105 protein-coding genes, 5 tRNA genes, 2 pseudogenes and 1 riboswitch are annotated in these 109397 nt (G+C 73.1%); of the genes and pseudogenes, 57 read left to right on the forward strand and 55 right to left on the reverse strand.

Annotated features, from left to right (window positions below; all coding sequences use genetic code 11):
• Nucleotides 1–91 precede the first annotated feature (91 nt).
• The gene (locus ACIQPQ_RS00005) at nucleotides 92–1456 is read right to left on the reverse strand and encodes a tetratricopeptide repeat protein (protein ID WP_401299522.1); all 1365 of its coding nucleotides are present in this window, start codon (nucleotides 1454–1456) and stop codon (nucleotides 92–94) included.
• A gap of 920 nt (nucleotides 1457–2376) precedes the next feature.
• Between ACIQPQ_RS00005 and ACIQPQ_RS00010 the strand changes: the two genes are divergently transcribed.
• Complete coding sequence (locus tag ACIQPQ_RS00010; RefSeq protein ID WP_401297626.1) at nucleotides 2377–3834, forward strand: FAD-binding oxidoreductase; 1458 nt, start codon at nucleotides 2377–2379, stop codon at nucleotides 3832–3834.
• A gap of 257 nt (nucleotides 3835–4091) precedes the next feature.
• Here the strand turns inward: ACIQPQ_RS00010 and ACIQPQ_RS00015 are convergent.
• Nucleotides 4092–4508 (reverse strand): annotated as a pseudogene (locus ACIQPQ_RS00015) (SsgA family sporulation/cell division regulator); the annotation flags it as partial.
• 225 nt (nucleotides 4509–4733) lie between these two features.
• On the opposite strand from ACIQPQ_RS00015, the gene ACIQPQ_RS00020 reads away from it, so the two are divergent.
• Together ACIQPQ_RS00020 and ACIQPQ_RS00025 are read left to right on the forward strand one after the other, a co-directional pair.
• Entirely contained in the window at nucleotides 4734–6251 is a 1518-nt protein-coding gene (locus ACIQPQ_RS00020; protein ID WP_401297629.1) for an RDD family protein, read from the forward strand.
• A gap of 90 nt (nucleotides 6252–6341) precedes the next feature.
• Nucleotides 6342–7079: an RDD family protein gene (locus tag ACIQPQ_RS00025; RefSeq protein WP_401297631.1), complete on the forward strand. Its 738-nt coding sequence runs from the start codon at nucleotides 6342–6344 to the stop codon at nucleotides 7077–7079.
• Between the two features lie 78 nt (nucleotides 7080–7157).
• Here the strand turns inward: ACIQPQ_RS00025 and ACIQPQ_RS00030 are convergent, their stop codons facing one another.
• Complete coding sequence (locus ACIQPQ_RS00030; RefSeq protein ID WP_401297634.1) at nucleotides 7158–7427, reverse strand: hypothetical protein; 270 nt, start codon at nucleotides 7425–7427, stop codon at nucleotides 7158–7160.
• Nucleotides 7428–7778: 351 nt separating this feature from the next.
• On the opposite strand from ACIQPQ_RS00030, the gene ACIQPQ_RS00035 reads away from it, so the two are divergent.
• Entirely contained in the window at nucleotides 7779–10124 is a 2346-nt protein-coding gene (locus ACIQPQ_RS00035; RefSeq protein WP_401297635.1) for an immune inhibitor A domain-containing protein, read from the forward strand.
• A gap of 121 nt (nucleotides 10125–10245) precedes the next feature.
• Nucleotides 10246–10602, forward strand: a complete 357-nt coding sequence (locus ACIQPQ_RS00040) for a hypothetical protein (protein ID WP_401297638.1) — start codon at nucleotides 10246–10248, stop codon at nucleotides 10600–10602.
• A 39-nt stretch (nucleotides 10603–10641) separates the two neighbouring features.
• Here the strand turns inward: ACIQPQ_RS00040 and ACIQPQ_RS00045 are convergent, their stop codons facing one another.
• Complete coding sequence (locus ACIQPQ_RS00045) at nucleotides 10642–11232, reverse strand: isochorismatase family protein (protein ID WP_383779146.1); 591 nt, start codon at nucleotides 11230–11232, stop codon at nucleotides 10642–10644.
• Nucleotides 11233–11341: 109 nt separating this feature from the next.
• Nucleotides 11342–12715 carry a nicotinate phosphoribosyltransferase gene (locus ACIQPQ_RS00050; RefSeq protein WP_401297641.1) on the reverse strand — a complete coding sequence of 458 codons (1374 nt, stop codon included), beginning with the start codon at nucleotides 12713–12715 and terminating at the stop codon, nucleotides 11342–11344.
• 138 nt (nucleotides 12716–12853) lie between these two features.
• On the opposite strand from ACIQPQ_RS00050, the gene clpS reads away from it, so the two are divergent.
• The 7 genes from clpS to ACIQPQ_RS00085 all read left to right on the forward strand — a co-directional run bounded on the left by clpS (nucleotide 12854) and on the right by ACIQPQ_RS00085 (nucleotide 17994).
• On the forward strand, nucleotides 12854–13171 hold the full coding sequence (gene clpS, locus ACIQPQ_RS00055; RefSeq protein WP_383779142.1) for an ATP-dependent Clp protease adapter ClpS: 318 nt from the start codon (nucleotides 12854–12856) through the stop codon (nucleotides 13169–13171).
• Between the two features lie 11 nt (nucleotides 13172–13182).
• A complete protein-coding gene (locus ACIQPQ_RS00060; protein WP_401297644.1) occupies nucleotides 13183–13785 on the forward strand; it encodes a DUF2017 domain-containing protein in 603 nt (200 codons plus the stop codon).
• 436 nt (nucleotides 13786–14221) lie between these two features.
• Nucleotides 14222–15661, forward strand: coding sequence for an amino acid permease (locus ACIQPQ_RS00065; protein ID WP_401297647.1), 1440 nt, complete (start codon nucleotides 14222–14224; stop codon nucleotides 15659–15661).
• A 285-nt stretch (nucleotides 15662–15946) separates the two neighbouring features.
• Nucleotides 15947–16396, forward strand: a complete 450-nt coding sequence (locus tag ACIQPQ_RS00070; protein WP_401297650.1) for a Mov34/MPN/PAD-1 family protein — start codon at nucleotides 15947–15949, stop codon at nucleotides 16394–16396.
• Between the two features lie 148 nt (nucleotides 16397–16544).
• A complete protein-coding gene (locus ACIQPQ_RS00075; RefSeq protein ID WP_383776926.1) occupies nucleotides 16545–16640 on the forward strand; it encodes a putative leader peptide in 96 nt (31 codons plus the stop codon).
• Nucleotides 16641–16754: 114 nt separating this feature from the next.
• Nucleotides 16755–17033 (forward strand): MoaD/ThiS family protein, encoded by a 279-nt coding sequence (locus tag ACIQPQ_RS00080; RefSeq protein ID WP_401297652.1) that lies wholly within the window; start codon nucleotides 16755–16757, stop codon nucleotides 17031–17033.
• 10 nt (nucleotides 17034–17043) lie between these two features.
• The gene (locus tag ACIQPQ_RS00085) at nucleotides 17044–17994 is read left to right on the forward strand and encodes a PLP-dependent cysteine synthase family protein (RefSeq protein ID WP_383776922.1); all 951 of its coding nucleotides are present in this window, start codon (nucleotides 17044–17046) and stop codon (nucleotides 17992–17994) included.
• 57 nt (nucleotides 17995–18051) lie between these two features.
• Here the strand turns inward: ACIQPQ_RS00085 and ACIQPQ_RS00090 are convergent, their stop codons facing one another.
• Complete coding sequence (locus ACIQPQ_RS00090) at nucleotides 18052–18561, reverse strand: type II toxin-antitoxin system PemK/MazF family toxin (protein ID WP_401297655.1); 510 nt, start codon at nucleotides 18559–18561, stop codon at nucleotides 18052–18054.
• A 297-nt stretch (nucleotides 18562–18858) separates the two neighbouring features.
• Between ACIQPQ_RS00090 and ACIQPQ_RS00095 the strand changes: the two genes are divergently transcribed.
• Nucleotides 18859–19611: an MBL fold metallo-hydrolase gene (locus ACIQPQ_RS00095; RefSeq protein ID WP_401297658.1), complete on the forward strand. Its 753-nt coding sequence runs from the start codon at nucleotides 18859–18861 to the stop codon at nucleotides 19609–19611.
• A gap of 202 nt (nucleotides 19612–19813) precedes the next feature.
• A complete protein-coding gene (locus ACIQPQ_RS00100) occupies nucleotides 19814–20158 on the forward strand; it encodes a hypothetical protein (RefSeq protein ID WP_401297660.1) in 345 nt (114 codons plus the stop codon).
• Between the two features lie 109 nt (nucleotides 20159–20267).
• Here the strand turns inward: ACIQPQ_RS00100 and ACIQPQ_RS00105 are convergent, their stop codons facing one another.
• Together ACIQPQ_RS00105 and ACIQPQ_RS00110 are read right to left on the reverse strand one after the other, a co-directional pair.
• Complete coding sequence (locus tag ACIQPQ_RS00105; RefSeq protein WP_401297662.1) at nucleotides 20268–21521, reverse strand: PTS transporter subunit EIIC; 1254 nt, start codon at nucleotides 21519–21521, stop codon at nucleotides 20268–20270.
• Nucleotides 21522–21674: 153 nt separating this feature from the next.
• A complete protein-coding gene (locus ACIQPQ_RS00110; protein ID WP_401297664.1) occupies nucleotides 21675–22973 on the reverse strand; it encodes a PTS transporter subunit EIIC in 1299 nt (432 codons plus the stop codon).
• 186 nt (nucleotides 22974–23159) lie between these two features.
• Between ACIQPQ_RS00110 and ACIQPQ_RS00115 the strand changes: the two genes are divergently transcribed.
• The 4 genes from ACIQPQ_RS00115 (at nucleotide 23160) to rdgB (ending at nucleotide 25440) form a co-directional block, all read left to right on the forward strand.
• On the forward strand, nucleotides 23160–23393 hold the full coding sequence (locus ACIQPQ_RS00115) for a glucose PTS transporter subunit EIIB (protein ID WP_401297667.1): 234 nt from the start codon (nucleotides 23160–23162) through the stop codon (nucleotides 23391–23393).
• Between the two features lie 107 nt (nucleotides 23394–23500).
• On the forward strand, nucleotides 23501–24238 hold the full coding sequence (gene rph / locus ACIQPQ_RS00120; protein ID WP_383776910.1) for a ribonuclease PH: 738 nt from the start codon (nucleotides 23501–23503) through the stop codon (nucleotides 24236–24238).
• A 138-nt stretch (nucleotides 24239–24376) separates the two neighbouring features.
• The gene (locus ACIQPQ_RS00125) at nucleotides 24377–24778 is read left to right on the forward strand and encodes a hypothetical protein (RefSeq protein WP_401297670.1); all 402 of its coding nucleotides are present in this window, start codon (nucleotides 24377–24379) and stop codon (nucleotides 24776–24778) included.
• A gap of 59 nt (nucleotides 24779–24837) precedes the next feature.
• Nucleotides 24838–25440 (forward strand): RdgB/HAM1 family non-canonical purine NTP pyrophosphatase, encoded by a 603-nt coding sequence (gene rdgB, locus ACIQPQ_RS00130; protein ID WP_401297673.1) that lies wholly within the window; start codon nucleotides 24838–24840, stop codon nucleotides 25438–25440.
• Between the two features lie 60 nt (nucleotides 25441–25500).
• On the opposite strand, the gene ACIQPQ_RS00135 is transcribed toward rdgB, so the two are convergent.
• The 3 genes from ACIQPQ_RS00135 to bcp all read right to left on the reverse strand — a co-directional run bounded on the left by ACIQPQ_RS00135 (nucleotide 25501) and on the right by bcp (nucleotide 27217).
• Nucleotides 25501–25584, reverse strand: a tRNA-Leu gene (locus tag ACIQPQ_RS00135).
• A complete protein-coding gene (locus ACIQPQ_RS00140) occupies nucleotides 25584–26609 on the reverse strand; it encodes an HNH endonuclease (protein ID WP_401297676.1) in 1026 nt (341 codons plus the stop codon). Before ACIQPQ_RS00140 ends, ACIQPQ_RS00135 begins: the two co-directional genes overlap by 1 nt.
• A 140-nt stretch (nucleotides 26610–26749) precedes the next feature.
• The gene (bcp, locus tag ACIQPQ_RS00145; RefSeq protein ID WP_383776897.1) at nucleotides 26750–27217 is read right to left on the reverse strand and encodes a thioredoxin-dependent thiol peroxidase; all 468 of its coding nucleotides are present in this window, start codon (nucleotides 27215–27217) and stop codon (nucleotides 26750–26752) included.
• Nucleotides 27218–27318: 101 nt separating this feature from the next.
• Between bcp and ACIQPQ_RS00150 the strand changes: the two genes are divergently transcribed.
• The 3 genes from ACIQPQ_RS00150 (at nucleotide 27319) to ACIQPQ_RS00160 (ending at nucleotide 28585) form a co-directional block, all read left to right on the forward strand.
• Nucleotides 27319–27648, forward strand: a complete 330-nt coding sequence (locus tag ACIQPQ_RS00150; protein ID WP_401297679.1) for a DUF3618 domain-containing protein — start codon at nucleotides 27319–27321, stop codon at nucleotides 27646–27648.
• Between the two features lie 99 nt (nucleotides 27649–27747).
• Entirely contained in the window at nucleotides 27748–28050 is a 303-nt protein-coding gene (locus tag ACIQPQ_RS00155; protein ID WP_383776943.1) for a GroES family chaperonin, read from the forward strand.
• Nucleotides 28051–28151: 101 nt separating this feature from the next.
• Nucleotides 28152–28227, forward strand: a riboswitch (guanidine-III (ykkC-III) riboswitch).
• A gap of 37 nt (nucleotides 28228–28264) precedes the next feature.
• A complete protein-coding gene (locus tag ACIQPQ_RS00160; RefSeq protein WP_127179796.1) occupies nucleotides 28265–28585 on the forward strand; it encodes a multidrug efflux SMR transporter in 321 nt (106 codons plus the stop codon).
• A 28-nt stretch (nucleotides 28586–28613) separates the two neighbouring features.
• Here ACIQPQ_RS00160 and ACIQPQ_RS00165 read toward each other — a convergent pair whose 3' ends face one another.
• Nucleotides 28614–31022: a transglycosylase domain-containing protein gene (locus ACIQPQ_RS00165; RefSeq protein WP_401297682.1), complete on the reverse strand. Its 2409-nt coding sequence runs from the start codon at nucleotides 31020–31022 to the stop codon at nucleotides 28614–28616.
• Nucleotides 31023–31268: 246 nt separating this feature from the next.
• On the opposite strand from ACIQPQ_RS00165, the gene ACIQPQ_RS00170 reads away from it, so the two are divergent.
• From ACIQPQ_RS00170 to ACIQPQ_RS00185, 4 genes are all read left to right on the forward strand, one after another.
• Entirely contained in the window at nucleotides 31269–32069 is an 801-nt protein-coding gene (locus ACIQPQ_RS00170) for an ABC transporter permease (protein ID WP_401297685.1), read from the forward strand.
• An 82-nt stretch (nucleotides 32070–32151) separates the two neighbouring features.
• Entirely contained in the window at nucleotides 32152–32955 is an 804-nt protein-coding gene (locus tag ACIQPQ_RS00175; RefSeq protein ID WP_401297687.1) for an ABC transporter permease, read from the forward strand.
• Nucleotides 32956–32975: 20 nt separating this feature from the next.
• Nucleotides 32976–34091 (forward strand): ATP-binding cassette domain-containing protein, encoded by a 1116-nt coding sequence (locus ACIQPQ_RS00180; RefSeq protein ID WP_401297690.1) that lies wholly within the window; start codon nucleotides 32976–32978, stop codon nucleotides 34089–34091.
• A 9-nt stretch (nucleotides 34092–34100) separates the two neighbouring features.
• On the forward strand, nucleotides 34101–34817 hold the full coding sequence (locus ACIQPQ_RS00185) for a DUF1707 domain-containing protein (RefSeq protein ID WP_401297692.1): 717 nt from the start codon (nucleotides 34101–34103) through the stop codon (nucleotides 34815–34817).
• 31 nt (nucleotides 34818–34848) lie between these two features.
• On the opposite strand, the gene ACIQPQ_RS00190 is transcribed toward ACIQPQ_RS00185, so the two are convergent.
• Nucleotides 34849–36198: an SGNH/GDSL hydrolase family protein gene (locus ACIQPQ_RS00190; protein ID WP_401297694.1), complete on the reverse strand. Its 1350-nt coding sequence runs from the start codon at nucleotides 36196–36198 to the stop codon at nucleotides 34849–34851.
• Nucleotides 36199–36475: 277 nt separating this feature from the next.
• On the opposite strand from ACIQPQ_RS00190, the gene ACIQPQ_RS00195 reads away from it, so the two are divergent.
• From ACIQPQ_RS00195 to ACIQPQ_RS00205, 3 genes are all read left to right on the forward strand, one after another.
• Entirely contained in the window at nucleotides 36476–37786 is a 1311-nt protein-coding gene (locus ACIQPQ_RS00195) for a DUF445 domain-containing protein (RefSeq protein WP_401297697.1), read from the forward strand.
• A 220-nt stretch (nucleotides 37787–38006) separates the two neighbouring features.
• Nucleotides 38007–39542, forward strand: coding sequence for an MFS transporter (locus ACIQPQ_RS00200; RefSeq protein ID WP_401297700.1), 1536 nt, complete (start codon nucleotides 38007–38009; stop codon nucleotides 39540–39542).
• A gap of 145 nt (nucleotides 39543–39687) precedes the next feature.
• A complete protein-coding gene (locus ACIQPQ_RS00205) occupies nucleotides 39688–40050 on the forward strand; it encodes a VOC family protein (RefSeq protein ID WP_401297703.1) in 363 nt (120 codons plus the stop codon).
• Nucleotides 40051–40237: 187 nt separating this feature from the next.
• On the opposite strand, the gene ACIQPQ_RS00210 is transcribed toward ACIQPQ_RS00205, so the two are convergent.
• A complete protein-coding gene (locus ACIQPQ_RS00210) occupies nucleotides 40238–40687 on the reverse strand; it encodes a hypothetical protein (protein ID WP_401297706.1) in 450 nt (149 codons plus the stop codon).
• Nucleotides 40688–40839: 152 nt separating this feature from the next.
• On the opposite strand from ACIQPQ_RS00210, the pseudogene ACIQPQ_RS00215 reads away from it, so the two are divergent.
• Nucleotides 40840–41814: pseudogene (locus tag ACIQPQ_RS00215) on the forward strand (GlxA family transcriptional regulator); the annotation flags it as partial.
• Here the strand turns inward: ACIQPQ_RS00215 and ACIQPQ_RS00220 are convergent.
• Nucleotides 41769–42095 carry a hypothetical protein gene (locus ACIQPQ_RS00220; protein WP_401297708.1) on the reverse strand — a complete coding sequence of 109 codons (327 nt, stop codon included), beginning with the start codon at nucleotides 42093–42095 and terminating at the stop codon, nucleotides 41769–41771. The pseudogene ACIQPQ_RS00215 and the gene ACIQPQ_RS00220 sit on opposite strands and share 46 nt — an antisense overlap.
• Nucleotides 42096–42349: 254 nt before the next feature.
• Between ACIQPQ_RS00220 and ACIQPQ_RS00225 the strand changes: the two genes are divergently transcribed.
• Nucleotides 42350–43204, forward strand: a complete 855-nt coding sequence (locus ACIQPQ_RS00225; protein ID WP_401297711.1) for an inositol monophosphatase family protein — start codon at nucleotides 42350–42352, stop codon at nucleotides 43202–43204.
• A 72-nt stretch (nucleotides 43205–43276) separates the two neighbouring features.
• Here the strand turns inward: ACIQPQ_RS00225 and ACIQPQ_RS00230 are convergent, their stop codons facing one another.
• From ACIQPQ_RS00230 to ACIQPQ_RS00245, 4 genes are all read right to left on the reverse strand, one after another.
• A complete protein-coding gene (locus ACIQPQ_RS00230) occupies nucleotides 43277–44455 on the reverse strand; it encodes a CU044_5270 family protein (RefSeq protein ID WP_401297713.1) in 1179 nt (392 codons plus the stop codon).
• Nucleotides 44452–45120, reverse strand: a complete 669-nt coding sequence (locus tag ACIQPQ_RS00235) for an RNA polymerase sigma factor (protein ID WP_401299525.1) — start codon at nucleotides 45118–45120, stop codon at nucleotides 44452–44454. The genes ACIQPQ_RS00230 and ACIQPQ_RS00235 overlap by 4 nt, the downstream gene beginning before the upstream one ends.
• Nucleotides 45121–45249: 129 nt before the next feature.
• Nucleotides 45250–45504, reverse strand: coding sequence for a DUF397 domain-containing protein (locus tag ACIQPQ_RS00240; RefSeq protein WP_401297716.1), 255 nt, complete (start codon nucleotides 45502–45504; stop codon nucleotides 45250–45252).
• The gene (locus tag ACIQPQ_RS00245; protein WP_401297718.1) at nucleotides 45501–46349 is read right to left on the reverse strand and encodes a helix-turn-helix domain-containing protein; all 849 of its coding nucleotides are present in this window, start codon (nucleotides 46347–46349) and stop codon (nucleotides 45501–45503) included. Before ACIQPQ_RS00245 ends, ACIQPQ_RS00240 begins: the two co-directional genes overlap by 4 nt.
• A 229-nt stretch (nucleotides 46350–46578) precedes the next feature.
• Here ACIQPQ_RS00245 and ACIQPQ_RS00250 point away from each other — a divergent pair, with 229 nt between their 5' ends.
• Nucleotides 46579–47004: an ATP-binding protein gene (locus ACIQPQ_RS00250; RefSeq protein WP_401297720.1), complete on the forward strand. Its 426-nt coding sequence runs from the start codon at nucleotides 46579–46581 to the stop codon at nucleotides 47002–47004.
• On the opposite strand, the gene ACIQPQ_RS00255 is transcribed toward ACIQPQ_RS00250, so the two are convergent.
• Nucleotides 46978–50124 (reverse strand): DUF3427 domain-containing protein, encoded by a 3147-nt coding sequence (locus ACIQPQ_RS00255; RefSeq protein ID WP_401297723.1) that lies wholly within the window; start codon nucleotides 50122–50124, stop codon nucleotides 46978–46980. The genes ACIQPQ_RS00250 and ACIQPQ_RS00255 overlap by 27 nt on opposite strands.
• Before the next feature lie 149 nt (nucleotides 50125–50273).
• On the opposite strand from ACIQPQ_RS00255, the gene ACIQPQ_RS00260 reads away from it, so the two are divergent.
• Nucleotides 50274–51290 (forward strand): YDG/SRA domain-containing protein, encoded by a 1017-nt coding sequence (locus ACIQPQ_RS00260; RefSeq protein ID WP_401297726.1) that lies wholly within the window; start codon nucleotides 50274–50276, stop codon nucleotides 51288–51290.
• A gap of 79 nt (nucleotides 51291–51369) precedes the next feature.
• Here ACIQPQ_RS00260 and ACIQPQ_RS00265 read toward each other — a convergent pair whose 3' ends face one another.
• Together ACIQPQ_RS00265 and ACIQPQ_RS00270 are read right to left on the reverse strand one after the other, a co-directional pair.
• Entirely contained in the window at nucleotides 51370–52386 is a 1017-nt protein-coding gene (locus ACIQPQ_RS00265) for an SEC-C domain-containing protein (RefSeq protein WP_401297729.1), read from the reverse strand.
• Nucleotides 52387–52498: 112 nt separating this feature from the next.
• Nucleotides 52499–54079 carry an MFS transporter gene (locus ACIQPQ_RS00270; protein ID WP_401297732.1) on the reverse strand — a complete coding sequence of 527 codons (1581 nt, stop codon included), beginning with the start codon at nucleotides 54077–54079 and terminating at the stop codon, nucleotides 52499–52501.
• Between the two features lie 69 nt (nucleotides 54080–54148).
• On the opposite strand from ACIQPQ_RS00270, the gene ACIQPQ_RS00275 reads away from it, so the two are divergent.
• The 3 genes from ACIQPQ_RS00275 to ACIQPQ_RS00285 all read left to right on the forward strand — a co-directional run bounded on the left by ACIQPQ_RS00275 (nucleotide 54149) and on the right by ACIQPQ_RS00285 (nucleotide 56059).
• Complete coding sequence (locus tag ACIQPQ_RS00275; protein ID WP_401297735.1) at nucleotides 54149–54706, forward strand: winged helix-turn-helix transcriptional regulator; 558 nt, start codon at nucleotides 54149–54151, stop codon at nucleotides 54704–54706.
• A gap of 117 nt (nucleotides 54707–54823) precedes the next feature.
• Nucleotides 54824–55165 (forward strand): DUF6412 domain-containing protein, encoded by a 342-nt coding sequence (locus ACIQPQ_RS00280; protein ID WP_401299528.1) that lies wholly within the window; start codon nucleotides 54824–54826, stop codon nucleotides 55163–55165.
• 81 nt (nucleotides 55166–55246) lie between these two features.
• Nucleotides 55247–56059: a YidC/Oxa1 family membrane protein insertase gene (locus tag ACIQPQ_RS00285; protein ID WP_401297738.1), complete on the forward strand. Its 813-nt coding sequence runs from the start codon at nucleotides 55247–55249 to the stop codon at nucleotides 56057–56059.
• Between the two features lie 340 nt (nucleotides 56060–56399).
• Here the strand turns inward: ACIQPQ_RS00285 and ACIQPQ_RS00290 are convergent, their stop codons facing one another.
• Nucleotides 56400–56975, reverse strand: a complete 576-nt coding sequence (locus ACIQPQ_RS00290) for a heme-degrading domain-containing protein (RefSeq protein WP_401297741.1) — start codon at nucleotides 56973–56975, stop codon at nucleotides 56400–56402.
• Nucleotides 56972–58051 carry a Gfo/Idh/MocA family oxidoreductase gene (locus ACIQPQ_RS00295; protein ID WP_401297744.1) on the reverse strand — a complete coding sequence of 360 codons (1080 nt, stop codon included), beginning with the start codon at nucleotides 58049–58051 and terminating at the stop codon, nucleotides 56972–56974. The genes ACIQPQ_RS00290 and ACIQPQ_RS00295 overlap by 4 nt, the downstream gene beginning before the upstream one ends.
• A gap of 227 nt (nucleotides 58052–58278) precedes the next feature.
• On the opposite strand from ACIQPQ_RS00295, the gene ACIQPQ_RS00300 reads away from it, so the two are divergent.
• From ACIQPQ_RS00300 to ACIQPQ_RS00335, 8 genes are all read left to right on the forward strand, one after another.
• On the forward strand, nucleotides 58279–59460 hold the full coding sequence (locus tag ACIQPQ_RS00300; protein ID WP_401299531.1) for an ROK family protein: 1182 nt from the start codon (nucleotides 58279–58281) through the stop codon (nucleotides 59458–59460).
• Nucleotides 59461–59670: 210 nt separating this feature from the next.
• Complete coding sequence (locus ACIQPQ_RS00305; RefSeq protein WP_401297747.1) at nucleotides 59671–60657, forward strand: hypothetical protein; 987 nt, start codon at nucleotides 59671–59673, stop codon at nucleotides 60655–60657.
• Nucleotides 60658–60720: 63 nt separating this feature from the next.
• A complete protein-coding gene (locus ACIQPQ_RS00310; RefSeq protein WP_401297750.1) occupies nucleotides 60721–61476 on the forward strand; it encodes a GntR family transcriptional regulator in 756 nt (251 codons plus the stop codon).
• A gap of 144 nt (nucleotides 61477–61620) precedes the next feature.
• Nucleotides 61621–62754, forward strand: a complete 1134-nt coding sequence (locus ACIQPQ_RS00315; protein ID WP_401297752.1) for a TIGR03364 family FAD-dependent oxidoreductase — start codon at nucleotides 61621–61623, stop codon at nucleotides 62752–62754.
• A gap of 74 nt (nucleotides 62755–62828) precedes the next feature.
• Complete coding sequence (locus ACIQPQ_RS00320) at nucleotides 62829–63572, forward strand: phosphonatase-like hydrolase (protein WP_401297754.1); 744 nt, start codon at nucleotides 62829–62831, stop codon at nucleotides 63570–63572.
• A gap of 85 nt (nucleotides 63573–63657) precedes the next feature.
• On the forward strand, nucleotides 63658–64437 hold the full coding sequence (locus ACIQPQ_RS00325; protein ID WP_401297756.1) for an HAD-IIA family hydrolase: 780 nt from the start codon (nucleotides 63658–63660) through the stop codon (nucleotides 64435–64437).
• Nucleotides 64438–64600: 163 nt separating this feature from the next.
• A complete protein-coding gene (locus ACIQPQ_RS00330) occupies nucleotides 64601–65137 on the forward strand; it encodes a hypothetical protein (RefSeq protein WP_401297758.1) in 537 nt (178 codons plus the stop codon).
• Complete coding sequence (locus tag ACIQPQ_RS00335; protein WP_401299533.1) at nucleotides 65134–65802, forward strand: class F sortase; 669 nt, start codon at nucleotides 65134–65136, stop codon at nucleotides 65800–65802. Before ACIQPQ_RS00330 ends, ACIQPQ_RS00335 begins: the two co-directional genes overlap by 4 nt.
• A gap of 77 nt (nucleotides 65803–65879) precedes the next feature.
• Here ACIQPQ_RS00335 and ACIQPQ_RS00340 read toward each other — a convergent pair.
• Nucleotides 65880–65953 (reverse strand) — tRNA-Lys (locus ACIQPQ_RS00340).
• A gap of 200 nt (nucleotides 65954–66153) precedes the next feature.
• Here ACIQPQ_RS00340 and ACIQPQ_RS00345 point away from each other — a divergent pair.
• From ACIQPQ_RS00345 to ACIQPQ_RS00360, 4 genes are all read left to right on the forward strand, one after another.
• Nucleotides 66154–67620: a peptidoglycan-binding protein gene (locus ACIQPQ_RS00345; RefSeq protein WP_401297761.1), complete on the forward strand. Its 1467-nt coding sequence runs from the start codon at nucleotides 66154–66156 to the stop codon at nucleotides 67618–67620.
• Nucleotides 67621–67740: 120 nt separating this feature from the next.
• Nucleotides 67741–68877: an SPFH domain-containing protein gene (locus ACIQPQ_RS00350; protein ID WP_401297764.1), complete on the forward strand. Its 1137-nt coding sequence runs from the start codon at nucleotides 67741–67743 to the stop codon at nucleotides 68875–68877.
• Nucleotides 68878–69057: 180 nt separating this feature from the next.
• Nucleotides 69058–69663, forward strand: a complete 606-nt coding sequence (locus ACIQPQ_RS00355; RefSeq protein WP_401297766.1) for a lytic polysaccharide monooxygenase — start codon at nucleotides 69058–69060, stop codon at nucleotides 69661–69663.
• Nucleotides 69664–69763: 100 nt separating this feature from the next.
• On the forward strand, nucleotides 69764–70210 hold the full coding sequence (locus ACIQPQ_RS00360) for a hypothetical protein (RefSeq protein WP_401297769.1): 447 nt from the start codon (nucleotides 69764–69766) through the stop codon (nucleotides 70208–70210).
• A 65-nt stretch (nucleotides 70211–70275) separates the two neighbouring features.
• Here the strand turns inward: ACIQPQ_RS00360 and ACIQPQ_RS00365 are convergent.
• The 6 genes from ACIQPQ_RS00365 to ehuB all read right to left on the reverse strand — a co-directional run bounded on the left by ACIQPQ_RS00365 (nucleotide 70276) and on the right by ehuB (nucleotide 74470).
• Nucleotides 70276–70352 (reverse strand) — tRNA-Lys (locus ACIQPQ_RS00365).
• A 112-nt stretch (nucleotides 70353–70464) separates the two neighbouring features.
• Nucleotides 70465–71223, reverse strand: coding sequence for an IclR family transcriptional regulator (locus tag ACIQPQ_RS00370; RefSeq protein ID WP_401297772.1), 759 nt, complete (start codon nucleotides 71221–71223; stop codon nucleotides 70465–70467).
• Nucleotides 71224–71477: 254 nt separating this feature from the next.
• A complete protein-coding gene (ehuA, locus tag ACIQPQ_RS00375) occupies nucleotides 71478–72263 on the reverse strand; it encodes an ectoine/hydroxyectoine ABC transporter ATP-binding protein EhuA (RefSeq protein ID WP_401297775.1) in 786 nt (261 codons plus the stop codon).
• Nucleotides 72253–72903, reverse strand: a complete 651-nt coding sequence (ehuD, locus tag ACIQPQ_RS00380) for an ectoine/hydroxyectoine ABC transporter permease subunit EhuD (RefSeq protein ID WP_383776784.1) — start codon at nucleotides 72901–72903, stop codon at nucleotides 72253–72255. Before ehuD ends, ehuA begins: the two co-directional genes overlap by 11 nt.
• The gene (gene ehuC / locus ACIQPQ_RS00385) at nucleotides 72900–73544 is read right to left on the reverse strand and encodes an ectoine/hydroxyectoine ABC transporter permease subunit EhuC (RefSeq protein ID WP_401297777.1); all 645 of its coding nucleotides are present in this window, start codon (nucleotides 73542–73544) and stop codon (nucleotides 72900–72902) included. Before ehuC ends, ehuD begins: the two co-directional genes overlap by 4 nt.
• The gene (gene ehuB, locus ACIQPQ_RS00390; RefSeq protein WP_401297780.1) at nucleotides 73541–74470 is read right to left on the reverse strand and encodes an ectoine/hydroxyectoine ABC transporter substrate-binding protein EhuB; all 930 of its coding nucleotides are present in this window, start codon (nucleotides 74468–74470) and stop codon (nucleotides 73541–73543) included. Before ehuB ends, ehuC begins: the two co-directional genes overlap by 4 nt.
• A 546-nt stretch (nucleotides 74471–75016) precedes the next feature.
• Here ehuB and ACIQPQ_RS00395 point away from each other — a divergent pair.
• The gene (locus tag ACIQPQ_RS00395; protein ID WP_401297783.1) at nucleotides 75017–75727 is read left to right on the forward strand and encodes a decarboxylase; all 711 of its coding nucleotides are present in this window, start codon (nucleotides 75017–75019) and stop codon (nucleotides 75725–75727) included.
• Nucleotides 75728–75899: 172 nt separating this feature from the next.
• Nucleotides 75900–77039 carry an LLM class flavin-dependent oxidoreductase gene (locus ACIQPQ_RS00400; RefSeq protein ID WP_401297786.1) on the forward strand — a complete coding sequence of 380 codons (1140 nt, stop codon included), beginning with the start codon at nucleotides 75900–75902 and terminating at the stop codon, nucleotides 77037–77039.
• An 87-nt stretch (nucleotides 77040–77126) separates the two neighbouring features.
• Here ACIQPQ_RS00400 and ACIQPQ_RS00405 read toward each other — a convergent pair whose 3' ends face one another.
• Nucleotides 77127–78983, reverse strand: a complete 1857-nt coding sequence (locus tag ACIQPQ_RS00405; protein WP_401297789.1) for a putative bifunctional diguanylate cyclase/phosphodiesterase — start codon at nucleotides 78981–78983, stop codon at nucleotides 77127–77129.
• Between the two features lie 315 nt (nucleotides 78984–79298).
• Here ACIQPQ_RS00405 and ACIQPQ_RS00410 point away from each other — a divergent pair, with 315 nt between their 5' ends.
• A complete protein-coding gene (locus ACIQPQ_RS00410; RefSeq protein WP_401297792.1) occupies nucleotides 79299–80555 on the forward strand; it encodes a M6 family metalloprotease domain-containing protein in 1257 nt (418 codons plus the stop codon).
• Between the two features lie 116 nt (nucleotides 80556–80671).
• Here the strand turns inward: ACIQPQ_RS00410 and ACIQPQ_RS00415 are convergent.
• The 7 genes from ACIQPQ_RS00415 to ACIQPQ_RS00445 all read right to left on the reverse strand — a co-directional run bounded on the left by ACIQPQ_RS00415 (nucleotide 80672) and on the right by ACIQPQ_RS00445 (nucleotide 87233).
• Nucleotides 80672–80745, reverse strand: a tRNA-Lys gene (locus ACIQPQ_RS00415).
• Entirely contained in the window at nucleotides 80736–81347 is a 612-nt protein-coding gene (locus ACIQPQ_RS00420; protein WP_383776767.1) for a bifunctional DNA primase/polymerase, read from the reverse strand. The genes ACIQPQ_RS00415 and ACIQPQ_RS00420 overlap by 10 nt, the downstream gene beginning before the upstream one ends.
• A 149-nt stretch (nucleotides 81348–81496) precedes the next feature.
• Nucleotides 81497–81865 (reverse strand): hypothetical protein, encoded by a 369-nt coding sequence (locus ACIQPQ_RS00425; RefSeq protein ID WP_401297795.1) that lies wholly within the window; start codon nucleotides 81863–81865, stop codon nucleotides 81497–81499.
• A 305-nt stretch (nucleotides 81866–82170) separates the two neighbouring features.
• The gene (locus tag ACIQPQ_RS00430; protein WP_401297798.1) at nucleotides 82171–83511 is read right to left on the reverse strand and encodes an AAA domain-containing protein; all 1341 of its coding nucleotides are present in this window, start codon (nucleotides 83509–83511) and stop codon (nucleotides 82171–82173) included.
• Nucleotides 83508–85097, reverse strand: coding sequence for a hypothetical protein (locus ACIQPQ_RS00435; protein ID WP_401297801.1), 1590 nt, complete (start codon nucleotides 85095–85097; stop codon nucleotides 83508–83510). Before ACIQPQ_RS00435 ends, ACIQPQ_RS00430 begins: the two co-directional genes overlap by 4 nt.
• Nucleotides 85088–86236, reverse strand: coding sequence for a hypothetical protein (locus tag ACIQPQ_RS00440; RefSeq protein WP_401297804.1), 1149 nt, complete (start codon nucleotides 86234–86236; stop codon nucleotides 85088–85090). Before ACIQPQ_RS00440 ends, ACIQPQ_RS00435 begins: the two co-directional genes overlap by 10 nt.
• Nucleotides 86187–87233 carry a phosphatase PAP2 family protein gene (locus tag ACIQPQ_RS00445; protein WP_401297806.1) on the reverse strand — a complete coding sequence of 349 codons (1047 nt, stop codon included), beginning with the start codon at nucleotides 87231–87233 and terminating at the stop codon, nucleotides 86187–86189. The genes ACIQPQ_RS00440 and ACIQPQ_RS00445 overlap by 50 nt, the downstream gene beginning before the upstream one ends.
• A gap of 193 nt (nucleotides 87234–87426) precedes the next feature.
• Here ACIQPQ_RS00445 and ACIQPQ_RS00450 point away from each other — a divergent pair, with 193 nt between their 5' ends.
• Nucleotides 87427–88038, forward strand: a complete 612-nt coding sequence (locus tag ACIQPQ_RS00450) for a histidine phosphatase family protein (protein WP_401297809.1) — start codon at nucleotides 87427–87429, stop codon at nucleotides 88036–88038.
• A 55-nt stretch (nucleotides 88039–88093) separates the two neighbouring features.
• Here ACIQPQ_RS00450 and ACIQPQ_RS00455 read toward each other — a convergent pair whose 3' ends face one another.
• Nucleotides 88094–89668 (reverse strand): hypothetical protein, encoded by a 1575-nt coding sequence (locus tag ACIQPQ_RS00455; RefSeq protein ID WP_401297811.1) that lies wholly within the window; start codon nucleotides 89666–89668, stop codon nucleotides 88094–88096.
• Between the two features lie 262 nt (nucleotides 89669–89930).
• Between ACIQPQ_RS00455 and ACIQPQ_RS00460 the strand changes: the two genes are divergently transcribed.
• Together ACIQPQ_RS00460 and ACIQPQ_RS00465 are read left to right on the forward strand one after the other, a co-directional pair.
• Nucleotides 89931–90323: a hypothetical protein gene (locus ACIQPQ_RS00460; protein ID WP_401297814.1), complete on the forward strand. Its 393-nt coding sequence runs from the start codon at nucleotides 89931–89933 to the stop codon at nucleotides 90321–90323.
• Nucleotides 90324–90412: 89 nt separating this feature from the next.
• Nucleotides 90413–91282, forward strand: a complete 870-nt coding sequence (locus ACIQPQ_RS00465) for a spermidine synthase (protein ID WP_401297817.1) — start codon at nucleotides 90413–90415, stop codon at nucleotides 91280–91282.
• Between the two features lie 26 nt (nucleotides 91283–91308).
• Here ACIQPQ_RS00465 and ACIQPQ_RS00470 read toward each other — a convergent pair whose 3' ends face one another.
• Entirely contained in the window at nucleotides 91309–91890 is a 582-nt protein-coding gene (locus ACIQPQ_RS00470; protein WP_401297820.1) for a hypothetical protein, read from the reverse strand.
• A gap of 100 nt (nucleotides 91891–91990) precedes the next feature.
• On the opposite strand from ACIQPQ_RS00470, the gene ACIQPQ_RS00475 reads away from it, so the two are divergent.
• Nucleotides 91991–92740, forward strand: a complete 750-nt coding sequence (locus tag ACIQPQ_RS00475) for a response regulator transcription factor (protein ID WP_401297823.1) — start codon at nucleotides 91991–91993, stop codon at nucleotides 92738–92740.
• Nucleotides 92737–94176: an ATP-binding protein gene (locus ACIQPQ_RS00480; RefSeq protein WP_401297826.1), complete on the forward strand. Its 1440-nt coding sequence runs from the start codon at nucleotides 92737–92739 to the stop codon at nucleotides 94174–94176. Before ACIQPQ_RS00475 ends, ACIQPQ_RS00480 begins: the two co-directional genes overlap by 4 nt.
• Before the next feature lie 192 nt (nucleotides 94177–94368).
• On the opposite strand, the gene ACIQPQ_RS00485 is transcribed toward ACIQPQ_RS00480, so the two are convergent.
• The 4 genes from ACIQPQ_RS00485 to ACIQPQ_RS00500 all read right to left on the reverse strand — a co-directional run bounded on the left by ACIQPQ_RS00485 (nucleotide 94369) and on the right by ACIQPQ_RS00500 (nucleotide 99422).
• Complete coding sequence (locus ACIQPQ_RS00485) at nucleotides 94369–95805, reverse strand: GH1 family beta-glucosidase (protein WP_383768087.1); 1437 nt, start codon at nucleotides 95803–95805, stop codon at nucleotides 94369–94371.
• A gap of 350 nt (nucleotides 95806–96155) precedes the next feature.
• Nucleotides 96156–97070 carry a carbohydrate ABC transporter permease gene (locus ACIQPQ_RS00490; protein WP_383768085.1) on the reverse strand — a complete coding sequence of 305 codons (915 nt, stop codon included), beginning with the start codon at nucleotides 97068–97070 and terminating at the stop codon, nucleotides 96156–96158.
• 10 nt (nucleotides 97071–97080) lie between these two features.
• On the reverse strand, nucleotides 97081–98091 hold the full coding sequence (locus ACIQPQ_RS00495) for a carbohydrate ABC transporter permease (protein ID WP_401297829.1): 1011 nt from the start codon (nucleotides 98089–98091) through the stop codon (nucleotides 97081–97083).
• 5 nt (nucleotides 98092–98096) lie between these two features.
• Nucleotides 98097–99422, reverse strand: coding sequence for an ABC transporter substrate-binding protein (locus ACIQPQ_RS00500; RefSeq protein ID WP_401297832.1), 1326 nt, complete (start codon nucleotides 99420–99422; stop codon nucleotides 98097–98099).
• A 713-nt stretch (nucleotides 99423–100135) separates the two neighbouring features.
• Here ACIQPQ_RS00500 and ACIQPQ_RS00505 point away from each other — a divergent pair.
• Nucleotides 100136–101191 (forward strand): LacI family DNA-binding transcriptional regulator, encoded by a 1056-nt coding sequence (locus ACIQPQ_RS00505; protein ID WP_401297834.1) that lies wholly within the window; start codon nucleotides 100136–100138, stop codon nucleotides 101189–101191.
• 128 nt (nucleotides 101192–101319) lie between these two features.
• Here ACIQPQ_RS00505 and ACIQPQ_RS00510 read toward each other — a convergent pair whose 3' ends face one another.
• On the reverse strand, nucleotides 101320–101922 hold the full coding sequence (locus ACIQPQ_RS00510) for a TetR/AcrR family transcriptional regulator (protein WP_401297837.1): 603 nt from the start codon (nucleotides 101920–101922) through the stop codon (nucleotides 101320–101322).
• 97 nt (nucleotides 101923–102019) lie between these two features.
• Here ACIQPQ_RS00510 and ACIQPQ_RS00515 point away from each other — a divergent pair, with 97 nt between their 5' ends.
• On the forward strand, nucleotides 102020–102466 hold the full coding sequence (locus ACIQPQ_RS00515; protein ID WP_401297840.1) for an anthrone oxygenase family protein: 447 nt from the start codon (nucleotides 102020–102022) through the stop codon (nucleotides 102464–102466).
• Between the two features lie 56 nt (nucleotides 102467–102522).
• Here ACIQPQ_RS00515 and ACIQPQ_RS00520 read toward each other — a convergent pair whose 3' ends face one another.
• The 9 genes from ACIQPQ_RS00520 to ACIQPQ_RS00560 form a co-directional block, all read right to left on the reverse strand.
• A complete protein-coding gene (locus ACIQPQ_RS00520) occupies nucleotides 102523–103035 on the reverse strand; it encodes a GNAT family N-acetyltransferase (protein ID WP_401297842.1) in 513 nt (170 codons plus the stop codon).
• Nucleotides 103036–103316: 281 nt separating this feature from the next.
• Nucleotides 103317–103712, reverse strand: coding sequence for a hypothetical protein (locus ACIQPQ_RS00525; RefSeq protein ID WP_401297845.1), 396 nt, complete (start codon nucleotides 103710–103712; stop codon nucleotides 103317–103319).
• Between the two features lie 84 nt (nucleotides 103713–103796).
• Nucleotides 103797–104129: a hypothetical protein gene (locus ACIQPQ_RS00530; RefSeq protein WP_401297848.1), complete on the reverse strand. Its 333-nt coding sequence runs from the start codon at nucleotides 104127–104129 to the stop codon at nucleotides 103797–103799.
• Between the two features lie 160 nt (nucleotides 104130–104289).
• Nucleotides 104290–105138 (reverse strand): helix-turn-helix domain-containing protein, encoded by an 849-nt coding sequence (locus tag ACIQPQ_RS00535; RefSeq protein ID WP_401297850.1) that lies wholly within the window; start codon nucleotides 105136–105138, stop codon nucleotides 104290–104292.
• Nucleotides 105139–105148: 10 nt separating this feature from the next.
• Complete coding sequence (locus tag ACIQPQ_RS00540) at nucleotides 105149–105871, reverse strand: DUF6879 family protein (protein ID WP_401297852.1); 723 nt, start codon at nucleotides 105869–105871, stop codon at nucleotides 105149–105151.
• Nucleotides 105872–105986: 115 nt separating this feature from the next.
• Nucleotides 105987–106059: transfer RNA gene (locus ACIQPQ_RS00545), tRNA-His, on the reverse strand.
• A gap of 82 nt (nucleotides 106060–106141) precedes the next feature.
• On the reverse strand, nucleotides 106142–106744 hold the full coding sequence (orn, locus tag ACIQPQ_RS00550; protein ID WP_383768054.1) for an oligoribonuclease: 603 nt from the start codon (nucleotides 106742–106744) through the stop codon (nucleotides 106142–106144).
• 191 nt (nucleotides 106745–106935) lie between these two features.
• A complete protein-coding gene (locus ACIQPQ_RS00555) occupies nucleotides 106936–108216 on the reverse strand; it encodes a helix-turn-helix domain-containing protein (RefSeq protein ID WP_401297855.1) in 1281 nt (426 codons plus the stop codon).
• A gap of 387 nt (nucleotides 108217–108603) precedes the next feature.
• Entirely contained in the window at nucleotides 108604–108939 is a 336-nt protein-coding gene (locus ACIQPQ_RS00560; protein ID WP_401299536.1) for a hypothetical protein, read from the reverse strand.
• Between the last annotated feature and the right edge of the window lie 458 nt (nucleotides 108940–109397).

Raw genomic sequence — 109397 nt, forward strand, 5'->3', positions numbered from 1 at the left:
CAACAACGGCCCCATCACCGCCCAGGCAGCGTCAGAAATCTCCCCATCCCTCACAACCAGACCAACGATCCGATGATCGGAAAGACACTCCCTAGAACTCCGGCACGCTCGTCACCGTCGGCTCGCCCAGCGCGCTCAGCGCCCGGCGGGCCGACGGCGCGTGCAGCGGCGAGAAGTACGGGTTGATCGCCAGCGCCTCCGTGAGGTGCCGCCGCGCGGGCCCCTCGTCCCGCAGCTGCCGCTCGATCATCCCCAGGTGGTAGAGGTACGGCGCGCTGCGCACCGTGCCGTCCTTGGCGCGGTCGGTCGCGATCCTCGCGTACCTCAGCGCCTCGGTGTGCCGCCCGGACCGGTGCAGCGCCCAGCCGAGCGCGTCCGCGACCTCGACGGACGGCTGCCGCCGCCACTCGCCGGTGAGCAGCCCCACCGCGACCGCCGGGTCGCCGTGGTCGGCCTCGAACCGGCCGAGCAGCAGATCCCCGTCGACGCCGCCCGCCGCGTCCCGCCGCACCCGCTCGCGCAGCACGTCGTACTGGACGCGGGCGGGCGCCGTCATCCCCAGCGCGTCGTACAGCTCGCCCAGCTCCAGCGCGTACTGCGGCAGCGGCTGCTTCGCGAGCGCCGTCCGATACGCGTTCAGCGCCTCCGACGTCCGGCCCAGCGCGGCGAGCGCCCGCCCCTGCCCGGCCTGCGCGGCCCGCTGGTCCGGGTCGAGCCGCACCGCCTCCTCGAAGTGGCGCAGGGCCCCTTCGCGGTCGCCGCGCTCGAACGCGAGCTGCCCGGCCCGCTCCAGCCAGGCCGCCCGCTCGGCGGGCCCCGACGCCCCGGCCGCCGCGTCCGACAGCGCCGCCGCCGCGTCCTCCCGCCAGCCCCGGTCCCGGTACACGGCCGCCGCCCGCCCCAGCGCCGCCGGGCCGGTGCGCAGCTCCAGCAGCCGGTCCAGCGCGGCCTTCGCCTTCTTCGTGTCCCCGAGGCCCGTGTACGCGTCGATCAGCGGCGGATACGTCGTCCACCGCTTCGGCGCCCGCTCCTTCGCCGCCTCCGCCCAGTCCCGCGCCGCCGGGAAGTCCCGCCGCGCGGCGGCCAGGGTCGCCAGGCCGGTGAGGGCGTCGGCGTTGTCCTTCGGCCGGACCTTCAGCGAGGTCCGCAGGGCCTGCTCGGCGCGGGGGTAGAGAGCGGCGGCGTCGGCGGTGCGGCGGCCCTGCTCGACGTAGGCCGCGCCGAGCACCGCCCACGAGCGGGCGTCCGCCGGCCGCTCCCGTACGGCGGCCTCCCGCTGCCCGATCAGCGCGGCGAGGTCCGGCAGCGAGGCGGCGACCCCGCTCCGTACGGCCGTCTGCGCCCGCGCCCCCGGCGCCGGCCCGGCCGCGGCCCGCGGCGCCTCCTCCCCGCCCGCCCACAGCACCAACCCGCCGAGCACCAGCGAACACACCCCCGCCACCGCTCCCCCCACCAGCCACCGCCTACGCCGGCCACCGTCTCCGACGGCGACTTCGGGGGAGGGGCGGGGGGTGAGGTGGGGGAAGCGGATGGGGGTGGGGTCGGGGTCGGGGTTGGGGGTGGGGGTGGCGTCGAGGTCGGGGTCGGGCTCGGGCTTGAGGGTGGGGTCGGCTTCGACTTCGGCTTCGGTGTGCGGCTTGGCCTCGACGCCGACCTCGGCTTCGTCTTCGACCTCGGCTTCGACCTCGGCCTCTGCTTCGTCCTTGGCTTCGGTACGGTCACCGACGCGCCCTGCTCCGTCCCGGCGCCAGGCACCGGGAGCCGTGGGGAACCGGCGGGGCCGGTCGCGGGAGGAGGTCTCGCCGCCGCTTCCGACCGCGTCGGCGTCCGGGGCGTCGGCCTTCGTCGGTACGGCCCCGGCGGCACTGTCACCTCCCACCTCCGCCTCCGGGACCGGCGGGACAGCGGGCCCGCCGGACAACGAAGGCGCCGCCGCCTCGTCCCCGGAGGGGGCCGCGTCCGCAGGGGCCTCCCGCTCCGTGTCCGGTGTGGGGACCGCGTCCGCGTGGGCGTCCTGTTCCGTGTCCGGGGTGGGGGCCGCCACCTCGGGGGCCTCCTGCGTGGTGTCCGCCGCGGCGGCCCCGTCCGGGCCGCTCTCCCCTCGGGCGTCCGGCGCGTCACCCGCGGGGTCCGCGTCACCCGCCGGGCCCGTCCACCAGTCGGCGGAGCGGGTGGGCGCCGGCGTCCCGGTGTCCGAGGGGCGGGTGTCCCCGCCCCGCTCGGAGCCGGGCCCGGGGGGCGGGGGCTGGGGGGACGTGGGGGCGGGGCGGCTGTCCATGGCGATCACTGTGCGGGAGGCGGGTGGTGCGGGGCGGGTATCCGCCGGGTGCCGTGGATGGGGTTCACACCGATGGCGGTGAGTGTCACGCTGTGATCATGAGCCGTATCGAAGCCCCTCGGGACGAGGACTCCGGCGACGTCACCGGCGGTGTTCCCGGCCTCCCCCCGCACCCCCACCACCCCCCGCACGCCGAGCTGATCGAGCGCCTCCGCGACGGCCTGCCCGCCGAGGCGGTCCTCATCGACCCCGACGTCACGGCCGCGTACGCCAACGACATGGCGAGCTTCTGTCCGGCGGGCGCCCCCGCCGCCGTGGTCCTGCCCCGCACGGTGGAGCAGGTGCAGCACGTGATGCGCACCGCGACCGCGCTGCGCGTCCCCGTCGTCCCGCAGGGCGCCCGTACCGGTCTGTCCGGCGGCGCCAACGCCACGGACGGGTGCATCGCGCTCTCCCTCACCAAGATGGACCGCATCCTGGAGATCAGCCCGGTCGACCGCATCGCCGTCGTCGAACCCGGTGTGGTCAACGCCGTCCTCTCCCGCGCCGTCGGCGAGTACGGCCTCGCCTACCCGCCGGACCCCTCCAGCTGGGAGACCTGCACCATCGGCGGCAACATCGGCACCGCCTCGGGCGGCCTGTGCTGCGTCAAGTACGGCGTGACCGCCGAGTACGTCCTCGGCCTGGACGTCGTCCTCGCCGACGGCCGCCTGCTGTCCACCGGCCGCCGTACCGCCAAGGGCGTCGCGGGCTACGACCTGACCCGTCTCTTCGTCGGCTCCGAGGGCTCCCTCGGTGTCGTCGTCGGGGCCACCCTCGCCCTGAAGCCGCGGCCGCCGCGCCAGCTCGTCCTCGCCGCCGAGTTCGCCTCCGCCGCCGCGGCCTGCGACGCCGTCTGCCGGATCATGGCGGGCGGCCACGTCCCCTCCCTCCTCGAACTGATGGACCGTACGACGGTCAAGGCCGTCAACGACCTGACCCGGATGGGCCTGCCCGAGTCCACCGAGGCGCTTCTCCTCGCCGCGTTCGACACCCCGGACGCCGCCACCGACCTCGCCGCCGTCGGCGCGCTCTGCGAGGCCGCCGGCGCCACCCAGGTCGTCCCGGCCGAGGACTCCGCCGAGTCGGAGCTGCTGCTCCAGGCCCGGCGGTCCGCGCTGGTGGCGCTGGAGGCCGTCAAGGGCACCACGATGATCGACGACGTGTGCGTGCCGCGCTCCCGTCTCGGTGGCCTGCTGGAGGGCGTCGAGCGGATCGCGGACAAGCACCGCCTCACCATCGGCGTCTGCGCCCACGCCGGGGACGGCAACACCCACCCCACGGTCTGCTTCGACGCCGCCGACCCCGACGAGTCGGCCCGCGCCCGCGCCTCCTTCGACGAGATCATGGCCCTCGGCCTGGACCTGGGCGGCACGATCACCGGCGAACACGGCGTCGGCGTCCTGAAGAAGGAATGGCTCGCCCGCGAACTCGGCGCCGTGGGCGTGGAGATGCAGCGCCGGATCAAGGAGGTCTTCGACCCGCTGGGCCTCCTCAACCCCGGCAAGCTCTTCTGACCCCGACGGCCCCACCCACCCCCGTGCACTCACTGGCCCCGCCGGCCCCGTATCTCGCCTCACGCGCCGTCCTCCGACTCGTCCGACGGCCACGGGTCCCGCAGCCACAGCTCGTCCGGCGCCTGCCCCGCCCCCGGCTCCCACGCCCCCCGGTCCCGCGAGCCGGTCTCCCGCGACCCGGGCTCCCAGGCGCCCGGCGTGTCCCACGGCCCCGGTGTCTCCCAGGACCCGGACTGCTCGCGCGAGCCGGACAGTCTGGGGGAGGGGGCGAGCAGTTCGGCCAGACCGTCGTCGATGCCGAGCTGCTCGCCCTCACTCCCCGGGGGCACCACCCGCAACGTCCGCTCCAGCCAGGCCGACACCTGGGGCACCGGCGCCTCCAGCAGGGCGTCCCCGTCGGGTGAACTCAGCGCCATCAGCACGACGCTGCGCCCCTCCACCTTCGTCGGCCACACCCGGACGTCCCCGTGTCCGCACGGCCGGAACACGCCCTCCACGAGCAGCTCGCGGGCGAACGTCCAGTGCACCGGGTGCTCGGAGTTGATGTGGAAGGTGACGTGCACGGCGAACGGGTCGTCGCTGCGGTAGGTGAGCCGGGCCGGGACCGGGATACCGCGCTCCGGCGACAGGATGAGCCGCATCTCCAGCTCCCGCTCCACCACGGTGTGATGCATGTCCGTACTCCTCTCGGTTCTGCTCCGTACACGAGTGAGAGGGCGCGGGGAGGCGGGCATTACGCGGGTTCGGAGAACTTTTTTCGCGGGCGGTCCGAACATGTGAGGGACCTGTCCGCGGTTGCCCGGAAAGGAGTGGGTACGACAGGACTGGCGCTGGGCGTTGGTCCCGTCTGATAGATGTGGACCCCCCTCCCACCCCCGAGCAGATACGGGACGACGGACATGAGCGCCCCCACCCCGGCACCAGGCGACGACAGGCCCCGCGAGGGGTACTACCCGGACCCGTCCATCCCTGGATACGTCCGGTACTGGAACGGTGCCTCCTGGGTGCCGGGCACCAGCCGGCCCGCGCCGTCCGACGGGGGTCCGCTCGCGGCGCCGGGCGGGGGCGCGGCCCCGGCCGCCCCGGTCGAGGAGACCGGCCCGCACTTCTTCGACGAGGACCCGGCGCCCGTCCCGGCCGACACCTACGGCAGCCGTCCCGAACCGGCGGCGGCCTGGGGCGCCGACCGCGTCCACCAGTCCGGCTTCGGCGGCGACCAGGACCGCCGGGTCTCCTGGGGCAACAACCCACAGGGCCCGCAAGGGCCACAAGGCCCGCAAGGGCCACAGGGGTCGCACGTCCCGCAGGCGTCCCCGAGCCCCCAGAGCCCCCACGGCCCCGATCCGCGGGTGCGGCAGCCCGAGCCCGGCCCGGACCCCGACCCGCGTCCCGCCCCCGCACCGGCTCCCGCCGCCGACCGCGGCACCCTCACCTTCGGCCCCCCGGCGGGGACCGCCCCGGCCCCGAACCCCCCTTCCCCGGCCGTCCCGTCACCGGCGGGCGAGCCGTTCCCGGCCGCCGCCGGGCAGGCCCCCCTCGGCGTCTTCGGCCCCGCCGCGCCCCCACACGCCGCCCCGGCGCCGGCCCCCGCTCCGGCAGCCGCCGCCGCGTCCGGCGCCGCTCCCGCCCAGCCCAGCTTCGGCGCGGGCCTTGCCGCCGCCGAGCGCGCCACCGTCACCCCCGGCGCTCCCGCCGGTCCGGCCGCCCCCTCCGTCCCGGCCCAGGGGCCGGCCCCCGCACCGGGCCCCGCCCCGGCCTCCGACGGCGCGCCCCTCAGCTCCGGCCCCGGCGGCGGGCAGCCGTCCTGGGCGCAGCAGGTGCACCGGCTGGCCGCACCCGGCGCGGCGGGAGCGGCGGGCGCGGGGGAGCAGCCGGTCGTGCCCTGGAAGCCGCCCGTCGACGACGTGTTCCAGGCCGCCGCCCGGCGGCAGGCGGCGGCCCGGCCCGCCGGGATCGGGCGGCGGCTCTTGGCCCGGCTGGTCGACACCGTCGTACTGGCCGCCGTGACCTCCGCCGCGGCCGTCCCGCTCGGCGTGAAGGCGCTCGACCACGTCGACGCCAAGATCGAGGCGGCCCGGCTGACCGGTCAGACGGTGACGGTGTGGCTCCTGGACGGCACCACCTCCGCGTACCTGGGCGTCGTCCTGGGCGTGCTGCTGGTCTTCGGGATCGTGTACGAGGCGCTGCCCACCGCGCGGTGGGGCCGCACCCTCGGCAAGAAGCTGCTCGGCCTGGAGGTGCGGGACATCGAGGCCCACGAGCCGCCCTCGTTCGGCGCCGCCCTGCGCCGCTGGCTCGTCTACAGCGTGCCCGGCCTCCTCGCGGTGGGCGTGATCGGCGTGCTCTGGGGGCTGTTCGACCGGCCCTGGCGGCAGTGCTGGCACGACAAGGCGGCGCACACCTTCGTCGCGGGCTGACCCGGCCCCCGCGGCGTGCGGGGACGGCCCGGTACCCCGGACGGCCGCGCGCCGGATGCGGGGGCGGGCTGTTCACGGTCGACTCGGGCCATGACGACCGAACCGCCCCCCGGTTCCGGCGGCGAGCCGCCGGAGGACGACCCGTTCCGGAAGCAGCCCCCGCCCGCGCAGGGACCGGGCGACGGCCGGCCCCCGCCGTACGGCGCGGGCGGCGGCCCGCAGAGCGGCGGCGACCCGAACGGCGGCGGCCCCCGCGACCCCTACGGCGGTGGCGCGCCGGGCGGCGGCGACCCCTACGGCGGCGGCCCCCAGGGCCCGTACGGGGGCGGCCCCTACGGCGCTCCGCCCCCCGGCGGCTTCCCGCCCGACCCGCTCGCCGGGATGCCCCCGCTCGCCGACAGCGGTCGCCGCACCCTGGCCCGCGTCATCGACCTGATCCTGGTCGGCATCGTGGTGTGGCTGCTCACCTGGGGCTTCGGCGTCAACGAGTACGACCTGGACAGCGACCGCGTCGAGGTCGGCAAGTCCCTCGCCCAGGCGGTGGTGGCGGCCGTGCTCTACGTCGCCTACGACACCTTCCTCATCGCGCGCACCGGCCAGACCCTCGGCATGAAGTGGCTCGGGATGCGGGTCGCGAACCTGGACAACGGCTCGACGCCGTCCACGCAGACCTCGCTGGTGCGGGCGCTGGTGCTGTGGCTGCCGTTCGCGTTCTGCTGCGCCTGCATCTGGACCGCGATCTGCGGCGGTTGGAGCTACTTCGACAAGCCGTACAAGCAGGGTCTGCACGACAAGGCCGCCAAGACCGTGGTCGTCGCCGTGAACTGACGATCCGTCAGAACAAGCGGTCGTCGGACAGGGTGGAGGGCCCGTGCCGGAGCGGCGCGGGCCCTCGGGCCGTGCGGGTCAGCGGACCGACGGTTCGCGCACCTGCGGGGAGACGGACGCCGGGGCGGCCACGGGGCGTTCGGCCGCGGAGCGGGCCACGGTGACGGAGGTCCGGCGCCGCGGTGCCGGGACCGTCAGGGCGACCAGCGCGCCGAGGGCCAGCGAGGTGACGCAGATGACCGCGATCAGTGAGCCCGAACTCGCCCGGGAGAGCAGCAGCATGGCGAGCGTCGAGAGGATGACGGTGCAGGAACCGTACGTGAGCTGTGCGACAGTCGGACGAGGCATGGCAATCGTGTCCTCGGAAGCGGGGGCGGGCTCGACTCTATTCGGCTGCATGCCCGAGCGGAACTTGCCGTAAGCGTGAGCTGACCCACGGTGCCGGAGCACAGGGGGCGCACGGAGTCATGCGCCCCGCCGTGCGAGCGGAGCCACGCGCCCGTCTCGTTACAGTTCCATGTCCGCAATGCGAACGTGTGCTCCCAATAATGCTTTGACCTGTTCAAGTCAAGGTCTGTCTTTTCTTCTGAACCAGTAGTCAAATGACGTCACTTGACTACACGCGTATAACCTCGCGCGGACACCCCTTGACATGGGTCCCCCTAGCCGCGCGTCAGGACGCGTTGGGGAGGCATTCAAGTGACCAGTAGATCCTGGACGTTCAGATCGTCCGCCACGGTCGTCGCCCTCGCGGCGGCCTCGGTGACGTTCTCGACGTTCGCCGTGGCGCAGGCCGCCGACTCCGCGCCGGCGAAGGCGCCGGCCGTCGACCGGCACGACCCGCAGTCCGCGGAGACCCGCGCGCACGACTTCGACGGGCCGCTCAGCAAGCGCCAGGAAGCGCAGCGCGAGGAAGCCCTCAAGCAGGTCATATCCGGCGCCGCCGCGGTCAAGGACCGCGACGGCTCCAAGGTCGTCCAGCTCAAGAGCCGCAAGGGCGACAGCAAGTACGTCGAGCTGGGCCGCGAGAAGACCGACAAGATCTTCACGATTCTCGTCGAGTTCGGCGACCAGATCGACAGCCGCTACGGCGGCACCCCCGGTCCGCTGCACAACCAGATCGCCAAGCCGGACCGCAAGAAGGACAACTCCACCGCCTGGCAGGCGGACTACAACCAGAAGCACTTCCAGGACCTGTACTTCGGCACCGGCAAGAAGAGCGAGTCGCTGAAGAAGTACTACGAGAAGCAGTCCTCGGGCCGCTACTCGGTCGACGGCGAGGTGACCGACTGGGTCAAGGTCCCCTACAACGAGGCCCGTTACGGCTCCAACGACGCCGCGACCGGCGCCTGGTACGCGGTGCAGGACGGCGTCAACGCCTGGGTCGCGCAGCGGGAGGCCGCCGGTGACACGGCCGCCGAGATCAAGGCGGAGCTGGCCGAGTTCGACCAGTGGGACCGCTACGACTTCGACGGCGACGGCGACTTCAACGAGCCCGACGGCTACATCGACCACTTCCAGATCGTGCACGCCGGCGAGGACGAGTCCGCGGGCGGCGGCGCCCAGGGCGAGGACGCGATCTGGGCCCACCGCTGGTACGCCTTCGGCACCGACGCCGGTTCCACCGGCCCGGACACCAACAAGCTCGGCGGCACCCAGTTCGGCGACACCGGCGTCTGGGTCGGCGACTACACCATCCAGCCGGAGAACGGCGGCCTGGGCGTCTTCGCCCACGAGTACGGCCACGACCTCGGTCTGCCCGACGAGTACGACACCGCGGGCGGCGAGAACTCCACCGGTTTCTGGACCCTGATGTCGTCCGGTTCCTGGCTCGGCACCGGCAAGGACTCCATCGGTGACCTGCCCGGCGACATGAACGCCTGGGACAAGCTCCAGCTCGGCTGGCTCGACTACGAGACCGCCAAGGCGGGCAAGCGCTCGACCCACAAGCTGGGCGTCGCGGAGCACAACACCAAGAACCCGCAGGCCCTCATCGTCGAACTGCCGAAGAAGAAGGTCACCACCGACGTCGTCGTCCCGGCGCAGGGCGCGACCCAGTGGTGGAGCGGCAGCGGCGACGACCTGCGCAACACCCTGACCCGCTCGGTCGACCTGACCGGCAAGTCCTCGGCGGCGCTGACCCTCGACGCCTGGTGGGACATCGAGACCGACTACGACTTCCTCTACACCGAGGTGGCCACGGACGGCTCCAACTGGACCCCGATCGACGGCAAGCTGGCCGACGGCTCCGCCATCCCCCGTGACGGCAGCGGCAAGCCGGTCCTCACCGGCTCGGTCGAGGCCTACCAGCAGCTGACGTTCCCGCTGGACGCCTACGCGGGCAAGAAGATCGACCTGCGCTTCCGCTACGCCACCGACGGCGGCGTGGCCCAGAAGGGCTTCGCGGCCGACCGCATCACCGTGACCGCCGACGGCGCCGCCCTGTTCGCCGACGACGCCGAGTCCGCCGACGCGGCCTGGACCGCCAACGGCTTCTCCCGCATCGGCGCGGCCATCACCGACGACTACGCGCAGTACTACATCGCGGAGAACCGTCAGTACGTCTCGTACGACAAGGTCCTGAAGGTCGGCCCGTACAACTACGGCTTCTCCACGACCCGTCCGGACTGGGTGGAGCACTACCCGTACCAGAACGGCCTGTTGATCTGGAAGTGGGACACCTCCCAGAAGGACGACAACACCAGCCAGCACCCGGGTGAGGGCCTGATCCTCCCGATCGACGCGCACCCGGCCCCGCTGAAGTGGTCGGACGGCACCCTGATGCGCAACCGCATCCAGGCCTTCGACTCGACCTTCAGCACCTACCGGACCGACGCCCTCACGCTGCACAACGCGGACGTCGCCACCAAGATCAAGTCCCGTCCGGGCGTCTCCGTCTTCGACGACGGCCGCTCGACGTACTACGACCCGTCGAACCCGGCGGCCGGTGTCAAGGTCACTGACACCAACACCTCGATCCGGATCGTCGACGAGCCGCGCGACGGCTCCACGATCAAGATCAAGGTGGACCGCTCGGCCGGCTGACCGACGTTTCCCCAGCTCAGACGCGTATCGGCGGTGACCCCCTGGCGGGTCGCCGCCGATCGTGTTTAGGTGCCTCCTGTGCTCTTCTTATTGACAGTCCGAGTCCCGGGGGTGTGACCGCATGGCCGCAGGAGGCTTCTGCAAGCTGCCGAACGGCACGGTGGTGGTGGCGCTGAACCTGCCCAGCCCGGCCGCCGCCGGTCCCGACGACGGCTCCGCCGTCCGCGTCCTCGTGGTCGCCCAGAACCGGGCGCGCGCCCTGACCAGGCTGCGTAACCTCGGACTGCGCGCCGTCTACCTGCGGGGCAACGCGGCCCCGCCCACCCCGGACGAGATCACGGCCGTCCTGCACCACCCCGACGGCCTGATATGGCGCACCGCCCCCGACAACGCTGTCAGCGCGGTGGCGCCGGTGAGCGTCCCGGAGCTGTGGCGGCCGATCCGCTCCCTGCTGGGCCGCCCGATGGCCCGCGTGTAGCCCGCGGGGTCCGGTCGGACCGGCCCGCGCGGACCGTGCCTACGCCTGGACGACCGGCTTGCCGGTCAGTTCCACGCCCGCGGCGCGCAGCTCCTCCAGGGCCCGCTCGGTGGTGGCGGCGGCGACCCCGGCGGTGAGGTCGAGCAGCACCTGCGTGCGGAAGCCCTCGCGCGCCGCGTCCAGCGCGGTGGCCCGCACGCAGTGGTCGGTCGCGATGCCGACCACGTCGACCTCGTCGATCTGCCGGGCGCGCAGCCAGTCGCCGAGCGGCAGGCCGTTCTCGTCGGCGCCCTCGAACCCGCTGTACGCGGCGGAGTAGGCGCCCTTGCTGAACACGGCGTCCACCGCGCCGGAGGCGACCGCGGGCGCGAAGTTCGGGTGGAAGCCGACGCCCTCGGTCCCGGCGACGCAGTGCGCGGGCCAGGAGCGGACGTAGTCGGGGTTGTCGGCGAAGTGGCCGCCGGGCGCGATGTGGTGGTCGCGGGTGGCCACGACGTGCCGGTATCCGGCGGGGGCCTGCCCGATCAGCTCGGTGATCGCGGCGGCCACGTCGGCACCCCCGGCCACCGCGAGGCTGCCTCCCTCGCAGAAGTCGTTCTGCACGTCTACGACGATCAAGGCGCGGCGCATGGTGGGTGTCCTCCGACGGTGGATGAGGTGACGAGCCTAGAGACTTCGGCGCCCGGAGGGGAGGGGTACCGCGTACCCCCGTACCCCTCCCCTCCGGGCGGCGCGCGGCCTAGCCGCGCCCGGTGCCGCTGCCGTTGCCGCTGCCGGTGTCCTCGACGTGGTACTCGGTCGGCAGGACCGGCTCGCCGCGGCTGAGCTGGGTGGCGGACAGGGGCAGCCGGGCGCGGGCGGCGCGGTGGCGGTCGCGGACCGCGTCCAGGGGCTCGCGGGCGAGGACCTCGCCGCCCTTGACCAGCTCGACCAGCAGCTGGTGGTCGGCGAGCGCGGCCGGGACCGGGCCGGTGCCGATGACCTCGGCCTCGGCGACGCCCTCCGCGTCGGGGCGGCGCGCGGCCCACTTGCGGCCGCCGACCGAGGTCTTCCCGCCGGTCGACTTTTTCGCCACCGGCACCAGCGGCGCCGCCGGATCGGCGGACTCGGCGCGCGCCACCAGCTTGTAGACCATCGAGCAGGTCGGGTGCCCGGACCCGGTCACCAGCTGGGTGCCGACGCCGTACGCGTCCACGGGCGCCGCCGCGAGGGAGGCGATGGCGTACTCGTCGAGGTCGGAGGTGACGATGATGCGGGTGCCGGTGGCGCCCAGCTCGTCCAGCTGCTGGCGCACCCGGTGCGCGACGAGCAGCAGGTCGCCGGAGTCGATGCGGACCGCGCCCAGCTCGGGCCCGGCCACCTCCACGGCCGTGCGGACCGCCTCGGTGACGTCGTAGGTGTCGACCAGCAGTGTGGTGCCCCGGCCCAGCGAGTCGACCTGGGCGCGGAAGGCGTCGCGCTCGGTGTCGTGCAGGAGGGTGAAGGCGTGGGCGCTGGTGCCCACGGTGGGGATGCCGTAGCGGAACCCGGCGGCGAGGTCGGAGGTGGTGGCGAAGCCGCCGACGTAGGCCGCGCGGGAGGCGGCGACGGCGGCCAGCTCGTGGGTGCGCCGGGCACCCATCTCGATCAGCGGACGCCCGCCCGCCGCCGAGGACATCCGCGAGGCCGCCGCGGCGATCGCGGAGTCGTGGTTGAGGATCGACAGGATCACCGTCTCCAGCAGCACGCACTCGGCGAAGGACCCCTCCACCCGCAGCACCGGCGAGCCGGGGAAGTAGACCTCGCCCTCCGGGTAGCCCCAGATGTCACCCGAGAAGCGGTAGGAGGCCAGCCACTCCAGCGTCGGCTCGTCGACGATCTCCCGCTCCCGCAGGAAGCGCAGGACGCCCGCGTCGAAGCGGAAGTTCTCCACCGCGTCCAGGACCCGCCCGGTGCCCGCGAGGACGCCGTAGCGGCGCCCCTCCGGCAGTCGCCGGGTGAAGACCTCGAAGACGCTGCGCCGCTCGGCGGTGCCCGCCCGCAGCGCCGCCTGGAGCATCGTCAGCTCGTACTGGTCGGTGAAGAGCGCCGTCGACGGGACGTCCACCGGCAGCCCAAGATCCGCTGTGTTCACGAAAGCTCTCCTCGCCGTCGCTCTCCGGGCACCCCCGGACAGGCCGGGACACGGGGGGCCGTCCCCCCGCTCGGTACCGCATGCCGGCGATCGTACCCCCTTTTCGTCGGTGTGACGATTTCTGTCGCGCGTGGCAGCATGGGCCTTGTGACGTCACCCGCACCCCTGGAGATCGAACGCACCGAGTCGGCGGAGGAGGTCTTCGCCGTACCCGAGCCCGACGTCCCCTGGGTCACGATCGTCCACAACGACCCCGTGAACCTCATGAGCTACGTGACGTACGTCTTCCAGTCGTACTTCGGCTATCCCAAGGACAAGGCCACCAAGCTCATGCTCGACGTCCACCACAAGGGCCGGGCGGTCGTCTCCAGCGGAAGCCGCGAGGAGATGGAACGCGACGTGCAGGCGATGCACGGATACGGACTGTGGGCCACCCTCCAGCAGGACCGGAAGTAGTCACCTCACCGATGCCCGGACACTTCGAACCGATCCCCGGCGGCGGCGCGGCCGTCGCCCTCGACGACGTCGAGATCTCCATCATCCGGTCGCTGGCCGTGCAGCTCCTGGAGCTGATCGGCCCCGGCCCCGCCGAGGACGTCTCCGACGACCCGCTCGCCGAACTCTTCGCCGAGGGTCCGAGCGAGCCGCCCGCCGACCCCGTCCTGCGCCGTCTCTTCCCCGACGCCTACACCGACCCCGAGGCCGTCCCCGGCCCCGAGGAGGCCGAGGAGCGCCGCGCCCGGTCCGCGGAGTTCCGCCGCTTCACCGAGAACGACCTGCGCGCGGGCAAGCGGGAGAGCGCCCTCGCCGTGGTGCGCACCCTGGACGCGCTGGTCGCGGGCGGTGACGGGGCGGCGGTGCTGAAGCTGTCGCCGGAGGAGTCCCGGCAGTGGCTCGGCGCGCTCAACGACCTGCGGCTCGCGATCGGCTCCCGGCTGGAGATCAGCGACGAGGACGAGACCGATCTGCTCTTCCGCCTGCCGGACGAGGACCCGCGCAAGCCGATGGTGATGGCGTACCTGTGGCTGGGCGGCCTCCAGGAGACCCTTGTCTCCACGCTGATGCCCTGAGCACCCCTTCCTCACCGGGCCGGTGCCCCGAAATGTCCCGGGCCCCGTCACCGTTCCTCCGCGCGCCGGTCATCCCATGGGGATATGCCCCGGGATGTGAGGGTTCTCTGTTCGCTCAGAAGACGCTCAAATCCGGATAACGATCACGTCACCGCCCCGGTCGACTGTGCCCTTCACTGTCCGGTTTGGCCTCTTCTTCTTGTGTGGCGTGCCACATTCTCCTTCGATTTCCCCTGTTGCGGGCGTGATAAATCTTCACGACCGCCCGGCGAACACCACCCGCATGTTCGGCCGGGTGCGCCACCGAGCCGACGGACCGCCGGCCAGGCAACGGGCGAGCGCACGCGCTCGCCCCGCTCCATCAGTCCGGGGGGATCGAGAACCGGTCCGAGGCCCACGCAGGCCCGGGTCGGCATGGAGAGAAAGGCGCACCACAATGACCTCCGCTCAGGTCGACACGGCAAAGGGTCCGGAAGGGCCCGAGGAGCCCGGCGAGGGCTACGAACGCGGGCTCGGCAGCCGACAGGTCCAGATGATCGCCATCGGCGGCGCCATCGGCGTCGGCCTGTTCCTGGGAGCCGGGGCGAACATCGCCAAGGCCGGTCCCAGCCTGATCTTCATGTACGCCCTCGCGGGCGTCATCATCTTCTTCATCATGCGGGCGCTGGGCGAGCTGCTGCTCTACCGCCCGGTCTCGGGCTCGTTCGCGGAGTACTCGCGCGAGTTCCTCGGCCCGTTCTTCGGCTACTTCACCGGCTGGACGTACTGGCTGATGTGGGTGGTCACCGGCATGGCCGAACTCACGGCCGCCGCCATCTACGTCAACTACTGGTTCCCGGCCGTCCCTCAGTGGGTGACCGCCCTGGTCTTCCTGGTGATCCTCTTCGGGGTGAACCTGATCTCCGTGAAGCTCTTCGGCGAGCTGGAGTTCTGGTTCTCCATGGTCAAGGTCACCGCCCTGATCGGCATGATCGTCATCGGCCTCGGTGTCCTCACGTTCGGCTTCAGCTCGGCCGGTGACACCGCCGCGGTCTCCAACCTGTGGGCCTTCGACGGCTTCTTCCCCAAGGGCGTCGGCTCGTCCCTGATGACGCTCCAGGGCGTCATGTTCGCCTACCTCGCCGTCGAGCTGGTCGGCGTCACCGCCGGCGAGTCCCAGGACCCGGAGAAGACCCTCCCCAAGGCGATCAACACCCTGCCCTGGCGCATCGCGCTGTTCTACGTCGGCGCCCTCACCGTCATCCTGTGCGTGGTCAAGTGGACCGAGTTCGCGCCCGGCGTGAGCCCGTTCGTCGCCGCCTTCGCCAAGATCGGCATCCCGGCGGGCGCGGGCATCGTCAACTTCGTCGTGCTCACCGCCGCGCTGTCCTCCTGCAACTCCGGCATGTACTCCACCGGCCGCATGCTGCGCAACCTCGCCGACAGCGGAGAGGCCCCGGCCGCCTTCAGGAAGCTCTCCTCCACCCGCACCCCGGCCTTCGGCATCGCGGTCTCGGTCGCCTTCATGGGCATCGGCGTCGTCCTCAACTACGTCGTCCCGGAGAAGGCCTTCGGCTACGTCACCTCCGTCGCCACCGCCGCCGGCATCTGGACCTGGCTCATGATCCTCATCAGCCACGTCCTGTACCGCCGCGCCGTCGAGGCCGGCCGGCTGCCCGCCTCGCCGTTCCCGGCGCCGGGCGGCTCGAAGTGCTCCTACGTCGCCATCGCGTTCCTCCTCTTCGTCACCGGCCTCATCGCCTACGACGCCGACTCCCGCGTCTGCCTCTACGTCATGGCGGGCTGGGCCGCCGCCCTCGGCATCGGCTGGGCCGTCCTGAAGTCCCGCAACCCCGACGTCACCCGCCGCGACGCCACCCCGGCCAAGGTGGGCTGACCGGACCGCCGGGCTCCCCGCGGGGCGTCCGGCGGGCACGGGGCACTCGTGGCGCCCCGCCGCCCGCCCCACCCCTCCGGCGCCTCCGGCCGCGCGCCGTCCGGCATGTGGGCCGCCGCGTACCGAACCCCGGTACGTGGCGGCCCGCCGTCCGTTGCGGGCCACCCCGCCCGCCGGGCGCGGACGCCCCCCGGCGGGCCCCCGCCGTCCCGCCGCGGGCAGCCCCGCGGACCCTCCGCGGGCGCCCCCTCGGCCCCTTCCCGCGCCCCCTTTATCCTGGCGCCCATGCTGACCATCACCCGCGACCTCGTCGACCGGATCGTCGCCCACGCCCGCAAGGACCACCCCGACGAGGCCTGCGGCGTCATCGCCGGACCCGCGGGCTCCGACCGCCCCGAGCGCTTCGTGCCCATGCCCAACGCCGCGATGTCCCCGACCTTCTACGAGTTCGACTCCGGTGACCTGCTCCGCCTCTACCGCGACATGGACGACCGCGACGAGGAGCCCGTCGTCGTCTACCACTCCCACACCGCGACCGAGGCGTACCCCTCCCGCACCGACGTCTCCCTCGCGAGCGAGCCGAACGCGCACTACGTCCTCGTCTCCACCGCCGACACCGACGGCCTGGGCGAGTTCCAGTTCCGCTCCTACCGCATCCAGGACGGCGAGATCACCGAGGAGGAGGTCAGGATCGTGGACGCCCCGGAGATCCCGGCCACCCCCGACGCCCCGTGACCGGACGCCCCCTCACCCCGCGGCCGGGCCGCCCGCACCCTCCCGCCCGGACCCTCGCGGAGCAGCCGATTCCGCGATCCGGTCGCAAACCATCCAGCATGTGGGATCACCCTCTGGGCGGCGGACCGGGAATCGATACGATGAGCCCATGGTTCTGAACGACGTGTGCGACAAGACGCCGGGCGCTCTGCTCGTGGCGCGGCTGCACGTCGACCTGGGCCGGCTCGCCAGCGCCATCTGTTGACGCCGCCCGCCGTACGGCCCGCGCGCCCCGGCGCCCGCACCACCCGCCCCACCGCCGCACCCGCGCCGCCGCGCGCCCACCGCACCCCGACCCTCCCGACAGGAGCCCCGAACCATGGCCATCGAGGTCCGCATCCCGACCATCCTCCGCCAGTACACCGACGGCCAGAAGGCGGTGGAGGGCAGCGGTGACACCCTCGCCGACCTGTTCGCCGACCTGGAGACCCGGCACACGGGCATCCAGGCCCGCATCGTGGACGACGGCCAGCTGCGCCGCTTCGTCAACGTCTACCTGAACGACGAGGACGTCCGCTTCGTCGACGGCATCACCACCAAGCTCACCGACGGCGACACCGTCACGATCCTGCCGGCCGTCGCCGGCGGCATGGCCTGAGCACCCCGCGATGCGCTACGACTCCCCGCTGGCCGCGGTGGGCAACACCCCTCTGGTGCGCCTGCCGCGGCTGTCGCCGTCCGCCGACGTCCGGATCTGGGCCAAACTGGAGGACCGCAACCCCACCGGCTCCATCAAGGACCGCCCCGCCCTGCACATGATCGAGCAGGCGGAGAAGGACGGCCGCCTCACCCCCGGCTGCACGGTCCTGGAGCCCACCAGCGGCAACACCGGCATCTCGCTCGCCATGGCGGCCCGCCTCAAGGGCTACCGCATGGTCTGCGTGATGCCCGAGAACACCTCCGCCGAGCGCCGCGAACTGCTCGCCATGTGGGGTGCGGAGATCATCCCCTCCCCGGCCGCGGGCGGCTCCAACACCGCCGTACGCGTCGCCAAGGAACTCGCCGCCGAGCATCCCGACTGGGTGATGCTCTACCAGTACGGCAACCCCGACAACGCGGGCGCCCACTACGCCGGCACCGGCCCCGAGATCCTCGCCGACCTCCCCTCGATCACCCACTTCGTCGCCGGGCTCGGCACCACCGGCACCCTCATGGGCGTCGGCCGCTACCTCCGCGAGCACAAGCCCGACGTACGGATCGTCGCCGCCGAACCCCGCTACGACGACCTCGTCTACGGACTGCGCAACCTCGACGAGGGCTTCGTCCCCGAGCTGTACGACGCCTCCGTCCTCACCACCCGCTACTCCGTCGGCTCCGCCGACGCCGTCACCCGCACCCGCGAGCTGCTCCAGCAGGAGGGCATCTTCGCGGGCGTCTCCACCGGCGCCGCCCTGCACGCCGCGATCGGCGTCGGGCGCAAGGCGCTCGCCGCGGGGGAGAGCGCCGACATCGTCTTCGTCGTCGCCGACGGCGGCTGGAAGTACCTCTCCACCGGCGTCTACACCGCCGCCACCACGGAAGAGGCCATCGAGACCCTCCAGGGCCAGCTCTGGGCCTGACCCCTGACCCCTGACGCCCGACCGCCGCGGCCCCCGCCCGCGCCGTGCGCCGCGGGGTCAGCGCGCCAGGTGGCGGACCCGGTCCCACAGGGCCGGGTCCACCGCCCCCGCCCGCCGCCGGAAGTCCCCGAGCGGCACCTCGCGCAGCTCGTCCGTCTCCAGGAAGCTCGCCCGGCCCCGCGCGTCCCCGACCGCCCCCGCCGGCAGCGCGATCACCCCCGGCCGCTCCTGGTGATGCCTGCTGGTGATCTTCACGACCGTCGCCCGGCCGCCCCGCACCGCCAGCACCAGACACGGCCGGTCCTTCGCCCCCGGCCCGTCCTCGAACGGCACCATCGCCCACCAGATCTCCGAGGGCCGCGGCCGTTTCCCGCCCCGCCCGCCCGGCCGCTCCGCGGGCCGCCCCGGCGGCCGGGTCCCGCGCCCGCCGGGCCGCCGCCCGTCCGCCCGCCGCCCGCCGGGCCGCCGTCCCTTCGGCTTCCGCCCGCGCCCCAGCCCGTCGACGAGCGCGGCGACGAACGCCAGCAGCACCACGGCCCCGAGGGCCACCCACCACGACGTGTCCATGCGGACGACGCTACCGGCGCGCGATACACCGTGCGCGCCCTCCCGCGCTCCCCATCCGCCCCGCGACCAGCCGAACCGGTGACACCACAGGTGAGTTCGCCCACAACGGCCCCTGGCGGAGGAGCGGCCCGGCGTCAGGAGTCTTAGGCTCGACGGACCGCACGACCCGTGACGTTCCTTTCACGACCGTCCGTTTTCCGTTCCGCCCCGGTACCTCAGCACCCCCCCCGTACCGCCCGCTCCACCCCGTCCCTGAACCCCGGATTCCCGGTTTCCGCCAGCGGAGGTTTCTGCTTTATGAAGCTCACCGTCGTCGGCTGCTCGGGGTCGTTCCCGTCCGCGGAATCGGCCTGTTCGAGCTACCTCGTCGAGGCCGACGGCTTCCGGCTGCTTCTCGACATGGGCAACGGCGCCCTCGGCGAGTTGCAGCGCCACTGCGGTCTCTACGACCTCGACGCGATCTTCCTGAGCCATCTGCACGCCGACCACTGCATCGACATGTGCGCCTACTTCGTCGCGCGCTACTACCGGCACGAAGGCGGCCGCTGCGACCCCCTCCCGGTCTACGGACCCGAGGGCACCGAGCACCGCCTGACCACCGCCTACGCCGACACCCCGTCGGCCTCCTCGATGAGCGAGGTCTTCGACTTCCACACCGTGAAGCCCTCCACCTTCGACATCGGACCGTTCACCGTCCACACCGAGCGCGTCGCGCACCCGGTGGAGGCGTACGGCATCCGCGTCGAGCACGGCGGGCGCGTCCTGACGTACTCCGGCGACACCGGCGTCAGCCCCGCGCTCGACGAACTCGCCCGCGACGCCGACCTGTTCCTGTGCGAGGCGGCGTTCACCCACGGCAAGGAGAACATCCCCGACCTGCACCTCAACGGCCGCGAGGCGGGCCAGACCGCGACGCGGGCCGGTGCCCGCCGCCTGGTCCTCACCCACGTCCCGCCGTGGACCGACCCGCAGGTCAACCTCACCGACGCCCGCGCGGCCTACGACGGCCCCGTGGAACTGGCGGCGCCCCGAGTCTCGTACGAGATCTGACCGCCCCCGCCGCCCCCGTCCCACCCCGCCTCCCGCACGCACGGCGAAGGCCCCCGGAGCAGTTCAGGGCTCCGGGGGCCTTTGTCGGCCAAGATCCAGCCGCGGTCCGCTCATCCCTTGACCCTTCCATAGAAAGGTCTATACCTTCCTCGTGATCGCAGCGAGTTGACCGACCGCTGCAGCAAGTGAATCAGGGGGAAATATGACCGGAATGCGCCGTGCCGTCGGAACGGCAGCCGCCGTCGTGGGGCTGTTCGCGGCCGTCGGACTGGGTGCTCCCGCGGCATCCGCCTCGGCTCCCGAGTCGATGGCCGCGTGGACGAACAAGACCTGTCTGTCGCCCAGCAAGAAGTCGGTGAGCCACACCAAGCAGTGCCCCTCGGGCGCGTGGCGGCACTTCCAGTTCCTGAAGAAGACCCGCGTGGACGCCGGTCCGTCGGCCGGCTACCACTGCACCTTCCACATGACCCACTACATGAGCGCAGGGACCGCGGGGTGGGAGCAGTACGACGCGGGCAACCAGAGCGTCGGCCCCGGCTGCGTCTGACCGCCACGTGAGACCGTGGCCGACGGCGTGAGCCACGACTGACACAGAAGGGTGGGCCCGGAACCGCTGAGGTTCCGGGCCCACCCCTGTGGTGTGAGGGCGCCGACGTCTACGCCTTCGTGAGGTCCTCGACCTCCTCCTCGGGCTCGCGGCCCGGGGTGGGGAGGTTGTACTTGGTGATGGCGAAGCGGAACACGACGTAGTAGATCGCGGCGAAGACAAGACCGATCGGAATGATCAGCCAAGGCTTGGTCGCCAGATTCCAGTTGAGGAAGTAGTCGATCGCGCCCGCGGAGAAGCTGAAGCCGTGGTGCACGCCCAACGCCCAGGTGACGGCCATCGAAAGGGCCGTGAGCAGCGCGTGGATGACGAACAGCACCGGGGCGATGAACATGAACGCGAACTCGATCGGCTCGGTGATGCCGGTGACGAACGAGGTCAGCGCGAGCGAGATCATCATGCCGCCGACGGCCTTGCGGCGCTCCGGGCGGGCCGTGTGCGTGATCGCGAGAGCGGCGGCGGGCAGCGCGAACATCATGATGGGGAAGAAGCCCGACATGAACTGGCCGGCGGACGGGTCACCGTGGAAGAAGCGCGGCAGGTCGCCGTGCCAGACGGCGCCGGCGGAGTCCGTGTAGGTGCCGATCTCCTGCCAGGCGACCGTGTTGACGAACTGGTGCATGCCCACCGGCAGCAGCGCGCGGTTGATGGCTCCGAAGATCGCGGCGCCGACCGCGCCCAGACCCGTCATCCACTCGCCGAAGTTGGTGATGACGTCGCCGACGGGCTCCCAGACCAGACCGAAGAACACGCCGACGCCGGTGCCGATGAAGGCCATCAGGATGGGCACCAGGCGGCGGCCGTTGAAGAAGCCCAGCCAGTCGGGCAGCTTGGTGCGGTGGAACCGCTGCCAGGTCACCGCGGCTATGAGGCCCATGACGATGCCGCCGAGGACCTTGGGGTCGTTGTAGGTGGCCGCGATGTCCGCGCCCTTGGTGATCTGCGCGTCACTGACCGGGAAGGCGGTCAGCACGTTCTTGTAGACGAGGAAGCCCACCAGCGCCGCGAGTGCCGTGGAACCGTCGGCCTTCTTCGCGAAGCCGATCGCGATGCCCACGCAGAACAGCAGCGGCAGGTTCGCGAAGACAGCGTCACCGGCCGTGGTGAACACCGACGCGACCTTGTTCCAGCCGAGTCCGTCGGCGCCGAAGACGTCGGGCTGACCCAGTCGCAGCAGGATGCCCGCCGCGGGCAGCACGGCGATCGGGAGCTGGAGACTGCGGCCGACCTTCTGAAGGCCCTGGAAAAGGCCGGAGCCCCACTTCTTCGTGGGGGCCGCCGTTGGCGAGGTGGCGGTGCTCATACACTTCCTCCATCGGGTGGTGGTCTACACCACTCAGTGGTGTAGACCTGTTGTACACGATGGAGCCGATATAAGGAACCCGTCAAAACTGCAACCGGAGCACTACGCTCAGCGTCCGTCCGTGGCCGGATTCCACCCCCCGGCCGAGCCGCCTCACACCCTCGTCGTGTCCTCCCGCTCCTCCTCCGGCTCACGCCCCGGCGTCCGCAGGTCGAACCGCGTGATCGCGAACCGGAACACCCCGTAGTAGACGACCGCGAACACCAGCCCGATCGGCACGATCGCCCACGGCCGCGTCGCCAGGTTCCAGTTGATGACGTAGTCGATCAGCCCCGCCGAGAAACTGAACCCGTCGTGCACCCCCAGCCCCCACGTCACCGCCATCGACACCCCCGTCAGCACCGCGTGCACCACGTACAGCAACGGCGCCACGAACAGGAACGAGTACTCGATCGGCTCGGTGATCCCCGTCACGAACGACGTCAGCGCCACCGACAGCATCAGCCCCCCGACCTCCTTGCGCCGCTCCGGCCGCGCGCAGTGCGTGATCGCCAGCGCCGCCGCCGGCAACGCGAACATCATGATCGGGAAGAACCCCGACGTGAACTGACCCGCGTCCGGATCACCCGCCAGGAACATGTTGATGTCACCGTGCACCACCGTCCCGTCCGGCTTCGTGAACGAACCGAACTGGAACCAGATGGGCACGTTCAGGAACTGGTGCAACCCGATCACCAGCAACGCCCGGTTCGCCAGCCCGAACACCCCCGCCCCCCACACCCCCGCGTCACTCAGCCAGTCGCTGAAACTCTCCAGCCCGTCACCCACCGGCGGCCACACCCACAGACACACCGCCGCGAACCCCATCGCCACGAACGCCATCACGATCGGCACCAACCGCCGCCCGTTGAAGAACCCCAGCCAGTCCACCAGCCGCGTCCGGTGGTACCGCTGCCAGAAGAACGCCGACAGCAACCCGATCACGATCCCGCCGAACACCCCCGGATTCTGGTACGTGAACGCCCCCACCGTGGCGTCCGTCGCCTGACACCCGATCCCCGGCACCACCGTCGACCCCGGCGCACAGTCCTCCGGGAACTGCCGCAGCACGTTGTAGTAGACGAGGAACCCCACCAGCGCCGCCAGCGCCGTCGACCCGTCCGCCTTCCGCGCCATCCCGATGGCGACCCCCACACAGAACAGCAGCGGCAGCCCCAGACTCCCGTCCAGCAGCGCACCCCCCGCCCCCGCCATCACCTTCGAGACGTCCGTCCACCCCAGCCCGTCGTCCCCGAACACGTCCGGCTGCCCCAGCCGGTTGAGAATCCCCGCCGCGGGCAGCACCGCGATCGGCAGCTGAAGACTCCGCCCCATCCTCTGCAACCCCTGGAACAGCCCGTTCCAGCGGGCCCGCGCGGGACCCACCCCCGCGGCGGCGTTCTCGGCACTCATCGTTTGGCGACCGCCTGTCAGGTGGTGTAGACCAGCTACGGACGATTTCGTTGCTGTGACGTCATCCTTCGATACATCCGGCACGAACGCTCGCAAAGATGGTCCAACTGTGGGTTACTGCCACACAGCGGTCCTGATCACATCGCGTCAGGGATGCGCGGACCCCAGGAATGCAGGGAGAAGGACATGGCCACCAAGGCTGAGAAGATCGTCGCCGGACTCGGCGGACTCAAGAACATCGAAGAGGTCGAGGGCTGCATCACCCGCCTCCGCACCGAGGTCATCGACGCCTCCAAGGTCGACGACGCCGCCCTCAAGGCCGCCGGAGCCCACGGCGTCGTCAAGATGGGCACCGCCATCCAGGTCGTCATCGGCACCGACGCCGACCCGATCGCCGCCGAGATCGAAGACATGATGTGACCCCCACCCACCCGTCACCCACGACGGCGTGACCCCACGTCACCCGACCGGGGCCCTCTCCCACCTCGGATAGGGCCCCCGCCGTTCCTGCCACTAGGCTCACCCGCATGTCTCGCATCGACGGCCGCACCCCCGAACAGCTCCGCCCCGTCACCATCGAACGCGGCTGGAGCAAGCACGCCGAAGGCTCCGTCCTCGTCTCCTTCGGCGACACCAAAGTCTTCTGCACCGCCTCCGTCACCGAAGGCGTCCCCCGCTGGCGCAAAGGCAGCGGCGAAGGCTGGGTCACCGCCGAATACTCCATGCTCCCCCGCGCCACCAACAGCCGCGGCGACCGCGAATCCGTCCGCGGCAAGATCGGCGGACGCACCCACGAGATCTCCCGCCTCATCGGACGCTCCCTGCGCGCCGTCATCGACTACAAAGCCCTCGGCGAGAACACCATCGTCCTCGACTGCGACGTCCTCCAGGCCGACGGCGGCACCCGCACCGCCGCCATCACCGGCGCCTACGTCGCCCTCGCCGACGCCATCACCTGGGCCCAGGGCCGCAAACTCGTCAAAGCCGGGCGCCAGCCCCTCACCGGCACCGTCAGCGCCGTCTCCGTCGGCATCGTCGACGGCGTCCCCCTCCTCGACCTCCGCTACGAGGAAGACGTCCGCGCCGACACCGACATGAACGTCGTCTGCACCGGCGACGGCCGCTTCGTCGAGGTCCAGGGCACCGCCGAGGCCGAACCCTTCGCCCGCGACGAACTCAACGCCCTCCTCGACCTCGCCGTCACCGGCTGCGCCGATCTCACTGTCCTCCAGCGCACCGCGCTTGATACCGTCCTCGAAAAGTAAAGAGCACGCCAAGAAACGGACGGACGACGGGCAACCCCGCCGTCCGCCCCGGCGTCTCGGTCAACAGGACGGCCCACCACGCGGCCGCCCACCACGGGGGCCTCCCACGGGGCCTGCACCTAGGGGAGGACCACGACCATGTCCCAGACCGCGCGCCGCCACCGCGTCACCCTCGTCGCCGCCACCACGGCCGCCGTCGCCCTCACCCTCGGCCTCACCACCGGCTGCGACGCCGTCAGCAAGGCCCTCGACTGCGTCCAGACCGCCGACTCCATCGCCGACAGCGTCACCGACCTCCAGCAGGCCGTCGAGAACACCGCCAACGACCCCGCCCAGACCCAGGAGTCCCTCAACTCCATCGAGAAGAACCTCGACACCATAGGCGACAAGACCGACAACACCGACGTCAACAAGGCCGTCGAAGACCTCCGCGACGCCGTCACCAACGTCCGCACCGCCGTCCGCGACGGCGACAACACCCCCGACCTCAGCCCCGTCACCGACGCGGCCGGCGAACTCACCAAGGTCTGCACCCCCTGACACCGCCGCCCGGCCCACCAGGGGACCGTGCCGGGGAACCCGACCCGGATACTGGGCACATGAGCCGTCTCATCCTCGCCACCCGCAACACCGGCAAGATCACCGAGCTGAGGTCGATCCTCGCCGACGCAGGACTGCCCCACGACCTCGTCGGCGCGGACGCCTACCCCGACATCCCCGACGTCAAGGAAACCGGCGTCACCTTCGCCGAGAACGCCCTCCTCAAGGCCCACGCCCTCGCCCGGACGACCGGCCTCCCCGCCGTCGCCGACGACTCCGGCCTCTGCGTCGACGTCCTCGGCGGCGCCCCCGGCATCTTCTCCGCCCGCTGGTCCGGCACCCACGGCGACGACGCGGCCAACCTCGCCCTGCTGCTCGCCCAGCTCTCCGACATCGCCGACGGCCACCGCGCGGCCCACTTCGCCTGCGCCGCCGCCCTCGCCCTGCCCGACGGCACCGAGCGCGTCGTCGAGGGCCAGCTCCGCGGCACCCTCCGCCACACCCCGTCCGGCACCGGCGGCTTCGGCTACGACCCGATCCTCCAGCCCGACGGCGACACCCGCACCTGCGCGGAACTGACCCCCGCCGAGAAGAACGCGATCAGCCACCGGGGGAAGGCGTTCCGGGGGCTGGTACCGGTCGTGCGGGAACTGCTGGGCTGAACCGACGGAACCGACGACAACGGCCTGCGAACCATTCCTTCGATTCGCAGGCCGTTCATGTGCGGCGGAAGGGATTCGAACCCTCAAGCCCGATCAAGGGCCACAGATCCTAAGTCTGCTGTGTCGCCATTGCACCACCGCCGCTAGGTGTCTGACATCGTACCGGGCCGCGCCGGTCGGTTTCGCGGGACCTTCTTGCGGCACCAGGTGTCCGTCAGCGCATGGCAGTTGGGGCACAGGTACCGCAGGTTCTCCCGGCGGTTGTCCCGCCAGTCCCCGCTGATGTGGTCGATCTGGAGCGTGATCGGCCGCCCCCGCCAGGTGCCGGGGTTGCCGCACTCCGCGCACGCGTACGGCACGCCGGTCTCGGTGAGCGCGCGGTGCAGCCGTTCCCGGTTGGTCCGTCCCGCCTGCGGGGGCAGGACGACCAGGACGCGCGGGGCGATCGGCGCGGGGCCGGGGCGTTCCGGTGCGGCCCGGGAGCGGCGGGTGAAGTGGCTTGTGTCGAGGCCCAGTCGGGAGACCGCGCGCCGGACCCGCCGGTGGTGGGTGTGGTCGACGGCGAGGCCGAGTCCCCGCAGCACGTCGGCGTAGCTGGTGGCGTCCGGCACCAGTGCGCGCAGCCGGTCCTCGTCGATCGCCGCCCGCCGGTGGGTGAAGTGGCCGACGTCGACGCCCGCGCGCGCCAGCATGCGGCCCAGCGCGGCCCGTGACCTGCCGTCGTCGGGTACACCCAGGGTGCGGGCGACGCCCCGCACGCTGGTCGCCGTGGCCGCCGCGGACCGGAGTTCCTCCGTCGTGAACGGCAGCTCCGGCGCGGCGCGGTCGACGCCCCGGAAGTGGCCGATGGCGATGCCCGCCGCCTCGATCCGGCGCCGGAGGTGGGACAGGGTGCCGGTGGCCGGGGTCGCGCCCAGCTTGAGCGCCACCTCGCGCAGGGAGGCCGACTCCGCGGCGGCCTCGGCGATCGCCGCGTCCGGGTACCGGCGCCACGGGCTGCGCCGTACGAAGTGGCCGGTGTCCAGGCCGAGCCGGGCCACGTGCCGCTGGAGCACCCGCCGCTGCCCGCCGCTCACCCGCAGCCCCAGCGCCCGCATCAGCTCGGCCCAGGTGCGCGCCCGCGCCACCTCCGGCGCGAGCCGTTCCCTGTCGTACCGACCGGCGTCCATCCCGACCCCCTCCGTCTCCGCTCACCAGTTCGCCCTCCGTACGGAGCAACGAACCGGGCGTCCCGAGGTCACCCCCCGAAAGCGGAAGCGGCCCCTCCTGGACCGGAGTCCGGGAGGGGCCGCCCGTGAGGGTGGGGGGCTCAGATGCCGAGGTCCTTGATGATCTTGGCTACGTGGCCGGTGGCGCGGACGTTGTAGAAGGCGTGCTCGACCTTGCCCTCCTCGTCGACGACGACGGTGGAGCGGATGACGCCCTGGTAGGTCTTGCCGTAGTTCTTCTTCTCGCCGAAGGCCCCGTACGCGTCGAGGACCGTCTTCTCGGGGTCGGCCAGCAGGGTGACCTTGAGGGACTCCTTGTCGCGGAACTTCGCCAGCTTGGCGGGCGCGTCGGGGGAGATGCCGAGGACGTCGTACCCGGCGCCGGTCAGCAGGTCGAGGTTGTCGGTGAAGTCGCAGGCCTGCTTGGTGCAGCCGGGCGTGAGGGCCGCCGGGTAGAAGTAGACGATGACCTTGCGTCCCTTGTGGTCCGCAAGGGACACCTCGGTGCCGTCGGCGTCGGGGAGGGTGAAGGCGGGGGCCACGTCGCCGGGCTGGAGTCGCTCGCTCATCGGACCAGCGTAACCGGGGGTCCTGACCGTGCGGGCGCGCGGGGAACTGACAGACTGTCCAGAACACACAGGAATCGTCGGCTCATTTCGGAGGCCCCACCGTGGCGGACACGTCGGACACCAGAACCCCGGCGCAGATCGAGGCGGACATCAGGCGCCGCCGGGAAACGCTGGCCGAGACCCTCGACGAGATCGGCGTGCGGGTGCACCCGAAGACGATCGTCGGGGACGCGAGGGCGAAGGCCGTCGCCCAGGTCGACCACACGGTGGGGAGGGCCTACGTCCAGGTCAACCGTGTCGTGAGCGACGTCCGCGGGCGTTTCGTGGACGAGGACGGCTCGCCGCGGCTGGAGCGGGTGGTGCCGGCGGCGCTCGTGGTGGTGGGGGTCGTGGGGCTGATCGCCCTGGGCGTCCGCCGTCGCGGCCGCTGACCCCGGCGGCGTCCGGGCGCGGCGCGGGCAGGTAGGTTCGTGGGTGTGAGCGGGAAGAGAAGCGAGCACGGCGCGGCCGACGACAAGCTGCCGATCAGGATGCTGCACGACCGGGTGCTGGTCCGCCAGGACGCCAGTGAGGGCGAGCGGCGTTCGGGGGGCGGCATCCTGATTCCGGCGACGGCGGCCGTGGGCCGTCGGCTGGCGTGGGCGGAGGTCGTCGCCGTGGGGCAGAACGTGCGGACGGTGGAGCCGGGTGACCGGGTGCTGTACGACCCGGAGGACCGGGCCGAGGTGGAGGTGCGCGGGGTGGCGTACGTGCTGATGCGCGAGCGGGACCTGCACGCCGTGGCCGCGGACCGGTTCGAGGGGTCGGAGGACTCGACGGGCCTGTACCTGTAGCCCGCCGCCCTGGAGCCCCCTGGCTCTCCCCTCTTGGCGTCCGTACGCCTTCGATTCGTTGGCGGGAAGGGGCTGGTGACCATGGTCACCAGCCCCTTCCGGTGTTTCTTTGCTAGCGTGGAGGGACCCCGACGAGACGCGCCGTACCGGGATGGTCGAAGGCAAAGACGACGCACTCCTGTCCTGAGGAAGTCGTGTCCCGGAGGTGCTCGTCATGGCGTGGGTTCTGCTGGTGGTCGCCGGTCTGCTGGAAGTGGGCTGGTCGATCGGGATGAAGTACACCGACGGTTTCACCCGGCTGGTGCCCAGTCTGTTCACGGGTGCGGGGATCGTCGCGAGCATGCTGCTGCTGTCGTACGCGACGCGCACCCTCCCCATCGGTACCGCCTACGGCGTGTGGGTGGGGATCGGTGCCGCGGGGGCGGCGGTGCTGGGGATGGTGGTGCTGGGGGAGCCCGCGACCGCCGCCCGGATCTTCTTCGTGTGTCTGCTGCTGGTGGCGGTGGTGGGGCTCAAGGCGACCTCCGGTCACTGAGCCCCGCCGCGACCGCCGCGCGGTCGGGTCAGTCGACCGGCCTGCGGGCGGTGAGCTGGGGGATGGTGCCGCCGGGGAGCCCCGGGGTGCCGCCGTCGGTGGTCTCGCCGAGGGCGCCGCCGTCGGTGGTCTCGCCCGCGGCGCCGTCGGTGGTGCCGCCCCCGGTGGTGGGGGTGCCGCCGGTGGTGGTGTCCCCGGTGGTGCCGTCCGTGGTCCCGCCCGTCGTGGGGGTGCCGCCGGTCGTGGCGCCGCCGTCGGTGGTGGTGCCGGTGGTGCCGGTCTGGCCCTGGTCCGTGCCCGGCGCGGGGGTGTCGGTGCCGTCGGCGGGGTCCTCGTCCGCGCGTTCGGTGGCGGACGTGTCGGGCTCGGGCTCGGTCGAGGGGGACGCCGACTCCACGGCGCCCTCCTTGACCTTGAGGTCGAAGTCCCGCACCGGGGTGCCCTTGAGGGCCTTCTTCGTGAACTGGGCCCAGATCTGGGTGGGGATGCCGCCGCCGTTGACGCGGGCGAGGCCGGTCGCGCCGTAGAGGGGCTTCTGGTGGGCGGTGACGGGGTGCTGGCCCATGACGGCGACGACGGTGGCGAGGTCGGGGGTGTAGCCCGCGAACCAGGCGGCCTTGTCCTCCTCGGCGGTGCCGGTCTTGCCCGCGACGGGGCGGCCGACGGAGAGGGCGGCGGTGGCGGTGCCGTTCTGGACGACGGTGCGCAGCACGGAGGTGGTGGTGTCGGCGGCCTCGCGGCTGACGACCTGGGAGGTCTTGCGCGCGGGCAGTTCCAGGACGTCCCGGCCGTCCTTGGTGATCTTCTCGATCATGGTGTACGTGCCGTGGCGGCCGTGGTTGGCGAGGGTGGCGTAGGCCTCGGCCATGTCGAGGACGCTGGCGGTGGCGGTGCCGAGGGCGATCGAGGGGTAGGGCTGGAGGTTGGGGGTGTCGGTGGGCAGGCCGAGTTCGACGGCGGTCTGCTTGACCTTCTCGGGGCCGACGTCGACGGCCATCTGCGCGTAGACGGAGTTGACGGACTTCTCGGTGGCGGCGCGGACGGTGAGGTCGCCGTAGTCGACGTCGTCCTCGTTGGCGGGGGAGTAGCCGTCGCCGACCCAGCCGCGGACCGGGCGCTTGTTGGTGCCGTCGTACATCGTGTTGGGGGTGATGGGGCGGCCGTCCTGGGTCTCCGCGTCGTTCTCGACGGCGGAGGTGAAGACGAACGGCTTGAAGGTGGAGCCGACCTGGAAGTCCCGGCGGGTGGCGTTGTTCGTGTACTGCTTGACGTAGTCGACGCCGCCGTACATGGCGACGACCTTGCCGGTCTTCGGGTCGACGGCGGCGCCGCCCGCGCGGACGTAGCCGTCGACCTTGCGCTTCTTCGGGTCGAGCTTGTCCATGAGCTGGTCCTCGACGGCGTCGACGAACGCGTTCTGCTTCTTCTTCTGGAGGGTGGTGGTGATGCGGTAGCCGCCGCTGTCGAGTTCCTTCTCGTCGGCGATCTTGTTCTCGGCGAGGTAGTCCTTGATGGCGCGGACGATGTAGCCGCGCTGGCCGGACATGCCGGTGTCGGCGCCGCTGGTCTCGCGGGGGGTGGGGAACTTCAGTCCGGCGCGCTCGGACTCCTTGAGCCAGCCCTGGGAGACCATGCCGTCGAGGACGTAGTTCCAGCGGGCCTCGGCGGCGCGCCGGTTCTGCGGGTGGGCGATGACGTCGTACTCGCTGGGGGCGTTGAGGAGGGCGGCGAGGTAGGCGCCCTGGGCGGCGGTGAGTTCGGTGGCGTCGACGCCGTAGTAGGCCTGGGCGGCGGCCTCCATGCCGTAGGCGTTGCGGCCGAAGTAGCTGGTGTTGAGGTAGCCCTCCAGGATGTGGGCCTTGGTCTCGGAGCGGTCCAGCTTGATGGAGATGAAGAACTCCTTCACCTTGCGGGTGACGGTCTGCTCCTGGGCGAGGTAGTAGTTCTTCACGTACTGCTGGGTGATGGTGGAGCCGGACTGCTTGCCCTTGCCGGTGGCGGTGTTCCAGCCGGCCCGGAGCATCGCCTTGGGGTCGATGGCGGACTCGGTGTAGAAGTCGCGGTCCTCGGCGGCGAGGACGGCGTGCTGGGCGTCCCGGGAGATCTTGTCGAGGGTGACGTTCTCGCGGTTGACGGAGCCGTCGCGGGCGATCTCGCTGCCGTCGGCGTAGAGGTAGACGTTGCTCTGCTTGGTGGCGAGGGCGTTGGCGGGCGGGATCTTCACCATGGAGTAGGCGACGAGGAAGAGGCCGACGAGGAGCAGTCCGCCGAGGACGAGGCCGCCGAGGACCATGCGCCAGGTGGGCAGCAGGCGGCGCCAGCCGGTGCGCCTGGGCCGCTTGGCCTTCTTGCCCTCGGTGCCGTCTGCGGGTGCGGCGGCCCCGGGACCGCCGGTGTCGCGGCTCGCGGTCGGCTGCTGCTGCGGATCGTCACTCATGTGCTGCTCGGACTCCTGTTTCGCCTCGTACGTTCCCGTACGTCTCGTACGCGTTCTGCGCCCCTTGTTGAAGACTCTCGCACCAAGCGTTCCGTTCCCGGCAATCGGCACGCGTTGCGCCGGGGCGCGGGCGGGGGGAAAACGCGTGGCGGGCGGGGTGGGCGGCCGACTAGGCTCCTGCGCTTCGCCTCCGGACGGGATCGCCGTGCGGGCGGTTTCGGTCAGGTGCGAGGGAGGGCGGGTGCCGTGGGCTCGGTGCGGTTGTACGCGGCCGTCGCGGCGGGTGGTTTCCGACGGTACGCGACGTATCGGGTGGCGACGGCGGCGGGGGTGTTCACCAACACGGTGTTCGGGCTGATCCTGGTGGCCACGTACATGGCGCTGTGGGACGAGCGGCCGGGGCTCGGCGGGTACGACCAGGCGCAGGCGGTGACGTACGTGTGGCTGGGGCAGGCGCTGTTCGCGGCGCTGGCGCTGCAAGGGGGCGGGTTCGAGGCGGAGTTGATGGAACGCATCCGTACGGGCGCGGTGGCGGTCGATCTGTACCGGCCGGTGGATCTCCAGCTGTGGTGGCTGGCGACGGACGTGGGGCGGTCGTTGTTCCAGCTGCTGGGGCGGGGTGTGGTGCCGTTCGTGTTCGGGGCGCTGGTCTTCCCGGCGGCGGTGCCGTCGGACCCGGCGGTGTGGGTGCGGTTCGCGGGGGCGCTGGTGCTGGCGATGGTGGTGAGTTTCGCGATCCGCTATCTGGTCGCGCTGTCGGGGTTCTGGCTGCTGGACGGGGCGGGGGCGCTCCAGATGCTGATGGTGGCGGGCATGTTCTGCACGGGCATGGCGCTGCCGCTGAACGCGTTCCCGGAGCCGCTGGGGGAGATCGTGCGGGCGCTGCCGTGGTCGGCGCTGCTGCAGATGCCGGCGGACGTCCTGATGGGGGAGGCGGGTGCCGGGGGGACGTACCTCTTCCAGGCGGGGTGGGCGGTCGTGCTGTTGACGGCGGGGCGGCTGATGCAGGCGGCGGCGACACGGCGGGTGGTGGTGCAGGGTGGCTGAGGCGCGGACGGCGGCGGCCGTGACGGGGCGTGCGGGGCCGGGGGGTCCGGTGGGGCCGCGGGGCCCGGTCGGGTACGGGCGGGTGCGGGAGGGGCTGCGGGTCTACGGGCTGATCGCGGCGATGTGGGTGCGCTCGACGACGGCGTATCCGCTGTCGTTCGTGATGTCGCTGGTCAGCGGGTTGCTGCTGACGGGGCTGGACTTCGTGGCGATCCTGCTGATGTTCTCGCGGGTCGACGCGCTCGGCGGGTACGCGCTGCCCGAGGTGGCGCTGCTGTACGGGCTGGCGGCGACGGCGTTCGGGGTCGCGGATCTGGTGCTGGGGTCGGCGGGACGGCTGGGGGCGCGGGTGCGGGACGGGTCGCTGGACACGCTGCTGCTGCGTCCGGCGCCGGTGCTGGCGCAGGCGGCGGCGGACCGGTTCGCGCTGCGCCGGCTGTCGCGGATCACGCAGGGGCTGCTGGTGCTGGGGTGGGCGCTGGTGGCGGTGGACGTGGAGTGGACGGCGGCGAAGGTGCTGCTGGTGCCGGTGACGGTGGTGTCGGGGTCGGTGATCTTCGGGGCGCTGCTGGTGGCGGGGGCGGCGTTCCAGTTCGTGACGCAGGACGCGGCGGAGGTGCAGTCGGCGTTCACCTACGGCGGTCAGACGATGCTCCAGTACCCGCCGACGGTGTTCGGGCGGGAGCTGGTGCGCGGGGTGACGTTCGTGCTGCCGCTGGCCTTCGTCAACTGGGTGCCCGCCGCCTATGTGCTGGGGCGGCCGTATCCGCTGGGGCTGCCGGAGTGGACGGCGTTCGCGCCGCCGCTGGTGGCGGCCCTGTGCTGTGTCCCGGCGGGGCTGGCGTGGCGGGCGGGGCTCAGGTCGTACCGGAGTACGGGCAGTTGAGAGAGGAGTTGACGGATTCCGTGGACGGTGAGGACGGTGCGGGCGGCCGGGCGGTGGAGGGTTTCATCGAGGTCGACGGCGTCGAGAAGGTCTTCGACGTACGGCGGCGGGCCGGGCTGCTGAAGTGGGAGCGGCGGCAGGTGCGCGCGGTGGACGGGCTGTCGTTCCGGGTGGCGCGCGGCGAGATGGTCGGCTACATCGGGCCGAACGGCGCCGGGAAGTCGACGACGATCAAGATGCTGACCGGCATCCTCACGCCGAGCGGCGGCCGGTTGCGGGTGGCGGGCATCGACCCGGCGCGGGAGCGGACGCGGCTGGCGCACCGGATCGGGGTGGTGTTCGGGCAGCGCACGACGCTCTGGTGGGACCTGCCGCTGATCGACTCCTACCGGCTGGCGTACCGCATGTACCGCGTCCCCGAAGCCCGTTACCGGGAGAACCTCGACCGGCTGGTCGAACTCCTCGACCTGGGCGCGCTGTTGGACGTGCCGGTGCGGCAGCTGTCGCTGGGGCAGCGGATGCGCGGTGACATCGCGGCGGCCCTGCTGCACGATCCGGAGATCCTCTACCTGGACGAGCCGACGATCGGCCTCGACGTCGTCTCCAAGGCGCGGGTGCGGGAGTTCCTGGGCGAGCTGAACGCCGAGCGCGGCACGACGGTGCTGCTCACCACGCACGACCTCCAGGACATCGAGCGGCTCTGCTCGCGGGTGATGGTGATCGACCACGGCCGCATGATGTACGACGGATCCCTCACGGGGCTGCACGAGCGGGGCGCGGGCGAGCGGACGCTGGTGGTGGACCTGGAGCGGGAGCTGCCGCCGGTCGAGGTGGGCGGCGCGGCGCGGGTGGTGCGGGTGGAGGGGCCCCGGCAGTGGCTGGCGTTCCCGGCGTCGGAGTCGGCGGCGCCGCTGGTGGCGCGGATCGCGGCGGGATATCCGCTGGTGGACCTGTCGGTGCGGGAGCCGGACATCGAGACGGTGATCGGGCGGATGCTGCACGCGGGTGCGGGTGCGGGTGCGGGTGCGGGGGTGGCCGGGCGGGACGGGCCGGACGGGGAGGGGGACTCCGGTGGTCCGGCGGCTGCGGCGTCCCCGGCCGTGGAGACCGTGGTCCCCGGGGCGGGGAATACGTAGGCTGATCGCATGACCGATGACGCGGTTCCGGACCTCCGTGCCTCCGACGCCGACCGTGAGCGGGTCGCCGAGGTGCTGCGGGACGCACTGGCCGAGGGCCGGCTCGACATGTCCGAGTTCGAGGAGCGCCTCGACGCGGCCTACCGGGCGCGCACGTACGGCGAGTTGACGCCGCTGACCCGGGACCTGCCCGCCACCGGGGCGGTGCCGCCGCCGGTGGTGTCGCTGCGCAAGGAGCCGGTGGGCGACGGGCGTTGGGCGGACCGGATCGTGGGCGGCGAGGGCTCGTCGGAGTGGGCCGTCGCGGTCCTCGGCGGGTTCCAGCGCAAGGGCCGCTGGACGGCGCCCCGGCGCTTCCACGGCTTCGCCTGCATGGGCGGCGGCGAGATCGACCTGCGGGAGGCGAACTTCGCCCACGACGAGGTCGTCATCACCTGCGTGGCCGTCATGGGCGGCGTCAACATCATCGTCCCGCCCGGCGTCGAGGTCGTGGTGCGCGGCGTCGGCATCATGGGCGGCTTCGACCACCGCGAGCAGGGCGTCCCGGCCGAGCCCGGCGCGCCCCGCGTCGTCGTCACCGGCTTCGCCTTCTGGGGCGGGGTGGGCGTGGAGCGCAAGCTCACCCGCGAGGAGCGCCGCCGCGTGAAGCTGGAGCGGCGCGAGGCCCGGCGCGGCCTGAAGGCCGACCGGGGGTCGGACCGCCGCGAACTGCCCGACGGCCGCTGACCCGCTGACCCGCGTCCCTGGGGGGGGGGTGTCAGAGCGCGGCCGGTGCCGTCCCCCGCAGCTGCTTCCACTCGATGAGGCCCGCCATCGCCCGGTAGCCCTTGTCGCTGGGGTGGAGGTGGTCGCCGGAGTCGTAGTCGGAGCGCAGGCGGCGCGGGTCGTAGGGGTCGTGCAGGGCGCGGTCGACGTCGACGACCTCGTCGAAGACCGAGCCGGAGCGGATCGCCTCGTTGATCTCCCGCCGGACCCGCTCACGGGCGTCGGTGTAGCCGCGGTGGCCCCGGAACGGCAGCAGGGTGGTGCCGACGGCCTTCACGCCGCGCGCGTGCGCGTCCCGTACGAGGGTGCGCAGCCCGTCGAGGATCGCGTCGGGGTCGGCGAGGCGCGGGTTGCGCAGGATGTCGTTGACGCCGAGGTCGATGACGACGGCCCGGACGTTCGGGCGGCTCAGCGCGTCCCGGTCGAACCGCTTGAGGCCGCTGACGTTCTCGGCGGGACGGCCGCGCCCGTCGGCAAGGACCTGGTTGCCGCTGATCCCGGCGTTGACGACGCCGTACCGCGGCGCCCCGCCGCCCCCGGAGCCGTCGGCGGCGCGCAGCCGGTCGGCGAGGACGTCGGGCCAGCGCCGGTCGGCGTTCTCGGTGGCCGTGACGCCGTCGGTGATGGAGTCGCCGAAGGCGACGACGGTGCCCTCGGCGCGGTCGCTGAGCACGTCCAGGCCGGTGAGGTGGCGCCAGGAGGTGAGGCGGCCCGTGTAGGCGTCGCCGGTGGGGTCGGCGGTGTGCTCGCCCAGGGCGTTGTAGCTGGTCTGGCGGGCGTGCCGGTGCACGGTGACCGGTCCGGCGGAGTCGGGGGTGTACATGCTGACGAGGACGTCGGCGTCGGCCGGGACGGCGAGCCGGACGGCGTCGCTGACGATCTGCTCGCCGGGCGGCACGACGGCGGTGGTCCGCCCGCCGAAGGCGAGGCGGCGCAGGGAGCCGGGCAGGACGGCGGCGCTGTCGTCGGCGGCGGCCACGGCGAGCGTCGCCGCGGTCACCGTGAGCGGGCGGGTGCCGTACAGGTTGGACAGGGTGATGCGGGCGGCGGTGCCGCCGACGCTGGTGTGGACGACGTTACGGACGGTGTGCCCGGCGGTGCCGGAGGTCTCGGTGCCCGGTTCGGTGCCGCTCGGCGCGGTCCCCCAGGTGCCGACCCACACCCCGGCGGAGGCGGGCGCGGCGGCGTGCGGGCCGACGCCGTTCGCGGCGAGCGCGGCGGCGCCCGGTCCGCCGCTTCCGGCGTCGGCGCCCGCGTCGACACCGACGTAGATCGCGGCCGAGACAGCCACGATCACGGTCGTGATCGCGGACAGCAGGGCATAACCGTGAGGCCTGGTCATGCGGGTGTGGTTCTCCTCGTACGAGGGAGCGGACGCTCCGACGGTGATGCGGCGGACGGCCCGGCGGCGAGGCGGCGGACGGTCCGACGGTCATGCAGGAGATCGCCGTTGAACTCCCCCGTATGAGTGACGCCGGGAACTCCTGTTTCGTTCCAGGAGTCGGACAGGTGGGGACAATGTCCGCGGGGCCGGGAGGGCACGCGGACGCCAGGGGTACGGGGACGGTCACAAGGACCGGACCGGGTGGAGCGGGGAACGGGTGGAACGGGTGGAGCGGATGGACCGATCGGAAGTGCGGCCGAAGGCGCCGGCCGCGCCGCGCGCGATGGGCGTGTTCAGCGCGGCCGACGAGGAGCGCCGGCGCGGCGTGGTGCGGATGAAGCTGACGGCGACCGGGCTGCTGCTCTTCGTCGCCCTCGTCTACGTCCTGGCGGAGGTGGCCGCGCACCACGGCGCGGGCGCCTGGGCGGGTTATGTGGCGGCGGCGGCCGAGGCGGGCATGGTCGGCGCGCTGGCCGACTGGTTCGCGGTGACCGCCCTGTTCCGGCACCCGCTGGGTCTGCCGATCCCGCACACGGCGATCATCCCGAAGAAGAAGGACCAGCTCGGTGTCTCCCTGGGCGAGTTCGTCGGGGAGAACTTCCTCTCCGAGGACGTCGTCCGGCAGCGGCTGCGCGCCGTCGGCATCGGCAGCCGCCTCGGCGCGTGGCTCGCCGAGCCGGAGCACGCCGACCGGGTCACGGCCGAGCTGGCGACGGCACTGCGCGGCGCGCTGACCGTGCTGCGCGACTCCGACGTGCAGGCGGTGGTCGGCGAGGCCATCACCCGGCGGGCGAACGCGCAGGAGATCGCGCCCGGCATAGGGAAGATGCTGGAGCGGATCGTCGCCGACGGCGGCCACCGGCGGGCCGTGGACCTGGTGGTGGCGCGGGCCCACGACTGGCTGGAGCTGCACGCGGACTCGGTGATGGACGCCGTGCAGGGCGGCGCGCCGGGCTGGACCCCGCGGTTCGTGGACCGCAAGGTCGGCGAGCGGGTCTACAAGGAGCTGCTGCGGTTCTGCGCGGAGATGCGGGACATGCCGTCCCACCCGGCGCGCGGCGCCCTCGACCGTTTCCTGCGGGACTTCGCCGCCGACCTCCAGTCGGACACCGAGACCCGGGCGCGCGTGGAGCGGCTCAAGGGCGAGGTGCTGGGCCGCGGCGAGGTGCAGGACCTGATCGCGTCGGCGTGGACGGCGGTCCGCTCGATGATCGTCTCGGCGGCCGAGGACGAGCGCAGCGAGCTGCGGCTGCGCGTGCGGGCCGCGCTGCTGTCGCTGGGCTCGCGGATGGCGACCGAGCCGAAGGTGCAGGCCAAGGTCGACGGCTGGGTCGAGGGCGCGGCGGTGCACGTCGTGACGACCTACCGCGGCGAGATCACCTCGCTGATCACGGACACCGTCGCGGGCTGGGACGCCGAACACACCACCCGCAAGATCGAGGCGAACATCGGCCGCGACCTCCAGTTCATCCGCATCAACGGCACGGTGGTGGGCTCCCTGGCGGGCCTGGTCATCTACACGGTGGCGCGGGCGCTGGGGGCGTAGGAGAGCGGAGGAGCACGGGAGCGGAGGGGCTTGGAGGCTGAGGGGCTGAGGGGCGCGGCCGGGCGCGGCCGGGCGCGGCCGGGGCGGCGCCCCGCGGCGCGCCACCGGGCGGAACTCCGGGGCCGACCGGGCGGTCTCCGGGGGGTCCGCGGGCGTGGTGGGCGTACCGGCCGGGGCAGCGGGAACACGGTGGTCGTTCCGCTCGTCGAGGAGGGAGCCCATGGCCACCGCCGCCCAGGCCGAGTCAGGCCGCACCATCACCACCGACATCCCCGCGCGCCTCGACCGGCTGCCCTGGTCGCGCTGGCACTGGACGATCGTCATCGGTCTCGGCACCGTGTGGATCCTCGACGGACTGGAAGTCACCGTCGTCGGCAACATCGCGGGCCGCCTCTCGGAGCCCGACAGCGGGCTGCCCATCACGTCCGGGCAGGTCACCGGTATCGCGGCGGCCCTCTATGTGGCCGGTGCCTGTATCGGCGCCCTGTTCTGGGGGCGGCTGACCGACCGCTGGGGCCGCAAGAAGCTCTTCATGATCACCCTGGCGGTGTACCTCGCGGCGACCGCGCTCACCGCGATCTCCTTCGAGACCTGGTGGTTCCTGCTGTTCCGGTTCCTCACCGGCTTCGGCATCGGCGGGGAGTACGCGGCGATCAACTCCGCGATCGACGAGCTGATCCCGGCGCAGTACCGGGGCCGCGTCGACCTGATGATCAACGGCAGTTTCTGGCTGGGCGCGGTCGGCGGGTCGCTGCTGTCGGTGGTCGCGCTGAACACCGACCTGTTCGCGGCGAACGTGGGCTGGCGGCTGACGTTCGCGCTCGGCGCCGTCCTCGCCCTGGTCATCCTCCTCGTACGGCGGCACGTCCCGGAGAGTCCCCGGTGGCTGCTGATCCACGGGCGGGAGCGGGAGGCGGAGGAGATCGTCTCCGCGATCGAGAAGGAGATCGAGGCCGAGCAGGGCGTGAACACGCTCCCGAGGGCCGAGGGCGAGCTGACCATCCACCAGCGCAAGAGCGTCACCTTCCTGGAGATCGCCCGCACCGTCTTCTCCGACTACCGCCGCCGCGCGGTCCTCGGCTTCTCCCTCTTCATCGGCCAGGCCTTCCTCTACAACGCGATCACCTTCGGCTTCGGCGCCATCCTCACCACCTTCTACGACGTGCCGAGCGGCAACACCGGCTACTACTTCGCGGTGATCGCCGTCGGCAACTTCGTCGGCCCGCTGCTGCTGGGCAAGCTCTTCGACACCGTCGGCCGCCGCGTCATGATCTCGGGCACCTATCTGCTCTCGGGCGTCCTGCTGTTCGGCACGGCGTGGCTGTTCGACCGGGGCTCGCTGAGCGCGACGACCCTCACGGCCTGCTGGTGCGCGGTGCTGTTCTTCGCCTCGGCGGGCGCCTCCAGCGCCTACCTGACGGTCTCCGAGATCTTCCCGATGGAGACCCGCGCCATGTCCATCGCCTTCTTCTACGCCCTCGGCACCGCCGCCGGCGGCATCAGCGGCCCGCTGCTGTTCTCCTCGCTGACGGAGACCGGCGTGGTCGGCGACACGGTGCTGGCGTTCCAGATCGGCGCGGGCCTGATGTGCGCGGCCGGACTGGTCGCGGCCTTCCTCGCCGTCAACGCGGAGCGCCGCTCCCTGGAGGACATCGCCCAGCCCCTGTCGGCGGTGGCCGCGAAGGCGGCGTCGGCGGTGAAGCCGGGCGACGGGCCGGGCGCCGGCGGCGGCACGGGTCAGCCGACGCGGGCGTGAACCGCGCCCGACGGGGCGTGAACTGTGCCCAGCGGGGCGGCGCCCCCGGCGGGGCAGGAGGGTCGGTGACGGGCCCCGGCGTGCCAGCCTGGTCGCGGACCGGCGCGTCGACCGGCGCGCGCACCGACCCGCCCAGGAGGCGTTCGTGACCGTACGCAGGATCGTGCCCGACTTCCAGGTCGCCTCGGCGGCGGAGATGGACGCCCACCGCGCGTTCTACGGCCTGCTCGGGCTGGAGCAGGTCATGCACCAGGGCTGGGTCATGACCCTCGCCTCGCCCGCCCAGCCCGCCGCCCAGATCAGCTTCCTCACCGAGGAGCGCACCGCGCCCGTCGTCCCCGACCTCAGCATCGAGGTCGAGGACGTAGACGCGGCCTGGGCGGCGGTGCGGGCCTCCGGCGCCGAGGTGGTCCGTGCCCTGCGCGACGAGGAGTGGGGCGTACGCCGCTTCTTCGTCCGGGACCCGGACGGCCGGGTCGTCAACGTCCTGGGGCACCGGCGGGACTGACACCTGCGGGACTGACATCGGCGGGACTGACATCGGCACGACGGACACCTGCGGGACTGACACCGGCGTGACAGACACCAGCGGGAGCAACACCGGCGCGGCTGACCACGCGAGCCGGACCCGCGCCCCCGGCCGCTCCGGTGGGCTCCGCCCCCGTCGGCCTGATCGGTGGGTCCGCTCCGGCCGCTCAGGCGCCCGTCGTCGACCCCGGTCGTACGATCATCAGCACGGTCACCGTGGCCCACAGCAGGTTGAAGATCCCGGTGACCATGCCGAGCCGTACGGTCGCCTCGGCGGAGCCGCCGCCCTCGGTGAAGGCCTCCTGGCGGGGCAGGACCAGCACGATGAGCAGCACGGCCGCCGCCAGCGTCAGCAGCACCGACACGATCAGCCAGGTGTCGCCCAGCACCCCCATCGCCCCGGCCGTGAGGAACCCGAACACGGGGACGGCGATCCCGACGCCCGCGTACACCCGGCAGATCCGGTGCAGCAGCCGTACGTGCTCGGCGGCCCGTACGTCCTCGGGCGCGGCCAGGGCGCGGCGGGCGGCGGGCGGGAACATGCTGGCGGCGACGGTGACGGGACCGACGGCGACGATGGCGGCCAAGACGTGGACGGCGAGCAGGAACTTGGTCACACGGCGACGCTAGCCGCGCCCGCCGCACCGCCAGAAGTGGCAGAAGTGCCACACCCCGACGGATTCTCGCCAGCAACCACCACCTGCCATGTGACAGGTACGGCCCGGTGGGCGGGGTTGGCGGGAATCCGTCGCAGGCCTACGCTCTCGTCATGCACACCGTCGCCGTACTCGCCCTGGACGGGGTCATCCCCTTCGACCTCGCCGCCCCGATCGACGCCTTCGGCTGGGCCCGGCTGCCCGACGGGCGGGCGGCCTACCGGGTGCGGGTCTGCTCCCCGTCGCCGTCCGGCGAGGTCAGCGCGGGCGCGGGGGCGTTCACCGTGCGGGCGCCGTACGGCCTCGACGCGCTCGCGGAGGCCGACACGATCATCCTGCCCGGCGTCGCGGACCCGCCCGAGACGCTCCCCGAGGACGTGACGCGGGCCCTGCGCGAGGCCGCCGCGCACGGCACCCGGATCGCGTCGATCTGCGTCGGCGCGTTCCTGTTCGCCGCCACCGGCCTGCTGGACGGCCTGCGCGCCACCACCCACTGGCGCGCGGCCCGCGACCTCGCCGACCGCCACCCCCGCGTCACGGTCGACCCGAACGTCCTCTACGTCGACAACGGCCAGTTCCTCACCTCGGCGGGCGCCGCCGCCGCCCTCGACATGTGCCTGCACATGATCCGCTCCGACCACGGCTCGGCGGTCGCCGCGCAGGCCGCCCGGATGTCCGTCATGCCCCTCGAACGCGAGGGCGGCCAGGCCCAGTTCATCGTGCACGACCAGCCGCCCGCCCCCGCCGGGGCCGCCCTGGAGCCGCTGCTGCGCTGGATGGAGGAGCACTGCGGCCGCGACCTCACCCTCGACGAGATCGCCGCCCACGCCGGGATGAGCACCCGCACCCTCAACCGCCGCTTCCGCGACCAGGCGGGCACCACCCCGCTCCAGTGGCTGCACCGGGCGCGGGTCCGGCGGGCCCAGTACCTCCTGGAGACCACCGCCCACCCCGTCGAACGGATCGCCGCCCAGACCGGGTTCGGCTCCCCGACGGCGTTCCGGGACCGCTTCCGCAAGGTCGTCGGCACCAGCCCGCAGGGCTACCGGCGCGCGTTCCGGTCCGCGACCGCCCAGGACAGCGCGGCGACCGCGCCCGCCACCCCGAACACCGACGGCCACGCGCCGACCTTCTTGGCCAGCGGATGGGACCCCGCGAACGCGGCGACGTAGGCGACACCGAGCGCGCCCGCGACCGGACCGCCCGCCTGCCGCCGCCACCGCTGCGCCGCGGCGGCCCCCGCGGCGGCCAGCACGACCCCGCCGAGCTGCCGCTTCCGCGTCCACCGGGCCACGCCGTACCCGCCGACCAGCCCACCGGCGGCGATCACCGCACTGGGCACCCGCGCCGCGCTGGGGAGCTTCACCATGGTCTGCCTCCTCGTTCCCACTCGTTCCCGATCGTCCGGGGCCGAGGCTAGTACGGGGCGGGGGGCGTGCCGTGTACGGGGAGCGGGGAGGCCGGGGGTAGGAGGCCGAGGGGGCGGGGAGGCGGGCCGGATGAGACGGTGGGCCGTACGCCTCAGCCCCGGCCGGGGCGAGGCCGGGACCGTATCCGCAGTCCGCGATCCACAGCCCTCGGTCCGCGGTCCGCGATCCGTATGAATCAGCGAGACGAGGCGCCGTGAGCGAGGACCACCCGCAGTACCCCGAACCCGAGGGTGGCGGAGCCCAGCCAGTCGGGGACACCGGGATCGACCTCGGCCGGGCGCTGGCCGTCGCCGTCGCCCTGGCCGAGTGGGCGGCGGAGGAGATCCGCCGCCCCCGCACCCCCGCCGACGGCCCGGTCCGGGAGAAGGCGGGCCCCGCCGACATCGTCACCGACACGGACGTCGCGATCGAGACGCACGTACGGGCCGCGCTGCGCCGCGCGTTCCCCGCGTACGGTGTCGACGGCGAGGAGCAGGGCGTCGACGCGGGCGCGCCGACCGCCCCGCACTGGGTGGTCGACCCGGTCGACGGCACCACCAACTACGCTCACGGGCTGGGCTGGTGCTCGTTCTCCCTGGGCCTCGCCGCCCCCGACGGCACCCCGCTGCTCGGCGTGGTCGCGGACCCGTGGCGGCGCGAGACGTTCACCGCGACGCGCGGTGGCGGCGCCCACCTCAACGGTGCCCCCGTCCGCGCCGCCGACCACACCGCCCTCACCGGCCACGTGTTCCTCACCGAGTGGGCGGCGCACGCCCATTGGCCCGGTCAGGACGCGCTGCTCGCCGAACTGGCCGCCCGGCACTGCACGGTGCGGGTCATGGGCTCCACCGCGCTGTCGCTCGCCCAGGTGGCGGCGGGCCGCGCCTCGGCCGCCGCGATCGGCGAGTTCCACCCGGTGGACGGGCTGCCCGCGCTGCTGATCGCGACCGAGGCGGGCGCCGTGGCCGTACCCGAACGGCCTGCCTACGACGAGCCGTTGCTGCTGTCAGCACCCGCGGTGGCGGCGGAGGCGACCCGGCTGTGGCGGTCCGTGGTCCCGCCCCGCTGACCACCGGCCGCCCCCGGCCCGCTCCTTCCCGGCCCCGCCCCGGCAGGACGGGCCCGGCCGGGTCAACCCCCTTCAAGCGTCCGGGGTCTGACCCTTCCGGTCCACGACGGCGCGCTCCAGCACGGCGCTGATGCCCGCGAGGGCCCCCGCCTTGCCGCGCCAGGTGTCCTTGGTGAAGACCGACCGCTCGCCGAGGTAGACGAGCGTCTTGCGGTTGAAGATCCACTCGGTGCGGGTGGCGTGCTTCTCGTCCTCGCGGGCGATGACGATGCCGTGCCGTCCCGCCGCGTCCACGCCGTCGGCGGCCTCCGTGACGCCCGGGATCAGCGCGGCGGCCTTGTAGAGCGCGGCGGCGGTCGCGGGCGGCAGCACCTCCGCGCTGATCAGCGACCCGAGCTGGTCGAAGACGAGCTGGTCGTGCTCGAAGTCCGGGTCGGCGGGGGTCTCGGCGGAGATCCGCGCCAGCAGGGCCTCCGGGTCGGTGGGCAGACCGGCGAGCCAGGCGTACGTGGGCCGCCTGAGGCCGACCGGGAGGCCGCCGTCGGCGGGGTCGGTGCCGTCGGGCACGCCGACCTCGATCGGTAGGTCCTTGCCGTCCTGCCGGAGCAGCCCGAGGTCGATCATGGTCCCGTCCCGCTGGGTGATCCAGGACTCCGACTCCTTCAACTCGCCGAGCTTCACAGGCCCGTTGAGGACGCCGGTGTTCTCGGCGGCCAGGGTGCGCACGTACACGAACTGGTCCGGCCGGACCGGCCCCGCCTCGGTGCGCTGCGCGACGGCGGCGATCCGGTCCAGGGTCACGGTCGCACCGTGCCCCACCGCGACGGACCGCCCGCCGCCGTCACCCGGACCCTGCCGGTCGGTGACGAGCCCGACGGTCAGGGCGGCCCCGACGGCCACCGCGACGGACGCGGCGAGCAGGACGGGCCGCGACAACCCCCGTACGGGCCACGCCAACCGCCGTACCGGCCGCGACAACTGCCGTACCGGCCGCGACAACTGCCCTACGGACGCGTCCTGTTCGCCGTCCCGGCGCTCGTTCTCGTCCCGCTGGTCACGATCGATGAGCTGCATCAGTAGATCCTTGTGATGACTGCGACGCCCCGGAGGCAGCCCGCGCTCCACGGGACCGGCGGGCAGCAGCCGCGCCAACTCCGCGCGCACGTCACCCAGTTCCTCCGCGTCCCAGGCGTCCGCGGGCTCCCGCGGGGTGGGTTCGGGGCCGGCGTTCCCGGCCGGAGTGGCGTTCATCGGGCTTCCTCCTGAAGGGGCAGGACCACGAACGCGGCCCCACCCCCTACCTCTCCGCGACCGGCGGAAGGTTCCATAAATCCCCTACGAGAAAAAAGAGAAGAATGCGAGGAGACTGCCTCCCCCTTCTCCTCCCTCTCCTCCTTGTCCACCAGTTCGCGCAGCCGGGTGCGGGCGCGGGACAGGCGCGACCGTACGGTGCCGACGGGCACCCCGAGCGCCTCGGCGGCCTGGGCGTAGTCCAGCCCGCCCCAGACGCAGAGGGCGAGCACCTCGCGCTCGTGCCGCCGCAGCCTGCCGAGCACCCGCCGCACCTCCGCCAGCCTGCGGGCGTCGTCCACCCGTCCGGCCAGCTCGTCGGCGAAGTCGTCCACGGCCTCGTCCTGGGTCCGCCGCGCGAGGAAGGCGAGACGGCGCCGCAGACTCCGGTCGGCGTTGCGCGCCTTGTTGGTGGCGATGCCGAACAGCCAGGGCCGCAGCGAGTCGTCCCCGTCGTGCACCTCGGCCCGCCCCCGCCACGCGGCGAGGAACGTCTCCGACATGACCTCCTCGGCCACCGACCAGTCCCCGGTCAGCCGCAGCGCGTGATGGTAGACGGCGGTGCCGTACCGCTCGTACAACTCCCCGAACGCGGCCCGCTCCCCACCCCGCACCCGCTCCCGCAACCGCCGCCCGTCGTCCCGGCCGTCATCCCCAAGATCGCCATGTTGACTCCTCACACCCGTACCTCTCCGGTCGGTGGGTGGGGTTCCGGTGGTGTCGGTCACAGGGCGTCCGGGGCGGGTGCGCGGGGGTCAGCGGGGCGCAGCGGGCCGCCGTACGCCCTGTACGAACGTCGTCCAGGCCGCCGCCCCGAAGCCGACGACCGGCCCGTGCGCGTCCTTGGAGTCCCGCACCAGGACGCCGCGGTCGTGCCCCTCGACGGGACCGGTCGCCGCGCACGCGAGGCATTCGCCGCCCGCGCCGTTGCTGTACGAGGAGGTGAACCACCCAGGACCCCACGCCGAGGGCAGCCCCGCCGGGCCCGGACTTGTGCTCGCCTCGCTCACCGGGCGTACTCCTTCAGAACCGTCTCGATCACCTGGGTGGAGCGCCGCGGGCTCAGGGCGGCGGCCCGCAGCTCGTCGAACGCGCGGCTGTACGCCCGTACGTGGTGCTCGCCCTCCAGGTAGACAGCATCGGTGATGCCGTCCCGGTAGACCAGGTCGGGGTCCTCCGGGGCGGGGAAGCCGAGCAGGGTGAACGGGCCGGTGACCGGACGGGTGCCCGAGTCGAAGGCGAGGACCTGGAGGGTGACGGAGGGCGCGCGGCTGACGTCCAGGACGCGTTCGAGCTGGTCGCGCATGAGTGCCCGGTCGCCGACGATGTTGCGCAGGGCGGCCTCGCTGACGACGAACCAGGCCTTGGGCCCGTCGGGCCGGTCGAGCATGGCCTGCCGCTCCATCCGGACGCGGACGGCGCGTTCGGCGTCGGCCGGGGAGAGCGCCCCGCCGGTGCTGTGCAGTTCGGCGGCGTACGCGGAGGTCTGCATGAGGCCGGGCAGCAGCTCGCACTGGTACTGGCGGAAGGACGAGGCGTCCTGCTCCAGTCCGATGTAGATGTTGAACCACTCGGGGACGCCCGAGCCGTGGACCTGCCACCAGCCGCGCACCTTTGCCTGCCGGGCCAGCGACTTGAGGAACTCGCGGAGTTCGTCGCCGGTGCCGTAGAAGCGGCAGAGGGCGTCGATGTCGGAGGGCTGGACGCGTCCGTTGCCGGTCTCCATGCGGTTCACCTTGGACCCGCTCCAGTCCAGGGCCTGACCGACCTGGGCGCAGGTCAGCGTGCTCTGCTCGCGGAGCTTCTTCAGCTCGATCGACAGGCGGCGCCTGCGTGCCGTGGGTGATCCGGCCATACCAACCCCGTCCCGAATAGCGGATGTTCAGTCTCCCGCGCAGGGGTCCGTCCGCGCATCACCCGTACGTGGGAATCCCGCCGTGCACATTGCACGAAGGGACGCGGGAGCCTCACTCTGAGATCGACACGGCGACGCACCGTGACGACCGATGACGTTCCGTCCCGCGTACGGGGGTGGGCGTCGCGCCGACGAAAGGAACCGATGCCCGGTGGACCCGGAACCGTGCATGCCCCGCAAGCCGTGGGACCTCCCGTTCATCGCGGAACCGCGGGAGATCGCCGGCCTGCGCCGCGTCGTACGCCTGCACCTGGCCCTGTGGGGCCTGCACGCCCTGACCGAGGACGCCCAACTCTGCGTCAGCGAACTCGCGTCCAACGTCATCACCCACGTCGGCCCCGGCACCCCCGCCATCCTGGCCGTCTCGATGAGCGGCCCCCACCTCCGCATCGAACTCCACGACCCCGACCCCCGAGCCCTCCCCACCCTCCTGTCCCCCACCACCGACACCGAACACGGCCGAGGCATGACCCTCATCGCCGCGCTCGCGGTGCGGTGGGGGGTGGAGACGGGGGCGGACCACAAGGTGACGTGGTGCGAGTTGGAGACGGGGGCGCGGAGACTCGCCTTACCCGCTCTTGATGGAGGCGTATGAGCTCACATCGGCGGGCAGGTCATGCTGGAGCTCCCAGGTGATCGCCATGGGCTTGCTGCCTGTGTGCATGCGATAGGTTGCGGGCCCCAGCAGCATCCAGGGCTCCGACTTCCCGATGCTGTTGCGCTTGTAGCGCCGCAGGAAGAGCAGGACGTTACTCCCGCGTGCCGCATGTTCTTGATAGCGCTGACCGGTGGGCGAGTTGGCGGGTGTGGTGCTCTGGGATTCCCAATGGAACTGGCTGGGGCTGAGCGCGTAGTCGCGGTAGCGCACGGTGGGGGAGAAGTCCCGCTCGCTTTTCTCCAGGGTGATCAAGAGCGCATCGGTCTGGAGCTCTTCCACCCAACGCACGCCCTGCCCGAAGTCCCTCGGCATCTGCCCACCGAGTCGCGCCACCCCGAGGGCGGAGAGGATTTCGGAGCGGTTGTAGGAGCAGTGGATTTTCAGGGGTACTTCAGCGAGCGGCCCTTCCAGAGGGAGCGGGAAGTGATCGGAGTGGTCGCGGGCGTATGACAAGACCTGTTGGAGCTCATCGCGTACCGCCTGCTGACTGCGCAGTGAGGCGAGGCCTTCCGCGTAGGTGGAGAATCCGCCAGCGTTGTCCCACAGGTTGAAGAAGAGCATGCGGGCATACGCCTGCTCCTGCACGGTCAGGGATGCGTAGTCGGGGGCGTCATCCGCGAGCAACCGCAGATACGCCTCGGTGCGGTCCGGGTCATCCACGTGCAGAAACGCATGAACTCGCTTGAGGAGCCCCGTCTCGACATCTGTCTCTTCGCCGCTCAGGAAGCCAGCCTTACGCAGCACCTTGGTCCACGAATTGTCACTCTTGTAGAGCTCGTGGATGTCCCGACGACTCTCCCGGAGGTAGTCCGCCAACCGGGGCGCGCTGTAGCTCTTGGCTTCCCTGGCAAGCGTGGTGATCGTGGCCTTGAGCTGGGTGCGGATGTTGTCCAGGACCAGGTCTTTGGACTTGCCTTCCAAGATGATCTGGCACCCAGAGGGCAACTGCGGAAAGCCACGCTCGATGCTCTCGACCAACCGATTGCGCGAGAGGTTCGTCAGTGCTCGGAACTGCTCCTCGAAGCGGAACTCGGCCCGATGCTGACCGATGAAGTCGAGCACCGTCAGCACCGGCTTGTGAGGAGTGCGCCGCAGACCGCGGCCAAGCTGCTGGAGGAACACGGTTGCGCTGTTGGTAGGGCGCAGCAACAACAGGGTGTCGACGTCCGGGATGTCCAGGCCTTCGTTGAACAGGTCCACGGAGAAGATCACTTGGATACGCCCCGCCTTGAGGTCCCCGAGAGCCTGGTCTCGCACATCCGGCCGCGAGTTGCTGTCCAAGGCCACGGCGTGGATACCCGCCCGGCGGAAGCAGTCCGCCATGAAGTGGGCATGTGCCTTGGTGACGCAGAAGCCCAGGGCCCGCATGGCGCCGGGATCGGAAATCTTGTCGTTCACCTGCTTGATGACGATGCGCGCGCGAGCCTCGTCTGCGGTGAAGAGCTGGCCAAGCTGCTCACGGTCGTAGGTCCCCGAGCGCCAGCCAAGTCGGCTGAGATCGGTGCCATCCGGGACGCCGAAGTAGTGGAAGGGGCACAGCAGGTCGTTTTCCAGCGCTTCCCAGAGCCTCAGTTCCGCGGCGATACGTCCGTCAAAGAACTCGTCCTGGACATTGCGTCCGTCCATCCGCTCAGGAGTCGCGGTGAGCCCCAGCAGTTCACTCGGCTCGAAGTGGTCCAGGACTCGACGGTAGGTGTCAGCGGTGGCGTGGTGGAACTCATCGATGACGATGACGTCAAAGTGGTCGGCGCTCAGCTGCTCAAGCCGCTGAAGATTGAGTGACTGAACGCTGGCGAACACATGAGTCCACTCCCGCGGCTCCACACCACTGTGAAGAAGCTCGCCGAACGAAGCGTCATCAAGGACCTCCCGGTACGTCCGTAGCGACTGTTTAAGGATCTCCTTGCGGTGAGCGACGAACAGGAGGGAAGGAAGCTTTCCGTTGTTCCTATCGCGCAGATCCCGGTAGTCGAGGGCCGCCATGACGGTCTTACCCGTGCCGGTAGCGGCAACGAGAAGGTTGCGGCGGCGCCCCCGCACCTCGCGCTCGACGCGCAGTCGTTCCAGCATGTCCTTCTGGTGAGGAAGGGCATGTACCTGGAGCCCGGACAGGCTGATCTTCACGTCGGTGCTCTCGCCCACACCGCCTGCCTGCGCCAACGCCTCCGCCAACCGCTCACCATCGCGGTCGGGGTCGTACATCTCGAAAGCGGGGTCCTCCCAGTACGCGTCGAAGGTCGCCTTGAACTTGTCGAGCACCGGGGGAGTGGCGACAGCAGAGAGCCGTACATTCCACTCCAGGCCGTCGAGCAGGGCTGCCTTCGACAGGTTGGAACTGCCTACGTAGGCCGTGTCGAAGCCGGTGTTCCGCCGGAACAGCCACGCCTTCGCGTGTAGGCGCGTCGACCGCGTTTCGTAGTTCACCTTCACTTCGGCGCCAAAGTCACGGACGAGCCGGTCCAGAGCCCGTCGATCGGTGGCACCGATGTAGGTCGTGGTGATGACGCGGATCGGAACCTGACGTTCCTTCGCTGCGCGCAGCGAGTCCTCCAGGACTCGTATGCCGTACCACTTCACGAACGCGCACAGCAGGTCGATGCCGTCCGCTGTAGCGAGTTCGGCGCGCAGCTCTGTGCCGAGGCTGGGGTCGTCCGGCGCGTTGGTGATCAGGGCGGTTTCGGACAAAGGCGTGAGTGGCCTGACAGCAAAGACCCCGGGAGCCTCTTGCTCCGCTACGGCGAGGAGTTGACGAGGCCCGGCAGCGATGGCCATGGCTGCTTCGTCGACGTCCTGGTCAGGGACGTGGGCGCTCAGCGAACGCATGAGGTGGTTGGCCGCGGCCACCTGCTGGGCGTGAGGCAACTGACTCAGCCGTTGCGCTACCGCCTCGCCGATATGGCGGGCCAAGACGTGCGGCGATGACTCGGGGCTGACCTCGGCATCGATCAGCTTCCAGCCCGCAGTGCTCAGCTCCTCGATCTGCGCCTGCCTGGCTTCGGTGATGAGCTCCTCGTACACCCCCACCACCGGCTGTGACACCTCTAGCGGCTGACCCACCTGCGCCCCCTCAACGACGTGCTCCGACCTCCACAGTTCTAACAGGAGGCACCGACAGTCGGTCTGCGTGTGATCAGAGGAGACCCGTTGGTGATCTAGGTGTGAAATCACACATGACATAGACGATCAAAGTCGATCAGTATGGCCTGATGGGCGAGCGAAAGATCGGACACATTGACGGCGTCGTGCCGGGTGAGGTGTACCCGAGGCGAGCGGATGTCATGAACGCTCAACTCCACTACACCAACCAAAAGGGGATCTCCCTCTTCAAGGACGAGGACGGCGTGTACGTCGCTGATGCCATCGTCCTCAACGGCGGCTACGTAGACGACCACGACGAGTGGACCAAGGTCCGCTACACGGGTGCATCGCCTGGTGTGGACAAGGACCCGCAGGACGAGACGCTGCTTGTGCGCAGCCAGTCATGGGAGTACGAAGACAACGCCGCGCTCAAGTTGAGCTACGAGCGGGGGCATGCAGTCCGCATCATTCGTGGCTACAAGGGAGACAAGCGCTACTCGCCCGCCAAGGGCTATCGCTACGACGGCCTGTACCGCGTCACGGCCATCCGGACCGCCGTCTCCAAGTCGCCCGCCCCCGCTGACGCGCCCATCGAGATCTGCCAGTTCGACTTGGAACGCTTGCCCGAGCCGGAGCAGGAGCAGACCGACGTCGAGCGCGAGATTGCCGCGGTGCTGGAGCGTGAGGCACCTGATGCACACGTGAGCCTGGATCACGATCTCGAACTCGGCCCGGAGCCGACGAGTCCTGGTACCCGGGTCACGCGCGTCCAGCGGATCGTGCGCGACCGGGCCACTGTCCAGCGTGTAAAGGCGCTCTACGACCATGAGTGCCAGATGTGCGGCGCGCGCCTGCTGGGCCCCGGGCGCAAGCCGTACAGCGAGGGTGCTCACCTCAAGCCACTGGGCGCCCCGCACCTGGGGCCTGACGTGGAACGGAACATTCTCTGCCTTTGCCCCAACTGCCATGTCCGCCTGGATATCGGCAGCGTGGTCATCGCAGACGACTGGTCCCTCATCGCGCGTACGGCGCTGTTTGGCGACCCGCTGCGAGCCACACTGAAGCTGCACCGACAGCACCGTGTGCATAACGACTACGTCCGCTATCACCGGGAGTGGTGGGACGCCCACGGGGACGCCAGCTGATCTAGGCGGCCTGTGAGGCCCGCTGGGCGTCGGGCGTCGCTCCAGCGGGCCTCACCCGCAGTGGGTGGGCGGCAGGTCGTTAGACCTCACCCCCATGACACCCCTCATACCCCCGCCCCGACCCGCACCAGCACCCCGCCCCCCGCTCCGGCGGCCAGCCGGTCGCTCGGCCTCGGGCTGCGAGGGTGGTGGCGTACTGGGGGAGGAGGGTGGGGTCGGTGGGGGTGGTGAGTTCGGAGGCGGCGAAGGCCTCGTAGGAGGGGACCGTGCCGGTGACGATGCCGAGGTTGGCCGTGCCGGAGGCGGCGAGTTCGCGGAGGGAGGCCTCTATGGTCGCCAAGTGGGCTTCGTGGGAGGGGTATTCGTCGGCGAGGGCCGGGTACGCCGAGAGGAGTTCGGTCAGTTCGGGGGCGGACCAGTACAGGACCGCGACCGGGAACGGGCGGGACAGCGCCTCGCGGTAGGCGCCCAGTTCGGCGCGGAGCCGGGAGATCTCCGCCGCCAGTTCCGCCGGGTTCTCCGAGCCGAGCGACCACACCCGCTTCGGGTCGTGCAGTTCGTCCAGGGAGACCGGCGCGCTGTGCAGGGTGTCCGCCCAGGTGTCCCACGCGTCGTGCGGCGCGCCCAGCATGCGGCGCACCCGGTGGCGGCCGAAGAGCAGCGGGTGCGTGGCGTGCGGCGCTTCCTCGCCGTCCGTCAGCAGCAGCCGCGCCCCCTGCGAGAACGCCGCCTCCGCCGCCTCCAGTTCGTCGTGCGCCTCCAGCGCCTCCGCCACGATCACCCACGGCGCCGGGTCGCGCGGCGCGGCCGCCCGGATGCCCTCGATGATCGCGCGGGCCTCGGCCTCGTGGCCGTACTCCCACAGGTTCGACGCCTTGAGGGCGCGGACCAGGTGCGGGTCGTCGAGGCCGGCCTCGGAGGACAGCAGGCGGTCGTACAGGGCGGTCGCGGCCGGGCGGTCGTCGGAGAGTTCCAGGTGGGCCGCCGCCTGGAGCAGCAGGGCCTCGGCGTCCTCGGGATACAGTCCGGCGGTCCGCTCCAGGCGGGCCGCTTCGGCGGTGTGGTCGACGTTCTCGGCGGGCGTGTCGGGGCGCATGGGTGACACCGTAGCGCCGACCGGTGACGAAGAGGAGAGAGCCGCAGGTCGGCCACCCTCCGGGGAGATCCGTACGGATTCCCGCGCGGACACCGGGCGGGCGCCGCGCGCGTCAGGCGCGTTCGCGCAGGCCCCACACGCCCAGCGCGCCCACCGCCGCGAGTCCGGCCGAGACCAGCATCGCCACGTCCGTGCCGCGGGCGAGGCCGCCGCCCGCGCCCGAGGCGCCCGTCGCGAGCGCGATGGTCAGCGCGACGCCCGCGCAGGAGCCGACGTAGCGGAGCGTCTGCTGGGCGCCGGAACCCATCGCCGCGCGCGTCACCGGCACCGACTCCACCGACAGCAGCGGCAGTGCCGCGTTGAGCAGGCCGCTGCCCACACCCGCCAGGACCAAGCCGGGCAGCAGCCGGTGCCAGGAGCCCGCGCCGATCGCGCCGAGCATGGTCAGTACGCCCGCCGCGTGCAGGGCGAAGCCCAGGGAGAGCTGCGCGCGCGACGACACCCGTCCGGCCAGGCGGCGGGCCTGGAGCGCCACCGTGAACGACAGGCCGGACCAGAGCAGGAACAGCCACGCCGTGTCCATCGGGGAGAGACCGAGGGCCTGTTGCAGCACGGTCGGCAGGAAACTGAACAGGCCGATCACGGCGAGACCGGTGAACAGGCCGCCCGCCGACGAGGCGAGGAAGCCGCGGCGGCGCAGCAGGGACAGGTCGATCATCGGGGTCGCCACCCGGCGTTCCGCCACCGCGAACAGCGCCAGCAGAGCCACGGCCGCCGCGAACAGCAGGCCCACCGGCGCCCGCAGCCAGCCGTCGCGGCCCAGGGTGAGCGCGGCGACCAGCGCGACCAGCGCCGCCCCGAACGTCGCCGCGCCGAGCAGGTCGGGACGGCCGCCGCGCGGCGAACGCGACTCCGCGAGCACGCGCGCCCCGGCGACCGCCACCAGCAGCGTCGCCCCGCCGAGCAGGCCGTGCACCAGTCGCCAGCTCGGTACGGCCCCGCTGAGCACCGGGCTCACCGCGATCCCGCCGCTGACGAACGCGCCCCACACCCCGGTCGCCCGCAGCCGCCCGCGCGGGCTCGGGAAGGCGTGCACCAGCAGGCCGAGGCTGCTCGCGAGCAGCGCCGCGCTGGCCGCTCCCTGCGCGACGCGCGCGAGGGTGAACTGCCAGGTCGTCGTGGTGAACGCGCCGAGCAGCGTGGTCAGGCCGAGCGCCAGCGTGCCCCACAGGAACACCCGGCGGCGGCCGTGGTCGTCGGCCAGGCTCCCGGCCACCAGCAGTACGGCGGCCAGCCCGAGCGGGGTGCCGTTGAGCAGCCAGGCCTGCGCGGAGGGCGCCGTGTGCAGGGCGGCGGCGGTGTCGACGAGGGTCACGGCCGGCGCGGTGTATGTCATCAGCGCGAGCGCGGTGGCGGCGCTGGTCACGGCGAGGGTGGCACCGGGGCGCACGGCCGGGGAGCCGGTGAGGGTGGGCTCCTCGGTGGACCTGGTGGTGGACCTGGGTGCGGTCCCGGTGGCGGACGCCGTTGCCGGTCCCGGCGGTGCCTCGAACGGCCGCGTCTGGAACGGCCGCGCCTCGGCCGGGACCGGCCCGGCCTGCGCCGACCCGGCCGTCGGCGTCTCCGCCCGCGCCGATTCGACCTCCGCCGTCCTCTCCCGACCCGCTTCGGTTCGTTCAATGAACTCAGGCATGCCCCGACCGTAGCACTCGTAGGTTCGTTCATTGAACCAACAGAGGTAAAAGTGGTTACAGTGGGCGGTATGGCCCTCGGCAAGGACTACGTCACCCAGGAGTGCTCCATCGCGCGGGCGCTGGAGATCGTCGGCGAGCGCTGGACGCTGCTCGTCGTCCGCGACGCCCTCTACGGCGTCCGGCGCTACAACGACTTCCTCGTCCACCTCGGCATCCCGCGCGCCGTCCTCGCCGCCCGGCTCCAGGCCCTCACCGCCGAGGGCATCCTCGAAAAACGCCGGTACCAGCAGTCCCCGCCGCGCGACGAGTACGTCGTCACCGACCGCGGCCGCGCCCTGTGGCCGACGCTCCGCTCACTCGGGCTGTGGGGCCGCGAACACTTCGGCGAGGCCCAGCTGCGGATCTTCCGGCACGCCGACTGCGGAACGGAACTTGGTCCGTACGGCGAATGCGCGGCCTGCGGAACTATCGTGCCGGTCCCGGACGTCCTCATGGTGCCGGGGCCGGGGCTCGACCTCGATCCGGCGGACCCCGTCAGCCGGGCGCTGACGCGGCCCAGGCGGCTCCTGGAGCCGCTCGACACCACACACGGGCAGCAGGGGCAGCAGGGGCAGGGCCAGGGGTAGGACCGGAGAGGTGGGGGAGGGGGAGTGCCGGTGATCCGCGACCGCGACCGCGACCGGCGGCGTGCGCTGCGCTCCGCCGCCACGCGTTCCGTCGTCCTACGCTCGGCCGCCGTACGGCTGCTGCCGCTGGTCCTCCTGGGCGTGCTGCTGCTCGGCTGCGTCCTGCTCGACACGGGCGGCCTCGGCGCCGCCGGAGCCGTCGCGCTCGCCGCGACCGCCGCCGCCGGTGCCGCGCTCGTCCTCAGCTCCCTGGCCGCCGCCCGCGCGGTCCCCGCCGTCGCCCCCACCCGGGTCCGTACGGCCCTGCGCGATCGCGACCGCCGTACGGCCTTCCTGCCGCAGCGCGATCCCGACGCCGCCGGGAGACCCCGGCCCCGCGCACCCGGCCACACCCTCCCGACGACCGTCGTGGGGGCCATCCGGGCCGCAGTACGAAGACACCCGCAGTTCAGCGGGTGAATCCCCGGACCCCCCGCGGGTCGTCATGCCGCCAGCACCACACACCCCGGCACGACGAGACCCCCGGAGGGCTCCTCACCCATGTCCACATCCCTGTCCGCGCTGTCGCCCCTGCCTGCCTTCGTGCAGCTCGTGGAGGCGCTGGCCGACCTGCTCGCGCCGCTCTTCGCGACCTCCGCCACCGCCGCCGCGATCGTCCTGTTCACCGCGTTCGTACGGCTCCTCGTCCATCCCCTGTCCCGGGCCTCCGTACGGGGGCAGCGGGCGCGGGCCGCGCTCGCCCCGCGCATCGCCGAACTGCGGCGCCGCCACGGCCGTGACCCCGAGCGGTTCAAGCGGGCCCTGCTCGACCTCCACGCCCGCGAGAAGGTGTCGCCGCTCTCCGGCATCCTGCCGAGCCTGCTCCAGGCACCGGCCTTCCTCGTCCTCTACTACGTCTTCTCGCACACCACCGTCGGCGGCGAGCCCAACGGGCTTCTCGCGCACCGGCTGTTCGACGCGCCCCTCGGTGACCGGTGGGCCGACGCGGTGGCCTCCGGCGGGGTGTTCGGCGGGGCCGGGATGGTCTACCTCGGACTGTTCGCGGTCGTCGCGGCGGTCGCCACGTACAGCTACCGGTGGAGTCGGCGGGCCGCTGCGACTGCCTCCGGCGGGTTGGGCGGGGGTGGTTCCGCTGTCTCCGCCGAGGGGGAGGTGCCCGGGGTGCGGGCCGTGTTGAAGGTGATGCCGTTTCTGTCCTTCTTCACGCTGATTACCGTGGCTGTGGTGCCGTTGGCTGCCGCGCTGTATGTCGTGACGAGTACGGCGTGGGGGGTGGTCGAGCGGGCTGCGCTGATGCGGCATGCTCCGCTGGGTGCTGAGGGGGAGACGGTGCGTAGTTCCCCGCGCTCCTAGGGGGGTGGGGGTAGGGGTGGGGGTGCGTTCTTGGGTGCGGGTTGTGGGGGGCTGGTCGCGCAGTTCCCCGCGCCCCTGAGGGGGTGTGCGTGGACCGGGGGTGAGGGGTGGGCGTCTGTTCGTCGCGTCGTACGGGATGCGCAGTTCCCCGCGCCCCTGGAGGGGGGTGGGGTGACCGGTGTTCATGGGGGGCCGTTGGCCGGGCGCGCCGTACAGAATGCGCAGTTCCCCGCGCCCCTGAGGGGGGCCGTGGTGACCGGTGTGGACGGGTGCGGGACGGGTGTGGGGCGGTGGCGTGGGCCTGGAAAGCCATGCCGCCGCCCCCCCGCTCGGCGTTCGCTCAGCCCCGTCCGCCCGCGCCCTCCGTGCCTCCCGCAGCCCTCGTGCCTCCCGCAGCCCTCGTGCCCTTCGTGCCCTCCGGGCCCTCCAGGAACAGTGTCAGGGCTTCCACCACGAAGCGGTGGTCCTCCAGTTGGGGGAGGCCGGAGACGGTGACGGCGCCGATGACGCCGGCGCCGTCGACGTGGAGGGGGAAGGAGCCGCCGTGGGCCGCGTAGGTGTCGGGGTCCAGGCGGGAGGACTCCTCGAACGTCGTGCCCTTGGCGCGGTGGCGGGAGCCGACCAGGTAGGACGAGGCGCCGTAGCGCTCCACCACGCGGCGCTTGCGGGCGATCCAGGCGTCGTTGTCGGGCGCCGAGCCCGGCAGCGCCGCGTGGAAGAGCTGCTGTCCGGAGCGGTGGATGTCGATCGCGACCGGCGCCTGCCGCTCCCGCGCCAGCTCCACCAGCAGCGAGCCCAGCGCCCACGCGTCGTCGTGCGTGAACGACCGGAACACCAGCCGCCGTTCCTGCGCCTCCAGCTCCGCCAGGCTCGGGGTGATCTCCGGGGTGAACTTGGGGGTGATCTCGGGGCTCACAGCGACACCGCCACTCCGTCACGGGCGGACCGGCGGGCCGCCTCCAGCACGTCCAGCGCGGTGGCGGCCTCCTCGGCGGTCACCGGGTTCGGGCCCTCCCCGCGCAGCGCCGCCGCCACCGCCGCGTAGTACGCCGGATAGTCGCCCGGCAGGGTCGGTACGGCGCGGCCGCCGCCCGTCAGCGGGGACTCGCCCGCGCCGAGACGGCCCCACAGCTCCTCCGGCTCCGTCCCCCAGCCGGCGGCGTCGGCGCCGCCGGGGCGGTCGCCCTCGCGCAGCGCCGCCTCCTGCGGGTCCAGGCCGTGCTTCACATAGCCCGCCGCCGAGCCCAGCACCCGGAAGCGCGGGCCGAGCTGCGCGGTCGTCGCCGACGCGTAGAGGTGGGAGCGGACCCCGTTCGCGTGGGTCAGCGCCAGGAACGTGTCGTCGTCCGTCCGCGCGCCCGCCCGGCGTACGACCGCCTCCGCGTAGACCTGGGTGACCGGGCCGAAGAGGACCAGCGCCTGGTCGACGACGTGGCTGCCGAGGTCGTAGAGCAGGCCCCCGATCTCGGCCGGGTCGCCCGACTCCCGCCAGCCGCCCTTCAGTTCGGGCCGCCACCGCTCGAACCGCGACTCGAACCGCCACACGTCACCCAGCTCGCCCTTGGCCAGCAGGTCCCGCAGGGTCAGGAAGTCGTTGTCCCAGCGGCGGTTCTGGAACACCGACAGCAGCAGCCCGCGCTCCGCCGCGAGCGCGGCCAGCTCCCGCGCCTCGGCGGCCGTACCGGCGACGGGCTTGTCCACGACCACCGGGAGGCCCGCCTTCAGCGCGGCCGTCGCGAGCGGCACGTGCGTCTTGTTGGGCGACGCGATGACCACCAGGTCCAGGGCGTCGGCGCGGTCGAGGAGTTCCTCGGGCGTGGCCGCGACCGTCACGTCCGGGAACTCGGCGCGGGCCTGCGCCGCGCGCTCGGCGTTCGCGGTGACGACGGTGTCGAGGACGAGGCCCTCGGTGGCGGCGATCAGCGGGGCGTGGAAGACGGAGCCGGCCAGGCCGTAGCCGATCAGACCCACGCGAAGGGGAGTACCAGTCATGCCCCCCACTTTCGCAACGCTGTTGCCAAAGTGCAAGCGGCAGGCAGAATGGGGGTGTGGTGAGAGAGGGAGACGAGCAGAGGTACGTGGACGCCGTGGAAGCCGTGGAAGCCGTTGGAGCCATTGGAGCCGTGGAATCCGGTGAATCCGTCGAAGCCGAGAGCGCCGAAAGTGCCGAGAGCACCGGGGGCGGCGCCAGCGGCCAGGGCGGGGCCGGTGGGCTCGGGCTGGGTGCGACCGGGGGGCCGGTGACCGGCGGGGTGAACCTCCTCGCGCTGCGCGGGCACAACGCGGCCCTCCTGCTCGACCTGCTCCGCACGGCCGGGCCCGACGGCATCAGCCGCCTCGAACTCGCCGAGCGCACCGGCCTCACCCCGCAGGCCGTCAGCAAGATCACCGCCCGGCTGCGGGAGACCGGCCTCGCCGCCGAGGCGGGCCGCCGCGCCTCCACGGGCGGCAAACCGCGTACCGTGCTGCGGCTCGTGCCCGGCGCCGGGCACGCCGTCGGCGTCCACCTCGACCGCGACGAACTCCGCGTCGTCCTCGCCGACCTCGACGGCACGGCCGTACGGGAGGAACGCGCGCCGCTGGACCTGGGGGCGGGCGCGGAGGCGGTGCTCGCGGCGGTGGAGCGGGAGGTCAGGGGTGTGGTCCGGGGTGTGGTCGGGGGAGCCGTGGACGGTGACGGACGCGACCGGGGGGACGGGGTGGGCGGGGTGGCGGGTGCGCCCGGTCTCGGGCTGCCGACCCTGCTCGGGGTCGGGGTCGCCCTGCCGGGGCCGCTCGACCACGCCCACGGCGTGCTGCACCGCGTGACCGGGTTCCCCGCCTGGGACGGCTTCCCGCTGCGGGACGCGCTCGCCGTGCGGCTCGGGGTGCCGGTGGTCGTCGACAAGGACACCAACGCCGCCGCCCTCGGCCTCGCCGTCGGCGGCGAACACGGCTCCTTCGCCTACCTCCACCTCGGTACGGGCCTCGGCGCCGGACTGGTGCTCGGCGGGCGCGTGCACCGGGGGGCGCGGACCGGCGCGGGGGAGTTCGGCCACCAGGTCCTCCAGCTCGACGGCCCGCCCTGCACCTGCGGTGACCGCGGCTGCGTCGAGGCGCTGTGCCTCGCGGCGATGGGGCGGGGGGACGTCGCCGAGGCGGCCCGGGTGCTCGGCGCGGGCGCCGCCAACCTCGCCGGGCTGCTCGACATCGACCAGGTGCTGCTGGGCGGCCGGACCGTCGCCGCCGACCCCGGCCCCTTCGTCCGGGGCGTCACCGCCGTCCTGGCCGCCCGCGCCGCCCGCGAGGGCGCCACGGAGTCCGCCGTACCGGTCCGCCTCGCCCCCGGCGGCCCCCTCGGCGTCGCGACGGGCGCCGCCCACCTGCTGCTGGGACGTGTGTTCGGCCGTACGGACGGGTGAGGGCGGAGAGCCGAGAGCCGAGAGCCGACTGAGGGCGGAGAGCCGGCTGAGGGCGCACGGCGTACGGCCCCCAGTACCCGGAGTACCTGAGCGCTGCCCTCTCTCGCCCCCTCCAAGCCTCTCCCCGCCTCCGCCGAACGAATGGAACCCCCCGACCGGCCGGAGCGGCACCCCCGGTCGGCCCCCGGCGGCCGTCAGGCTCATGTGTCTATGCGACTGTCTACCCGCCGCTCCCCCCTCCCTCGCGCCGCCGCGGCCGTGGGCGCCGCTGCCGCCGCCCTCCTCGCGGTGCCCGCCACCCCCGCCTTAGCCACCGCCCCGACGGCCCTCCGCCCGGCCACCCCCGCCCCGGTGGCCGCAGCCGTCCCGGTGGCCGCCGAGGCCGGGCCGACCTGTGCCGGGCCGGACACCGCCGACTTCCCGCTCACCACGCGGCTGCACGGCGGGCCGGACACCTACCGGGCGGGCGGCGGCTTCGGATCCTGGTCGCTCGACCTCACCAACACCACGGACCGCACCTGCGCGAACGTCCACCCGGTCGTCGTGCTCGTCGACTCCGCGCACGGGCTGAAGCCGTCCCAGCCCCGGCTGGAGTTCTACGCCGACGGCCACCCGTACGGCGTCCGCTTCGAGGCCACCGACGAGGACGAACTCGTCGGCGCCCTCACCGGCGAGGCCGACCCCGCGGGCACCGGCGAGGCCGACCCCACGACCGGGACGCCCGCCGCCACCCCGTTCGACGGCTTCACCGTCGAGCCCGGCCGCACCCTCACCGTGAAGCTGCGCCTCGCCCTCACCTCCGACGCCGTGGCCAACCAGGTCACCGTGAACGCGGCCGTCGTCCAGCGCCGGGGCGGCGACAGCGAGTGGGTCGGCCAGTCCGGCGACTACCGGTTCACCGTCGAGCCGTACGAGCCGCACGACTCCGACGACGGGCAGGACCCCTACGACCCCTACGACCCTTACGACCCGTACGCTTCCGGCGACCCGGACGCCTCCGCCGACCCCCACGCCACCGACTCCACCGGCTCCACCCTCTCCACCCCCTCCGCGTCCGCCTCCGGTCACCCCTCCCTCGCCGACGAGGCCGAGGAGCTGGCCCGTACGGGTCTCACCTCCCCGGCGGCGGCCATCACCGTCACCCTCTGCCTGCTCGCCGCGGGCACCGCCCTGGTGCTGAGCCGCCGACGCCGCTGACGTGCGGGGAGCGGGGCGGACCGCGCGCGCCGACCGGGCCGCCCGTCTGGCACGATCCCCAGGGTGGACTACCCGAACGACCAGGCCCCCGGCGCCCCCGTCCGCTCCGGCATCCCCGAGCACGGCCGCGTACCGAAGTACTACGCGGTGAAGGCGCGGATCGCCGCCCTCCTGGCCGACCTGGGGGAGGGCAGCCCCATCCCCACCGAGCGCGACCTCTCCGAGCGGTTCGACGCGGCCCGCGAGACCGTCCGCCAGGCCCTGCGCGAACTCGTCCTGGAGGGCAGGCTCCGCAGGCAGGGCCGGGGCACGGTCGTCGCCGGACCCAAGCTCGCCCAGCCGCTCTCCCTGGCCAGCTACACCGAGGGCGTACGCCGCCAGGGCCGCACCCCCGGCCGGGCGCTCGTCGGCCTCGACCGCTTCCCCTGCCCCGCCCCGCTCGCCGCCGAGACCGGGCTGAGCCGGGGCGAGCCGGTCTGGCACCTGGAGCGGGTGCTGCTCGCCGACGACGAGCGGGTCGGCCTGGAGAGCACCTACGTCCCGGTGGCCCGCGTCCCCCGCCTCGACGCCGACTTCACGCCCGACTCCTCCTTCTACGCCTACCTCGACCGCCAGGGCATCTCCTTCGGCGACGCCGACGAACGCATCGAGACGGTGCTCGCCACCCCGCGCGAGGCCCTGCTCATCGGCACCCCGCCCGCCCTGCCGATGCTGCTCGTCCACCGGGTCTCCCGCGCCACCGACGGCCTGCCCCTGGAGCGGGTCCGCACCCTCTACCGCGGCGACCGCTTCTCCTTCACCGCCCATCTGAAGGGCTGACCCGGCGAGAGACCCGACCCGCACCCACCGCCCCTCCATGGCCTCCACTATCACGAAAAGATAACGGGTCTAGCCCAAATGGGGAGGGGTCGTTCACGCTTGCGGTGGGAGCCGGACCCTTCCGGTTCCCCGATCCCGAGGAGCGTGGCCGTCGTGAGAGTGACCGTGGTCGGAGCAGGCGTGGTGGGCACCCTGCACGCCTGGCATGCCGTGGAGCGCGGCCATCAGGTCGTCCAGATCGAGCGGGAGGCGGAGGCGCGCGGCGCGTCCGTGCGCAACTTCGGACAGATCTGGGTCAGCGGCCGCGCGGGCGGAGCGGAACTGGCAACCGCGCTGCGGGCACGGGAGCTGTGGGAGGCGATCGGCGCCCGCGTGCCAGGACTGGGGTTCCGGGCCAACGGGTCGCTCACCCCCGTCCGCGGCGACCTCGAACTCGCCGTCGCCGAGGCCGCCTTGACACGTCCCGACGCCGCGGACCGCGGCCACAAGCTGCTCACCCCCGCCGAGGCCCGCGCTCTCAACCCGGCCCTGCGCGGCGAGTTCACCGCCGCGCTGTACTGCGAGCGGGACGCAGCCGTCGAACCCCGCACCGCTCAGCTCGCGTTGCGCGCCGAACTGCTCAAGTCCCCGAACTACCGGTTCCTGCCCGGCCGTGAGGTCCGCGCGGTGGTCGGCCCGGCCGCCGTCCGCGACGACCACGGCGACGTCCACACCGCCGACGCCGTCATCCTCTGCACGGGTGCCTGGCTCGGCGGCCTGGTGCGCGAACTCGCCGGGCCCGAGCTGCCGGTGCGCCGGGTCCGGCTCCAGATGATGCAGACCGACCCGCTGGGCGAACCCCTCCCGACCTCCGTCGCGGACGCCGACAGCTTCCGCTACTACCCGGCCTACGCCTCGCCCGCCCTCGACGCGCTCGACGCCCGCCAGGCACAGACCCCGACGGCCGCCGCACACCGGATGCAGCTCCTCATGGTCCAGCGCGCCGACGGCGGCCTCACCATCGGCGACACCCACGCCTACGACCACCCCTTCGCCTTCGACACCGTCGAGGAGCCCTACGAGCACCTCACCGAGGTCGTCCGCTCCCTGCTGGGCCGCCCCCTGCCGCGCGTCCGCCACCGCTGGGCGGGCGTGTACGCGCAGTGCGTCGACCCCGCCCGCGTGGTGCACCGGCAGCAGGTCGCCGACGGGGTGTGGCTGGTCACCGGCCCCGGCGGACGCGGCATGACCTGCGCCCCGGCGATCGCCGAGACCACCGCCGACACCCTCGGCTGGTGACCGGCCCCCGACCGACCGGCCGCCGGACACCAGCCCCCGCATCCACACCCACACCCACACACGAACGGGACCCCATGACCGACCACCCCATGACCGACCACCCGCGCCCTCCGACCGAGCGCCCCCACCCCGACATCCGCCTCGTCGTGCTCGACATGGCCGGTACCACCGTCGCCGACGGCGGCCTCGTCGAGCGAGCCTTCGACGCCGCCGCCGCCGAACTCGGCGTGGCACCCGGCTCGCCCGAACACGCCGCGCAGCTCGCCCACGTCCGCGCCACCATGGGCGAGTCCAAGATCTCCGTCTTCCGCCACCTCCACGGCGACGAGGACCGGGCCCGCCGCGCCAACACCGCGTTCGAGAAGGCGTACGGCGCCCTCGTGGACGACGGGCTCGTGGCCCCCGTGCCCGGCGCCCGCGAGGCCGTCGAACGGCTCCGGGCGGACGGCCGCACCGTCGTCCTGACCACCGGGTTCGCCCGTGTCACCCAGGACGCGATCCTGGACGCCCTCGGCTGGCGCGACCTCGCCGACCTCACCCTGTGCCCCGCCGACGCGGGCGGCCGGGGGCGGCCGTACCCGGACCTGGTGCTGGCCGCGTTCCTGCGCACCGGCGCCACCGACGACGTACGGCGGACCGCGGTCGTCGGCGACACGTCGTACGACGTGCTCAGCGGCGTCCGCGCCGGGGCGGGCCTGGTCGCCGGGGTCCTCACCGGCGCCCACGACGCGCCCCGCCTGCGCGCCGCCGGCGCGGACACGGTCCTCCCGTCCGTCACCGCGCTGCCCGCCCTGCTGACGGGACGGGCCGACCCGTGATCCCGCCCCCCGATTAGGCTGGGGGCCGTCGGTACGCCGTGGTTCCGGCGCCCCCAGCCCGCCCGCACGCCAGGAGACGTCCCCCATGGCAGACCGCAAGCCCATCGAGTCGTGGCTCACCGACATGGACGGGGTGCTCATCCACGAGGGTGTCCCCATCCCCGGCGCCGACGCCTTCCTGAAGAAGCTCCGTGAGTCCGGCCGGCCGTTCCTCGTGCTGACCAACAACTCGATCTACACCCCGCGCGACCTGCACGCCCGGCTGCGCCGCATGGGCCTGGACGTGCCGGTGGAGAACATCTGGACCTCCGCCCTCGCCACCGCCCGCTTCCTCGACGACCAGCGCCCCGACGGTTCGGCGTACGTCATCGGCGAGGCCGGTCTCACCACCGCCCTGCACGACATCGGCTACGTCCTCACCGACCACGAGCCGGACTACGTCGTCCTCGGCGAGACCCGCACCTACTCCTTCGAGGCGATGACGAAGGCGGTCCGGCTGATCAACGGCGGCGCCCGCTTCATCTGCACCAACCCCGACGAGACCGGCCCCTCCGTCGAGGGCCCGCTGCCCGCGACCGGCGCCGTCGCGGCGCTGATCACCAAGGCCACCGGCAAGCAGCCCTACTTCGCGGGCAAGCCCAACCCGCTGATGATGCGTACCGGCCTCAACGCGCTCGGCGCCCACTCGGAGAGCAGCGCGATGATCGGCGACCGTATGGACACCGACGTCCTCGCCGGGATGGAGGCCGGGATGCAGACGTTCCTCGTCCTCACCGGGCTGACCGCGCCCCGGGACGTGGAGAGCTTCCCGTACCGGCCCTCGCAGGTCGTCGACTCCATCGCGGACCTCGTCGACCTGATCTGATCTGACCTGACCTGACCTGACTTGACCCAGCCCGATCCGCTCCGACCCGGCGGCCCCGAAACCTCTCCGCCGCGCCATGTGACCCGGACGGAGCAGCGCGGGCCCCGCTGGGGATGCGCGGCCCGGCCCCGGGGAGGAACCTCCAGATACCAGGAGGTTCACGATGGGTTCACTCAAGGTCACTCTCTGTGCGGGCGCCGCGGTCGTCGCCGCCGTGCTCACCCCGGCGGCGTCCGTCGCGGACGCGCCCGGCGGCGTGGCGGTGACCCCGTCGGCCCCCACCCGTGGCGCCGAGGTCGCGCTGCGGGTCTCCGGCTGCCCCGGCCGGACGGCCACCGCCGCCTCGGCGGCCTTCGTCACGGACGCTGCCCTGGTCGGCGCCGACGGCACGCTGACCGGCGGCACCCGGGTCCGCACCACCCTCACCTCCGGCACGTACGAGGTCACCGTCGCCTGCGCCGACCGGCGGCTGCGGGGCCAGGTGCGGGTGGGCGCCGCGTCCGCGCGTCCGGCCCCGCCGCCCGCCTCCCCGGTCGCGCCGGTCCTCGCGGGCGGCGGCGGCACCGCCCCGCTCACGGCCGCCGGTGCCCGCGTCGACGGCCCCGGCACCGCCCACGCCGTCACCGGCCTGCTGCTGGCGGGCGCCGCCGCCGTCGCCGTCGTCCTGCGCGGGGCCCGGCGGCGGCGCGGAACGGACTGAGCGTGACCGCACCGGGCCGTCTCGCCGGACGCCTGACGACCGGCCTGGTCTGGGCGCTGCTGCTGGCCGCCTTGTGGGTGTGGGGGTGCGCCCTGGCCGGGGAGTCCGCGACGTCGTCCTCGCGGCGCCCGCCCGCGCCCGTCCCCGCCGCGCCGGGCGGTCCGGCCCGCTGGCTGCCGCCCGCGGCCCCGCCGCTGCCCGGCGCCGCGCCCCGCCGCGTCGACCTGCCCCGGCTGGGGGTGCGGGCCCCGGTGACGGCCCGCGGCCTCGACGCGCACGGCGGCCCCGCCGCCCCGCCCTACGCGCAGGCGGGCGCCGTCGGCTGGTACGCGGCCGGGGTCCGGCCCGGCGCCGCGGGCCCCGCGCTGCTGGTGGGGCACCGGGACACCGAGACCCGGCCCGCCGTGTTCCACCGGCTCGCCGCCGCCCGCCCCGGCGACACCGTCCGGGTGCTCCGCGCCGACGGCCGGATCGCGGAGTTCACCGTCGACGACGTGGAGACCGTCCCCGTCGACCGGTTCGACGCCCGCCGCGCCTACGGCCCCCGCGTGCCGGGCCGCGCCGAGCTGCGGCTGCTGACCTGCGGCGGCGCCTTCGACCGCGCGAGCGGCACGTACGCGGCGAACGTGATCGTCTCGGCGTACCTGACCGGCCCCCGCGGCTGACCCGCACACCCGCCCCACACGCCTGCCGCGGGCACGTGAAAGGCCCCCCGCTTCCGCGAGGGGCCTTTCACCGTCTGTGCGCCGCCAGGGACTCGAACCCCGGACCCGCTGATTAAGAGTCAGCTGCTCTAACCAACTGAGCTAGCGGCGCCTGCTGACATCGAGAACTTTACAGGACCCGCCAGGGTGCTCCGGACCACCGGCCGCCCGCCCCCGGACGGCGCGCGGCGCCCGCCCGCGGCCCCCCGTACATCATTCGGACCGTCAGATCGCGCTTCCGCAAGACAGTTGGTAAAGACTGCGAACGTGCACAGAAGCGGACCATTCCATCTGCAATGTGAGGGGAATCGCATGGATGCTCCGGCTTTCGAGGAGTTCGATCCCGCGAGCGACTGCGAGTGCCCCGGATGCGTACGGCGCGGGCGGGCGGGCGCCGGGGCGGCCCGGTCCGGCGGACCGCTCGGCGCCCGCCTCGCCGCCCGTACCGCGACCCGTTCCGCCGTCCACCGGGCTGTCGTCGTCACGGCGACCGCCTCCGCCGCCCTGGGCGCGGGCCAGGTGGTGCCCGCCCTCGCCGCCCCGCACGCCCCCGACCGGCCGGGCGCCCCCGCCGACAGCGACGGGCCCGAGACCCCGCAGGGCGGCAAGACCTCGCTGCACGGGCCGGGCGGCGCCCCCGCCGACACCGTCAAGCTGCCGTCCGTCACCCGCGCCGAGATCATCGAGCGGGCTAAGAAGTGGGTCACGGCGAAGGTGCCGTACAGCATGACCGCGTTCTGGAGCGACGGGTACCGGCAGGACTGCTCCGGCTACGTCTCCATGGCCTGGAAGCTGCCGGGCAACGAGTGGACGGGCAGCCTCGGCCAGTACGCCGTGAAGATCACCAAGGCGGAGCTGCAACCCGGCGACATGCTGCTGTTCCACAACCCCGCCAACCCCACCAACGGCTCCCACGTCGTCCTCTTCGGCGGCTGGACCGACACCACCCGCACCTACTACTACGCCTACGAGCAGACCCGCCCCACCACCCGCAGGCTCGCCACCCCCTACGCCTACTGGTCCAACGCCGACCGCTACGTCCCCTACCGCTACAAGGGCGTCGTCGAGGAGACCGGCGGTCAGCCCACCGTCCCCGGCAAGGAGGGCGGCACCCCGGGCAGCCCCGGCGGCGGCACGGACGGCGCCAACCCGGGCTCGGGCACCACCTCCGGCTCCGGCACGCAGGGGCAGGCGTATCCCGGACGGCGGGCGTTCGGGCCCGGCGCGGACAACGCGCACGTCACCCGGCTGGGGCGGCTCCTCGTCGAGCGCGGCGCCGGGCGTTTCTACACCACCGGTCCCGGCCCGCGCTGGTCGGACGCCGACCGGCGGGCCACACAGGCGTTCCAGCAGGCCCAGGGCTGGCGCGGGGCCGACGCCGACGGGCTGCCCGGCCCGCTCACCTGGTCGCTGCTGACCACCGGCAAGGGCAAGGACATCCCGGCCGCGACCCCGGGCACCCCCGCCCCGACCAAGCCGCCCGCCACACCCCCGGCGGGCTCCCCGGGAGCGCCCCCGGTCACACCCCCCGCGCAGGGCGTCCCCGCCTTCCCGGGCCGGGCCTTCTTCCGGCCGGGCGCGGACAACGCGCACGTCACCCTGCTCGGGAAGCAGCTGGTCAAGAAGGGGTACGGCCGCTTCTACACGACCGGTCCCGGTCCCCGCTGGGGCGAGGCGGACCGGCGCGCGGTCGAGGCCTTCCAGCGCGCCCAGGGCTGGCGCGGCGGCGCGGCCGACGGCTACCCGGGCCCGGAGACCTGGCGGCGCCTCTTCTCCTGACCCCGACGGACGCGTGACGCGGCGCCCCGCCCGCAGGGACGGCGGGGCGCCCGGCGCGGCACGGCTCGACGCACGCACGGCACCTTCCCGGCGTATCTGGCGCGGAGGCTGGAGGCACGCATGACCACGACCACTTCTCAGACGCCCGGACCGGACGGACCGTCCCGGCCCGCCCGGCTGATCCAGAACGAGGCGACCACCGAGATCCCCGTCCACCTGCTCTTCCGCGACGAGCCCGAGCCGCGGCCGGTGCCGCTCGGGCCCGCCGTGGTGGCGGGCCGCACCGGCCCGGCCACGGGCGGCCAGGCCGCGGCGGCGGGGGAGCGGCCCCGGTTCCGCCGTCCCGTCCCGGCGAAGGAGCGGCCGCTCGCGCAGGTCGACCCGGACCTCGCCGAACGCCCGGCGCGGGTGCTGCCCGGCACGCTCGGGGTGGCCGCCGGGGCCTGCGGGGCGGCGGGCTGCGCGGCCGTCTCCTGGTGGGCGGGGCTCGTGCCGCCGCTCGCCGAGGAGGCGCTGAGGCTGCCGGTGTACGCGGGGGCCGGGCTCGGTCCGGCGCAGTGGGCGGCGTACGCGGGGGCCGGGGCGCTCACCCTGTTCGGGTTCGGCGGGCTGGCGCGCGGGCGGACCGGGCGGGCCTGGGTGCTCGGTCTGTTCGGCCGCTACCGGGGGACGGTGCGGCGCACCGGCCTGATGTGGGTGAACCCGCTGATGCTGCGCCGCCGGGTCGACGTGCGGCTGCGGCACTGGCGGAGCGAGCCGATGTCCGCGGCCGACGGCAACGGCGTCGCGCTGCGGGTGGTGGCGCTGGTGGTGTGGCGGGTGCGGGACACCGCGCGGGCCACGCTGGGCGTCGACGACCACGAGACGTACCTCCGGGAGTGCGTGGAGGCGGCGCTGGCGCGGGTCCCGGTGGAGCCGCCGGGCGCGGGCCGGGGTCCGGTGGAGGCGTCGGGGGAGGCGCTGACCCGGCGGGTGGCGCGGGACGCGGGCGCGGTGGGGCTGGAGGTGTTCTCGGTGCAGCCGGTGCGGGTGGAGTACGCGCCGGAGGTGGCGGCGGCGATGAACCGGCGCCGGATCGCGGCGCTGGACGCGCAGCAGCGGGCGTCGGTGCTGACCTCGGTGGTCGACTCGGTCGAGGACACGGTGACCCGGCTGACCATGCGCGGTCTGGTCGAACTCGACGACTACGAGCGCAAGGCGCTGGTGAAGGACCTCACGGTGGCGTTCTGCTCGGGGCGCGGCGAGCAGAGTCCCTGACGCCGTGCCGGAGGACTCCGCGAACACCACCCGCAGTTGGTATGGACATGTTCAACCCTCACCCATACTCTCGAACTTGGTCTAGACCTAAATCGCACACGGCACCGCCTCAGGGACTCGTCCGAGACCCTCCGAGACTCCTCAGGGAACATCTCCCCCACGTCCTCCAGGAGCGGCAGCATGCGCAAACGGACCAAGTTGTACGCCGCCACGCTCGGCCTGGCCACGGCGGGCACCTTCGTGCTCACCGCGGGCGGCGCGAGCGGCCACGGCTACACCGACCTGCCCATCAGTCGGCAGAAACTCTGTCAGAACGGCTCCGTCCCCAACTGCGGGAACATCCAGTGGGAACCGCAGAGCGTCGAGGGGCCCAAGGGCTTCCCGGCCGGCGGACCGGCCGACGGACGCATCTGCTCGGGCAACAACTCGCCCTTCTCCCAGCTCGACAGCCCGAAGACGCCGTCCGGCGGGGCCTGGCCGACGACCCGGGTGAGCGGCGGTCAGCGGTACACGTTCCGCTGGCAGTTCACGGCCATGCACGCGACGACCGACTTCAAGTACTACGTCACGAAGCCGGGCTGGAACCAGAACCACAACCTGGCCCGGTCCGACCTCAACCTCACCCCGTTCCTCACCGTGCCGTACAACGGTCAGCGCCCGCCGCAGACCCTGTCGCACAGCGGGACGCTGCCGTCCGGGCTCAGCGGCCGGCACGTCATCGTGGCGGTGTGGACGATCGCCGACACCGCCAACGCGTTCTACGCGTGCTCGGACGTGCAGTTCTGAGCATTGCTTGAGCCACCGGCACGCCCCCCGCGGGTAGGTTCCCCTGTGCCGCCGTTCCGCGGCGGCACAGGGGAACACCGCCGATCTCGGGGGAAGTCCAGTGGACGTGATCTTCTATCTCGCGCCCGGTCTGATCGCGGCCCTGGCGCTGTTCACCGCCTGGCGGACGGTGAGCCAGTGGGCGCGGCTGCGCGGGGCCTGGACCAGCGGTCTGACCGCGGAGGCCCGCTGCCTGCGGACGTACACGACCGCGCGCGGCGGCGACCGCACGGCCCGCACGGTCCTGCACCACGTGTACGAGTTCACCGCGCCGGACGGCCGGGTGGTGCGCTTCGAGGAGGAGGACGGCCCCGGCACGACGCTGGAGGGCGACTTCGTCCGGGTGCACTGGGCCGACCACGCGGGCGGCCCCGACGTGATCGCCACGGCCCGCCCGCCCCGGCACGGCCGGCAGGCGCTGACCGCGCTGGGTGTCCTGGCGTTCCTCGGGGTGATCCTGGTGTGCTGCGTCGGCTTCGTCGTCACGTACGCCACGACCTTCGGCTGAGCCCGCGCCGCCTTCTCTGTCCGCGCGGACGAAGAAGGCCCCCCGTGGAGACGAGGGGCCTTTCGTGGTGCGCCGCCAGGGACTCGAACCCCGGACCCGCTGATTAAGAGTCAGCTGCTCTAACCAACTGAGCTAGCGGCGCGTGACTCCCGCCGTCCACCTTCCGGTGTGCGGCGACGGAGAAAATAGTACCTGGTCCGCGGGGGTGCCTCCGACCGGGTTCCGGGGGCGGCCGGGGTGCGGCGGGCGGGGGTTCAGAAGGCGAGTGAGAGCAGGACCTCGGGTGCGCTGCGGTTGAGGCTGTCGGCGGCCCGGCGCAGCCGGTGGGCCTCCTCGACCGGCAGGGACAGGGCGAGGCAGCCCGCCGTGGCGCCCGCGGTGATCGGGACGGCCGCGCAGACCGTGCCCACCGCGTACTCCTGGAGGTCGAGGACCGGGACCGTGGGCGGCTGGGACTCCAGACGGGCCAGCAGCAGCTTGTCGCTGGTGATGGTGCGCGAGGTGAGGCGGGCGAGCCGGTGCCGGGAGAGGTGGTCGCGGCGGCCCTCGTCGTCGAGCTGGCCCAGCAGACTCTTGCCGAGCGCGGTGGCGTGGGCGCAGGAGCGGAAGTCGACCCACTCGTTCACCGCGGGGGTGGTCGGACCGTCGGCGTACTGGGTGACGGTGACCTCGCCGTCGACGTACCGGCTGAGGTAGACGGCGGCGCCGACGGAGTCCCGCAGCCGGTCCAGGACCCGCTGGAGCTGTTCGCGTACGGCGTCCTCGCGCAGCCGGGCGGAGCCCACCCGGGCCAGGGCGTCACCGGTGATCCAGGCACCGTCGTCGAGCTGCCCGACGTAGCCCTCGCGGCGCAGCATCCGCAGCAGCGGGGTGAGGCGCGCCGGGGCGAAACCGGTGGCGCGGGTGAGCCCGGCCTCGGTGACGCCGTCGGCGTGCCGGGCCACCGCCTCCAGGACGCGCAGGGCGTCCTGGGCCGGCTGGTTCGGGGTGGTCGGCTCGTGCTTCAGCGCCACGGTTTTCCCCCGGTCGCTTCGTCTGACCGTGATCCGGACGGTAGGTCCTCTCCACGATAACCGCCGAGTAGCCTTCCGTGAGCGGGTGTTGCCGAGATTGTGGCGCCCCCCCGGACCCCGGTGGCGGGCCCCCTGACCTGGCGGCATATGCGAAGGGCATGGCCCGTTCACCGGACCTGGGCATTCCGCCGGACCGCGGCCGGGTGCCGCGGTCCGGGCGGAAACGGAACCGGAGTGTCCCGGTCCCGGACCGGTCAGAGCACGGCGCCCAGGAACGCGCGGGTCCGCTCCTGTTCCGGCGCGGTGAAGATCCGCTCCGGCGGCCCGGACTCGATCACCCGGCCCGCGTCGAACATCAGGACCTGGTCGGAGATGTCGCGGGCGAAGTTCATCTCGTGGGTGACGCAGAGCATGGTGATGTCGGTGGAGCGGGCGATGTCCCGCAGCACGTCGAGGACGCCCGCGACGAGTTCGGGGTCGAGCGCCGAGGTCACCTCGTCGAGCAGCAGGATGCGCGGCCGCATCGCCAGCGCCCGCGCGATCGCCACCCGCTGCTGCTGTCCGCCGGAGAGCCGGGACGGCTTCGCGTCGCACTTGTCGGCGAGGCCGACGAGGTCGAGCAGTTCGCGGGCGCGGGCCTCCGCCTCGTCCTTGTCCAGGCCGAGGACGCTGACCGGGGCCTCGGTGATGTTGCGCAGGACGCTCATGTTCGGGAACAGGTTGAACTGCTGGAACACCATCCCGATCTTCTTGCGGACCTCGCGGACCTCCTTCTCCGGCGCGGGGAAGAGCCGCTGTCCGTCGACGGTGATGGTGCCCTCGTCGGGCCGGGTCAGGGTCATCAGCAGCCGCAGGATGGTCGTCTTGCCCGAACCGGACGGGCCGATCAGGGTGACGTGCCTGCCCGCCTGCACGGAGAAGTCCAGGTGGTCCAGGACGGTGGTGTCGCCGAACCGTTTCGTCACCCCCTCCAGCCGGATCAGCGGGTCGCCGCCGGTGGCGGGGCCGTCGGCGGGCTGCTTCAGGGTCTCAGCGGACAAGGCGTCGCTCCAGGGTGCGCAGAAGAAGGGAGGCGAGGGCGGAGAGGATCACGAAGGCCACCCCGATCACCGTGACGGGCTCGGTGAACTGGAAGTGCTGCTGCGAGAACAGCCGGGCGCGGCCCAGCATCTCCAGCACCGTCACCGTCATCAGCAGGGGCGTGTCCTTCAGCATCGCGATGACGTAGTTGCCGAGCGCGGGCACCACCCGGCGGACCGCCTGCGGCAGGATCACCGCCCGCCAGGTCCGCGCCCGGGACAGGTTCAGCGCGGTCGCCGCCTCCCACTGCCCGACCGGCACCGCCTCGATACCGGCCCGGTAGACCTGCATCGTGTACGTCGAGTAGTGCAGGCCGATCGCGAGGACACCGGTGGTCAGCGCGGACAGCGTCAGCCCCCACTCGGGCAGCACGTAGAAGAGGAAGAACAGCTGCACCAGCAGCGGGGTGTCCCGCACGAACTCGGTGACGGCCCCGACCGGCCACCGCACCCACCGGGTCGGCGCCCGCATCAGCAGCGCCCACACCAGGCCCAGCGCGAACGAGATCAACGAGCCCAGCACCAGCGCCTGGAGGGACACCAGCAGACCCTGACGGAAGTACGGCATGAAGTCGCCGACGGCGCTCCAGTCCCAGTTCATCGCAGCCCCGCCTTCAGCCGCCGCTCCAGCCCGCGCATGCCCCGCGTCAGCAGGAACGCGATCACGAAGTAGATCAGCAGGATGTACGTGTAGATCTCGGCGCTCTCCTGGAGCGCGAGCCGGACCAGGTTGCCGCTGAAGGCGAGGTCGCCCATGCCCATCACGGACACCAGTGCGGTGCCCTTGAGCAGTTCCACCAGCAGGTTGGAGAAGGGCGGGATGGTCTCCGGCACCGCCTGCGGCAGCAGGATCTTGCGCAGCCGCTGCCCCGGGGTGAAGCCGAGCGCGATCCCGCCCTCCCGCTGCGCGGGGTCGACGGCGTTCAGGGCGCCGCGCACGATCTCCGAGCCGTAGGCGCCGTAGGTCAGGCCGAGGGCGAGGGTGCCCGCCCACAGGGGCACCAGCTGCCAGCCGAAGGCGATCGGCAGCACGAAGAACACCCAGAAGATCATCACCAGCGCGGAGGTGCCGCGGAACACCTCGGTGTAGCAGCCCGCGAGGAAGCGCACGATCCGCAGCCGGTGGGTGCGGGCGATGCCGACCGCGAACGACACGGCCCCCGCCAGCAGGGCGCTGAGGACGAGGAGTTGGACGGTGGTCCAGATCCCCTTGAGGACGAGTTCCCAGAGTCCGGAGGTCATCGGCGGCACAGCTCCTTCGCCGTGAGGTCGGTCATCTCCGCCTCGGTGAACCCGAACGGCTTGAGGACGCGCAGCAGTTCGCCGCTCTTCTTCAGCGCGCGCAGTTCGGTGTTGAAGGCGTCCCGCAGGGCCGTTTCGGTCGGGCGGAACGCGAACGCCCCGCCGTCGACACGGGGCTTGCCGTCCACGAGCGGGGAGAACGGCTTGGTGGCCTCCGCCTTGGCGGACTTCTTCACGACCTCGCGGGTGGTGAGCGCGGTCCCGGCGAACACGTCGACCCGGCCCGCCTCCACGGCGTTCAACCCGGCGACCTGGTCGGGGACGATGAGGATGTCGCTCTCCTTCACCCCTGCCTCCACCGCGTACCCGATCTCGGCGTACCCGGTGCCGGTGGCGAACCGGGCCTTCTTCGCCACCACGTCCCCGTAGTCGCGCAGCCCCTTCGGGTTGCCCTTGCGGACGATGAACGAGTCCAGCATCTGGTAGTCGGGGTCGGCGAAGACGACCTGTTCGCAGCGCTCGGCGTTGACGTACATCCCGGCCGCGACCACGTCGAACTGCTGGGAGTTGAGGCCGGGGATGAGCGAGCCGAACTCGGTGGGCACCGGCTGCACCCGGTCCACACCGAGCCGCTTGAACACCACCCGCGCCAACTCGGGCGCCTCGCCGGTGAGTTCGCCGTCGCGGTCGATGTAGCCGAAGGGGATCTCGCCCGCGATGCCGAGCCGCACCACGCCCTGCGCGCGCAGCCGGTCCAGCAGGTCGCCGCCGGGCGCCGAGGACGCGGTCGCCACCCGCGAGCACCCCGCCGCCCCCAGCGCGCCGAGCGCCGCCACCCCCGCGAGCAGCGACCGCCGCGCCGGCCCCGGCACCCGGGCCCGCGCATCCGTTATGCCCTGTCTGTCATACCTGTTCGGTGAAGCCATGGCGGCGCAGCTACCCGACCCCCCACGGGATATGCCCCCCGTCCCCCACCCCTCCCACCCCCCAGCAAAACCACCCACACCACCCCCACAAACCCCCCACACAACCCCCGCCCCCCGCAGGGGCGCGAGGAACCGCGCACATCACCCATCCCCACCCGCACATTCGAAGCCCGCCTGGAAGGCACCCCCCCCTTAGGGGCGCGGGGAACCGCGCACATCACCCATCCCCACCCACACACCCGAAGCCCGCCTGGAAGGCACCCCCCCTTAGGGGCGCGGGGAACCGCGCACATCACCGATCCCCACCCGCACCCTCGAAGCCCACCTGGAGGGCACCCCCTAAGGGCCGCGAGGAACCGCGCAGAAGCACCGTCAACACAGCCACCGCCACCCCCCGTTCCCCCAGCCCACCCCCCTTTCGGCCAACCAGGTGCCCTCCCAGGCGCGGCGCCCCCCGGAGTGGGTACCCGAACGGCGGAGCCGTACCAGGCTCAGCAGAACAAGGGACCGCCCCCACCACCGCACCGCACCGCAGAAAGGCTGGACATGACCACACTCGGACTCCTCCACCCGGGCCACGCCGCCGAGGACGACTACCCCCGTATCGAGCAGCTCCTGGGCAGTGACATCCGCGTGGAACTGGTCCACACCGACACCGGCACGGACACCGGGCCCACCGCCGTGGACGCCCTGCGCCGGGAGACACCCGACCGGCTGGCGCCCGCGGTGGAGGGTCTGCGCCTGGCAGGGGCGGAGGCGGCGGTCTGGGCGGGCGGCGGCTTCGCCCCCGGCTGGGAGGCCGCGCACGAGCAGATCCGTGCCCTCGCCCTCGCGGCCGGGACCCCCGCCTCCTCGACCGCGTTCGGTTTCGTCCACGCGGCCCGCGAGATCGGGGTGACACGGGTCGCGGTCGGGTCGGCGTGGCCCGAGGAGGTCGCGGCGCTGTTCGGCGCGTTCCTGCGGGCGGGCGGGGTGGAGGTCGTCGCCCCGTCGGGCGGTTCCGCCGGGACGGGCGGCGCGGAGGAGGTGTTCGCCCTCGCCCGCGCGGCCGACACCCCCGACGCGGAGGCGATCCTCCTGCCCGACCCGGCCCTGCACACCGTCGCCCACCTTCCCGCCCTGGAGAAGGAGCTGGGCAAGCCGGTGCTCACCGCCCACCAGGTCACCGTCTGGGAGGCGCTGCGCCTGACCGAGCGCCGCGTGCACGCCCCGGGCCTCGGCGCCCTGTTCACGCGGGAGCCGATCGTGCAGGCGTGACGCACTCCGCGTAGGGCGCGACCTGCGGGGAATAACCGGGGACACCCTCCTGTTAGTCCTCGGCGTGACCGTGCGGCCCCCCGGCACGCGGCACCCGTACGCGAGCCCCGTACGGGACATCCGTACGGGACACCCGTACGCGCAGACGCAGCGAAAGACGCAGGAGGACCCCGTGGCGGCAGACGAGACGCCGGCAGGCGCGAGGGTGGCCGGACCGGCCGCCGACCCCGACGGCATCCGGGGGCCGGTCCTCGGCTCCGCCCCCGCGCCCCTCTCCGTGCTGGACCTGGTCACGGTCGGCTCCGGCAGCACCGCCACCGACGCCCTGCGCACCAGCGTGGACCTCGCGCGGCTGGCGGAGTCGCGCGGCTTCCACCGCTACTGGGTGGCCGAGCACCACTCCATGCCCGGGGTCGCCTCCTCGTCGCCCGCCGTGATCCTGGCCCACCTGGCCGCGCACACCGGCCGCATCCGGCTCGGCTCGGGCGGGGTCATGCTGCCCAACCACGCCCCGCTGGTCATCGCCGAGCAGTTCGGCACGCTGGAGGCGCTCGCCCCCGGCCGCGTCGACCTGGGCCTCGGCCGCGCCCCGGGCACGGACGGTGCCACCGCCGCAGCCCTGCGCCGCACCGACCGGCTGCGGGAGGGCGCCGACGACTTCCCCGAGCAGCTCGCGGAACTGGTCCGCTTCCTCGACGACGACTTCCCCGACGGCCACCCCTACGGCCGTATCCACGCCGTACCGGGTCCGGTGCAGGCGACCACGCCCGGCGGGGTGCAGTCCCCGCACCGGCCGCCGGTCTGGCTGCTCGGCTCCTCCGGGTTCAGCGCCCGCCTCGCCGGGGTCCTGGGCCTGCCGTTCGCGTTCGCGCACCACTTCTCCGCGCAGAACACGGTCCCGGCCCTCGACCTCTACCGCGCGTCGTTCCGCCCGTCGCCGCTCCTCGACGCGCCGTACGCGCTCATCGGCGTCTCGGTGCTCGCCGCCGACGACCCGGCCGAGGCCCGCCGCCAAGTCCGGGCGACGGGGCTGAACATGGTCCGCCTGCGCAGCGGACGCCCCGGCCTCTTCCCGTCCCCCGAGGAGACGGAGGCCCACGAACTCAGCCCGCTGGAGGAGGAGTTCATCGGCTCCTGGACGGCGAACATCATCCACGGCACGACGGACGAGGTCGTCACCGGTCTGCACGACCTCCACAAGCGCACCGGCGCCGACGAGTTGATGCTCACCTCGCACGCCCACCGGGGCGCCCTGCGCCTGCGCTCGTACGAACTCGTCGCGGACGCCTACGGGTTGCCGACGGCACCGTAGCCCCGCCAAGCGACCGGGTCGTCCTCCCTCTTCTTCAGGGGGAGGGCGACCCCGTTTCCCAGGGGATGGGTAACTCCGTTCAAACCGCTACGAGTTGCCCACCGCGTACGACGCCGACCGCAGCAGTTCCGCGATGCGGTCCGCCGAGACCGGGCGGGAGTAGAGCCAGCCCTGCCCGGTGTCGCAGCCGATGCTGCGCAGGCGGGTCGCCTGCGCGGAGGTCTCCACGCACTCCGCGGTGACCGTCAGGCCGAGCCGGTGGGCGAGGTCGATCATCGCCTCGACGACGACCTCGTCGGCCGGGTTGGGCGGCGCCCCCGGCCCCTCGTGCTGGAAGCCGCGCACGAACGAACCGTCCAGCTTCAGCACCGACACCGGCAGCCGGCTCAGATAGGCGAGGTTGGAGTAGCCGGTGCCGAAGTCGTCGATGGCGATGTTGACGCCCATGTCGCTGAGGGCCTGGAGCGCCTGGAGCGGGCGCCCGGCCGAGCCCATCACCGCCGACTCGGTCAGCTCCAGCTGGAGCAGTTCGGGCGCGAGCCCGGTCTCGGCGAGGATCTCCGCGACGTCCGCGACGAGGTCGGAGTCCCACACCTGGCGGACGGCCACGTTGACGCTGACGAAGAGCGGCGGCTCGCCGGGGTGGTCGAGCTGCCAGCGGCGCGCCTGGCGGCAGGCGGTGAACAGTACCCACCGCCCGAGCGGCACGATCGAGCCGTCCTCCTCGGCCAGCGCGACGAACCGATTCGGCGGCAGCAGCCCGAACCGCGGGTGGTCCCAGCGCACCAGCGCCTCCACCCCGCGCAGCCGCCCGTCCGCCATCCCCACCAGCGGCTGGTAGTCGAGCCGGAACTCGCCGCGCTCGATGGCGGGCCGCAGCGTGGAGGCGAGCGCCTGCCGGGTCATCAGATGCGCGTTGCGCTCGGGGTCGAAGAGCGTCCACCGGTCCTTGCCGTCGACCTTCGCCCAGTACAGCGTAGTGTCGGCGGCCTGCATCAGCCCGGTGGCGGTGGTGCCGACCGCGTGCCGCTCGACGACCCCGATCGACGCGGACACGTTGAGCCGCTGCCCGGAGATGTCGAACGGCGCCTGGAGCGCCTTCAGCACCGACTCCGCGAGATCCGCGAGCTGTTCGGTGCCGGTGGAGTCCTCCACCAGCAGCGCGAACTCGTCGCCGCCGAGCCGCGCCACCAGCGGCACGCTCGGCCGGGTCCGCCCGGCCTCCTCCGCGCACGCCGTCAACCGGTCGGCGACGGCGGCCAGAAGCCGGTCGCCCACCCGGTGTCCGAGGGTGTCGTTGACCGCCTTGAACCCGTCGAGGTCGAGATAGCACAGCCCGATCCGCCCGGTGCCGCTCTCCTCGTACGACTCCGCCTCCAGCGCCCCCGACACCCGTTCGAAGAACAGGGTGCGATTGGGCAGCCGGGTCACCGGGTCGTGCATCTGGAGGTGGCGCAGCCGCGCCTGGAGTTCGCGGTGCGCGCTGACGTCGGCCACGGACAGCAGCACCCCGGCCCGCCCGTCGTCCAGCGGCGCCACGGTGACCTGCGCCCACAGCGACCGCCCGTCGGGCTGCTTGAGCCGCCGTGTGCAGCGCAGCCGGGCCTGCCGTCCGCGCAGCACCTCGCGGTAGGCGTGCCAGGTCCGGACGTCGGCGGCGAGGTCCAGCAGGTCGGCGGCGGCCCGGCCGACGAGCGACGCGGACCCCCCGCCGAGCAGCGCGCCGAGCGCCTCGTTGGCGTCGGTGACCTGTCCCTCGCGGTCGACGACGGCCATGGCGAGCGGCGCCGCCGCGAAGACGGACCGATAGGCCGCCGGACCCTCGTCGTCCTCGGGCGCACCCCGCCGGGGCGTCGTACGAGGTGAAGCCTTGATGTCACTGACTGTGACGGCGGACCGGTCGAGGTCTGCCGCGGGCGTCGGCCCTTCGGACGTTCCGCTCACCGCTCGCTCCCGCAGTGCACTCGATCGCTGTCCGCGCAGGAAAGTGTGCCGATCATAGAGGCTGCCCCCGGACCCGCGCAGCCACTGCCCAGTGTCCCCGACCGACCCGCCGTTCTGACAGATCGTTTCTGCCCCAGGTGGACCGGTTCTGTGGGCGAGCGACCGCTTGTGACGTTCCGTGAGTGTTCCGGGGGTGTCGGCAATGATGCCCGCGTTTTCGCGTCCTCACTCGTCTGGGGCAGACAAACAGGGCGCAGTGCGACAAATTCCCACAGGCTGAGGGCGGTGTCTCTTGATCCGCTCCCGGAGGTCCCTGTGCCGCGTCCGCTTCCGCGCCCCCGACTGCGCAGCACCGCGGCCGTGTTCACCACCCTGACGGCGCTCGCGGCGACCTGCCTGATCGGCGCCCCCGCCGCCGAGCCCTTCTCGGCGGCCCCCTGCGCGCTGAAGCGCACCGACGCCCATCACTCCGAGGGCCTGGACACCTGGAACGCGGCCTATCCGCGGCCCGCGCGCTCCCTCGACGCCGTGATGGTCTTCCTCTCCTTCCCGGACTGGTCGCCGATGGTCACCCCGGCCGAGCTGGCCGCCGACCACTTCCCGGCCACCAGCCGCTACTTCCAGCAGGCCTCCTACGGCGCGTTCACGCTGCGCGCGCACCCGATGAGCCGCTGGGTGCGGATGCCGAAGCCCTCCACCGCGTACGCCATAGAGCGCGACTGGCGGCCCGAGAACCGGGGCGCCTACCTGCGCGACGCGCTCGCCGCCGCCGACCCGCAGGTCGATTTCTCCCGGTACGACGTCGTCTACTTCGTCGCCGATCCCGACGCCCCCGGTGTGGACTCGGACGCCACCAAGGTCGTCAACATGGACGTCCCGCTGCGTGCCGACGGCACCGACATCCGACGGATCGTCACGGTGTTCGAGCAGCATCCGCCGGACCGGCTGGTCCTCGCCCATGAGACCGGGCACGTGTTCGACCTCCCGGACCTTTACCACCGTCCGGCGGACGGCAAGGGCGACTGGGACACCCATGTCGGCGACTGGGACCTGATGGGCAGCCAGTTCGGGCTCGCCCCGGACCTGTTCGCCTGGCACAAGTGGAAGCTGGGCTGGCTCCAGCCGCGCCAGGTGGTGTGCGTGCCGCGCGGTGCGCCGGCCCGGCTGACGCTGGAGCCGCTGGGTGCCGGGCCGGGCGTCGCGGTGACCGGCGCCTCGGGCTCACCGGCGTTCGGGCTGGGCAACGGCACCAAGCTCGCGGTGGTCCGCACCGGCGCGGACAGCGCCCTCGCGTTCGAGGCGCGCGGCCAGATCGGCAACGACCGCGCCTCGTGCCGTTCCGGGGTGCTGGTCTACCGGGTCCGCAGCGGCGCCGAGTCGGGGCGCGGCCCGATGCAGGTGGTCGACGCCCATCCGGGCACGGAGGCCTGCTGGGAGAGTTCGGTGTATCCGCCGCTCGCGGACGCCCCGGTCGGCGCGGGGGAGAGCTTCACCGTGCCGGGCGACGGCGTCCGGGTCGAGGTCGAGGGCCGTACGGCGTCCGGCGCCTGGACGGTCCGCATCACGGGCTGACACCCACGGGCCCCTTCCCGCGTCGAAGCCCTGGGCCGCCGCCCCCGGCACCAACGGACGCGCGCCCCGGGCATGCGAAAGGCCCCCCGCTTCCGCGAGGGGCCTTTCACCGTCTGTGCGCCGCCAGGGACTCGAACCCCGGACCCGCTGATTAAGAGTCAGCTGCTCTAACCAACTGAGCTAGCGGCGCCTGCTGACGTCGTAGACCTTAGCACCCTGATCGGAGGGACGAGAAATCGATATCCGCACGGCGGCGCGGGCCGCGCGGACGGTCGCCCAGAGCAGGACCTCGGGGCCGGGAAGCCAGGGGTGGCGGGTGTCGGGGGCGACCACCCAGCGGGTGGCGCCGCCGCCGTCCGCGCCGGTCAGCGGGGCCGGGACGGTCACCGCGTCCCCGTTGCCGTGGCAGAGCAGCGGCGGTACGGCGCCGGTGCGGCCGTCCTCGCGGCCGTCGGCGTCCCACTCCTCCCAGTGCAGCAGCGAGGGCAGCCGCTGGGCGGTGCCGGGGGCGGCGAACATCAGCATGCGGCCCCGGTAGGCGGCGACCGGGCCGGAGCCGGGCCCCTCGTCCCAGAGCCGGTCGAGCATCAGCCGCCCGAACATGGCGGGCGCGCTCACCACGTCGAACACGGACCCGCAGGGCAGGACGACCGGCGCGTGCGGCCGCTCCTCCCAGAGGGCGAGCGTGCTGCGGGGGTAGGTACCGGCGGAGGCCAGCCAGGCGACCCCGTCCGGGGTCGGGCCGGAGGCGTCACGGTGATCGGTGTCCAGGGCGTCCCATGCGCTGCTCATGCCTCTAGGACTACCGGTCGCCGCCGATCGTCCTCCCGGCCTTCACGGAACCCGGGACGCGGGCCCGCCAGGGGGAGTATCTTGCCCACCTGGCATATGCCTGAGGATGACGGGCGGTGACGGCACCGCCCTCGTCCGGGGGCCGCCGCTCACACGGGGTCGGCGGAACCGAGTCCTTCCGGGTCGCCCCGCAGCAGGTCACGGCCGAACTCGACCATCTTCACCGCGTAGTCCTCGGTCCACTCGGCGCGGTCGGCGATGTCCGCCGTCGTCAGCCGGTCGAAGCGGCGCGGGTCGGCGAGCTGGGCCGCCGCCATCGCCTGGAACTCCATCGCCCGGTCCGCCGCCGCGCGGAACGCCTGCGTCAGTTCCGTGGCGCGCGCCAGCAGCTTCCCGGGGTCGTCCATCGACTCCAGGTCGAAGAAGTGCTCCGCGTCTCCGGCCGCCTGCGCGGGCTCGAAGAGCAGGGGCGCGGGGCGTAGCCGCGATTCGTTCGGACGCGGCGTGGGCTCCGCCATGTCTTCTCCTCTTCGATCGTGGTCGGTCAGGTGGTGCGTCGTGCGGGTCCGGCGTCGTGCGTGTGCGGTCCGTCGGGGTCGTACGGGTCGTGCCGGTCGTGCGTCGTGCGGGTCGTCCGGGGGCGGCCGTGGTGCGTGTGCGGTGGGCGCTCCCGGTGAGCGGACCACCCACCATTGTCCCCCGGCCGCGCAAGAGGCCCTCGGGCCCGCAGTCTCAAGGCTTCCGGCCGCCGGGATGTTCCCGCACGGGGACCGGCACCGCGGGCGGCGTCACCGGGCTTCGCGCGCCACGGGTCTCCCTCGCGTCACGGGGCCCACGCCACCCGGTGCTCCGCCAGGTGCGCCAGGACCGCGTGGTTGGCCTCCCAGCCGTCCGGGAACTTCACGAGGGTGCCGAGCTGGACGGGCTCGGTGGACGGATAGTCGTCGAGGAGGTCGCTCACGCCCGCCCGGCACACCACCACGCACGCGTGCCGGTGCCGGGACGCGAGGACGCACAGACGGCCGGTCTCCAGGTGGAAGGCGGTGGCGTCGGGCCGCCCGGACAGCGGGTGGAGCACGACGGTGACGTCGAACTCGCGGCCCTGGAGCCGGTTCGCGGTGTCCACGGTGACGTCCCCGACGCCCAGGTCGGCGAGCGCCGCGCGCACGGCCGCCGCCTGGTCGCGGTGCGCGGTGCCGACGGCGACCCGGTCCGCGGTGAGCGGCGTCGGGTCGGGGGAGCGCTCGGAGACGGCCGCCCCGCCCCGGTCCAGCAGCCGCCGCACGACCGCCGCGACGGCCCCCACCGCCTCGGGGTCGGTGCGCGGGGTGTGCCGGGCGGGCAGCTCCAGCAGGCCCCAGCCGGAGACCGCCGCCTCGTCGATGACGCGGTCGGGACCCGAGCCGTCCGACGGGACCGCGAAGGAGAGCCGCCGGTCCCCGTGGCCGGTGCCGCTGCGGAACGGGGTGTACGGGTAGAAGGCCGCCGACACCAGCGGCGCCGCCGACGCGGGCAGCCGCCAGGACACCGGCAGCCGGTGCTGGGGCAGCTCCGGGTTGTGCGCGAGCAGCGTGGTCACCGCCGACGACGACGGGTCGTACGACAGGCCCGCCCACTGGTCGCCGCCCACGATCGAGAACGGGTCGAGCTGCCCCGGGTCGCCCACGAACAGCGCCCGCTCGAACAGCCCGGCCACGGCCAGCAGCCCGTCCGAGCGCATCTGGTACGCCTCGTCGACGATCGCGTGCCGCCACGGCTCGTCGACCTTCACGTGCGCCCACTTCGCCGCCGTCGAGATCACCACCGGCAGCCCCGCCAGGTCGGCGGCCTTCGCCGACTTCCGTACGTGCGGCAGCTCGTCGAGGGCCTTGTCGTAGGCGTCGGTGTCGCTGCTGTGCAGGCGGCCCACCGGCAGGTCGGGGCTCTTCTCGGCGAGCCGCAGCACCAGGTCGTCCACCTGGGCGTTGGTCTGCGCGACCACCATCAGCGGGCGGCCCGCCCCGGCCAGCTCCAGCGCGGCCCGCACCACCAGCGTGGACTTGCCCGCGCCGGGCGGGGAGTCCACGACGACGCCGCGCGCGGTGCCGTGCAGCGTGTCGTGGAGGATGGCGTCGGTGGCGCGGGTCGCGGCCGTACCGGGGTCGAAGACGGCCTCGGTGGTCACAGGGTGTCCTCCTGGGTGACGGGGTCGGCGGCCTCCGCGACCGGTTCGCCGGGCGGCCCGCCGTGCGTCCACGGCGTGTCCTCCGGGTCGGGCAGCTTCGCGCCGCCGCGCTGCTCGTGCTCGAAGAGCGTGAAGCAGACCCGGTCGCCCTTCTCGGGCACCGAGCCGGGCTCCGGTTCCTTGCCGCGGCCCATCTTGTCGACGATCCGCAGCACCAGCAGGTCCTCGGCCTCCCGGCCGACGAACTCCGCGGCCTGCGGCTTGCCGCCGAGCGCGCGGTAGGCCCGCGCGCGCTCCGCCACGTGCGGCCGGTCGTCGGTGCGCACGGTCACCAGCGGGCGCGGACTCGGCCGCTTCCCCTCGCTGTACGCCATGACGACGTCGACGACCTCGCCCGCGAACGCCTCCCCGGCCAGCCGCCGCCCCGCCATCACCAGCGGGTCGTCGAGGGCCTCCTGCGCGTCGAGCCGGGCCTGCTCGCGTTCGCGCGTGGCGAGCTTGTTGGCGGCGGTGACGGCGTCGTCGCGGCGGGGCTGCGGGGGCTCCCCGGCGGTCACCCGGTCGCGGTGGCCGGTGAACGACCAGCGGTCGCGCGTCCACCGCTCCCCGACGCGCGCCCCCTCGGGCAGCGCGCGCAGCAGGTCGATGCCCCGCCACACGTTCTCCCAGGTGGGCAGGGTCCGGCTGAGCACCAGGTCGTACACCACGCGCTCCGCCGCGGTCAGCTCGCCGAGCCGGTCGTCGGCCTCCAGACCGTCCTGGGCGGCGGCCAGCGCGGTGCGCGCGTGGTGATGGCGTTCGATCGCGGGGGCGAGCAGCTTGTTGTCGAACGCCGGGTCGGTGGCCGGACCGGCGGGCGGGGTCAGCAACTGGCCGCGTTCGTCGCGCGCGAGTTCCGCGCGCAGCGCCGCCTCCGCGCCCGTGGCGCCCGCGGGCGGGTCGGTCCAGGCGAGCAGCGCGCCCAGGTGCTGGTCCTCCAGGCCGGACTGCCCGGTCGCCCAGTGCCGGCCGAGGACCTCGGTGAGCGCCAGCAGCAGCGACGAGCCGGGCACCCGGGCGCGCTCCCCGTAGTGCGTCAGCCAGCGGCCGAGGAGCGGCACGCGCGGCGGCGCGGGATACGGCGTCTCCGGGTCCTGCTCCGCCGTACGCCGGAACCGCATGGAGCGGCCCAGGAGGCGGACCAGGTCGACGCCCGCGCGGCTCGGCACGATCAGCTGGGGCGCGTCCGCGCACAGCTCGACCTCGACCTTGACCCGTTTGCCGGTCTCCGGGTCGGTCTCCGCGCGCTCGGCGGCCTCGACGGTGTCGGCGTAGGAGTCGATGTACGGCAGGACGACGTCGGCCAGGTCGGCGAGGAACACGAACCGCAGGTCCCGGTCGCGGGGCTGCGGCACGACGAGCAGCCGGGGCGCGTCCCGGTCGGTGCCGACCAGCGCGCCGAGCGGGGCGCCCGCCTCACCGGCCGTCGTCAGCGGCACGAACACCAGCGGCCGGTCGGCGAGGTGGCGGTGGCGGACGGTCGCGGTGGGCTGGGCGCGGCCGGTGCTGATGGCCTCCAGCCGGGCGAGGGTGGTGATCAGGGACACGGCGCCCCCAGGGCGTCGGCGTCGGTCAGGGCCTCGCGGCGCAGTCGCGCGGCCCGGCGCAGGGCGGCGACCGCCGGGTCGTCGGGGTCGCCCGCCTCGCCGCGCGCGGCGGCCAGGACGTCCTCGACGGTGGCGAGGCCGCCCAGCTCGGCGCGGGCCGGGCGGCCCAGGGTGGTCACCGCTCCGGCGGCGCGGGAGCGGGCGCGGCAGTGGAAGGCCAGCTCGCAGGCGGCCAGGCATTCGGGCGCGTACGTCGCGGGGACGGCCTCGACGGCCTCGGTGAGCCGCTCGGCGGACAGCTCGGGGGAGAAGCAGGTGCCCTCGGGGAGGGTGTCGGCGATGTCCTCGATGCGGGTGAGGCGCTCCAGCTGGCGGCGGGTGACCGCGCGCTGCTTGCGCACGTCCACGGCGGACGCGGTGGGCTGGTTGGAGAAGTCCTTGGGGCAGACCAGCAGCACCCGGTGGTGGACGGGCGGCGCGGGGTCGAGGCGGGCGGCGACCGCCTCCAGTGCCAGCACGTACACCGCGGCCTGGCGGGCGGCGGCGCCGACCTTCGCCGGGTCGGCCGAGCCGTCCAGCATGGGGAACGACTTGATCTCCACGACGGTCCAGCCGCCGCCGGGGTGGACGACGACCGCGTCCGGCTCCAGGAAGGCGGGGGACCCGGCCACGTCCAGCGCGAGCATCGGGTGGTCCAGCAGCGTCCACGTGCCGTCCGCCGCGGCGGCCTCCGTCGCCTCGCGCAGCGCGAGCGCCGTGCGCGCGGTGCGGCCCTCGGGCCCGTACGCCGCGAGGTCGGGGACGTGCGCCGCGGTGGGCGGCTCGGCGCGCGGGTCCAGCTTCTCCCGCACCAGCCGCAGCAGCTCGGCGCCGCCGTCGGCCTTGACCTTCGCCTCGAACGCGTTGCCGCGCGTGAGCGCGAACTGGGACTGGCCGAACGCCGAGGGCGAGCCCAGCGCGCTCGCCAGCGCCGTCTTGTCGACCCCGGCGCCGTCGAGGAGGGCCCGCCGGTCGCAGCCCGGGTTCGCGGCGAGCGCCGCGAGGGCGCGGGCGTCCAGCGCCTTGGCCGGGACCTCCGGGCCGCGCAGGTCAGCGAGCCGCTGCCGGAGCGCCGTCCCCCGCGTCCGAGGGGGAGGCACCCGGGTCGGCTCCGGGCCCGAACGGCGACTCGCGCTGCCGTGGAATTCGTTCACCCGTGGAAGTCTGGCATCCGCCACTGACAATCGAGGCCCGTGCGCCCACAGTTGCGGCCGGGACGAGGTCCCCGGCCGGGGCGACGGGCTCCGGCGCGGCGGCCGCAGCGGAGGCGGGGGCCGGGGTCGCCGTGCCCGGGTCCAGCTTGGCGGCGAGCGCGGGGAAGCGGGCGGCGAGGGCGGCCTTGGCGCGGTCCGCGCGGCGCAGCACCAGCGGCGTCAGCAGCAGGCCCGCGCCCATCACGGCGGCGCCCGCGACGGCGTCGAGGAAGTAGTGGTTCGCGGTGCCCATCACCACGATCGTCGTCACCAGCGGATAGACCACGGCGGCCACGCGCGCGAGGGGCGTCCGCCCGTGCCGCCAGAGGATCACCCCGCACCACAGCGCCCAGCCGACGTGCAGGCTCGGCATGGCCGCGTACTGGTTGGTCATGCCGCCCAGCCCGCGCGGCGCGCTCGCCTCCCCGCCCCACCAGCCGTACGCGCTGTACTGCGCCATGGTGTCGACGAACCCGTGCTCCGCCGACAGCAGCCGGGGCGGGCAGGTGGGCAGCAGGGTGAAGCCGATCAGGCCGATGAACGTCGACGTCATCAGCCAGGTGCGGGCCGCCCGGTAGTGCAGCGCGCGCGAGCGGAACAGCCACACCAGCAGGACCGGCGTGACGATGTAGTGCAGCGACGCGTACCAGAAGTCGGCCGGGACGCCGATCCAGGTCTCCTCGCGGAAGAGCCGGTTCAGCGGGTGCTCGGCGTTGATGCGCAGCACCTTCTCGACGCGCAGGATCGCCAGGCCGTGGTCGACGGCGGTGGTGACGTCGCCGCGCGCGAGGAGCCGCCCCGCCGAGTAGCAGGCGTACACCAGGACGATCAGCGGCAGTTCCGTCCACCAGCGCGGCCGGGTGCGCGGGGCAGCCTCGGTGCCCGGTGTCTCGGTCTGCGGCATCCGATCGCCTCCCCCTTCGTCCTTCGTCCGGCGCCCCGATGGCACGGAGGTGCCACTTTACGGCGTGCTGAAAGCGCCCGAACGGGACGCCCCCGGCCCTCAAAGACGCCGGGATCGCCCGCCGGGTTGCCCCTGATCAGAGTGCGCGATGATGGAGGTGTCCCGCTCCCGATTTCCCCCGGAAGGCATTCCCATGGCACCGCGCATCCTGCTGGCCCGGCACGGACAGACGCAGTGGTCGCTGTCCGGCAAGCACACCGGCAGGACCGACGTGCCCCTCCTGGCGGAGGGCCGGCGCGGCGCCGCCCTGCTCGGGGAGCGGCTGCGCCGCGCGCCGTTCGACGGGCTGCCCGGTGTCGAGGTCCGCACCAGCCCGCTGTCGCGCGCGCGGGACACGTGCGACCTGGCGGGCTTCGGCGACCGGGCCACCGACTGGGACGCCCTCCTGGAGTTCGACTACGGCGCGTACGAGGGCATGACGCCCGCCGAGATCCAGGCCGTCCGCCCCGGCTGGCTGATCTGGCGGGACGGCGTGCCCGGCGGCGAGAGCCTCGCGGAGGTCGCCGCGCGCGCGGACGAGGTGGTCGCCTGGGCCCGCTCCGCCGACCGTGACGTCCTGGTCTTCGCCCACGGCCACATCCTGCGCTCCATAGGCGCCCGCTGGCTCGGCGAGCCCCTGGACTTCGCGGCCCGCATCCGCCTGAACCCCACCTCCCTGTCCGTCCTGGGCTGGGCCTACGGCGAACCGGCCATCGACAGCTGGAACGACCTCGGCCACCTGGACCTGGCGGGCGAGGCGGCCTGAGCGCGCGCGGGGCGCGTGACGCGCGCGTGCTCCACGTGACGCGCGCGGCCGTGGCTCACACCCGCCGGGGCACCGAGGAGTGGCGCTCCAGGAACTCGGAGACGCCCGAGGCGCGGCGGTGCGGGAGCAGCACGCGCGCGGTGCCCGCCAGCATCGTCTGGATGCGGGACGACTGGACCTGGTCGAGCAGGTCCAGGACGCGCATCCCGGCCGCCGCCGCCTCGTCGGGGTGGCCGCCGCGCGCGAGGTCGTCGGCCAGCTCCGCCGTGTAGAGGGCGATGTTGCGGGTGAAGTGGGGGTCCTGGAGGCGTGCCGCCCGCCGCGCGTGCCGGGCCGCGCGCGGCCAGTCGCCCAGCGTGGACCAGCACTGCGCCTCCAGGCCCGCCAGCTCCGCGTCGCCGTAGAAGCTCATCCACTCGGGGTCGGCGTCCGAGGGGCCCCGCCCGTACAGGGCGTGCGCGCGGGCGAGCGCCTGCTCGCAGCCGGTGCGGTCGGCGAGCCCGGCCCAGCCGCCCGCCTCGCGCAGCGCGAGCAGCGACATCAGCCGGGCCGAGCCCAGCGGGCGCGCGACGCGCTGGGCGGCCTGCGCCGCGCGCACGGCCTCCCGGGGGCGGCCCGCGTCGCGCGCGAGGAACGCCGTGTTGCAGAAGGCGTGCGCCTCCAGGGCGTCGTCCCCGGCGGTCCGGGCGGTGGCGAGCGCCTCGGCGTAGTGCGAGCGCGCGTCGTCGAACCGGCCCGAGTCGTGGGCCAGCCAGCCCACCGAGATGGCCAGCTCCCCGGCGCCGGAGTGGAGCCGGTCGGCGGTGCTCTGCCGGACCGTACCGGCGTCCAGCAGCGCGTAGGCGGCGCGCAGGGGTGCCGCCGCGCGCCGGTAGAGGCCGTCGGCGCCGTGCCGGTCGTCCAGCAGCCGAATACGGCGGACCGCCTCCTCCAGGGCGCTCGCCTCGCCTCTTCCGACGCGCCGGGTACGGCGTTGCGCCGCCGACGCGTCCGGGGCGATCGCGAGCGGGCCCAGGGTGGCGGCGGCCACGGTGGCGCCCCCGCCGGTCATGAATGCGCGACGCAGCACGTCGCTCTCCTCGTCGTTGTGGTGCGTGTCGTACAGGTGGTGCGGATCGGGCAAGGGGTGGAGCGGGTGGCGCGGACGCACCGGGTGGTGCGCGTGGGGCGGGTCCTGCGGGTCGTACGGTGCCCGGGGGTCCTGCGGCGCCTGCGGGCCGTACGACCGCCCGGTCCCGGCGGACGCCTGCGCCCCGTACGCCTCCCGCATCCCATACGGATGCCGCACCCCCGGCGTCTCACACTCCCCGTCGGTGGTGTTCCCGGCGGCGCGCGCCCCCCGGCCCCGGACGGTCGAGCGGGGCGCGAAGCCGAGGTCGGTGAGCGTGCGGCCGGGGAACATGTGCAGGAACACCCGCTCGTAGGCGTAGTTGGGACAGCGGATCTCGCCCGCCTCGACGCGGCCGATGTAGCGCGCGTCGCAACTGACCCGCTCGCCGATCTCGCGCGCGGCCCTGCGGACCAGGGCGGCGAACTCGGCCGGTGAGCGCTGTCCGCGCAGGTGCCGGAAGGCGAGGTTCGGCCGTGCTGGCCGGTTGGGCCGGGGTGGGGGCACCGTCGACGACGCCATGGCCGGGTCCTCTCGTGCGAACCGTCGAACCACGCCGGACCAGGGACGGGCCGACCGGGACGCCGGTCCGATCACCCTGGTGCGGCGGGCATGAACGTACCCGCTGTGATCGGGGCGGCACGCGGTGTTTGGCTACAAACCGGATATCTCATCCGAGATCTGCCATGAACTGCCATCCTTTGCGGCGTACTTCCGCCGTAGCCCTTGACGGCCTCACGCGTTGTACCCGCCGGACCGTGAAGTGGCTGCGATGGAGGCCCGGATGGAGACCAGCCGGAGCGACGGCTCCCCCCTGTCGTGCGGACCCGCGTGCGACCTCGTGACCGTGCCGACGCGGCACGGGCTGGAGGCCGTCGACATCCTGCGCCGGGGCGCCGGGGAGGGCGAGACGGTCGGCCCCGTCCTCCACGACGACGGACACGACACCCTCGGCTTCCTGGTGCCGCCCGGCACCGCCGCCGCGTGGGACGTCCCCGGCAGCACCTGTACGGAGACCGACGGCCGGGGCCTGAGACTCGCCCCCGAACCGCCGGTCGAGGGCTCGGACTGGCTCCTGCCGCCCGGCGAGGCGGACCTCGCGACCGATCCGGCCGTCCTCCAGCGGGCGCTCGGCGAGGCCGCCCGCCTGATCGAGGCGGCCGACAGCTGCCGCTGAGCGGCACCCGGCGACCCGCGCCGCCCGGCCGGCCGCGCCGCCCCGCCACCGGTGCGGCGGCACCTCCCGGCGGCTGCGAAAATGCCCTCATGGCACGGTCCAGGAACTCCCGGCGCGCACGCGACACCGACTTGGTGGTCGCCGAACCGGTCGACGGCGGACTCGCCCAGCTCGTGCCCGACCGCGACCGCCCGCGGGCCTGGACGCTGCTCATCGACGGGGCGCCCCAGTCCCACGTCGACCTCGACGACCCGACGTACCTCTCCTTCGAGTACCAGCGGCGGATCGGGCACGTCATCGACCTCGCCGCGCCGCCCGGCCGCCCCCTGCGCGCCGTGCACCTCGGCGGCGGCGCCCTCACCCTCGCCCGGTACGTCGCCGCGACCCGCCCCCGCTCCACCCAGCAGGTCGTCGAGCGGGACGCCGCCCTCGTCCACCTGGTCCGCCGCGCACTCCCCCTCGACCCCGGCGCGCGCGTCCGGGTCCGTACGGCCGACGCGCGCGAGGGACTCGCCAAGGTGCCGGACGGCTGGGCCGACCTGGTCGTCGCCGACGTCTTCAGCGGCGCCCGCACCCCCGCCCATCTGACCTCGACGGAGTTCCTCGACGAGGTCCGCCGCGCCCTCGCCCCCGGCGGGCTCTACGCCGCGAACCTCGCCGACGGCCCGCCCCTCGGCCACCTGCGCGGCCAGATCGCCACCGCCGCCGCCCGCTTCGCGCACCTCGCCCTCGTCGCCGACCCGGCCGTCCTGCGCGGCAGACGGTTCGGCAACGCCGTGCTCGTCGCCTCCGCCGGGACGCTGCCGACCGACGGACTGACCCGCAGGGCCGCCTCCGACCCGCACCCCGCGCGCGTCGAGCACGGCAGGGCGCTCACCGACTTCACCGGCGGCGCCGCCCCCGTCCGGGACGCCTCGGCGGTCGCCTCACCGGCCCCGCCGCCCTCGGTATTCCACTGATCGGTACGTGTGATCAGTACGGGTGATCAGTACGTGTTGACCTCCACCCGCGGCGGGCCGTCGTGCCAGGTGCAGAACACCGACACCCGGTCCGCGCCCGAGGCGAACTCCACCCGGATCCACGACTCCGTCTTCCACACCTGCATCGACCAGCCCGCGCCCGGCGTCGCCGACACCAGCGCCGCGGACGCCGTACCGATGTCGAACAGCACGCGCCCGCCTTCGGTGTCGTAGCTCTTCACCTCACCGGACGGCCCCTTGGACGCCGGTGGTGCGGAAGGGGAGGGCGTGCCCCGCGTCGGGCCCGGCGACGCGGAGGGCGCGGGGCCGTCGGACGCCGACGAGCCGGGCGGGACGGCGGGGCCCGCCGAACCGTCCGGGTCCGGGGCCGCCGACGCGGCGGGGGAGCCCGAGGGCGCGGCGGGGGACGACGCGTCCGGCCGCCCCGCGCCGCCGTCCGGCCGCGCCTCGGCGGCCGCCAACGGCACGGCCCGCGGCGGGTCGTAGGCCGTGCCCGCCATGACCGTGTGGACACCCCACCACGACAGGGTGACCGCCGCGCCCGTGGCGAGCAGCCAGGCCAGTACGAGTACGAGTCCTCTGCGCATCGCGGGCCATCCTGCCCCACCGGGACCACCCGTTGTCCACAGGCGGGGAGTTGTCCACAGGCCCGGATGCGGCTCCGCGGCATGGCGTACGGTGCGGCGCATGGCAAGTGTGCTCGTGGTCGAGGACGACCCCTTCGTGCGGTCCGCGCTCATCCGGCACCTGACCGAGGCCGCGCACACCGTGCGCAGCGTCGGGACGGCGCTGGAGGCGCTGCGCGAGGTCGCCCATCTCCGCTTCGACCTGGTCGTGCTGGACCTCGGACTGCCCGACCTGGACGGCTCCGAGGCCCTCAAGATGCTGCGCGGCATCACCGACGTGCCCGTCATCATCGCGACCGCCCGCGACGACGAGACGGAGATCGTCCGCCTGCTCAACGCGGGCGCGGACGACTACCTCACCAAGCCGTTCTCCGTGGAGCACCTCTCCGCCCGGATGGCGGCCGTCCTGCGCCGCTCCCGCGCGACCGCCGGGGAGCCACCGCCCTCCGAGGTGCTGCGGGTGGGCGGGCTGACCGTCGACCCGCTGCGCCGCCAGGCCGAGCTGGACGGCGTCCGACTCGACCTCACCCGCCGCGAGTTCGACCTGCTGGCCTTCCTCGCGGGCCGCCCCGGCGTCGTCGTCCCCCGCCGCGAACTCCTCGCCGAGGTCTGGCAGCAGTCCTACGGCGACGACCAGACCATCGACGTCCATCTCTCCTGGCTGCGCCGGAAACTGGGGGAGACGGCGGCCCGCCCCCGCTATCTGCGCACCCTGCGCGGCGTGGGCGTGAAACTGGAACCGCCCCTGGAGGAGACCCGGTTCGGCGAGGCGCCCGCCGGGGGCCCGCCCGCGGGGGAGGCACCGCGATGAGGTGGGCGCTGGTCAGGGTCTGTCTGGCGGTCACCACCATGGTCGTGGTGGCCTTCGCCGTCCCGCTCGGCCTGGTCATCAAGGAGATGGTCCGCGACCGCGCCTTCTCCAACGCCGAACGGGAGGCCGCCGTCGTGGTGCCCGCCCTCTCCATCACCACCGACCGCGACCAGTTGGAGCGGGTGGTGGCCGCCGCGGGCTCCGACGACGGCATGGCCCTGCACCTCCCCGCCGGGGACGGCCGCCCCGCCCTCGACCTCGGGCGGCAGCGGGCCGCCGACGCCGACATCGCCGCCGTCCGCGCGCTGGGCCGGGCCTCCACCGCCGAGGTCCCCGGCGGCTCCGCCCTGCTCCAGCCCGTCGCCCTCGGCCTCGGCACCGCGGTCGTGGAGGTCTACGTCCCCGAGTCGGAGACCGGCCACGGCGTCGGCACCGCCTGGGCGGTCCTCGCGGCCGTCGGCGCCGCCCTCGTCGTCGGCTCGGTCGCCGTCGCCGACCGGCTCGGCGTCCGCATGGTGCGCCCCGCCCGGCGCCTCGGCGAGGGGGCGCGCGCCCTGGGCGAGGGGAAGCTCGGCGCGCGCGTCCCCGAGGACGGGCCGAGCGAACTGCGGCGCGCGGCCGTCGCGTTCAACTCCATGGCCGACCAGGTCGTCCAACTCCTGGCGAACGAGAGGGAGCTGGCCGCCGACCTCTCCCACCGGCTGCGCACCCCGCTGACCGTGCTGCGGCTCAACGCGGCCTCCCTCGGCGACTCCCCGGCCGCCGACCAGACCCGGGCCGCCGTCGCCCAGTTGGAGAGGGAGGTCGACACCATCATCCGTACCGCGCGGGAGGCCAAGCCGCAGACCGCCGCCGCCGGGCCGGGCGCCGGGTGCGACGCCGCCGAGGTGGTCCGGGAGCGGATGGCGTTCTGGTCGGCGCTCGCCGAGGACGAGGACCGCAAGGTCCGGGTCGCCGGGGTCGACCGCCCGGTCCGTATCCCCGTGGCCCGCGCCGACCTCGCCGCCGCCCTCGACGCCCTCCTCGGCAACGTCTTCCGGCACACCCCGGAGCGCACCGCCTTCGCGGTCGACGTGCACGACGCCGAGGACGCGGTGATCGTCCTCGTCTCGGACGCAGGGCCCGGGATAGCCGACCCCGAGGCCGCGATGGCGCGCGGGCGCGGCTCGGGCAGCGCGGGCTCGACCGGCCTGGGGCTGGACATCGTGCGGCGGCTCGCGGAAGCCACCGGCGGGGACGTCCGGATCGGCTCGTCCGTGCTGGGCGGCACCGAGGTGCGGATCTGGATCCAGACCGACGGCGTCGGCGTCGGCGAAGGCCGGGCCGGGACGGGCGGCGGCCGGAACCCGGCGCGCGCGGGCCACCGCGGCGCCGGCGGTCTCCGAAGACGCAGACCGGGCCGGTCGCTCCCGGGCGCCCGCCGCTCGGGCCCCTGACGGCCGCAGGCCGTGTGCGGGCGGACGTGGGGACGGGCGCGGTCCGCCCCCCCGGCGGCACACCGCGCCCGTCACCTCGTCTCACGTCACCTCAGGTCACCCTGACGGCACCACCGGCCGGGGTGGACGCGGGAGCCCCGCCCGGGGACGCCCGTGCCCGCCCGTCGTACCGCGGCGGCCGACCGTGTCCGTTCAGGCGCTCTCCAGCTCCGGCAGGGTGCCCGACTTGGCCGCCCGGCTGTACCAGAGGGCGCTGGACTTCGGGGTCCGCTCCTGCGTCGCGTAGTCCACGTACACCGCGCCGAACCGCTTCTCGTAGCCGTACGCCCACTCGAAGTTGTCCAGCAGGGACCACAGGTAGTAGCCGCGCACGTCGGCGCCGTCGGCGATGGCGCGGCGTACGGCGTGCAGGTGGCCGTGGAGGTAGGCGATGCGCTCGGGGTCGTGGACGCGGCCCTCCGGGTCGGGCTTGTCGTCGTAGGCGGCGCCGTTCTCGGTGATGTAGAGCGGCAGGCCGGGGGCGTCGCGGGTGTAGCGCATCAGGAGGTCGTACAGCCCGGTCGGGTCGATGGTCCAGCCCATCTCGGTGCGGTCGCCCGGCGTCTGGTGGAAGGCGACGCCGTCCGCGCCGGGCCAGGGGGAGTGCTCGCTGGCGCCGTGGCCGTCGGCGCCGTGGCTCTTGGCGTCGGGATCGGCGGCGGAGACCAGGGTGGGCGTGTAGTAGTTCAGGCCCAGCGCGTCCAGCGGCTGGTGGGCGGTGGCGAGGTCGCCGTCGAGGACGTACGACCAGTCGGTGATCGACGCGGTCGCCTCGAACAGCGTCTCCGGGTAGGCGCCGCGCAGGATCGGGCCGTGGAAGACGCCGTTGGCGAGGTCGTCGATGGTGCGGGCGGCGACCAGGTCGGCGGGCGACTGCGACACCGGCCGCACGACGGCCGAGTTGAGGCTGATCGCCACCTGGTTGCGGGCGGGCATCACCGAGCGCAGCGCGGTCGTCCCCAGACCGTGCGCCAGGTTGAGGTGGTGGGCGGCGCGCAGCGAGGCGGCCGGGTCGGTGCGGCCGGGGGCGTGCACGCCGGACGCGTAGCCGAGGAAGGCGCTGCACCAGGGCTCGTTGAGGGTGATCCAGCGTTCGACGCGGTCGCCGAGCGCCTCGCCGACGATGCGCGCGTACTCGGCGAACCGGTGGGCGGTGTCCCGCTCCGGCCAGCCGCCCGCGTCCTCCAGTTCCTGCGGGAGGTCCCAGTGGTAGAGGGTGACGGCGGGCTGGATGCCGGCGGCGAGCAGTTCGTCGACCAGCTTGCGGTAGAAGTCCAGGCCGCGCTGGACGGCCGGTCCGCGCCCGGTGGGCTGCACCCGCGACCAGGAGACGGAGAAGCGGTACGACGTCAGGCCCAGGTCGGCCATGAGCGCGACGTCGTCGCGGTAGCGGTGGTAGTGGTCGACAGCGATGTCACCGGTCTCGCCACCGGCGGTCTTGCCGGGGGTGTGGCTGAAGGTGTCCCAGATGGAGGGCGTGCGGCCGTCCTCCCGCACCGCCCCCTCGATCTGGTACGCGGACGTCGCGGCGCCCCAGTGGAAGCCGGCGGGGAAGGTCACCGGGTTGGCCGGCTGTGCGGACTCAGTCATGGAAGCGCTCCCATGGGTGGTCGTCGAGGTCTTCGAGACCGACGGAGGATGAGGAAGGAAGAAGGAGAGGAAGGGGAGAGGAGAGAAGGGGGAGAGGGAAGGCGAGAAGGGGGAAGGGGCGGTGGGCGGGGAGAGAAGGCGGTGGTGGGGCCGGAGCTTCGATGACCCGGCCCCGCGCGAAGCAGGAGGCGCCGTCGCACGCAGTGCGGACCGCCCGCCGTACCGACCGCGCGCCACACGCATCACACGCATCGCGCATCACGCGCCACACGCATCGCGCGCCACACGCCCCGCGCGCCACCCGCACCGCACGCGGCACTCACGCCCCGCGCGCCCCCGCCGGGCGGTCGTCAGCCCTTCACGGCGCCCTGCATGATGCCGCCCACGATCTGCTTGCCGAAGATCGCGAACACCAGCAGCAGCGGGAGGGTGCCGAGGAGTGCGCCCGCCATGATCAGGGACTGGTCGGGGGTGTACCCGCGGCCGAGTCCCGCGACCGCCACCTGCACGGTCGGGTTGCCGGTCTGGCTCAGGACGAGGAACGGCCAGAGGAAGTCGTTCCAGGTCTGCACGAACATCAGCATGCCGAGCACGGCCATCGCCGGGCGGGCCGCGGGGAACACCACGTGCCACACCACCCGCCAGCTGCTGGCGCCGTCGACCCGGGCCGCCTCGATGATCTCGTCCGGCAGCGCCTGGATCAGGTACTGCCGCATGAAGAACACGCCGAACGCGCTCACCAGCGAAGGCAGGATGACCGCCTGGAGCTGGTCGGTCCACTCCAGCTTGGCGACCAGCATGTAGAGCGGGATCACGCTGAGCTGCGGCGGCACCATCATGGTGCCGATCACGATCAGCATGAGGGCGCCCCGCCCCCGGAAGCGCAGTTTGGCGAAGGCGAACCCGGCGATCGTCGACAGGATCACGATGGTGACGGCCGAAGTCCCCGCCACGATCGTGGTGTTGACGAAGGCCTTGCCGAGGTTGGCGTCGTTCCAGGCCACGTCCAGGTTGCGGAAGAGGTTGGAGCCGAACCAGAACGGCGGCGGGTTCTGGGCCAGCCGGTTGTTGTCGCGGGAGGCGGCGATCGCCGTCCACACCAGCGGGAACAGCGAGCCCAGGGTGAACACGGCGAGGATCACGTACGCGATCGGTCCCGCGTGCATCTGTCCGCCCGCGCGGGCCGACCTGGACCGCAGGACGCGGCCCCGGGGGGTCTTGCGCGGCTCGGTCTCCGGCTCCGGCGGAGTCAGTGTCGTCGTCACGGCCGTACTCCTAACTACTGGCGCGCAGCCGGCGCGAGATGACGTAGTTGACGATGCCGATCACGATCAGGATCAGGAACATCGTCCAGGCGATCGCGGAGGCGCGGCCCAGGTGCTGGTTCACCCAGCCCTGCTCGTAGAGGTAGAGGCCCAGCGTCTGGAACTGGTGCTCCGCGCCGCCGGACGCCCCCTTGTTGGCGTCGAACAGCAGCGGTTCGCCGAAGACCTGGCTGGCGCCGATCGTGGAGACGACCACCGTGAAGAGGATCGTCGGGCGCAGCGCGGGCAGCGTGACGTGGAGGAACTGCTGCCAGCGGCTGGCGCCGTCCAGCGCCGCCGACTCGTAGAGGTCCTGCGGGATCGCCTGCATCGCGGCCAGGTAGATCAGCGCGTTGTAGCCGGTCCAGCGCCAGATGATGATCGAGGAGACGGCTATCTGGGACGGCCAGCGGTCGTTCTGCCAGTCGACCGGGCTGATCCCGACCAGGTCCAGGCCCCAGTTGATCATGCCGTAGTCACGGCCGAAGAGCAGGACGAAGACGAGGGAGGCGGCGGCGATGGAGGTCGCGTACGGCGCGAGCATCGCGACGCGGTAGAACGTCGAGGCGCGCAGCCGGTAGTTGAGGATGTGCGCGAGGCCCATCGCCATCAACAACTGCGGCACGGTCGAGATGATGCCGATGGTCAGCGTGTTCTTCGCCGCGTTCCAGAAGAAGTCGTCGTCGAAGATCCGCGTGTAGTTGCGCAGCCCCACCCAGTTCATGTCGGTGGGCGCGGTCATCTCCACCTGGTGCAGCGAGGCCCACCCGGTGTAGATCAGCGGGAACAGCCCGAACGCCAGGAACAGCAGGAAGAACGGGGAGACGAAGGCGTACGGGCTCCAGCGGATGTCGCGCTGCCAGCGCCGGGAGAGCCGGGCGCGGCGCCTGATGTCCGCCTCGGTGGGCCCGGCCTGCGGGCGGCCCGGGGCCGCGCCCCCCTCCTTCGAGGGGGGCGCGGCGGTGTCGTGGCGAGTGGCCATGCGGGTCACTTGTCCAGGTTGTTGTCGATGGTCTTCGTCGCCGTCTCCCAGGCCTCCTCGGGCGACTTGCCCTTGGTGACGAGGATGACGCCGTTGTCGGCGAGGCCCTGGCCGATGATCTGGTCCTTCGGGCCGATCACCTGGACCGGGGCGGCCTTGGCGGCCTCGGCGAAGATGGTCCCGATCGGGGCTTCACCGGTCATCTCGTTCTTGGCGCCGGTGACTTCGGGCATCGTGTACGTGCTGGGCGCGCTCGGGAAGGAGCCCTGCACCTTGAACAGCTTGGCCTGCTGGGCGGGCGCGGTGAGCCAGGCGGCGAGCTTCTCCGCCTCCTTCACGTTCTTGCCGCTGGACGGGACGGAGAGGAACGACCCGCCCCAGTTCGCGGACTTGGGCGCCACGGCCACGTCCCACTTGCCGGCCGACTCGGGCTTCGACTTGCCCTTGATGTAGCCGAGCATCCACGGCGGGCACGCCATCGCGGCGAACTTGCTGTTGGCGATGCTGGTGTCCCAGGCGGGCTGGAACTGGGTCTGGTTGCCGACCAGGCCCTCCTCGGCGGCCTTCGCGGTGAGGTCGAAGGCCGCCTTCACCGCCGGGTTGGTCTTGTAGATGACCTTGCCGGAGGAGTCGTAGAAGCGCTCCGACTCGCTGCCGAGGATCGCGCTCAGCAGGCCGCCGGGGGAGTCCGCGAAGGTGGTGCCCTTGGGCGCCTTCGCCTTGTACTGCTCGCCGACGTCGACGAACTTGTTCCAGTCGCCCGCCCAGAGCTTGCCGACCTCGGCGCGGTCGGTGGGCAGACCGGCGGCCTTGAAGAGGTCCGTGCGGTAGCAGATGGCCATCGGGCCGACGTCCGTGCCGAAACCGATCGTCTTGCCGTCCTGGGTGGTGGCCTGCGCCCACTTCCAGTCGAGCCAGTCGCTCTTGTTCACACCCGAAACCTTGGACAGGTCCTGGAACTTGCCCGCCTGGGTGGCGACGACCTCGGCGATGTTGCCGACCTCGACCGCCTGGATGTCCTGGAGCCCGCTGTTGGTCGTGAGGTGGTTGACCAGCGCGGGGTAGTAGTTCTCGTTCCGCTCGGTGACGTTCTCGGCGATCTTGATGTTCGGGTTGAGCTTCTCGTACTCGTCGTAGAGCCCGGCCTCCTTGAAGCCGAACGTGCCGAAGAGCCCGAGCGTGATCGTGGTCTTGCCCTTGCCGCCGGACGACGAGTTGTCGGAACCCCCGTCTCCACCGTCGTCGGCACAGCCGGCCAGCAGCCCGGCGCCCAGCGTCGCCACCGTCGCCAGGACCACTACCCGTCGCGAGTTTCGGGTACGTGCTCGCATTGCGTCCTCCTGTTGCCCTGACGTGCCGACCCCCCGGCCAACTGCATTGTTGGGCCCGTTAGTTTCTCGCTGCGGCTCGGGCGGGGAACGTGCGGGATGTGTATGTGTCAGGTACCGTGGGAGCGCTCCCACAAGTGATGTGTTGAAGAGTCGCGGGTTCGGGCGGGGGTGTCAAGGGTGGGAGCGCGAGGAGATGCGTTCAGTTATCCGGCTGTTAACTAAGCCGACGAGGCGACGCTTTTCGGCCGCCCCGGATGCCCGGGGGTCCGTGGTATCACGGGTCGGGGGTGGGGGTGGAGGGGTTCGGAGGGGGTCCTTCCGGGGGGCTTGCGGAGCCTTCTTCCGAGGGCGCGCGGGTTGCGCGGGTTCCGCGCCGTGCCGTGGGCGGGGGCCCCGGACCGGGCCGCGAACCCGTATCGGACCTGCACCCCACCTCGGACCTGCACTCCACCTCGTACCGGACCCGTATCGACCCCGTACCGACCAGCTTCCACCCCCGTACCGACCAGCTTCCGCCCCCCGTGCCGACCAGGTTCCGCCCCCGTCCGGATCGGGCGGAACTCCTGGCCACGACCGTCGGACCGGCTGTGACTGTTACATTCCAGGCCGGAGCAGGATGACCGGATGAGCAGGACCGGAAAGCGCTGACATGACCGGTGCGCACGACGGGACCGGCGCGACCGGCGCGAGACGACCGCGGGAAGGCGGAGCCCATGGCAAGCCACGGAGCGCGGGGACGGAGCGGTGGCCGCCCGACCCTGGAGGAGGTCGCCGCGCGCGCCGGCGTGGGCCGCGGGACGGTCTCCCGGGTGATCAACGGCTCGCCGCGGGTCAGCGACGCGACCCGGGCCGCCGTGGAGGCGGCCGTCGCCGAACTGGGCTACGTCCCCAACACGGCCGCCCGCGCGCTGGCGGCGAACCGTACGGACGCGATCGCCCTGGTCGTGCCCGAGCCGGAGACGCGGTTCTTCAACGAGCCGTACTTCTCGGAGATCCTCCGCGGCGTCGGGGCCGAACTGGGCGACACCGAGATGCAGTTGCTGCTGATCTTCGCGGGCAGCGACCGGGAGCGGCGCCGACTCGCGCAGTACCTGGCCGCGCACCGGGTCGACGGCGTGCTGCTGGTCTCCGTCCACGCCAACGACCCGCTGCCCGACCTGCTGGCCCAGTTGGAGATCCCGGCGGTGATCAGCGGCCCGCGCTCGGCCGCGGAGACCCTGCCCTCGGTGGACTCCGACAACTACGGCGGCGCGCGGTCGGCGGTCGAGCACCTGCTGGCACGGGGTGCCCGCACCATCGCCCACATCACCGGCCGCCTCGACGTGTACGGCGCGCAGCGGCGCCTCGACGGCTACCGTGACGCCCTGCGCGACGCGGGCCACCCGCCGGACGAACGCCTCATCGCGGCGGGCGACTTCACCGAGGAGGGCGGCCACCGCGCGATGACCGAGCTGCTGGCCCGCAACCCCGACCTGGACGCGGTGTTCGCGGGCTCCGACCCGATGGCGGCCGGTGCCCGCCAGGCGCTGCGCGAGGCGGGCCGCCGCGTGCCCGACGACATCGCGCTGGTCGGCTACGACGACTCCGCCATCGCCCGCCACATGGACCCGCCGCTGTCCAGCGTCCGCCAGCCCATCGAGGAGATGGGCCGCCGCATGCTGGACCTCCTCCTCGCCGAGATCGCCGACCGCCGCCCGGCGGTCTCCCGCGGCCTGGAACGCCGCCAGGTGGTCCTGGCGACGGAACTGGTGGAGCGGGCGTCGTCGTAGGCGCGTACGCGTGGAGTCCCGTACGCCGGTTGCGTGACGCCGGTGTGCCCGTACGCCGGTTGCCTGACGCAGGTGTGCCCGTGCGCCGGTAGCCCCGATGCCCCGCCGTCGGGGCGGCCGTCCGCGGATCAGATCCGGGCGAGCCGGTCCACCAGCAGCTCCACCCTGCGCGCGGTGTCCTCCGGCGGGAGCCGTCGGGCCCGGGTCAGGGTGGCGAGTCCGTGCAGGGCCGCCCAGAACACCTCGGTGAACAGCCCCGGATGGACGTCGTCCCCGGCCACGTCGCCAAGGCTCTCCAGCAGGGCGGCGAAGGCGTCCTTGAGCGGCTCCGGGGTCTCCTCGGCGGCGAAGGCCAGACCGCCGTCGAGCTGGAACAGGGCGTCGTAGACCGCCGGATTCTCTGCGGCGAAGTCGAGGTAGGCGCGGGCGAGGGCGGTGACGCGGGCGCGGGTGCGGGTGCTGTCCGCGGCGGAGGTCGCGGAGACGGCGGAGGTGGCGGCCCGCAGCGCCGCGGCCATGTCGATGGCGCCTTCGAGGGCGACGGCGCCGATGATCTCGCGTTTGCCGCGGAAGTGGCTGTAGAGGACGGGCTGGCTGTACTCGATGCGCTCGGCGAGCCGACGGGTGGTGACCGCGTCCCAGCCCTGCTGCTCGGCGAGTTCGCGGGCGGTCGCCACGATGAGACGTTCGCGCTCCGCCCGTTCGCGCTGTTTGCGTTCCTGTACCGACATGACGGAATCCTAGCATCGCTAGACAATCAAGCGGCAGTAGGTCTAGCGTTGCCACATCACCTAGCAGCGCTAGATTCAATGCTCGTGGGGAGTCGTCATGCTCGACGCACTTGAGGTGTTCACCACCGTCTCCGTCGGCGTGATGGTGGGGGTGGAGTTCTCGGTCGCCTTCGTCATCAACCCGATCCTCAACGCCCTTCCCGAGGACAGCGGCCAGCTCGGCCGCGCCCACGGAGGCCGGATGCTCGGGGCGGTGATGCCGGTCTGGTACATCACGTCGCTCGTGCTGGTCGCGGTCTGGGCGGTGGCCCGCCGGGACCACGACGGCACGGGCCTGGTCGTCACGGCGGGCGCGTTGCTGCTGCTCAGCGTGGTCATGTCGGTCCTGCTGCTCGTCCCGATCAACAACCGGGGCAAGACCTGGACCCCCGACAACCGCCCCGACGACTGGAAGGAACAGATGAACCGCTGGGACCGCTTCCACTACGCCCGCGTCGCGGTCATCATCGCCGCCTTCACCCTCCTGGTCACGGCCCTGACATGAGCCGCCGACCCGTCACGGGTCCGGTGCCACGCGCTCCCCGCTCTCCGGGCGGCGGTCTAGGACCGCCACCGCACCTCCCCGTCCTGCGTCTCCTCCGTCGCGGACAGGCCCGCCGCCGTGGCGACCGCCGCTGACGCGTGGTGGTCGGGATGGATGTGGGCGACGACCGTACGGACGCCCCGCGTGCGCAGATGGGCGACGAGTCCCCGGGCCGCCTCGGAGGCGATGCCGCGGCCCTGCCAGGGCGTGCCGATCACCCACGCGACCTCGGCCAGGCGGCCGCCCTCCGTGACGGTCGCCTGGACGGTGCCGACCGCGCGGGCGTCGCCCCGTTGCCGTACGACCCAGTTCCACCACGTCTCCCCGGGATCGGGCGACCCTGCGACAAGCCGCTCGTAGCGGGCGCGCAGGGCCTCGGCGCCGCTGGGAGCACCGCCGATGAAGACGTGCAGCGCCGGGTCGCCCAGCACCTCCGCCATCTCCTCGGCGTCGGCGACCCGGAGGGGGAGCAGATCGAGACGCGGCGTACGGAACGGCTCGGCGGGAGGTGGGGGAGGGGAAGCGGGCAAGGGGAGGGTCCGTCCTCGGGGTGTGTGACCTGGTGCGGGATCTCTGAGGAGGATGTCAGAGGCTGTCCGTTGCCGTGGAACAGTCCTCTGGAGCAGCCCCTGAGGGTGCGGAGTCAGGGTCTCGTCACGGCTTGCGCGGTACCACGAAGCCGCGTACCGGCCGCTCTTCTCGTGGGCTGCGTGAGTCCGGCCGCCGCGCACGCTTCCACGCCGCGACCAGTTCCGCGTACCGCGGGTCGATCCACTCGGGCATGGCCACCTCCGGTCGTCAGGCTACGTCGTCACGCGACCGGTGGTTCGGGCTTCGGCATCGGGCGGATCGTGCACTCCGGCGCGTGCTGGCACTTCGCCGCCACCGAGACCAGCGTCTCGTCGGACGGTGGTCCCCACAGCTCGGGGTCCGCTTCCCAGCCGAGGGCCGCGATGGCCTCACGGGTCCGGTCCAGGATCAGGGGGTCGTAGTGGGTGGGGCCGACACCGGAGTTACGGGAGCAGGCGACGACGAACTTCAGGCCCTCCTCGACGATGCGCCCGGCCGTCTCGCCGGTCATCCGGGGGTTGGCGTCCATTACGGTGCGGCGGCAGCCGGCGAACCGGTCGTCGGTGACGAGCGTGCGGGCCGCAGCCGGTAAAGGTCGTGGGGGCATGGGACCGGGGCCGGGCAGGGTTACGCCCATGGACTTCTCCTCGGGGGGCGATGGGGCGGGGGGAGAGAGTCGGCCCGGCCGGGATACACCGACCGAGCCGACGGGGAGCCGGGCTCAGTGGCGTCGTCGGCCGTGGCGGACGATCCGGTACAGGGCCACACCGGTCTCGCAGCGCCCGCCGACCTCGGCGCACCGCTCACAGCCCCCCGCGTGCTCGAACAGCGCCTGGAGCGCGACCGTCGACGCGTGTCCCGCGCACGCCCGGGGGTACCAGTACGTCCCGTCCGGCAGCCGCTGTTCGCCCAGGTCCACGGCCGTCTCGGGGGTGAGGCGCTCGCCGCCCCAGAGACAGTCGGCGCCGCGCGCCCGGTCGGATGTGATGTCGCTGACGGGAGGGAGCGGCAGGGCCGCGAACGCCTCGGGTGGCGTGTCGATCGTGGTGGTCATCCGTCACTCCGCAGGGGGTCGCGGCGCTCCGAGTCCCTGTGCTGCCTCTTCCAGGCGGGTGCCATGAGGTTCATGACCAGGACCGTAGATCTCACCAGAACGCGATCGCCCCCTGATTGCGTCGGATTGCGACCGCCGAGGTCGCGCTTGCGCCGATTGGCTACGCGAGGTTCAGCGACGCCCGCGCGCGTCCGACCAGACGGCGGGCCGTCACCCCGTACTCCGCCGACTCGTTCAGCCAGTCCCATGCCCGCAGATACAGCCGGACGTCCTCGTCCGCCGTCAGCCACAGCTCCTCGCTGATCGTCTCCACGATCACCAGGCCCTTGTCATAGATCCAGAACGCGTGGGGTGCTGTGCGCCTCAGTTGGGTGCCGAAGGGCAGGATGCCCACCTCGACCCGCTGTCGGCCGACGAGGTTGTAGAGCCGGTCGAGTTGCTCCGCCATGACGTCGGCCGGGCAGGACCGGTGGTAGAGGGCGGCTTCGCAGATCAGGAACTTGAAGGACTTGCCCGGCTCGTACAGGGCGTCCTGGCGCCGCATCCGTGCCTGGACGGCGGCGTCCGTCGTGGGCGCGATACCGCGGAACTCGGCGTTGCTGTCGAAGACGACCCGGGCGTATTCCGGGGTCTGGAACAGGCCCGGTACGCGGCTGACCTCGAGGCCGCGGATCTCGGTCGTCGCCTCGGTCTGCCGGACGGCGATCTCCTGGCGGGCGCGGTGGCCTCCGGCCAGTTGCCGCCGCCAGGACCGGTGCGGTATCCGCAGGTCCAGCGCGGCCAGCCTGCCGTGCAACTCGGTCTCGGCCTCGGGCTGTTCTACGGCCGTGGCCCACGCCGTGAGGTCGGCCCGGCTCGGGGTCTGTTTGCCGTTCTGCAGGCGCGAGACCTTCGAGGTCTGCCAGCCCAGCCGCGCGGCGAGGTCCTTGCCACCGAGACCGGACTCGACCCGCAGCTCGCGCAGGCGCGCGCCGAGGGTCTCGCGGGCGGTCTGGAAGTCGCTGCTCACATGGTCGACGCTACCCGCGCGCGCCGAACTGCGCAGCGGGCACCGCGTGATGCCAGGCCGCGTCCCGCGCCTGGCAGGCGGCGAGGACCTGGGCGGGGTCCTCGGTGACGTGGACGCCCAGGGTGGTGTCGGTGTCGTCGAACGCGAAGCGGGCGAGGAGGCGGGAGTCGAACAGCCAGAAGTCGTAGTCGGGCAGCCGCAGTTGTCGGGTCTGCGCACGGGTGAGGTAGCGGATGTCCTCCCCTGCATCGACGTTCGTGACGGCGCGCGCGAGGAGGAACCGCTGCCCCTGGGTGAAGGGTTCGTCGACCAAGCGCACCCGGGCGAATGTCTTCCCGGCCGACGTCTGCTCGGTCACGTTCCGCCGCCAGGCGTTGGGCGGTTCGGATGTGACGTCGTGGCCGTCGAGGAACCGCTGCCACAACGGCGAGTTGCGGTCGGAGGCGTAGCCCTGGCGGGTCTCCATCCGCCAGGCGGTGTGCCGGAATTCCGCGAAGAGGTGGGAGATCGAGGCGAACGGCTGGAGAGCGGGCGCCGTAGCCCGGGGCGCGTACCGGGCGAGGAGGTCGCGGGGCACCCGCACGAACGTCTCCGTCGGCTTGACGTCCCGCAGCTGGGCGAGGTGCTGGGGATCGGTCTCGGCGTCTCCCTGGACCAGGATCTCGTCCGTGCCCTTGATCTCGTACAGCGCTTGATCGCGCGAGAGAGGGAGAGATCGGCTCGTTGCGCGCAACCGGTACGGTGACCGCCGGGTGGGGGAGATGGGGGGCTGTTCCCACGGTGTTCCCACCGCTATCGGAAACATCAAGGGCCGACCCGCTTTCGCAGGTCGGCCCTTGATCATTCAGGGTGAGTGACGGGACTCGAACCCGCGGCATCCTGGACCACAACCAGGTGCTCTACCAGCTGAGCTACACCCACCATGACCGGCGATTCACTGAGTGGTTCACCGACCGGCCGAGAAAAAGTGTACAGGGTCGGGAGGGATGCTCGCGCACGCGTTTTACGGGGCGGGCAGGACGTGCTTCGCGGCGATCGTGCGGGCCGTGTCGGAGTCGGGGCCGGGCTGCGGGACGAAGATCGCCTCGCGGTAGTAGCGCAGTTCGGCGATGGACTCGCGGATGTCGGCGAGGGCGCGGTGGTTGCCGTTCTTCTCGGGGCTGTTGAAGTAGGCCCGCGGGAACCAGCGCCGGGCCAGTTCCTTGATCGAGGAGACATCGACGATGCGGTAGTGGAGGTAGCCCTCCAGCGCGGCCATGTCGCGGGCGAGGAAGCCGCGGTCGGTGCCGACGGAGTTTCCGCACAGGGGGGCCTTGCCGGGCTCCTTGACGTGCTCGCGGACGTAGGCGAGGACCTGCGCCTCGGCGTCGGCCAGGGTGGTGCCGCCGGCCAGTTCGTCCAGGAGGCCGGACGTGGTGTGCATCTGCCGCACCACCTCCGGCATGGTCTCCAGCGCGGCGTCCGGCGGCCGTACGACGATGTCGACCCCCTCGCCGAGGATGTTCAGCTCGGAGTCGGTGACGAGGGCGGCAACCTCGATGAGCGCGTCGTCCGACAGCGAGAGGCCGGTCATCTCGCAGTCGATCCACACCATGCGATCGTTCATGCGACCACCCTAAGGGCGAGGTCCGCCGACGCGATGCTCCCGGTGCGCATATATAAGGGGTGCCCCCATGGGGGCCGGTACGGGGGGGCCTGTACGGGGGCCTGTACGGGGGAGTGCGGACGAGGGGAGGGGGTGGGGGCGGCTCGGCCGTCCCCACCCCCTCCCCCCTGTTGTTCTTCTCCGCGCCGTGCCTACAGTCCCGTCCGCTGGCCCGGCAGGCCCGCGCGGGAGGCCGCGTAGGCGTCGCGGTCGCGGCCGTGGTCCGCCGACAGGGCCGCCGCGGGCTGCGGGGCCGAGCCGAGCGGGCCCGCGCCCGGACCCGTTCCGGCCGTACGCCGGATCTGCGGCGGCACCCCGGCCTCGGGGTGCAGCGTCGGACCGCCGCCCGGGACGTGGCCGGACGGCGCGGCCACCGGTGCGCTCGGCTCGGGGTCGACCGGCGGGCGTTCGCTCTGCGGCCGACGTGCCCGGTACGCCGCCCGGTACGCGGCCGGGGACGAGCCGAGCTGGCGCCGGAAGTGCCCGCGCAGGGCGACCGGCGAGCGGAAGCCGCAGCGTCCGGCGACCTCGTCGACGGAGTAGTCCGACGTCTCCAGCAGCCGTTGCGCCTGGAGCACCCGCTGGGTGATCAGCCACTGGAGCGGGGCGCTGCCCGTCAGCGACCGGAACCGGCGGTCGAAGGTCCGGCGGCTCATGTAGGCCCGCGCGGCCAGCGTCTCCACGTCGAACTGCTCGTGGAGGTGTTCCAGCGCCCAGGCGACGACCTCGGCCAGCGGGTCGGCGCCGATCTCCTCCGGCAGCGACCGGTCGAGGTAGCGCTCCTGCCCGCCCGATCGGCGCGGTGGGACCACGAGCCGACGGGCCAGCGCACCGGCCGCCTCGTTGCCGTGGTCCGTCCGCACGATGTGCAGACAGAGGTCGATCCCGGCCGCGGTTCCGGCCGACGTCAGCACATCGCCGTCGTCGACGAACAGCTCCCGCGGATCGACGTGCACCGACGGATAGCGCTTGGCCAGCGTCGGCGCGTACATCCAGTGCGTGGTGGCCGGGCGGCCGTCCAGCAGGCCCGCGGCGGCGAGTACGAACGCGCCGGTGCACAGGCCTACGATGCGGGCCCCCTCTTCGTGCGCCCGGCGGAGTGCGTCGAGCGCCTCCGCCGGCGGCGGGGAGGTGATCGAACGCCAGGCGGGCACGACGACGGTGCCCGCTCTGGATATCGCCTCCAGGCCGTGCGGCGCGGTGAGTTCCAGGCCCCCTGTGGTCCGCAGCGGGCCGTCCTCGCCGCCGCACACCAGCAAGCGGTAGCGCGGCACGCCGGCGTCCTGGCGGTCAATCCCGAACACCGACAGCGGAATGGAACTCTCGAAAATGGGGCCGCCGCTGAACAGCAGCACCGCGACGATCTCCTTGCGGCGTCGCCCGGACAGCTTCCGGGCCGCGGCTTCCGGCGCGGCAGTGGAGTCGTGGCTCATCCTGCTAAGCCCCCCTCGGTGGTCGCGGCTCCTTCAACCTTTCGGGTCTGTCGCTCCAACACGTTTCCCCTCGGTCCTGCACGAGTCCCCCGCCGTAGACAGTCAAGATCGAAATCTACTGTGTCGCGTGGTACCGGAGTGGCCAGTTCAGCACTCGGCACATTGTCGACATGGCAACTTGGCGTGAAGCATTCGATCACGAAGCGTTGCACTCGTGGGCCGTGCGGGGAAGTGCGCCTCGTGGCAGTGGCCAATCCACGTAGGGTGAAGAGGCCCTCCGGAGGCCCATCACCGCAGGTGGGAGCGGGTGAGGGGGGTGGTTTCCCGGCGGGAGGCGCGGTATCCGGAAGTTGGCTGAAAAGATGCGGCCGCGTGCGTGAAAACCGGTCAGTCGACCGGTGAGGTTCCGCCGCTGTGACGACTGCCACGGTGGCACCCCGTGCCGCTGTGCCGACTCCGCCCCCGGTGGGGCGCCTGGGCCGTGTGCGGCGCGGGGTACTCGACGGGCGACCGGGTCGCACACCGCTCTGACCGGGCCGCGCACCGCTCCGACCGGCGCAGCAGCAGCCGGCAGGCGGCGGTGACGGCGGCCAGGCCGAGCGCGGTGCCGGTGGCTCCGGCGAGCGAGGAGCCGTACCAGAGGAGGACGACCGGCACGAGGAGACAGGTGAAGACGGCCCAGCGGATCAGGTCCGTGGTCCGGTCGTCGGACGCGGTCGTCATCGTTGCCCCGGTCGCCCCGGTCGCCCCGGTCGCCCCGGTCGCCCCGGTCGCTGCGGTCGCCGCCGTCGCCGCGGTCGGCGCCGTCGCGGTCCGGGGCTCGTGCCCGGGGGCGCGGTGCGCGGAGGCGCGGGGGACGGGGTGGGCGGCGGGGTGCGGGGGTGCGGGGACGGCCGGGGGCGGGGCCGTGCGGGACGAGGGCATGGGGCGGGCTCCTCCCGGCGTACGAAAGGGGGTGTGGGGGCGGTCGTTCGCCGAGTACAACGCCTGTTCGGCCGGTCGGTCACTGGCCGGGAGACCCTCAGGTATGTGAATCCCGTGCGAACCGCCTGTACGGGGCAGCAACCATTGCGTTACGGGCGGCCCTCGTGCATGCTCCCTGGAACCCCCACGGACCGTGGGCGCGAACTGTGCCTTCGAAGCGTGGCGCCGTACCCTTGGGGGTATGGGGTTGGGAAGAT

Origin of the sequence: Streptomyces sp. NPDC091281, assembly GCF_044757425.1 — a bacterium.
Lineage (GTDB): Bacteria > Actinomycetota > Actinomycetes > Streptomycetales > Streptomycetaceae > Streptomyces.

Excerpts from the sequence above, each read along its gene's own strand:
- ACIQPQ_RS00425 (WP_401297795.1), bottom strand. The coding sequence starts at position 81,865 with ATGGCGGAGCCCACGCCGCGTCCGAACGAATCGCGGCTACGCCCCGCG.
- ACIQPQ_RS00060 (WP_401297644.1), top strand. The coding sequence starts at position 13,183 with ATGCCCGGACACTTCGAACCGATCCCCGGCGGCGGCGCGGCCGTCGCC.
- ACIQPQ_RS00115 (WP_401297667.1), top strand. The coding sequence starts at position 23,160 with ATGGCCACCAAGGCTGAGAAGATCGTCGCCGGACTCGGCGGACTCAAG.
- ACIQPQ_RS00095 (WP_401297658.1), top strand. The coding sequence starts at position 18,859 with ATGAAGCTCACCGTCGTCGGCTGCTCGGGGTCGTTCCCGTCCGCGGAA.
- ACIQPQ_RS00345 (WP_401297761.1), top strand. The coding sequence starts at position 66,154 with ATGGATGCTCCGGCTTTCGAGGAGTTCGATCCCGCGAGCGACTGCGAG.
- ACIQPQ_RS00195 (WP_401297697.1), top strand. The coding sequence starts at position 36,476 with ATGGACCGATCGGAAGTGCGGCCGAAGGCGCCGGCCGCGCCGCGCGCG.
- ACIQPQ_RS00395 (WP_401297783.1), top strand. The coding sequence starts at position 75,017 with ATGACCACACTCGGACTCCTCCACCCGGGCCACGCCGCCGAGGACGAC.
- ACIQPQ_RS00105 (WP_401297662.1), bottom strand. The coding sequence starts at position 21,521 with ATGAGCACCGCCACCTCGCCAACGGCGGCCCCCACGAAGAAGTGGGGC.
- ACIQPQ_RS00320 (WP_401297754.1), top strand. The coding sequence starts at position 62,829 with ATGACCGACCACCCCATGACCGACCACCCGCGCCCTCCGACCGAGCGC.
- ACIQPQ_RS00190 (WP_401297694.1), bottom strand. The coding sequence starts at position 36,198 with ATGACCAGGCCTCACGGTTATGCCCTGCTGTCCGCGATCACGACCGTG.
- ACIQPQ_RS00220 (WP_401297708.1), bottom strand. The coding sequence starts at position 42,095 with ATGGTGAAGCTCCCCAGCGCGGCGCGGGTGCCCAGTGCGGTGATCGCC.
- ACIQPQ_RS00475 (WP_401297823.1), top strand. The coding sequence starts at position 91,991 with ATGGCAAGTGTGCTCGTGGTCGAGGACGACCCCTTCGTGCGGTCCGCG.
- ACIQPQ_RS00465 (WP_401297817.1), top strand. The coding sequence starts at position 90,413 with ATGGCACGGTCCAGGAACTCCCGGCGCGCACGCGACACCGACTTGGTG.
- ACIQPQ_RS00250 (WP_401297720.1), top strand. The coding sequence starts at position 46,579 with ATGCCCCGCAAGCCGTGGGACCTCCCGTTCATCGCGGAACCGCGGGAG.
- ACIQPQ_RS00420 (WP_383776767.1), bottom strand. The coding sequence starts at position 81,347 with ATGAGCAGCGCATGGGACGCCCTGGACACCGATCACCGTGACGCCTCC.
- ACIQPQ_RS00110 (WP_401297664.1), bottom strand. The coding sequence starts at position 22,973 with ATGAGTGCCGAGAACGCCGCCGCGGGGGTGGGTCCCGCGCGGGCCCGC.
- ACIQPQ_RS00325 (WP_401297756.1), top strand. The coding sequence starts at position 63,658 with ATGGCAGACCGCAAGCCCATCGAGTCGTGGCTCACCGACATGGACGGG.
- ACIQPQ_RS00295 (WP_401297744.1), bottom strand. The coding sequence starts at position 58,051 with ATGACTGGTACTCCCCTTCGCGTGGGTCTGATCGGCTACGGCCTGGCC.
- ACIQPQ_RS00090 (WP_401297655.1), bottom strand. The coding sequence starts at position 18,561 with ATGGACACGTCGTGGTGGGTGGCCCTCGGGGCCGTGGTGCTGCTGGCG.
- ACIQPQ_RS00080 (WP_401297652.1), top strand. The coding sequence starts at position 16,755 with ATGGCCATCGAGGTCCGCATCCCGACCATCCTCCGCCAGTACACCGAC.
- ACIQPQ_RS00075 (WP_383776926.1), top strand. The coding sequence starts at position 16,545 with ATGGTTCTGAACGACGTGTGCGACAAGACGCCGGGCGCTCTGCTCGTG.
- ACIQPQ_RS00165 (WP_401297682.1), bottom strand. The coding sequence starts at position 31,022 with ATGAGTGACGATCCGCAGCAGCAGCCGACCGCGAGCCGCGACACCGGC.
- clpS (WP_383779142.1), top strand. The coding sequence starts at position 12,854 with ATGGGCCTTGTGACGTCACCCGCACCCCTGGAGATCGAACGCACCGAG.
- ACIQPQ_RS00510 (WP_401297837.1), bottom strand. The coding sequence starts at position 101,922 with ATGTCGGTACAGGAACGCAAACAGCGCGAACGGGCGGAGCGCGAACGT.
- orn (WP_383768054.1), bottom strand. The coding sequence starts at position 106,744 with ATGAACGATCGCATGGTGTGGATCGACTGCGAGATGACCGGCCTCTCG.
- ACIQPQ_RS00265 (WP_401297729.1), bottom strand. The coding sequence starts at position 52,386 with ATGCGCCCCGACACGCCCGCCGAGAACGTCGACCACACCGCCGAAGCG.
- ACIQPQ_RS00495 (WP_401297829.1), bottom strand. The coding sequence starts at position 98,091 with ATGGCCACTCGCCACGACACCGCCGCGCCCCCCTCGAAGGAGGGGGGC.
- ACIQPQ_RS00085 (WP_383776922.1), top strand. The coding sequence starts at position 17,044 with ATGCGCTACGACTCCCCGCTGGCCGCGGTGGGCAACACCCCTCTGGTG.
- ACIQPQ_RS00445 (WP_401297806.1), bottom strand. The coding sequence starts at position 87,233 with ATGCCGCAGACCGAGACACCGGGCACCGAGGCTGCCCCGCGCACCCGG.
- ACIQPQ_RS00470 (WP_401297820.1), bottom strand. The coding sequence starts at position 91,890 with ATGCGCAGAGGACTCGTACTCGTACTGGCCTGGCTGCTCGCCACGGGC.
- ACIQPQ_RS00330 (WP_401297758.1), top strand. The coding sequence starts at position 64,601 with ATGGGTTCACTCAAGGTCACTCTCTGTGCGGGCGCCGCGGTCGTCGCC.
- ACIQPQ_RS00040 (WP_401297638.1), top strand. The coding sequence starts at position 10,246 with ATGGCCGCAGGAGGCTTCTGCAAGCTGCCGAACGGCACGGTGGTGGTG.
- ACIQPQ_RS00245 (WP_401297718.1), bottom strand. The coding sequence starts at position 46,349 with ATGGCCGGATCACCCACGGCACGCAGGCGCCGCCTGTCGATCGAGCTG.
- rph (WP_383776910.1), top strand. The coding sequence starts at position 23,501 with ATGTCTCGCATCGACGGCCGCACCCCCGAACAGCTCCGCCCCGTCACC.
- ACIQPQ_RS00070 (WP_401297650.1), top strand. The coding sequence starts at position 15,947 with ATGCTGACCATCACCCGCGACCTCGTCGACCGGATCGTCGCCCACGCC.
- ACIQPQ_RS00515 (WP_401297840.1), top strand. The coding sequence starts at position 102,020 with ATGCTCGACGCACTTGAGGTGTTCACCACCGTCTCCGTCGGCGTGATG.
- ACIQPQ_RS00285 (WP_401297738.1), top strand. The coding sequence starts at position 55,247 with ATGTCCACATCCCTGTCCGCGCTGTCGCCCCTGCCTGCCTTCGTGCAG.
- ehuB (WP_401297780.1), bottom strand. The coding sequence starts at position 74,470 with ATGGCTTCACCGAACAGGTATGACAGACAGGGCATAACGGATGCGCGG.
- ACIQPQ_RS00450 (WP_401297809.1), top strand. The coding sequence starts at position 87,427 with ATGGCACCGCGCATCCTGCTGGCCCGGCACGGACAGACGCAGTGGTCG.
- ACIQPQ_RS00025 (WP_401297631.1), top strand. The coding sequence starts at position 6,342 with ATGACGACCGAACCGCCCCCCGGTTCCGGCGGCGAGCCGCCGGAGGAC.
- ACIQPQ_RS00455 (WP_401297811.1), bottom strand. The coding sequence starts at position 89,668 with ATGGCGTCGTCGACGGTGCCCCCACCCCGGCCCAACCGGCCAGCACGG.
- ACIQPQ_RS00045 (WP_383779146.1), bottom strand. The coding sequence starts at position 11,232 with ATGCGCCGCGCCTTGATCGTCGTAGACGTGCAGAACGACTTCTGCGAG.
- ACIQPQ_RS00355 (WP_401297766.1), top strand. The coding sequence starts at position 69,058 with ATGCGCAAACGGACCAAGTTGTACGCCGCCACGCTCGGCCTGGCCACG.
- ACIQPQ_RS00555 (WP_401297855.1), bottom strand. The coding sequence starts at position 108,216 with ATGAGCCACGACTCCACTGCCGCGCCGGAAGCCGCGGCCCGGAAGCTG.
- ACIQPQ_RS00200 (WP_401297700.1), top strand. The coding sequence starts at position 38,007 with ATGGCCACCGCCGCCCAGGCCGAGTCAGGCCGCACCATCACCACCGAC.
- ehuC (WP_401297777.1), bottom strand. The coding sequence starts at position 73,544 with ATGACCTCCGGACTCTGGGAACTCGTCCTCAAGGGGATCTGGACCACC.
- ACIQPQ_RS00500 (WP_401297832.1), bottom strand. The coding sequence starts at position 99,422 with ATGCGAGCACGTACCCGAAACTCGCGACGGGTAGTGGTCCTGGCGACG.
- ACIQPQ_RS00505 (WP_401297834.1), top strand. The coding sequence starts at position 100,136 with ATGGCAAGCCACGGAGCGCGGGGACGGAGCGGTGGCCGCCCGACCCTG.
- ACIQPQ_RS00020 (WP_401297629.1), top strand. The coding sequence starts at position 4,734 with ATGAGCGCCCCCACCCCGGCACCAGGCGACGACAGGCCCCGCGAGGGG.
- ACIQPQ_RS00485 (WP_383768087.1), bottom strand. The coding sequence starts at position 95,805 with ATGACTGAGTCCGCACAGCCGGCCAACCCGGTGACCTTCCCCGCCGGC.
- ACIQPQ_RS00185 (WP_401297692.1), top strand. The coding sequence starts at position 34,101 with ATGACCGATGACGCGGTTCCGGACCTCCGTGCCTCCGACGCCGACCGT.
- ACIQPQ_RS00100 (WP_401297660.1), top strand. The coding sequence starts at position 19,814 with ATGACCGGAATGCGCCGTGCCGTCGGAACGGCAGCCGCCGTCGTGGGG.
- ACIQPQ_RS00480 (WP_401297826.1), top strand. The coding sequence starts at position 92,737 with ATGAGGTGGGCGCTGGTCAGGGTCTGTCTGGCGGTCACCACCATGGTC.
- ACIQPQ_RS00125 (WP_401297670.1), top strand. The coding sequence starts at position 24,377 with ATGTCCCAGACCGCGCGCCGCCACCGCGTCACCCTCGTCGCCGCCACC.
- rdgB (WP_401297673.1), top strand. The coding sequence starts at position 24,838 with ATGAGCCGTCTCATCCTCGCCACCCGCAACACCGGCAAGATCACCGAG.
- ACIQPQ_RS00305 (WP_401297747.1), top strand. The coding sequence starts at position 59,671 with ATGCGACTGTCTACCCGCCGCTCCCCCCTCCCTCGCGCCGCCGCGGCC.
- ACIQPQ_RS00275 (WP_401297735.1), top strand. The coding sequence starts at position 54,149 with ATGGCCCTCGGCAAGGACTACGTCACCCAGGAGTGCTCCATCGCGCGG.
- bcp (WP_383776897.1), bottom strand. The coding sequence starts at position 27,217 with ATGAGCGAGCGACTCCAGCCCGGCGACGTGGCCCCCGCCTTCACCCTC.
- ACIQPQ_RS00270 (WP_401297732.1), bottom strand. The coding sequence starts at position 54,079 with ATGCCTGAGTTCATTGAACGAACCGAAGCGGGTCGGGAGAGGACGGCG.
- ACIQPQ_RS00160 (WP_127179796.1), top strand. The coding sequence starts at position 28,265 with ATGGCGTGGGTTCTGCTGGTGGTCGCCGGTCTGCTGGAAGTGGGCTGG.
- ACIQPQ_RS00030 (WP_401297634.1), bottom strand. The coding sequence starts at position 7,427 with ATGCCTCGTCCGACTGTCGCACAGCTCACGTACGGTTCCTGCACCGTC.
- ACIQPQ_RS00260 (WP_401297726.1), top strand. The coding sequence starts at position 50,274 with ATGGGCGAGCGAAAGATCGGACACATTGACGGCGTCGTGCCGGGTGAG.
- ehuD (WP_383776784.1), bottom strand. The coding sequence starts at position 72,903 with ATGAACTGGGACTGGAGCGCCGTCGGCGACTTCATGCCGTACTTCCGT.
- ACIQPQ_RS00065 (WP_401297647.1), top strand. The coding sequence starts at position 14,222 with ATGACCTCCGCTCAGGTCGACACGGCAAAGGGTCCGGAAGGGCCCGAG.
- ACIQPQ_RS00460 (WP_401297814.1), top strand. The coding sequence starts at position 89,931 with ATGGAGACCAGCCGGAGCGACGGCTCCCCCCTGTCGTGCGGACCCGCG.
- ACIQPQ_RS00230 (WP_401297713.1), bottom strand. The coding sequence starts at position 44,455 with ATGAACGCCACTCCGGCCGGGAACGCCGGCCCCGAACCCACCCCGCGG.
- ACIQPQ_RS00010 (WP_401297626.1), top strand. The coding sequence starts at position 2,377 with ATGAGCCGTATCGAAGCCCCTCGGGACGAGGACTCCGGCGACGTCACC.
- ACIQPQ_RS00140 (WP_401297676.1), bottom strand. The coding sequence starts at position 26,609 with ATGGACGCCGGTCGGTACGACAGGGAACGGCTCGCGCCGGAGGTGGCG.
- ACIQPQ_RS00530 (WP_401297848.1), bottom strand. The coding sequence starts at position 104,129 with ATGACCACCACGATCGACACGCCACCCGAGGCGTTCGCGGCCCTGCCG.
- ACIQPQ_RS00560 (WP_401299536.1), bottom strand. The coding sequence starts at position 108,939 with ATGACGACCGCGTCCGACGACCGGACCACGGACCTGATCCGCTGGGCC.
- ACIQPQ_RS00350 (WP_401297764.1), top strand. The coding sequence starts at position 67,741 with ATGACCACGACCACTTCTCAGACGCCCGGACCGGACGGACCGTCCCGG.
- ACIQPQ_RS00155 (WP_383776943.1), top strand. The coding sequence starts at position 27,748 with ATGCTGCACGACCGGGTGCTGGTCCGCCAGGACGCCAGTGAGGGCGAG.
- ACIQPQ_RS00525 (WP_401297845.1), bottom strand. The coding sequence starts at position 103,712 with ATGGGCGTAACCCTGCCCGGCCCCGGTCCCATGCCCCCACGACCTTTA.